A 114,740-nucleotide genomic window follows, 5' to 3' on the forward strand; every position below is an offset into this window, starting at 1 on the left:
TTGTGACGGCTCACATAACTCATAAACGGCGTAAAGAGAAAGCTTACCAAAGGGAGCAAGAGCAGCAACATTGCGATCTGTACACCGGCATGCTGCATGACTCCCATCTCCAGGAAGAGCGCTTCAGGCAGATGTCCGAAGAGATAAAATGCGATAAAGAGCAGCAGCCCCATCAATCCGATATTTTTCCAGATATCCCCATGAGAGAAGTGTCCGAGCTCATGACCAAGCACGGCAAGAAGCTCTTTGGTATTCAGCTTTTCCAACAGTGTATCAAAGAGTACAACCCTTTTGCTCTTTCCCAATCCGCCAAAGTAGGCATTCAATCGGCTGTCGCGTTTACTCGCATCCATTTTAAAGATCCCGTCACTCTTCAACCCAACCTGCTCCATCAGTCTGGTGATCTCCTCTTTGAGTTCACCCTCTTCGATCGGTTCAAACTTATTAAATATCGGTGCGATCAGTGTGGGATAGAGTACATTGATCAAAACAGCTATCGAAAAGATCACTGCAAAGCCCCAGAACCACCACATCGAAAAGGAAGTAATAATCCATGCCAGCAGTGCGAAAAGTGCTCCTCCAAAGAGAAAGAACATCAAGGCCGATTTGATCGTATCACTGATAAAGAGTCCCGGTGTCATTTTATTAAACCCGTACGCTTCATCGATCTTGAATGTCTGATAGAGTTCAAACGGCAATCCTACGATATAATTGACTACCATAAAACCGAACAAAAAGAGCACCGCATTCAATAGTATATTTTCAACCTCTATCATCCCTGAGAGCCATGCAAAACCGGCCATCACCCACCATAGGAACAGAAAATAGTCTACAAATGTTTCTATCAAAGAAAGTCTCTCTTTTGCTACAGCATAGCTGCCTGCAGTAAAATATTTTTCTGCACTCATCAGCACCGGTGCTTTACACTTCTCCTGGCTGATATACCCTATCTGCATCACCGAGATATAAACCCTCAATAGCGTGTAGAGTGAATAGAGTCCTATAACTATCTCTAACATACCTATCCTTTATAATAATTGTCTGGAATATACCTAATCAAGGCTTAAAAACTACTCTATCTGCTATAATTCCACAACTCATATTTTAGGATTTACTATGGCACTGATCGACCTCTTTCATATCAAAAAACAGTATGATATCAAACTTCTGCTAGATGATATTGACTTCCATCTAAATGAAGGAGAGAGGGTTACCATTATCGGACAAAACGGTTGCGGAAAGTCAACACTGATGAAGATCATTACCGGAGATGAAGAGCCCACTGAAGGGAAAAGAGTCATAGACAAGTCTGTTCAGATAGAGATGCTGCAGCAGCATCCGAAGTTTGAACCCGGTCTCAGCGTCCGCCAAGCCATAGAGAGTGAACTCACAGAGCTTAAGGAAGCCAAAAGAGACTATGATGAGATCAGTGTCAAACTGGCTACGGATTTTGATAACAGCGAACTGCTGAAAGAACACGAACAGCTCAGCAACTATATCGACCACCATAATGCCTGGAACCTTGATGATAAAGTAGAGCGTGTGCTTCAGGAGTTCAAACTCAAAGAGTATGAAGATCGTCCTGCCATTACGCTCTCAGGTGGTGAACAGCGCCGTGTTGCACTTGCCGGCCTGATCCTCAAAAAGCCTGACGTACTGCTACTGGATGAACCGACCAACCACCTCGATGTCTATATGGTGGAGTTTCTCGAAGAGATGCTGCTCAAAGAGAAGTTCACCCTGCTCTTTATCTCTCACGACAGACACTTTATCGACACGATCGCTACACGTGTAGTAGAGGTGGACAACCAGAAACTTGTCTCCTATAACGGCGGGTATATGCGTTACCTGGAGCAGAAAGAAGCACGCATGAAATCGATGCAGAAAAGCCATGAAAACCTGCTTCGTCTGCTGAAACAGGAAGAGGCATGGCTGGCAAAAGGGGTAAGAGCAAGAGAAAAACGCAACCAGGGGCGCAAAAAACGTGTCTTTGAGCTACGTGAAGAGGCAAAAACAAACCCTACCCTGATCCGAAAAATGATGATCGAACTGGAGCGGGAGAAAAAACACTTTAACCGTGAAGAGAGTGTTGCACGTAAAAAGATGCTCTTTGAGATCGAACACCTCTACTACAGCGTACCGGGGAAAAAACTGATCGAGGATTTCACCACACGTATCCTGCAAAAAGACAAGATCGCTATTGTAGGCGTCAACGGTGCAGGAAAATCCACGCTCTTGAAGCTGATGCTGGGGCGGATCAAGCCTGATAGCGGGATCATCAAGCAGGGGGACTTCTCCATCGGATACTTTGACCAGCATAGAGAAATGCTCAGTGATGAGAAAACACTGATCGAGACATTTTGTCCCGACGGCGGTGACAGGGTGGAAGTACAGGGTAAAAATATGCATGTCTATGGCTATCTCAAAAGCTTCCTCTTCCCCAAAGAGTTTTTGGATAAAAAGGTCGGCGTGCTGAGCGGGGGTGAGAAAAACCGTGTGGCACTTGCCTTGCTCCTTACCAAAAAGGTGGATTGTCTGATCCTCGATGAACCTACCAATGACCTGGATATCCAGACGATCAATATTCTCGAAGAGAAACTGATCAACTTCCCCGGAGCGATCCTTTTTGTTTCGCATGACAGGTACTTTATCGACAAGATCGCCTCAAAGCTTTTTATCTTCAAAGGGAACGGGGTAGTGGAGGAATCCTACCAGAGCTATACAGAGTACCTCAGTATCGAAAAAGAGATCAAAGAGCTGGGTGATATAGAATCAGAGAGTGCAAAGGCTGCTGCGAAACAGGAAGAGGAGAAACCGAAGGTCAAAAAACAGACAAAGCTCAGCTACAAACAACAACAAGACTTCGACAAGCTCCCTGCTGAGATCGAAGCATTGGAAGAGAAGATAGATCAGCTGAACCACTGCCTGCAGGACCCTGAGTGCTACCAGGAGAGAGGTCTCACTGCCATCTCTGAAGAACTTTCCAAAGTGGAAGAAGAGTACGAAGAGAAGAGTGAACGATACCTGGAGGTACTCGAGATCTACGAGGAGCTGCAGGAGCAGTAGACTTCGGAGTGATGAGATAAGGAATCTTTCGTGTAGGGTGCGTAATCACGCACCAAACTAGAAGGTTAAATACATGGAGGAGTGTGTCCCTCCCCTACTAGTTCCCAAATTTTTTTTCTTCCCACGTTATACGTAGTAATCCATGTCTCTAGACATGATCTCAACCAAATGTTTATTGTGAATAAAACTGCTGTATCTATTCCCACGAAAATCGTGGGAACCAAGGAAATCACTGATAATTTAGTAGTTGATATACACTCTGTAGCAGGAGATACGGAGCGAGGAAGATTTGTCACATAGCCAAAATTACACAAACATCATAACTGTTCTACCAATTGCTCCACCAAACTCACTTAAAGAAGTAATTGTACTATAACCATCTGCAATACTTTTAATTTTTTCATAACTTTGTTTTATTTTGCTCGGGTCAGGTCTATCCGAATTAATTTCATTAACAATATTGGATAATTCATTTTTAGTAACTTGTGATTCATTTATAGTGCTCAATTCATCTTGTAACTTTTCAATACTTCTTTTAAAATCACCCAAAATATAATCTTTTTGTTCTTCACTCAATCCTGTATGTTGTTCTACGTTAAACTCATAGTAAGAGTTTTGAGTTAGATTTCTTACGCTATTATCAATAAAATGTTTATCTCCAATATGTATCGTGTATCTTATATCATTAGGATGTGCTAAAGCTCGGGACAGGACCTCTTTAACTTTTTCAATAAAATCTTTATCATCACTAAAGAATAACTCATTTGAGCCAGAATTAGTTTCAATTGCCAGTCCATAAAATTGATGATCTTCTTCTTTTACTAAAGATCTGAGCCATGCACCCAAAATAATCATAATAGCAGATGCAACCGTTCCACCATATTGTCCACGAGTACAATTACCAAAAAACGCAAATAGTCCTAATATTAGGATTCCTATTCCCAACAGCCCTAACAAAGCTTTAAAAAATCCAGTGGTCATTTCTGTAACACTTTTTTCTACCAATTTTATATGTGATATGTTTCTTAATGGATAAGTAGTATTTCTGTAGTCTAAAACACCATCTTTAATATTAAGTGGAAACTGTTTTGATTGCTCAACCTCATTTTTAAAATCTTCATAATCCACCTTTTTGCCCCTTTTTACTTAGATTAAAATATTGTACAAGACTAATGCTTTCCAACTGCTGTTAACTACTTTTACTGGTTCTCAAGTTGTGAGCCTGTGAAAAAACTACTGCTTTTACACTGTCACACTTTATGAACCGGCAATCATCTTAAGAGACGTTTGACGGTGGCGGTACGAACGGATTTTTCGTAGGGTGGGAATATCCCACCACTATGGTGGATTTCATCCACCCTACAGTAAGCTAAGAAAGTGTAAACTATGTCCCTTTACACCTGTAAAGGATGTCCCTTGACTATACAAGATATGGAACGAGAGGAAAATCAATCCCAGTAGATATTGACGCTTCTTCTACCCCAGCGGAGTGCTTTTTTACGGTCCAATCCCATATAGATATCGATACGTTTTCGATACCGTTTGTTCATCTTGTCACGTACATAGTAGATACCGGGAAGTCCTGAGATACGCACTTTTGTACCATTACGCATGCCATAAGCGGAGAGCAGGTCTCTTGAGACCGCAATGATTTTCATCCCCGGTATCAAGCGGTTGTTCCAGGCAGCCAAAAATGGGGTACTGTCTGTCTGTGCCGTATGCGAGGTATAGGCTGTAGCGGTAACTCTGAGGCTTCTTCTACCGTATCTGCTGTATTTTTTCTGTGCTTCGAGCTCAGCCAGCCTGTGAGGCAATGGAAGATCCAGTATCTTGCCGATCCTGATGATTGAATTCTTCTTTAAGCGGTTAAAGCTTATCAAATCTTCAGGCTCAAGATCAAATTTTTTGGCAATGGATATTAAGTTGTCACCCCTTTGTACTTTATAGCGGGCTGAAGCAATCGCATCGACCATTTCCTGCGGGTAAGGGAGGGCAAGCTTCTGTCCTATACGTAAGTATGCCCCCTTCTTCAGCTTATTGAACTTTCTAAGCTCTGAGGTCTTCATCTTGAACTTTTTAGCGATACGGCTTAAGGCATCACCGGATACAACCCTATAGATACCAACCTCTTTCTCTTCACTCTTTTGAAGTTTCAGGGTATACTTTTCGAGCTCTTCGATATAGGTTTCAAGCTCTTCTTTGGACTTGAGTGCGCTTTTTCTGGCTGCCGGTTGATCTGCTCTACCCACACTTACTGTACCGACTATATCCAGTGGCTGCTCAAGCGTACTGCTCGTACTTCCTTTAAAACGCAAAGAGTCATTGGAGATTTTATAAGGTGTTTCATCTTCCTCCAAGGAGACCACTTTTAGCACTCCCTCTTTTTTAGGAAGAGGCAGGGATTTTGTACTGATGAGCTTTTTACGGTCTTTCTCATACTCCACCTCTTTTGTATAGAGGTATTTGGTACTGTAAGGGTCACACGTTTTAAACCCCTCTGTCACTACTCTACACTCTATCACACCCGTTGCCGAAGCTGTGACACCTATGATAAGTTGGGAGTACAGGAACTTTCTCATAGTGGTTGGCCAAACTACAAGAAGCTCAGCATCTCTCCCTTGATATTCTCTTTATCGACAACTACCGTATGTCTGACAGGCTTATCAAAAAGTGCTCTGATCATATCCGGGACACTTACATTTGCAGCGTCACTCACTGTCTTAAGTGCCGCGATATCTCCCTCGACCTCTTTTCCAAGCGCTTTAGAGACAGCCGGTGAGAACTTTGTCCACTCAGCAGTTGAGTAGACTACCGTTTTCAACGGCTTCTCTCTGAGTCTCTCGTAAGCTTTCATACAGGTAGCCGTATGCGGGTCCATAATGTAGCCTTTTTTCGCATACGCACCCACGACACTTTCACACTCATCATCATCAGAGAATGAAGCGGCAAAATCCTCCTGGATTGCTGCGATCTCATCATCTGTCAGCTGGTATTTACCCTCATTTGCCAGGGAATCCATCAGCTCCTTCGTACGTGCGGGACCGAACTTGTCATACATGATACGCTCTACGTTGGAACTTTTCAGAATATCCATTGCCGGAGACTCCGTCTGAACCAACGTTCTTGAAGTGAGATCATATTCACCTTTGTTGATCCAGTCTGTCAGGATGTTGTTGATATTAGACGAGATCAATATCTTCTCGATAGGAAGCCCCGCTTTCTTTGCATAGTAAGCACCGAGTGCATTCCCGAAGTTACCGCTTGGAACCACAAGGTAGATCTTCTCACCCATAGTGATCGCATTTTTTCTCACCAACTCAAGATAAGAGTGGATATGGTAAATGATCTGGAAGATGATACGCCCAAAGTTCACGGAGTTTGCCGCAGAAAGCTTGATATTGTGTGCTTTCAGCTCTGCCTTAAAATCTTCAGATGCAAGCAGTTCTTTGAGGGTATTCTGGGTATCATCGAAGTTTCCTTTGACACCGATCACCTTGAGATTTTCACCATCTTCGGTAACCATCTGCAGTCTCTGTACATCTGAAGTTCCGCCGTCAGGATAGAGACAGGCAACTTTGACATTTTTTTGGTTTTTAAAGGTTTCCAGGGTTGCCGGTCCGGTATCTCCGCTTGTTGCAGCCATGATAAGATAGTTTTCGTTTTTCTGCTGTGCCAGCTTGGAAAGGACATATCCAAAAGGCTGCAAAGCCATATCTTTGAATGCACGTGTAGGACCGTGATAAAGTTCAGAGACAAAACAGTCCTCTTCAATCTGTGTCAGCGGTACAGGATTGGAAGGGTCATCAAACGCATCATATCTCTTCAGTGCCTCTTCAAGCACCTCTTTTTCAATATCAATACCGAACTTCTCTAAAAAATCGATCGCCAAAGTTTTGTAATGGCTCTCCAGGTGAGACTCCAGATATGCCTGATCAAGACTTGGAAGTGACTTTGGTACATAAAGCCCCCCAAAACTTGCACTTGGGCTTAAGATCGCTTCAGAAAAAGTAACCGAAGCAGGCTTCTGTCCATCATTACCACGTGTTTCGATAAATTGCATCAAATATTTCCTATATTTATGAGTTGCGGTATTATAACTAATCTTTGCTAAGGAAGGTTCCAACACCGGTAGATCACCTCTTCATTTCCAAAACTTTACCGGTTTATCTCGCTGAATCATAGGTATGCGGGCCGGGATGCAGCAAAGCATTAAGAGCGACAGATCACTTCTTTTTACTCTTTTGAACTTCTAAAAACTCTAAAAAAGCGTATTGATCAAGCGGTCTGGAGAAGTAGTACCCCTGTCCGATATCACATCTGCTTTCACACAGGAGCGCCTCTTGTTCTTCCGTCTCTATCCCTTCTGCGATCACCTTATATCCCAAACTCCTGGAGAGCGCGATCATCGCCTTCACTACTTTTTGATCATGTATATTCGTTGGGAGCTCATTGATAAATGCTTTATCGATCTTCACCGTATCAATAGGCAGATCTTTAAGATAACTCATCGATGAATACCCTGTCCCAAAGTCATCGATTGCAATTTCACATCCCATTTTTCTAAACTCATTTAACAGTTTGAGATTACTGCTTGAGAACTCAAAAAATATCCGCTCTGTCAGTTCCACCTCGATCTTCTCTCCCCGGATACCTGTTTTTTCCATAATCTCCCGGATCTTCTCCAAAAAGTCGTGTTGCCCCAACTGTACACTGGATAAATTGAGTGAAACTCTCTGTAGAGAAACCCCCTGCCTAGTCCACTCCATAAATGTTCTACAGGCCTCTTCGAATATATAGTACCCTATCTCAATGATCATTCCCGTATCTTCAGCAATCGGGATAAACTCGGCAGGAGGGACATTACCAAGCAGCCTGTTGTTCCAACGTACCAATACCTCTGCACCAATGACCTCATGCGTATCAAGAGTATACTGAGGCTGATACCTTAGTGAAATTTCCTTATTTTCCAACGCCACTTTTAATAACTGTTCGATATTCAAGCGGCTGTGTACATCCAAACTTAACTGTTCTTCATAATAAGCATAGGTATTTTTACCCTGTTCTTTGGCACTATACATCGCACTATCGGCATAACGTATCAAGGTATTGGGATCATCACTGTGATCAGGGTACAATGAGATCCCCAGGCTCCCTGATACACTGAGCTGATGCTGGTTCACGATCATCAATTGACTGATATGGTTCAAGATCTCTTCGGCATATTTACTCACTGTATCTTGTGAAATGACACCATCCAGAACAATAACGAATTCATCCCCTCCCAACCTTGCCAGGAAGAACGTATCGCCGATCACTTCAAGAATACGTTGGGATACCTCCTTGAGCAGTTCATCTCCCACACTGTGTCCAAGCGTATCATTGATCACTTTGAAACGATCGAGGTCCAGGAACATCACAGCTACTTTATTTCGCAGGTTTTTATCTTCAAAGAGCTTTTGCATATACCGTTCAAAATGCGCACGGTTAGGCAAAAGTGTCAAGCTGTCATGATAGGCCAGGAAGTCTGCCTTCTCCTGTGTCCGTATCACTTCACTGAGATCCGTATAGATCGCAATATAATTAATGATCTTCTGATCGTTCCCGTATACCGTGGTCAAACTCAGCCAGATAGGGATCACCTCTCCGTTACTTCGGCTGATATAGACTTTTCCGGACCACTCACCATCTTCTGCTATCGTATGCCATATACGCTGATAAAAGGTGGCATCATGTTTCTCCGAAGCAAAAAACTCCAAAGGCTTCTTATAGAGTCTCTTCTCATCAAAGTCCGTCATCTCCAGGAATGCCTGATTGAGAGAGTCAATACGTTTTTCCTCGTCAAGTATCAAAATTCCTTCCTGGGTGTTCTCAAATACCGTAGCAGACTGTTTGAGCCGGTTTTGATACTCTATATACTCTGTAATATCAAGTTTTATCGCAAGGTACTGTACAATCTTCCCGTTGACAACGATAGGAGAGATCGATGCCTTTTCATAGAGTAGAGAACCGTCTTTTCTTCTATTGATAAGTTCCCCTTGCCACTTTTCACCTTTTTCCAGTGTAGCGTTCATCTCAGCATAGAACGCTTTATCCATCATATCGGATTTGAGTATATTGGGCTGGGATCCGATCACCTCATCCTTTTTATACCCCGTATGCACTTCAAAAGCCTCATTGACATAGGTGATATTTCGATTCGTATCTGTGATCAGAACAATATTATCACTGTTCTCTATCGCATAACGGAATGCCAGGAGTTCGCGCGTTGCACGAATGACTTTACGGTAATTCACCATCAATAAAAGTAACACGAAAAACGCCATACCGAAAAAGAGAAGTGCAACCGTTTTTTGTTTTTGGATGTCCTCCGCATGTCCATGCTCAAGCTTAGACAATACCTCTCTCAGTCTATCGCTAAAACCGATGTGATGATTTTCAGCCATATACCCCTGCATCACGTCAAAATCTTTTAAAAACCGGCTTACCTGCGTGAGGAAATAGTCACACTTGCATCCTTCTGTCACTAAGGAGCGAAGCATCATCAAATTGTTCTGGAGTATCTCTCTGTCGATCTGAATCCCCATGATCAACTGGGTCACTTGAAAAAATATCTCATCGGCTGTTTTTTTCTTTAAACCGTTCAGCTCTGTACTTTTGATAGATCTGCGCAGATCATACATATAGTGTACCGCATTGGTCATACGTGAATTAAGGGATTTGAAATCTTCGGTCAAATGACGCTTTTTTTCAAAGAACGACCTTAACTTCGAGAGCTCATCAGCATGCCTCTCGTATATCCGTTGAGATACAAATCCGTCAAACAACTCTTCCAGTCTCCCTGTGACGCCAGTGATCGCATCATAATCCAGGTATTGATATTTTTGTAAAAAAACGTTGTCGAGCTGTTGATCCAGCAAGATGATCTCTTCGAGATCAGCCCGATACTGATGATGCATTCGAAGATCTCTGTCTATCTTTTGCAGATAGATGAAAAGCGCAGAGAGGATAATGACAAAAACGATAAAGAGGACAATAAACCCGTTCCCATTTTTAAAACGCAAAGATTTTTTTCTCATCTTCCTACCTCAGTATCTCTGGTCTCTCTCCGGTCAATGATTCCAAAAATGCAACGATCGCATCTATCTCTTCTGCTTCCATATAGCGTCCCAACTGATACTGAGTCATAATGAGCACTGCCTGTTTCAGGTTTTGGGCGCGGCCGTCGTGCATATACGGTGCTGTAAGTGCGATATTTCTTAGAGAAGGGACTTTAAAGACAAACTTATCCTCTTCTCTTTTTGTCAGATGATACCTTCCAAGGTGTGCAGAGTGACTCGCTTTATAGATTCCGAACTTATTATAGAGATTTCCCCCGATATTCACACCGTTATGACACAGTATGCACCCTTTTGATTTAAAAAGCCGGTATCCCTTTTTTGCCTCTTTTGAGATTGCGTTTTCATCTCCTTGTAAGTAGCGGTCAAACGGAGCATTCGGGGTGATCAGTGCCTTCTCGAACTCTGCAATGGCATTGAGCATATTTTCAGTAGTCAGACCGTCAGGATAAAGTGTTGAGAATGTTTCCTGATAGTTTTTATCTTTTTTGAGCTTTTGCACTGCGCCATCAAGCGTATGCCCCATCTCTAGAGGATTTTCTATCGGACCAGCCGCCTGCTCCTCAAGGTCTTTTGCTCTTCCGTCCCAGAACTGCCTGAAGTTAAAAAAAGCATTCAGTACTGTCGGGCTGTTGATATTGCCCTCTCTCCCTTCTACTCCAAAAGAAAACTGCATCCCGTCGTCACCCCCGCTATCAAGGTGATGACAAGTGACACAGGCGACCGTCCCGTCTTTTGAAAGTACCGGATCATGGAAAAGTTTTTTACCAAGTTCTGCTTTTGACCGGTTGTAGGCAATGCTTTGAGGTAAAGGTTTGATAGGTTCACCGGAGGCCAAAGAAAAACTCATTGCCAACAATGATGTAATAAACATGAATAAGTTTCCTTCCGTCCTCGAAATGTATTCCACTTTTTATGCTGTTTTTAGTATATCATAATTCAATACAGGTACCGATGCCTGAACTTGTAAGGATCTCCAAGAGCAGAGAGTGTTCTACCCTCCCGTCAATAATATGTGCTTTTTTGACACCGCCGCGAAGTGCTTCGATACATGCATCTACTTTCGGTACCATTCCGCCTTGGATCGTACCATCTTTCTTGAGGGCTTCTGTCTTCTCGATATCAAGATTTGTGATAAGCTCCATCTCTTTATCGAGTACGCCCGGTGTGTCGGTCAGAAAGAGTACTTTTCTTGCCTTGAGGGCCACAGCGATCTTGCTGGCTGCCAAATCTGCATTGATATTAAACCCGGGATGCCCAACGGTATCGCTTCCTGCGATAGGTGCGATGACAGGAACAGCGCCGTCTTCAATGATATTGTTTACAATATCGGGATCGATATGTTCGATCTTTCCTGTGTAACCGAAGTTCTCAAAGTCTTTGGGAATACCTTTCAGGAAACCGCCGTCTTTACCTGAGATCCCGATCGCCTTGGTCCCGTGGTTGTCCAGCAAAGAGACGATCTCTTTGTTGATCTCGCCGCTGAGTACCATTTCGGCAATACGCATGACCTCTCTGGTCGTGACACGCTGCCCATCTACAAACTTTGTCTCAACACCAAGGTCGGCAAGAAGGTTTGTGATACTTTTCCCTCCGCCGTGTACAATGATCGGTTTCATCCCCACCAGATGCAACAGCACGACATCCTGTGCGAACTGTTCTTTCAGCGCACTGCTGGTCTGAGCAGAACCGCCATACTTGATCACGATCTTTTCATTTGCAAAACGTTTAATATACGGCAGTGCTTCATGAAGTGTTTTTACTATTTGCAGATTATCTCTCATTGGTATAGAATCCTTTGAAACAGGTCCTTAAAATATTCCTGATAACTCCTGTAGAAGCTGACTTTTAGAGACCTGATTGAATATATGATTGAATTTTTTCAATTATATCATCTTCTATGTTTAGTTTGAGTTTCAGCTCGGAGATCGGCAGGTCAAATCCTTCCATTTTCACCTTGTCTTTAGAGGTACAGAGGAGCGAATCAGCTCCGTATCTATGCATCAGCTCTTTGATCTCAGCTTCATCGAAATACTCATGATCGCGAAGATAGACTTTTTGCACTACCCCTGTAGGCAGATACGGGTCAAGCCTTTGAGGATTTGCAATCGCTGTGACCAGAAGCATTTTTGGGTGCGGATTCTCTACCTTTACAACCCTTTTGAAATCCCTTTCCTCTTTTATCACAAGATCGGCATATTTTTTGGTAAACCAAAACTCTCTGAAAGGTCCTGCAGGAAAAGGCAGATAGTTTTTGATACGTCCAGGCTCCAGAATGATCTCGAACTTCTCGATCTCAACCCGGTTAAACCCGTCATCCAGTATGATAATCTTGGCACCCTTCTCTTTCGCCAGATGGATCGCCTTATCGCGGTCCTCACTGACGATCACCGAAGCGTTGGGGAGGGAGTGTGCCATAAGCATCGGTTCATCCCCGCTCTCCTCTACTGTCGTCACTATCTCACCTTTTCGGCTTACCTCTACCAGCCCTCTGCTTTTCCTGCCGTACCCACGTGAAATGATCGTAACATCATACAGCGTTGCAGCCAGTGCAATGGTAAACGGGGTTTTACCGCTGCCTCCAACGATCAGGTTTCCTATACTTATGATCGGAATGTTATAGACTTTTTTCTTTGTCAGATTTCTTCTTAGAAGCATGATGATACCGTAAAGCATACTCAAAGGGAGTAATAGCAGGATCAAGGGGTAATGGTACCACTTCGGTGCAAAGAACATCGCTTCAAAAAAAGAGGTCAACTGCACTCCTTCGCTCCCAGCTTTTTGATCTCGCTGCAGGTAAACCCTGCCTCTTTTCTGGCATCTACATTGATATGCGGGCGGTGTTTGTCCAAGAGTCTGTAGCGCTCCAGTATCTCAAAATAGACAGACTCGTCCAGACCTTCCTCTCTACAAAGGTACTTGAACCACTTGTCTCCTTTATGGACATGGTCTATCTCTTCATCATAGATGACCTTCAAGGCATCCATGAGTCCGGCGACCAGAGGATTTTTGCGTTTGTTCTCAAGTTTTTTAATGATCTGGGGATTGACATCCAGTCCGCTCGCCTCATAGTAACGGGGGACAACCGCCATACGATCAAGCAAGGCATGTGCCGTATGTGCTGCAGCATCAAAAAGCCCGCAATGCACAGGGAAGTCACCGTAGTGATACCCCAAAGCATCCAGAAGTTCACTCAGCATCTTATAATGGCGTATCTCATCTTCGGCCACAACCAGCCAGTCGATCTTATACGCCATCGGCATCTGTGGGAAACGATAGACGGCATCCAGTGCGAGATCTATCGCTGAGTACTCGATATGTGCAATCGCATGTACCAGTGTCGCCAATCCCTCATGTGTATCAAACTCCTTACGAGTAGGAAGATCTCTGGGACTTACGATCGTACACCTGGAGGCATAGGAAGGGGTTTCAAACAGTGCCGGCTCAAAACCCTGCGGTAGGCTAACCGAATTTTGGTTACAATACTCCAAACATTGCGCAACAAGCTGCTCTTTGAGCACGATATCATCACTGCGTATTGCAGTTTCCAATAAGTTATAAAAGTGATTATCTTGCGTATTCATGAGGAGAATTATAACATGCAAATCAAAATGCAACCTATGGGTCCCTACCAGACCAACTGCTACATCGCTACAATAGAGGGAAAAGACTTTATCATCGACCCGGGTGTCGATGCACTTGACTGGGTACTGAACAACGTCACCCATCCGGTAGCTATACTCAATACACACGGGCACTTCGACCATGTCTGGAGCAATGCCGCGGTCCAAAAAGCACTGAACCTTCCGATCTACTGTCCTAAAGATGATGCCTTTATGCTTGCAAATGATCCTTTTTCACAGGGAACACCGCCAAGCCACCCCGATGTTCTGATCCAAGGGGATGAAGCAGTGGAGATCGAAGGGGTCAAGATCAAGTTCCGTCACTTTCCCGGCCATACCCCGGGCTGTTCAGTGATAGAGATAGGTAATGTATGGTTCAGCGGAGATTTCCTTTTTCAACAGTCCATCGGACGCTGGGACTTCCCGAACTCAAGCGGGGAAGATATGCTCAAGAGCCTGGAGAAAGCGACAAAGGTCCAGGGAGACTTCACCATCTACCCGGGCCACGGCATGAGCACCACACTCAAAGCCGAACAAAAAGTCATCCCATTCTGGATCGAACAGGTGAGAAGAACAATATGATCGTAAACTGCTTTACGATCAGTTCTTCGAAACCGAAGCGGTGGAGCAAAGCGACCCGCGCAGGCAAGAGGACAATATAAACGTGAATAGTGAAAACCGTTAAGTAAACGATAACTGTTTATCGTTTATAGGTTTGAAACCAAAGCGGTCGGAATGAAATGAAGCCGCTCAGGCAGTTTAGTCCGTCGAAACCATGAGAAGCGTCAAGCAAAGGCAAACTGCTTTGCCTTTGTAGCTTCGGAACCGGAACGGTCGGAACGAAGTGTAGCCGTGGAGGCAAAAGCGTTAAGTAAACGACCTTGTGCTTGCACTCTCTGTGAGAGCAGTCTGTCGTTTGTAGCCTCGGAACCGGAGCGTGTCGAACGCAGTGAGCCGTGAAGGCAAAAGGCCACATGAAACGTGTAAACACAGACAAAAAGAGTATTGACGTTTCAACGTCGGGGTGAGAACACCCCGACCTACATTATAAAGTCACAGAAAAATGATTCGTAGTTAGTGTACAGTTTCAGATTGTTACATGAAGGGACTTAATCCAACACATGCTTCTCCAACACAAACGTCGTAAAGCTCCCCTCAAAGACAAGCTTTTCACCGACAAAAGCCTCTACACTCACCTCTCTCTTCTTCCCTTTCTCACTGACAACCGATGCTTTACAGAGTACGGCATCCCCTACCTTGACAGGCGCTCTAAATTGACAGATAGACGCACCCAGTACCACATATGGATCATTCACTGCACTCATCGCTGCATAATCCGCTGCACCGAATATAAAACCGCCATGCACCAACCCCTGTGCATCCGCACTCATTTTCCGCGTCGTATGAAGCAGAACCTCGGCATACCCCTCTTCCAGCTTCGTGACTCTGCCGCATAGTGAACTGTCGATATTCAGATGAGTATTTAACTGCATAGTTCTCCCTCTTTCTTTTGGAAGATTATAGCGATATTTTTTGAAAGGGGTTTAGCGTTATGGGTTCATTGACAGTAAAGTATACGTTCCCATCGAAAGAGGTTGTGAAAGAACTACTGTTTTTACCACTGTCATCCTGAACTTGATTCAGGATCTCATCGAGTAACAGCGAAATTTAGGGGATTCTGAATCAAGTTCAGAATGACGAACACCTATTTTTTATCTTCTTTCACAATATCAGACGATGGGGAACGAGATAAAACTTGTATCAGTAGGTCGGGGTATCCCTACCCCGACAACACAAGTGGTAACCAGAAAATAAAAGATTGATCGACATTTTAACGTCGGGGTGGGGGCACCCCGACCTACATCTCAAGATCGCAGAAAGATGATGTTCTATAAAATGATTCGTGTCTAGTGTGCTGTAGATTTGCGGGTTGTTAGGAGGGAGCTTACTCGGAAGTAAAACTTACCCTATTAATCACACGAAGTGTGTAGTGTCGTGGCGAACGACCTTGTAAGCAAAGCGATTCGAGAGCCACGACGATTTTTGCATACTTTTTCTAAAAAAGTATGAAGGGAACAATATCACATTTTAAACTAAAAGGGAATATTGCGTATGAATTAATAGAAATAAATTAGTAGGCGAACTTATATCCTCTACGTCTCACCGTATGTATCACCTGGAACCCAAGGATCTGCTTGAGTCTCTTTCTGATCTGGTTGATCGCTACCTCAACCGTGTTGTCACTGACATACTCCGGCTCTTCCCAGAGTGCATTGATGATCTCATCTTTGGAGAAAACCCTTTTTTCTCTTAGTGCAAGGTACGCCAGGATATCAAATGTCTTGCCGTTCAATGATACGTTTTTATCATCATACTGTATTCTCTTGTTGGCAATATCGATCACAAGTTTATCTACTTCAACCTGAGTACCAAAGAGATGTCTCATATTTGCCAGTACTCTTGCAGCGATCAGGTCAGGCTGATCACAATGCTCATAGACGACATCATCCACTCCAAGCTTGAAAAAGTCTGCCTGACTTTTTGGCTTGTCAGTCAGGATGATGATCTTTGTTTCGCTCTTTTTCTTTTTGACTTCATTGACATAACGCTCTAGCGAAAACTGGACCCCTTCATCTACAATGATGACAAGCTCATAATGTCTAAAGTCTGTAAAGTTGGTCGCATCATACATATCTTTGGCATTATCTACGATACAGATAAAGTACTTATCCAACTCTTTTTCAAGTTCATTGACGTACTCATCGTCAAATCCTACACTTAATATTCTCATATGTTTACTGCTTATATTGGTCTGAAAAGAGTAAACCGAACCTTAAAGTTTATTCGATTTCTCTGTTTAGTGGTAAATTTATAGCGAAAACAAGCTTATTTAAAAATAAAACTAAGGTTATACTAATGTTTTGTCAATCTTATTTTAGATATTCAGCTCAATCAAGCTGTTTTTTTCGCTTTGATGTAGACTCTTTTGGGTGCAGGATACCCCTCTACGGTTTTCGTCGGGTCATTAGGATCTAGGAAATCTTCCAGGCTTTGGGTATCGATCCACTCTGTTTTTCGCTGTTCATTCTGATCGGTTACCCTGGTTTCAAGCACTTCCACACTCTCAAATCCTGCACGAAGACACCAGTTTTTCAAAGCAGGTATCGTCGGAACAAAATAGATGTTCGGTATTTTGGAGTATTTTCCAGCAGGCGTCAGTGCCACCTCATCCTCTCCGTCGATCATAAAGGTATCAAGGATCAACTCTCCACCCTTCTCCAACCCTTTATAGAGGGATTTGAGCATCGCTACCGGATCTGAACGGTGGTAAAGCACACCGAGACAGAAGAGCAGATCAAACTTATACTCGTAGTACTCTACATGCTCGACACCCAACATCTCGTAGACGATCTCCGACTTGACAAAGTGGTCGATAAACTGAAACTGAGAATAGTAGATTGCAGAGGGATCGAACCCGATAAGTTTCTTCGGGTTTTGACTCTGCATACGGAAAAGATAGTAGCCGTTATTGCATCCGATATCTCCGACAACTTTACCTTCCAGATCAAAGTAAGGCTCGAGAAGATTGTACTTGATCTGGCTCTGCCACTCTGTATCGATAAAGAGTTCATTGATCCTGAAAGGCCCTTTCCTCCAGGGTTTCATGAGGAGTGCGGTTTGCCTGATCTGCTCGGACTGCTCTTCTGTAATATTGGGGATATCGATAGTGACAACATCTCCAAGAGAGACCTTGACATCTTCAAATACCGGTAGAGCCTTGATTGCATCCTGAAAAGGAACGATATTTTTCCACGTCAACCATTTTTGACGTTCTATTCTAAGTTGATTTAAATCCATAAGTGCCTTAATAAAGATAAAAAATGATTTTAAAGGGAATGACCTACTTACGATCGGTCATTCATAATCAAGAGAAGAGCAGTACCTAGGGGATATCCCCCTCTCTTGGATAGAAAAATTTGGTCTATTTGATATACGCCTTGATGATCTTCTGATCAAAGTACGGTCGGTTCATCCTAGGGTCGACATCGACATTTTCTAGCTTACGTACTACCTCTTGACCGGCGATAACTTCACCGAAGATCGTGTGTCTTCCGTTCAGCCATGGTGTCGGTGCCGCTGTAATGAAAAACTGGCTTCCGTTTGTCTTCGGTCCGCGGTTTGCCATTGCAAGCAGAAAAGGTCTGTCAAATACCACATTCGGTGCAAATTCATCTTCAAAATCTTTTTTCCAGATCGATTCACCGCCTCTACCCGTTCCGGTCGGGTCTCCACCCTGTATCATAAAATCTTTAATGATCCTGTGAAAGATCAATCCGTTATAATACCCGTTCTTTACATGTGTCGTAAAGTTTTCTACGGCTTTAGGCGCTACTTCGGGATAGAGTTTCAGTTCGATCTTTCCAAGATTTGTTTCAAGAACGACTACAGGCGCTTTCGTCTCTGCAGCTTGAAGCTGCAGTCCTAAAAAAAGTACACTTAATACAAATAATCTCTTTAACACATTCTCTCCTTAACGTTCGATCACATCATTCGCACACTTGTCGATCTTGAGCTCTTTGAGTACCTTCTCAAAAAAATCACCGCTCTCTCTTTGTGCATCATCATCAAATTCAATATAGAGTGCCTGCTTTGCTTCTGTATGGTCTTTAGAGTTATCAAAAACCTGAGGCTCCATTTTAGTCTCTTTTTTGACTTTTTCGATCGCTGTTTCGATCTCAGCTCTGATCTCTTCACTGCCGTCAAATGTCAGACTCATTCCTGCATAGCACTCTTCCATTCTTACATTTGCATTGATCTGATCACATCTGTCCATTCTGTATCCTTTGTAGATATTTAGGCATAATTATAGGGCAAAGCTCCATACACTATGCTGACAATACCGAATTTATATCATCAAGCTTTTTCAAGTATAACATAACAGGACACAGTACGCTATTTCTTCTCTTTCGACAGTAGTAACGTTGGATGGGGATGCAGTATTTCACACCTTTTCATTGAGTGAAAAGCCCGCATCAGACTTTAGTCTGGAAGTACAATGCTTGCACTGCGATTTAGTCGCTTATCAACAGCGGGCGCCCGAAGGAAGTGCCCTTGGGGTGCTCAAGCGGCTAGCCGCTTTTATTTGGCATAGGCTGTCGCTCTTGTCTCTCTGATCACATTGACTTTGATCTCCCCGGGATACTGTACCTTCTCTTCAATCTCTTTGGCGATCTCTTTGCTTAAAAGTACTGATTCACTATCCGAAAGCTTGTCTGCATTGACAAATACACGTATCTCACGCCCGGCGTTGATCGCGTAGGCACTTGTCACATACGCTTTGGCTGTAGCGATATTTTCTATCTCCTCTATACGTTTGGTGAAACTTTCAAGTACTTCACGTCTTGCTCCCGGTCTGGCAGCGGAGAGTGTATCTGCCGCGCAAACTGCAGCGGATTCTACCGAGTCAGGCTCTTCATATCCGTGGTGTGCATAGATCGCATTGATCACTGTCGGGTGTTCATGGTACTTACGGCAAAGTTCTGCACCCAGTTCTACATGCGACCCTCCATGCTCCTGGGTCAATGCCTTACCGATATCATGCAGAAGTCCAGCACGCAAGGCAAGTTTCTCATCCCCGCCCATATTGGCTGCCATCACTTTCGCCAAATTAGCCACTTCAAGCGTATGTACCAGAGCATTTTGCCCATAACTCGCTCTGTATTTCATACGGCCCAGAAGACGGATCAACTCTTCTGCCATAGGGTAGAGTCCGAGATCAATGACGATATTCTCACCCTCTTCATAGGTTTTCTGTTCAAACTCTTTTTGGACCTTTTCATGTACCTCTTCGATCCGGGCAGGATGGATACGTCCATCCTCTACCAGTATCTCTATCACACGTGTCGCGATCGCCCTTCTGTAAAGGTTGAAAGAGCTTACTACGATCACTCCAGGTGTCTCATCGATAATGATATCTACCCCTAAAAGCATCTCCAGAGACTTGATATTTCGTCCCTCTTTACCGATAATGCGGCCTTTGTGTTCATCACTCGGAAGTGTAATCGTATTGATCAGACGTTCACCGGCAAACTCTCCCGCATAGCGTGTTGTCGCCTGGGCAAGAATGTAATTGGCCTTTTTCTCTCCTTCCACTTTGGCCTCCTGCTCATACTTGCGTACGATATCTGCGATATCCGCACGGCTCTGCTCTTCTACCTTTTGCAGGATATAGGCTTTTGCCTCTTCTCTGGTAAGAGAAGCGATATGTTCCATCTTTTCGACTGCTTCAGAGATCACATGTTGTTTCTTCTGCTCCAACTTTTCAAGGTTTAGCTCTTCTCTCTGCAGCCTTTTGCTCTTCTCTTCGAGACTTTTTGCTTCAGACTCCACCTCTTTTTGCTCAAGGATCAGGGAACGATGGCGTTCATCCAGTTTAGATAAACGTTTTTGATACTCCCTCTCCTGCTCTATCTCGTTCGCTTTGATTTTTACTTTACTGCTCTCAAGCAGTTGTTCAGCTTCATGCTCGATCGCTTTTGCTTTTGCTTTACTCTCTAACTCCATATAGGAGAACTTACTTTGTGTACTGCTTTTTAACCAAAAGTAGCTACCAACTGCGCCTACGGCGACTCCTGCTATGGAGGAGAGTCCAATTATCTCTATCATCTGTTCTCCTCACACCGCGAGAGGGAGTTACTATTTTCCCTCTACATTCTCGTCTAACCCGTGATGATCATGTCAGCAGTCACATCAAAATCGTCTGTAATCATCTCTCTGCTGTAACATAATTCACGCGCTAAAAATACGGTTTTTTTAATATTTTTACTCTCTTTTTCAAAGAATCTGTCGTACATTCCTTTACCAAACCCGACACGCCTTTGTGTCACATCCAGTCCCACTATCGGCACGATCGCCAAATCTATCGTTTTTTCTCTATACTGTTTTGAATCTTTTGGCTCTTTGATCCCAAACTTCTTTTCTTCCAGTGGTAATCTATATTTTACCAACCTGAAACTTTTACCCTCCATAAACGGAACATAAAGTTTCCGCCCCTCTCTGCGCAGCTGCTTGATAAGCGAATAGAGATTCACCTCTGTATCAAGCGGCAGATAAAGCATGATACTTTGAGCCTGGGATGCTACTATCTCACGATACAGCTTCTGTAATACTCTTTTATCTTTTTGATAGGCACCTCTTTGGGATGCTTTTCTCAGTTTTTCCAGACAGGATGCCCTAAACGCCTTTTTTTCGATGGTTTGCCTCATATTTTTCATACCTCTTTTTAATGCTCTTTGGTTATAATCTTTTTTTAAATTATTATATCTAATGGGACTATCTAAAACCCCTGAATTTAACACCAACACAGCAAAGGTATACTGTGAAAAGAACCAAAAATCTATTACTTATAGGTATACTCTTCTCTCTCCCGCTCTTTTTTACCGGATGCGAAGAGAAAAGCAGCGAAACGGCTGCGACACTTCCTGTAGAAAACAGCACAGAGATCGTAGGTGGCCAAGATAGCTATATAAAAAAGTCTTTAACGCAGTCGTCTACAGAAGAGAAGATGCTAAACGATCAGAAATCTGCCGCTTCAGATCATTTCATCTTTCAAAAGAGTGACGGTACGAAATTTACACTTATGTTGCAAGACGGGAAACTTTTACCTGATCCCCAGAGCAAACCGATTTTGTTGATCAATCTCTTTGATATCAATGAGCGTGCCTCTATCGCACAAATTTCTTATCTGAACAAGTTGCAAGATAAATACGCTAACCGTCTTACTGTTCTTGGTATACCGACCAACCAATCGATGGATGAAGCTACGCTGAAAGCATTTATCAACCAACAACAAGTCGACTATTTCATCTCTTACGAGAATAGAGATCAGAGATTAATCGGTCTCTTTTCAGAACGCTTAAGCAGTGATGGGATAACCACTCCGACAACACTTCTCTATCATAATGGAGAGAGTGGCCGGATCTATGAGGGTGCTGTTCCTATAGAGATGATCACACATGATATACTAATGATAAACAAAGAGTAAAGGAAGATCATTCATGTTTAATCTTTTCAAAAAAGTATTGGGCAAAACCAATGAAGCGATCAAAGAGGTCGCACCGAATAAGAAAAAAGAGATCACCAAGGATGAGTTTGAAGATATTCTACTCGAAGCCGATGTGAACTATGAACTGGTAGAACGTCTGATTGAGGACCTGCCTGAAACTGTCAACCGTATACAGGCGTTCAACTCCCTCATCTCGGTCTTTCAATATAAAGCCGACTGGAAAGAAAGTGATGCCAAACCGTTTGTCGAAATGATCATCGGTGTGAACGGTGCAGGGAAAACCACAACCATCTCGAAACTGGCATACCGCTACCGGGAGCATGGTAAAAGCGTGATCCTCGGTGCCGGAGATACATTCCGTGCCGCGGCGATAGAACAGCTGAGCAGATGGGCAGCGAAACTCGATCTGCCGATTGTCGCAACCAAACAGGGGCATGATCCCTCAGCAGTCGTCTATGATACGATCGAATCAGCCAAAGCCAAAGGGATCGATCATGTCATCATCGATACGGCAGGTCGTCTGCATACGCAGACAAACCTCAGTGAAGAGCTTAAAAAGATGATCCGTGTAGCCGGCAAGGCGATGGAAGGTGCACCGCACAGAAAAATGCTTGTACTTGACGGTACACAGGGGAGCTCTTCCATCAACCAGGCAAAAGTATTTAATGAGATGATCGGCATTGACGGTATCATCATTACCAAGCTTGACGGGACTGCAAAAGGAGGTTCGGTACTGAGTATCGCAGATCAGCTAAAAATGCCTATCTGGTATATCGGTACAGGAGAACAGCCGGCCGATATGATCCGCTTCAAAGCCAACGAGTATGTCAATACGATACTCGATGAGATCTTTATCTAACCGACATGCTATAGAAGCCCAAACTCTTCTCTGTAGAGTGTTTCAAGATCTCCTTTCGTTCGGTAGGAGATCTCCTTACCGATCACGATCGTGATCTCTTGATCTTTGATCCCTTCTCTCATCGATTTTCTCAAAATCTCATCTGCATTCTGTTCGATATAGACAGGCAGTATCGGCAGTCTGTTTTTCAGGGCGATGATACGGGAACCCTCTTTGAACTTGGAGACAGGTTCATCTGTTTTATTCCGGGTACCTTCCGGAAAAATATAGATGGAGTGCCCCGCTTGCACCCCTTTTTTGACCTCGCTAAAAAATCCGCTCATCTGTGACTTTTCACGGTCGATCAATACCCCACCCGCATTTCGAACGAAAAGACCGAAAAAAAGTGAATTATAAAGCTCTTTTTTTGAAATCCAGAGGCCAAAGAGGTTGGTATCTTTGAGTGCCAGTTCGATAATGAGAGGGTCGATCACACTTCTATGGTTGGAGACCAGCAGATACTGCCCGTCATTGGGCAGATTTTCAGAATGCTTCACCTTTACCTTGATCCCCAAGGTATCCAGCTGAGCTTGTGAGTAAGCGATTCTGAGTCTTTTTTTCTTTTTCGGATCTTTTGTGAGTTTCAATCTCAAACCATAACTATTGGTCAAATACATCCCGTAAAGTACATGCAAAAGTGTTCTTATCATAAACTGCCCTGTCTCATTTATTTTCTAAAGCGCTATTATAGCAAAACACCCTATAGTCGTTGGTTTCAAATATGACAATATGACATGTTTTTATCTCAAAGCTTACGATTTATTCTATAATACTTCCAACAACTCCAAGGATAGACTATATGGCAAAGAAAAAAACCCTTTTTGAGTGTCAGGCATGTGGATTTCAGTCTCCAAGATGGATGGGGAAATGTACCTCATGCGGTGAGTGGGAGAGTATGATCGAACTCACTACTGATCAGATAAAATTTCTCAAAGAGACCTCGTCCGCTTCACGCAGTGCAAAAAACAGAGCACAACCGATCACCGATATCCAGGAAGACAATATCATCCGCTCTACTTCAGGGAGCAAAGAGCTTGACCTTGTCTTGGGCGGAGGGATTGTTCCGGGTTCACTCACCCTTATTGGAGGAAGCCCGGGTATAGGAAAGTCCACACTCTTGCTCAAGATCGCAGGAAATCTTGCACATCAGGGAACAAAAGTACTCTATGTCTCAGGGGAGGAGTCCGCCGGACAGATCAAACTTCGTGCCAACAGGCTGGGGGCAAATCACGATAACCTCTATCTTCTCTCAGAGATAAACCTGGGGTCCGTCCTTTCGGAGATAAACAATGAAGCGTATGGGTTTATCGTCATAGACTCGATCCAGACACTCTACTCAGAGGAGACCTCTTCTGCACCCGGTTCTGTCACACAGGTACGTACGATCACTTTTGAGCTGATGCGTATCGCAAAAAGCCTGCATATCCCTATTTTTATCATCGGGCATATCACCAAAGACGGTTCTATTGCAGGGCCAAGGGTACTGGAGCATATGGTCGATACGGTTTTATACTTCGAAGGAGACAGTAACTCTGAGTTGAGACTCCTGCGCGGGTTTAAGAACCGGTTCGGTTCCACCAACGAAGTGGGTATCTTTGAGATGAACAGGGAAGGTCTGAGTGATGCCAAGAGCATGGCCGGCAGATTTTTCAACAAGGAGAAACTTCAGTCAGGTTCTGCACTCACGGTGATCATGGAGGGAAGCCGACCTATTATCGTGGAGATACAGGCCCTTGTATCTGAGGCTTACGGACACCCCAAGAGAAGCTCCACGGGATTTGACAATAACCGCCTGGGGATGCTGCTGGCACTTTTGGAAAAGAAACTGGATCTTCCATTAGGTACCTATGATGTCTTTATCAATGTTTCCGGAGGAATTAAAGTACAGGAACCTTCTGCTGACCTTGCGATCATCGCTGCAATCCTCAGCAGCTACAGAGAGAGGGAACTCAGTGCAGAGACACTTTTTCTCGGAGAGGTCAGCCTCACAGGAGAGATACGGGAGATTCCCGGCCTCTCAAACCGCCTCAAAGAGATAGAGACACAGGGGTTTACCAAAGCGGTCATCCCCAACAAACCGCTTGAGCCATCATCGGTCAAATGTTTTGTAGCCAACGAAGTCTCAAAAGTCGTAGAATGGATGTGAGACTCGTTAAGCAAACGACAACAATTTGTCGTTTGTAGAGTCGAAACCGAAGCGGTGGAGCAACGAAGTGCGACCCGCGTAGGTAGGGAGCAGCGTACATAATCGTGAACTGCTTCACGTTTGTAAGGGCGAAACCGGAGTGGTCGAAGCGAAGCGTAGCCACGGAGGCTGGGAGACTCGTTAAGCAAACGACAACAATTTGTCGTTTGTAGAGTCGAAACCATGAGAGCTGTTAAGCAAAAGCAAACTGCTTTGCTTTTGTAAGCTCGGAACCGGAACGGTCGGAACAAAGTGTAGCCGTGGAGGCAAAAGCGTTAAGCAAACAACCTTGTGCTTGCACTCTCTATGAGAGCTGCTTGTTGTTTCTAGCTTCGAAACCATGAGACCCGTTAAATAAACGTGAGTGAACCTCACGTTTATAGGGGCGGAACCGGAGCGTGCCGAACGAAGTGAGCCGCGTAGATGAGGAGCGTAAAAAGATCGTGAATAGTTTCACGATCTTAGCGACGGAACCGGAAGTGTTGTGCAGAATGCACCACTGAAGGCAAAGTCGTTAAGCAAACAGCACTACTTTTGACTTCCCCCCCCCTTTTTCATGATCATTCCTCTTAATACTTCATATTCACACTGAAGAAGACCATACGCGGTGCACCGGTCTGGTAGGTACTTGATGTCGTTGATGCAGCTAACACATTATCCGGTGTAGTGATCGTTGAGATATATTTTTCATCCGTAAGGTTTGTAACCGTCAGACGGAAAAGCGTATTTTTTGACCCCAGGAAGTTTTTTAACTTGTACGAGATATCCATATCTACTACTGTATACCCATCCACTTTCTGCGTGTTCTCCACATCTCCATAACGGCTTGATGAATAACGTACACTTGGTGTAAAAGTCCAGTTATCCAGATAGTACGAGAGTGCTCCCGTTGCCATGAATTTAGGTGCATCCGGAAGCTGATTCCCTTTGATATCACTTGTGGTAGTTGCACTCGTTGCAAAATCCTGATCAAATGAATAACGGTTATAAGAGAGCCCCATCATAAATTCAAGATCTTCGGTTACGACACCGTATGCTGAGAACTCCGCCCCGTATCCAAAAGCATCCCCCAGGTTTGCAGGGTAGTTGACATCCAGATCACTGTCATAGATATTTGCCTGTTTATTGTGTACAAAAGAGACAAAAAGACTTGGATGGAGTGTCACCGCCCCAATTGTTGTTTTATACCCAAGATCGATATTATCAGAGGTCTCAAGCTCCAGATCGTTCCAAAGCTGCTGCAGTGTGATCCCCTTACTCTTAAACGTTGCGTAATTACTTGTATAGGTCGGATAGAGGTTCACATCAAATCCATAGGTACGTGAATAGTCAAGATAGACAGTGCTCACTTCATCCAATTTATAAGCAGCATAGAAGGACGGCAACCAGGTTTTAAAGGTTTTTGCTTCGACACTCCCCCACGAATCATAGGTTGATGTAGCGATCGCCGTATCATAATCGAGGCTTGTGTTGCTATCGGTCAGATAGTTGTCGATCGAGCTGAGTTTAAAGTCTTGGTACTGCAGGCCGGCTGAGTAGATAAAGTTATCCACCTCCCCGCTTACTTCTACAAACGGTGCCTGCAACACATGATGCTCCACATCCGCCAATGAAGCATATTTTTTAAAGAAAAGTTCTCCCTCTGCATCTACCCCGTACAGACGTCTGTCAGTTGGTGGTCCGGGAGGAAGCTGTCGGTGATGCCAGTACCCTGCTTTTGCTTTGATCGCTTCACTGAATCGATGCTCATAGGCAGCAACAACACCATACAGGTCATGATCCATCTTCCAATTGATCACTCCCTGTTTTGCAGGTGTCGAATTGAATTTTGAGAAAAAGATCTCCCCTTTATCTTGCTTGTAGTAGGGCTTGAATGTAAAGGTATCCTCAGCAGTGAGATCGTACCTGATATCAGCAAAAATATTGGTCGTCAAAAAATCCTGCTTGTTAAAATCATAGTAATCTACATCGTTTGCTGATGTCGGTTCTGTTGTTTTATAATCTTTGTCAAAATAGGTATCAAGATCCTGTATCTCCTCATAACTCAGAGAACCATAGTTATGGTGTTCATCACTGTTTCGGATGGCATAGAGGTTTGCTTCAAAACGCTCATTTGGTTTATAGGATAGCCCTACCATACCGTTGACTCTTTCAAGATCGCCTTCCCCTTTATATTTCTCATTGGAGAGCGTTGAGAAAGAACCGAAAGCAGAAAAATCCCCTATTGTTCCTGTATCAAAGCGTAAAAATGTTCTTTTAAAATTATCTGAACCAAACGACTGTGAAAGAATGGCTCCCGCCTCTTTTTTCGGCTTCAGGACATTCAGATCCACTTTTCCGATAAGGCTTGAGAACCCCAGGTTCTTCTCTACGGGCAAATACCCTTTAAGCAAGTCGATCGAAGCGGTATTCTCCATATCAAGCATATGTTTCCCGCCCCCTGGATTTGAAGAGAGAGGCATACCGTTGATCATATAGACCCCTCCCGGTCCGGATTGGCTCTTCCCTCGGATACGGATCGGGTCGTGAAATGAAGGTTCATTTGAACCTACGGTATCTGCCGGAGTGAAATTCACCGACGGAGAAAACGCGATCACCGTATAGGGATTCATATTGGCATGGCTTGAGAGTGTTGCAATACTTTTAGAGGTAAAGTGCTCACTGTTATCCGCTTTTGAGAGGTTATAGTCTCCCATAAAAAGGGAATCCCCTTCTACCACTACTTCATTTACCGTGATCGATTCTATACTGATTGGATTTGCCATCAGTGTTGCTGTTGCAACAAGCGACAAAACGATACTGCTTTTCTTCATCCTATTCTTCTCCTAAAATGTGTTGTATGTCTTCATTTACAAGTTCTACATCCAAAAAGAGCTTGTAAAACTTTTTGATCTGAGTATAAATATCTACTTTATATACCTCCGGGTGAAAACGATGTGCCAGCCACTCGATCCCTATAATTCGCATAAACGAAGGTGGTCTGTCAATCCAGTGAAAGGGTTTGTTTGGGACAAGATAGACCCTTTTGTTTTTTACCGCTTCCAGATGTTGCCAAATAGGATTTGAAACAATCTCGTTATATACCAGTCTGTTTTGTGCCACAATCACTTCAGGGCTGTACTCCAGGAGTGTCTCGAATGTAATGCGCTCCAGGCCGCGAAGATTACTCTGCGTACATTGGTGTACATTTGTTCCTCCTGCATAGTTGAGCGCTTCCACATGAAAGGAGGTATTGCATTCGGTTGCAAGACCGTCGACCCCTTCAGCGTAATAGTACCTTGTGGATTCCGTTCCCTTAAGCGCTGTTTTGACATACTCCATCCGCTCTTTTGTATAGGCACTCAGGAGCTCTCCCCTCTCCTTTTCACCCATTGCTTCCGCAGCCAGAAGGATGGAGGGAGCCATGGATTCTATCTTGCGGAACGGAAGCGTAAGCGTAGGGATCTTCGTCTTGGCGATCTGCTTGGAAACCTTTGAATGAATATAATCATCCTCCCATATGAGTATAAGATCAGGACGATACTTTAAGATCGTCTCTACATTCATCCCCGGCGCTGTACTGTGAAACGTGCCGATCACAGGAAGCGACAAAAACGCTTCAGAGAGATAGCTCTTATCCGCATTATTATTAAGATTTTTAGCATCAAAATTCAAACCAACCATCTTCTTCGGGTTGATCGCATACAAAAGATAGTTCATCGGCGGTGACGAACCAAATACTTTTGTGGGCTCTTCTTTGATCGCTTTTGAGTGCAACGATAGACTCAAAGCCAATAAAAGAAGTAAAACTCTTTTACTCAACATGGTATTCCCCTTATGATTTAGTGAAAAAATGTGCAAGAGAGATTCTAGGCTGATCTCTCCTGCACATTTATGGCAAAAGCCGTATAAATTGAATGCTGTATACCCCAAATCCGGTACACTCTTTTGCTCTCTTCTCATCTCATGAGAAAATAACAGCCACTACAAGGTGTAGAGAGCTGCAGGAAAAGCAAAAAAAGGTACAGGATTTTTCAGATTTAGATATAACAGCACGCCTCCCCTTATATATTTATATAAATAACGATATGGAAAACTTCGCTATATATTTATATAAACAACGCATTGTATAAAATTATTCTTAAATTTAATAAATTTCACTTCAATCCTGCATCTAGAACAATCACTAAAAGTGTTCATCTAAGCTCATATACATTCGCCTGTCAGGGGAAGAGGCCTTTATCCTGCAAGATCTGATATAATACACCTATGAAGATAGGCACAGACATTATACAGATAGAGCGTGTACGCAAAATGATCGACAAGTACGGTATCAGGTTTCAAGAGCGTTTTCTCACCGAGAGTGAGATCGACGCATCCAGAAAAATTGAGTCCATTGCAGGACTGTGGGCAGCAAAAGAGGCTATTGCAAAAGCACTGGGATGCGGGATAGGTGCGGAACTTTCCTTTCACGATATGATCATCTACAAAGATCAAAAAGGTGCACCTCACTTTAAACTCTCTCCTCAAGCCCAGGCACGCCACCAGATCAAAAATGCATCGCTCTCTATCAGTCATGATGGCGGCTTTGCTATATCGATTGTCGTCATAGAGGTATAAACGATCAAAAAAACAGGAGAATTAGATGAAAGTGACAACGCTCATACTCTCGGCACTCTTTGTGGCAGGATGCAGCTCAAACCAATCGGAAAATCCCTCTCCCAAAGAGAGAGAAAAAACCCAGACTCAAACGACTCCAAAATATACTGCAGCTCCGCCCAAAAGTACTTTTAAACCAAAAGCGGTACAGGCAGAGAACTATACCTCTGAGTATATGTACCCCTCAAACAGGGTGCAGCCTACCCTCCCTGCCAAAGAAAAAACGGATGAAGAGAACAATGTAGGTGAAACGATGACAAAAGAGGAGTGTATCGCCATGATCGGGGAAGAGAAATATCAAAAATATACCGAGATGTTCTCCGGGGAAACAGGTGCGATCAAACGGTGTACGATACTTAAAGCGATGCAAAATCGTTAGTCCTGATTTTCGCATCCTATAGAAATTTTATTTTTTTAAGTGCACCATTTTAAAACGGTCCCCCATCATCGTAGGGGCGATCAGTGTCTTGATCTTATCCGCCTCTCTGGTATAAACAGCTTTATCTGCCTGCTTTGAGAACATCTCCAGAATATCGATCAATCCGAATCTCACTAAAGCCCTTGCCTGTGTCTCATATGCTTCTTCAGTAAATCCTGCATGAGCAAATGCCTCTATGACATGTCCGAAATTCACATCATAGGTAATATCGTCTTTCTGATAGGACTCGGAAATTTTAAGCTCTTCGTCAAACAGCGGAAAGGTTTCATGCTTTCTGTAGACCCTGACAGAGAAGTCATTCCGGACATACCTCTCTCCATAATCAAAACTGACAAAATCACACTTCTGGATACCTTCACCCATTGCATTTGCAAATGCTTCATATCCTACAGCGATCTCACCCTGTTTTTGATGGTGCTTCTGGGCCCACTGCAACATCTCTTCAGGTGCTTCTTCCCAACTGATCGTATGATTCTCAACGACTGCAAGCTTTTCATCTTTTAACAGTTCACAGGGAAAGGCATCAAAGATCTCATTGGCCACCACAAATGCATACTCCACCTTCACCTCGCTGATATCATCAAAGTGAGTGATCTCTATATCTTCACCGAAACGTTCCCGGATATACTCCAGCTGCGCCTTCTGCACTTCAGGCTGACGCTCGACGATACCAAACTTCAGTGTCTCTACCAACGTAGGGTCACAGGTATAGAGCCATTGGATCATATCACAGAGCAGATAGCCCTGGTGTGCACCTACCTCGATCAGCCATCCGTTACGGTCTGCCTGGCCTTCGCTCAAAAGCTTGAAAAAGTGGTTGGCGATACTGGCACCGAAAAACCTGCTGGTACTTACAGCAGTATAGAAGTCTCCGCCCTTTCCTATCGCTTTGAACTTTTTATAATACCCCTCCTCCCCATAGAGCCACTCATCCATATAGGTACTAAAGCGCATTACTTGGCCATCCTCGCATAGAGCTTCAACAACTCGATCTGTTTATCGATTGCATAGATCTGCTGATCGATCTTTCGGATCTGAAGTGTATTTTGCATCACCTCGGCATCCAGTGTCGTCTTCTCCCCAGCTTTTGCCAGGTTGCTTGTCACCGTATAAAGATTCCGATAGAGTGTTTCATCTTTACGTGCCAATGCGATCTTTCTATCCAGGATATCAAGGTTGTTGACAATCCACTGATACTCCTGATCTACCGTCTTTTGTCGATCCAGCAGTTCAACCTCAGCCTGGAGTTTTGCCACTTTGCTCGCTTCGATATCATCAAATGCGTTGATATCCAGCGGCATACTGACAGAAAAACCGTAATTATAGTACTGCTCTTCAAAACCGCCTTGAGTAAAGAGCGGATTGGCATATGTCGCATCGATAAAGGTCCCCTGCAGAGAAACGGTCGGTAGGTATTTTGCCCATGTCACTTTCTGGTTATGGCGCTTCTCCTCTGCTCTTTTTCTATCTCTCTGCAGTTCCAGATTGGACTCTTTGTAGGTATCTTTGGTCACAAGCTTCAGGGTAGGAAGCTTCAGGCCGTCGGGTTCTCTATCACTCAAGAGTGCAAACTGCTGCTGGTACGCGAGCAGCCCAAGCTCCAGCTCCAGCAGGGTAGTCTCATCCTGGCTTCTTGTAAGCATCGCCTGGTCCAGGAAACTGCTGTCCAGTAACCCGGCATTATAACTGTCACGTTTTTGGCGGATATCGATCTTGTCATTTTTGATCTGATACTTCATCTTCTTTTGCTGCAGTCTGTTTTTATGGATATTAAAAAGTATTGTCACCGCATCAGTGATCATTATCCTTTTTTGCAGCATGATCTCTGCACTGTTGGCTTCACGCAGTGCCTCAGAGTACTTCATTGCATAGTAGATACCGCCCGAACGGAAAATAGGCTGATCGATACTCACCGTGAAGTTCGCACTATCTCTTGTATCGCCATATTGTGTCGAGTAATTTTTACTGTAGCGTACAGTGATGGGATTGATCCAGCTTTTATAGAGCTGGTCACTCTCCAACTCATTGGTTTTCATCTGATAATCAAAGATCATCGATTTGTTGTTGGAGAGTATCTCTCCTAACTCATCTGCATAAGAGAGCATCGATACTCCCACCCCTAGTAACACTGTTCTCATTATGCTCTTTTTCATTACGCTTTTACCTTTTCCAGAGCGGATTCCAGACGTTTAAATCCTTCATCCATCTCTTCTTTTGTGATGGTGATACTCGGCAGGAAACGGACGGTATTACGTCCTGCTTTCAGGATCACCAACCCCTCTTTCATTGCGCCTTTGATCACTGCGCCCTGGATATCGGCAGACTTTGCACGTAGTCCTCTCATCAAACCGATACCCACCTCTTTTTCAAAGAGGTTTGGATAATCTTTGGCGATACCCTGCAGCTTCTCTTCAAAGTAAACCAGGGCTTCGCCCACGGCACCGCTCTCATAATACTCAGAGAGGATCTCACATACAGCCAATCCGGCAGCCGTACTAAGATAGTTTCCGCCAAACGTGCTGCCGTGATCTCCTGGATTCAACACCTCTTTATGCTTGGTCATCACTGCACCGATCGGTACACCGCCGCCAAGTCCTTTAGCCAAAGTGATGATATCCGGTTCGATCCCGTAAAGATTGGATGCCAGGAACTCACCTGTACGGTAGACACCCGTCTGCACCTCATCCACGATCAGCAGAACACCTTTCTCTTTGAGATGGGAAGCGAGTTGTTGGATCTCCTCTTTTTCAAAAGGCTGGACACCGCCCTCTCCCTGGACCAGTTCGATCAGTACGGCTACGGTCTCATCATCGATCGCTCTGTAGACATCTTCGATACTCTTTTCGTAGCTGAAACCCTCCGGGTATGGTGAGAAGTTCGGTGTATGAAAACTCTCCTGTCCTGTTGCCTTCACTGTGGTGATCGTACGTCCGTGAAATGAATGCTCAAGGGTGATGACCTTGTAACGTTTGTTCTCAAACTTCGTCTCACCGTACTTGCGGGCGATCTTGATCGCCCCTTCATTCGCCTCTGCACCGGAGTTAGCAAAAAACACGCCCATATCATATCCGCTGAGCTCCACCATCTTCTGTGCCAGTTTCGCCTGCGGCTCTATCACCTGAAGGTTTGAGATGTGAATGATATTCTTTGCCTGGTTACAGATGGCCTCAACCAGTTTGGGATGGTTATGCCCTACAGAGTTTACCGCGATACCCGAGGCGAAATCGATATAGTCTCTCCCGTTCTCATCATAGAGTGTAGCCCCCACACCCTTTACAAAGTTCGTATAGTCACGAGCATAGGTATGAAGCACATATTTTTTATCTAATTCTTCTAAATTCATTTGGTTTTCCATTGATTAAATATTATCACTATTATAACAAACAGTTTCTATCGTAAATATAATGAAAAGAGTATAAATACGGACTATCTATGCCCGTTCGACTCTCACCTTCACTTCCTGATAACAGGCACTCTCCCCCTCGTCACTGATCACAGATGGTGTCAGATAGTTGATACCGACTGTATTGTTGGTGATCAGGGCCGTGTCACCTCTCAGATACTCGGAGCACTCTACTTCGAAGAGATACTCTCCGTGATCCGAGCTGACTTTTACCTTCTCACCGTCTTTAAAGCCGAGTACAGGGTTGAGCTGCACTTTGTTGCTTCTCAGGAACTGCGTATTGATCGATTTTTTCGACTTTGGCGAAAGGAGCCAAAGGGTCTCATCTTTGGGTTTGTTCTGGCTCTGCTTACGGTACTTGGTAAAGCGCTTGGTATTGACAAAGTCATCGTTAAAGTCCTCGATAAATTCAAACGTATCATCGCCATCTTCTCCGAACCCTTCACTGTACGGCAGCGTCTCATAAGCCGGGCTTACCAGTTCCCCCTCATGCACATCACACTGAGAAAGCCAGGCATTGAGATAGTACTCCTCACTCTCAAGCCCGCTGAAACAAAAGGTATCAAAAAGATACCGGGTAAAGTCATACTCGCTGATTCCGATAGCTGAATCTTTGATCTTCTTCATAGGGGCAACATACTGATGACCGTAACTGAGCCTTACATCCTCTTTTTCATAGAATGTTTTCGCCGGGATAACGATACGGGCCCTTTTTGATGTCTCATTCTCATGCAGACCGAAGTAGATAAGGTTCTCTACCCCCTCCAGCTCTTCTATCACCCTGTTGCTGTCAGGCATAGAAGCAGCGGGGTTTCCTCCCTGTACCAAGACTGTATCAAAGTCACTGAACTCCGTATCTACTTTGCTTACGCGTTTACATGAGGCGTCAAAAGGGTTGGCGAACCCCAGTCTGCTCTCCCCCGGATAACTTACCCCACACCCCTCACGGCCAAACAACCCCAGTACTGCTGCAAGCGAATCAATAGCATGCAGGGTATAGGAACCCGTAGAGTACTTCTGTACACCGGCACCGACCAGAAATACCACCTTTCTGTCACGCAGATAGTTCAGCACACGCCCGAAATCTCCAAGGTCCAGATCGATATACTGTAGGATCGCCTTGATACGGTGCTCCCTGGTATAGTCGTAGAAGTCTGCAAATTCCGGGGCGAACTCCTCCATCCATGCTTTGTTTTCACTATCTTCCATAAAGATAAAACGGGCCAGCATAATGGCGATATAGTAGTCGGTACGCGGAGCAACCTGAAGAAAGATATCTGCTCTCTTTGCGATCTCTGTGCGTACAGGATCGATCACGATCAGCTTTTTTCCTTCAAGGAGTGGCATCAGGTGGGAGTTGGTTACCGTAAGGTTTCTACCCCAGACCACCACCACTTCAGACTTTTCAATCTGCTCAAGGGGAAGTGTCTTGTTGATCCCTCTTCCCTCTTCGATCCCCGCGGCTCCAGCACCGTCACATAAACTTCCTTTTGTCAGGTAGCCGCCGATCTGTTCCATAAAAAGCTCGGTGACCTCCTGCATGACACCTACATTGCCTGAGCCTCTCCAGAGCAGACTCTTATCTGCTTTAAAGGCCTCGGCCACTGCAGCCAACGCCTCCTCCATACTCACCTCTTTACCCTCTATTCTGGGCTTAGTGATTCGCTCCGTCTCATCCATATATCTATTCACTACAGCACACAATGCCCCGTTACCTGCGGGGTGCGTTGCATCCCCTTTTATCTTTCCATTTTCATGGAGGATACTACAGGCATCATAGCAATCAAGTCCGCATGCCGTCTTTTCAGCCATTATCTGAGCTCCACTTTGACGAGTTTGGAGAAAGAGCCCTCCGGAGCATCCAGGTAGATCTCTGCACGATAAGAGGAGATGAACTTCTCATCGGCAACTCTCCAGACCTTATCGACTTTATACTCACTTTTTTTACCGTCAAGATAGACAGATTTTTTTTCGATCCCATCCATCTCCTCCGGGTCCAGGTAGAGTACGAGTTTTGCCCTGCTGGCATCTACTACCTTTGCCAAAGATGAACCCGGCGTTACATAATCACCTTTACGTACCATTATTTCATACAGATACTTATGGTGAAGTACAATGGATTTTTTTTCAATACTGTCTTCAAGCTGGGCAATCTTATACTGCATATCCAGATACTGTGTTTTTGCAGAAGAAAAACTGTAAAAAGCCTCATCTTTTTGGGTTGCTGATGCTGTTTTCAACTTATTGATACGATGAAAATAGGACTCTTTACGTTTTAACGTCTCCTCCAGGATAAGAAGATTTTCATTGGATGTTTTCAAGTTGATCTTATCCAAACGGTCATCCAGATAGATCACACGTTTTTTATCTACTACACTCCCCTCGGCTTCGAGGTCAACATCCATCACCAACGCACTCACCGCAGACTTCAATGTGACGGATTCATAGGGTTCAAGTTTGGCATAGTGTACTTTACCCCACACAAACAGTGGTGTTAACAGTAATAAAAACAGTTTCATAAGGCATCTCTTTTTTGAAATGATTATAGCAAATTTGGATTGAAGCAAGCTGTTGTAGACTGAGAGAGCATGCAGAAGAGACAGCTGTAGATTAAATAGATACCATAATAACTATACGCTCATTAAAAGATAAAAAGAAATCCTTTGGATTCAAGCATAATATCCTTGGTCAAACCTGCAAATTTGACCCGATCAGTGATTTACCTGAAGCTTTTCATATAACATTTCACTTTGTATGCATCCATGCTACAACTTAATCCCGAATTTACCTAACACAAAAATCACACTATAGTAGGCAAGAATTGTCAATAAGATAGAGACAGCCATACTGACATAAAACCCAAATCCTTTTTGGATCATCAAGGGGAAAACCAAAAAAAGTGTCATCGATGGAGCGATCAGCCAGATAATCCTCTGAGAAAACTCAACCGCACTTTTGCTGCTATCCGTATCTATATACATCCATGTCATAGCCAGTATCGACACCAAGGGAATAGCTGCAAGCAGTGCACCCACCAGACTGCTTCTCTTGGCAACCTCAGAGATCGCGACGATAAGAAGTGAGGTAATAATGAGTTTGGTTATATAGTAAGCCATTTTCTTTTCCTTTATCTATAGTAAAACTACTATAGTTATCTTCGCTACTTTACCATATAAATATCTAAAAATAAAATAATGATTGTATTTATCAATGAGTGGTTGTAAAAAGCTTTATTTTTCTACAGTTAACAGGAATGGATAATGAGAATTAAAAAGATAAGGCACGCCGTAAGTTATGTTCACGCATCGTATTTAAGGTGTATATTTAAAATTTTATACACTTTTTATACACATTTAGTATATTTTTAAAAATTATAATGTATTATTGTTAGATGGCGATTGGTACAATTTTAACAAAATAAAGTCTTACAATCGCTGTAAGTACGATAACCGCCCTAAGATACGGGCTTATAGCTGCATCCTCCTAGAAAATTTATCAATGATTTTTCACTCATTTTTACACGATAGTAAAGTTTTTGACAAGTTTTTCGCACACTTTTCGCACAGTAAATAAATACTTTTTTAAAAAAACCCTTGACTTTAAAACCATAATGATGCTATAATCTCATTATGAACATGATGAAAGAGGTGAGAGAGTGGCGACTCTCTCTGTGGTTCGGTTGGTTCCCGAACCTTTATAATACCATAAAGGATTAAAAATGAAAACAAAAGTCACATTCTATCTTTCAAAAAAATTCCAGCTGGAAAGAGCATTCAACGGCCTGAATGCAGAAAAAGAACAAGAAATCGAGATCGAAATAACCGATAAGCGATTATTGGAATTTCTAAAAATTGACGAACACGGCAACGCAACGTTAAAAATTGGTAAGCCGGGGGTCTGTGGTAACAATAATCCAAAAATTGTCCCTGTTAAGCATAGTAAAAAAGAGGTCTACATCGGGGATAGAATAGCAATCTATGCAGATAATAGCGGCATCAAGAAAGTATCGGAGTATAAAGAGTTTATCGGTACTTTCTATGAAACAGATGGCTATATATTTAATGTGATTCCTGATGAAAAGTTTCTAGTTGATCTTTTGATAAAAGAGGATGAGACAGACCTTAGCGAGGCAATCAAAGAAGAGAAAGCAGCACTTGAAAAGATAAACGAACAAACCGAGATAGCGTTTAAAAAGATACAGACGGAAAAGAAAGAAGCAGAAGAACAAAGAAAAAGAGAAAAGAAGGAAAAAGCAGAAAAAGCACTTTTTGAGCAAAAAAATATCGAATGTGAACTCTCTTCTTTTTCAAACAGATTCGGAAGTGAGCTCTTAAAAAGAAGAATGAATGAGGGTTATGAATGGATCGAACTTGCAGAAGAAGAGTTCATCGATTTCGTAAGCGAAAAAATCGGGGAGAGGAGTGATACCGAAGAATGGTATAGTCATGAGCGTGGGGGGAGTGACGATGATTACCCAAGTGCGGAACAACTAAATCTTTTGGATTGTGCAAATACAGAAATTGGAGAGATAAACAAGTTGACAGGGTTTAAGTATATCACAATCACAGCACACACGTCCATCTGGGATGCAGGAGACGAAAACAATACAGTAGAGGTAAAGGGTGTAGAGGTAGGACTACTCGGCAGAAAGTTGTTCTTTGCCGCATAAAATTCCGACTAAACTGCCGAATAGGTAGCTTCCGTATCGGAAGCCTCGAAAGAGGATTTTTAACAAAGGGGTCTAATATGGACATGGACACGATGAAGACTGAAACAATAAGAGGGGGTGTAGCATGAAAACAATAAATGTTGCTGCATTTGACCCGGTAAAATATCCCGATATCGTCTTGTTAAGATACAACGGCGATTCCCTGATGCTATTAGCAGCTCTCACCGAAATACTTGAAAATGTGGATGCGTCCGGCCTGATTTACGGAGGCGCGTCTTATTCGGAATCCGATCTGCTGTCTTTTCTGAAAGCTGATGGATACGAAACCGATCATGTGTTCGCCTTTGCTCTTGATCGCACCAAAGTAGAATCCTTTGACCCGGAGGGGGAAGCATTCAAGGCACACATCATGACTTACCACAATGAAGATGAGCGTCACTTGCCGGAGCGAGATACGGATGCTTTTGCATTCAATCGTAACGTGAGCAGCGAACTCGTAGAAGCTTTTCTTGCCGAAGAGGGTGACGATAACCACTTTTTTCTTTTGCGCCATGTCCAAACGGACAAGGGATTTATCGAACTAAAGAAGGTCTATGAGTCACTTTATGAGAAGCATCACCGGAGACGACTAATAACAAACTATGGATCATTCGTTATTGCCGAAGGGGATCAGGGCATTTCTTTTCCCGATGACGAATACCTGTCTCAACTGCTCACAGATGAGGAGCTTTCACTTTACAAGTTTACGCTTATGACAGAACTGCACGAAACATTAACACGCTATGCCGATTCATGGAGACGCGAATCTGCATTTATACAAATAACAAAAGACCTCCCCGCTGGCGCTTTTGAACGTTTCGGTATCACGGATCACGATATCGACAAAATTTGGAAAGCAAAAAAGATGCACAAGGGTTATTTCATTGCGAGAATTATGCAGGAGAAAAAGCCCAATCCATATCATTGTGACGGTGAGTATGTGACAACGGAAACAGAAGTAAAATTATGGCGCGGATGGCCGGAGTACATGAAAGAAGCGCTGGACTGGACCCGTGAAATGTGCGAACCTGAAGATAGGGGATAGGGGAGTTCCGGGGAATGGGTTATAAAAAAATAGAAAAGGACAAACAACATGAAAAACAGATACTTCGTTAAAACAAAAGAACCTGGAAAGGAGATAGCGAGCCGATACGGTATTCCGTACAGCACTCTAACACGATGGAGCAAAGAGCAGAATGACGGGAGGAGCCAAAAAGGGTACACCTTTGATCGCCTCTCCCTGCTTGCTTCTTTCGAGATCGATGCAGAGGATAAGATAAGGAAGCTATTCTATGAAAAGGAACTCCTTGCACTATGGGGAGCGTTCGCTAAAAGCACACTTCCAAGTGTCGAACTGTTCACACCTGGGGCGATGGAGTGGGGATTTTCTGAATACTGTGAATATGAAAGTATGGAAGCTGCGCAGTTCGGGGATATAGAAGAGCTTAAAAAGTCAGTGACCGATAAGATCAAGCAGCTATGTGCATTTGAGCGGTATGTGCTGCTAGAGTATCTGCACAAAGATAACGCAAATTAAAATTTTATATTATGTGCTACTAGAGGATATATTCGCTATACAATATTGATAATTATATCCATGATTAGAGGCATATAAAAACTACACGACAAGTAACTCTTTAACCCTCACTGCAGTAGCCAACCGCTCTCTCTTTTTACTATCCGGAAGTCCTGGATTGATCTTGTTTGTGATCGTGTTGGTTGACTCTAGTTTGTACATCCCGGTGCGGTGCCAGTGTGCCATTCCGAGCATGATGCTGAGCGTGTAGTTGCTGAGTACTCCCTCGTAGACATCGCCGTTGTCATCGATGAGTCTTATGCCGGTCATCTTCTCTATGTGACGGAGATCCTTTGTGATGTTCTCCCGCCCGGTGCTCTGGAATAGTCCTGCCCCGCGGTATAGCCATCCGTCGCCTTCTTTTGTATTCCCCAGTCTCAAATGAATTGGCCTGTTAATGTCTGCATACCAAATGTTAGCGATCATTCTTTGATTTGACAGGTGCTCCTTAGTACGGCCGTATCGTTTGGCCTGTTGAGGATGATTTCTGAAGTACCGGCTGAGTCGTTTGAGTGCATCTGCTGAGTAGTTCAGATTCTCCCGTACTCTTACTTCCCCATTACTCATCACGCCTGTTTCTGCTACGGCCTGAGCCAGGAACCGGACGCGCCGGATCGGTGTGTCTATCTTGAATGTTATTGCGTACATATCAAGTAGCCTGGACAGCTCTTCGCAAAATACCGTGTCAAGATCGTCTCTGCCGAACACTTTGCGGATCTGTTCTACTGATAGCTGCTGCATCATAGACCCTCGATATGCACTTCTATGAGTGTGCGGCTGTCGTTATTTTTCACTTGCATTATCGTGACGGTATCCCCACCCCACTCGAATGAATCTATGTATTTTTCAAAAGCGGAGATCGCTTCATTCCATAGTCCAATGGATTCAGGCTGGTTACCGTTCTGATATTCTATTTGATACGCCATTACTCACGTACTCCTTGGCATAATGCTAATATCTAAATAGGCTCCATTGCCTAGCTGTATAGAGTATGCTACCCTGCCATGTGGTTTTTCTTCCGGACCGTCTATAATATCTTTACCTAAAAAAGCTACCCCCATTACATCATCCGCATATTTAGCAAGCTTTTCAACTAAAGCCTCTTGAGTATTGGCTTCCTCAATCCAAGGTATTGCAACTAAATCAAAATCCCTTTGTACAGACCCATGAATAGCCAATGAGTATCCGCAAGATTTAGCTATCTCGCATAGCATGGGGTAAAAGGCTACGTATCCTGGTGCATGTGTAGAATCTTTCATTTTTGATACTCCTTGTTGACTCTTTTGTTGATCACAGCGTAATTCGTGCAAATTCTCCGAAGCCTGACGTTGTTCTCTACCAGTTCGATAATGTCTGCATTTTTGAATATGGAGACGTTGTTGTCGATCTGCTTGACCGGTGCGAACGTTCTTGACGATGGTAGCTTATATGTCGGAAGTGTCGGGTATTTGCAGACAGGTTCCGGACACTTCGGCACGGGCTGCCCGCATCCACTAAGTATGAAGATTGCCGATATCGATAATAGTAGTCTCATTGTGCTCTCCTATGCCATCTATGAATCCGTCAAGACCCGTTTTTATCACGTTAGCTTTACATTCATTAAGTTCATACCCTGTAATATAAAGCTCTCTTTGCAACTGCGATTTTTCTTTTTCTAATGTCGAAATCGGTAGATAGTGATTGTAATAGTAAAGTCCACCAAATATAACTCCAATAGCTACGTAAAACACATATTTTATGTTTGTTAAACCCATATTCGCTCTCCTCGCTGCTTCATTGCCCCCCTAAACGTCACATACACGGCAGAAACACAGAATATGATTGCCGACCCGGTTGGACATATCTCGTGCATAAACAGGGAGACAGTTCCAGAGCATAACATGACAAATACACTCATGCTGTGCTCCCACATACGCACAAACAAGCTCAATCCGAATAGCGATCCTATGACTACCTGCATTATTGCTAACTCGTTCATTTTTTGCCCCTTAAGCTGTTCGCCTTGCCAGACACCCATGCATCCATAAGTACGACGATGGATAGCGTAGCAATAACCCCTGCTAGCCCCTTGAACGCACAGTAGTCCCATACTGTATGCCCCGCATACGCATAGGCGGCAGGATATGCAAATACTCCGACAACGATGTATCTAAGGGCCTTAGAAAGCATCTGCATCATTGACTCAGAGCGATTAATGTGATACTCATTGTGAGCGAATGCAATCACGCTGACAATGAACCCAAACACATACAGTATGACTTCCTGTTCTGATACTCCGAAGTGTTGTGAGGATGCTATCCCCCCACTGCTTACAGCCAGAGCGGTATTGACCGCTTTTGTGGATACCGCGTCTTTTATCATGTCTCTCCCCTATCTATAGATTTTATACAGTGCCGATCCTCACGAAAAGCCCAGCTCAGCACTCTGCAAAACAACACTCGGATACTCAGGTCACCTTTCGCACCGTCCTCCAAGTGTAGCCCGTTCTCACCGCTCACGGTTTGATCCGGATCACCACCAGACTTTGCGTTTGAGTACTGGTCACGTGCTACGGACAGGTTATACCAGTACTCAGCGTACCGCCCGGACCGGTACGCTCTCCAAATTGCACGAGGCATCATCACCGCGTCATACACGGCGAAGGCGATAATCGATGCCATATATAAAAATAAATTCCCCATCTCGTACCGCCTTAGCTATAGAAGCTGAACTTTATAAGCCCGGCAGCATATATAAAGTACGACACCGCTGTACCACCGAACCACATCCAAAATGCATCAAATAGCGCTTGCATTTTCGTATTTCTGCCGCCGAGAAAAGCTCTCTGCACAAACTCCACAAACCCTGCAGCGAAGATCATGTATAGAGATAGTCCTATAAAGCTGAACTCTCTCTGCCCCAACAGTAAAGCAATAGCGACAAAGAGAAGCAGCGCTTCAACACCTAAGACGATATGCACATACTTCCCGTCTTCTCCGTGTCTCCATTTTCGCATCGGTGCTGTAATACTGCTATGCCAGTCAACGATCCTTTTTAATACTCTTGCAATAGCCTGGATCATAACCCCACCTCCGTAAGCTCTCCAAGATATTTGTCCCTCACGATCGTATTGATCTTCGACACTCTCTCGAACATTTTGTGCATCACAACGTCCATATCATCGAAATCTCCGCGCATCGTCACCTCTCCTGCATCTACCGCATCGAGGAATGCCTTGTTACGTGCCATGAACTCCTCTTTCTTTGCCGGGTCGATCGGGTTGGTCCCCCATGCGTCACCGGCAAAACGTGAAGCGAGCACAAGCGTGAACTCTATCATCTTCATAGCATCTGCCATCAAGTCGTAGATGTCGCCAACATCATGCTCGATATGAAGTCTTGCATAGCTCTTCTGTGCGAGGACAAACTGCTGTTTTCTCAGCTCAACCTTTTCTGTATCAGACAACGATACGATCGTAGCCTGCAGTCTCTCATCCTGCGATACCTCCTCGGGTAGATACGCATAGTCCCATCCGGCGATATTACCAAGATACCTCGCGCCTTCTCCTGCGATGTCAAGTGACAGCCCGCTATGCGAACCTTCTGTATACTTTTTGTATTTGTAGATCATTTTTCTTCCTTTCAAGTTGTTGTATAAAATATCCGAATGTCGCCGTGCGCTTTGCATTGCCTACTATGGACATCAAGCTCTCTACTTTTACACGCTTTAGGGCTTTTGAAAAGTTATAAAGGCTTCTCTTTCTCAGAAACCTTGTACTCCTCCAAGTCCTAAAACCTACAAAATTCACACCTCTTTTTATCTTTTGTATCTTCCATTTTGAAAGCACAAGTTTCAGCCTCTCTTTAAGCCACGACACGATCTTCTTCAGCACGTCCTTCGCCTCTTCTCTGGATGATAACCCGGTAAGTACGCTGTCATCTACATACCGCACATAGTGCTTGATCTTGAGATGACGCTTGATCCAGTGGTCAAACTGATCCAGGTACACAAGTCCAAAAAACTGGCTGAGGAGGCTTCCTATGTGGAGGCCCTTGTCTCCATGTCCTACAAAACTCATCACAAGATCAAGCACCCTTGGATCATATATCTTTTTTGCCATCTGATTTCTCAAGACAGCATGATCTATGCTGTAGTAGTACTTGCGTATATCGATCTGCAAGAAATACTCCTCCCCGCTGCACTGTCGCATCTGCTCCTGAAGTTTATCAGCGGCCCGATGCGTGCCTTTTCCTATCCTGCATCCGTAGCTGTCATGGATGAAGCCACGGTCAAACATAGGGTATATGAGCATATAGATGGCATGCTGCACAACGCTGTCACGAAATGCCGGTGCCGCGATCTCTCTCTGCTTTGGCTCATAGATCGTAAATGTTTTTGGCTCCTGTGGATGATAGGTGCCGGAGAGTATCTCATCTCTAAGAGCTATGAGCTCTTGCGCTATGTTGTTTTCAAAGTCATGAATGCTTTTTTTGAACCGTTTTCCTTTGCTTGCATTTTTAAACGCAATGTAGAGCAGGTCCATATCCGCTATCTGTTCAAGTGTGACATGAGAATATGAAGTAGTCTCATTGTCTGCATATTTCGCCGAAGCAGGGGTAGAAATCCCTATATTTCCAGTCTCTACCTCAGTAGTGTCAGGTGAGGAAAGATAGTCGCCGCCACGGAAACCCGTATTGTTGTTGGAGTTCGTGCGGTTGTTGTTGAAGTTACGCGCGGAAAGCCCGGCATTCCCACCATTGTTCCAGTTGCCACAAGATTGCATTGTGATGACTACCCCTATGTTTATTTTTGTTTGAGTTTTTCAAACTCTGATTTGATCCAGCCGCCGATCATGGCGCCAACCTCATTGACAAGAAGGTTGAGGGCCATATATCTACGGCTCTCTTCGTTTTCATCTCGCTTTGCTTTTTCATTGTGATATTTGAAATACCCAAGTTCATAAGCAAGCTTCAACATCATCCTGAGCTGCTGATGCTTGATATCAAGCTCTGTCAGACTTGTCTTTTTGTGGTATCTCTTCTCACCCTCTACTATCAAATTGTATACGTCATACATCACCCTCCTGATCTCTTGGCTCAACCCGTACTTCTCATGCCGTGGGAAGTGATTCAGATTGACATTTGCCAACTTGATGAGATCCGTCATCTTGTTCAGGATCACCGCTTCGCTATATCGTGTCGCACTCATTCCGTTCGCTCCCGCTCACTGCACAAAGCGACACGCTACGCGTAGGCGCCGCCACGGAAACCCGCCCCGTAGCTGGAGTACGCGCGGTAGTAGTAGAAGCTACGCGCGGAAAGCCCGGCATCCCCACCATAGTTCCAGTAGCCACAAGAGGGCACAAACATGTTTTGTCTGTTGTACTTATAGATGCCGTCATTCCCGAAGAGATTCGATCCTCCTAGTGCATCTATGTTTTTCGGCAGGATACCGCATAGGTCTCTTCCTTGTCCACTGGTCGCATTGTCAAGTACGGCGTTCGCACCGTTGCCCCAGTACACCCATGATCCTGCCGTGCTACCGAGCGGGATAGGTGCTGATACGAGATCATATTTGTCGGCTATATTGACTTCGGTTCCCCAGATACTCGTAGCTGTATCGAAATCGCCTGTGAGATCAGCCAGCGCTACAGACTGTTTAAGCACGTATATAGTGTCCTCAAGTATCTGAGTCGATGCAGTGGCACTTGTACCGAAGTTCGTGATACCGATGTCCACTTCCCACACACCGCCGTTTAGATCGACGACACCGTTCGCGCATCCATTGTGTGTCGTCTTGGCAAACTCTCCCGCAGAACCGGTCTTCGGCTTGCCCGCTGCACCTGCATCACCTGCTGTCTCATAGACAACACTACTGTCCACACTGTCTGATAGGCTTCCGTTGTTACAACCTTTCGGGAAGTTCTTCACTCCGGTCGCGTCATACCATGCGCACTCAGTGGTACTCGTAGCCGCTTGCCCGTGAGCGATGGATGCGATCAGCAGCCAAGCCTTCATGAAGCTTGTACTTACGTTCCATCCGGCACCTCTGGCGCGACACAGTGTCACAGCGTCATGCAGTTGCCCGACACAGTCAGTCATGCCGCTTGAGTTCGTATAGTTAGCGTCCGTCGTCAATGAGATCGGGATACCGTTCTTCACGGATACCGCTACATTGGCATCGGTAGCTTTCTTAGAAGCCGTGTATTTATCGATGAAGAACCCATCCATCATGTTGCCACCGTCGATGAACGCTCTGTGCAGCACATACCCCGCAGCATTCGCCTCCGCTTCATCGGCAAACGCATACGCAGGCTCGATATCGATCGCATTCGCCCCATACTCCGCATATCGAGGGCTGTCAACATGCCCGATCCTATACCACTTTCGCGGTGCGAAGCATACGATCGAACCGTCTGTGTGTATGTAGTTGCCGAAGTCATCATGCCCAGTCATGTTCGTACCGGCCATAGCCGCAAGCCCCAGCACCGCATAAGGCACCGTCGCAGGACACGGCTCGATAGAGAAGCCGAGTTCGCCCTGTAGTATTGCCGTAGGCAATTTATCCTGTTTTTTATTTATCTCTGCTATGATTTCATTGAACTGATAGGTTTTACCAGGTTCACATACTAATGACATCTTTTCTCCTTTATTTATTCACAAGTGATGATCGCATCACACGCTATTCTGTCTTGACATGACAGCTCTGTGTTCGATGTGAGTTCGTAGAAAATCACACCGCCGGAAAATGATGTGAAACCGCTTAAGCCTCTGTTTATAAAGATTCTAAATGGGTTGAACATCATGACGCTGGCTCCCATAGCCCCATCTCTGCTGATTCAAACGTGACAGTCATCGCCCACACATACCCTTCGATGTCCTTATCACTTATTCCGTTTAACGGATGTATCCGGAAGTCATATTTAGCATCTGCTTCAGGCTGTACGTCAGTATCCGTAACGACAATAAGAACATCGTCTCCTGAGAGGTTCTGGATCAAAAATCTCAGCTTGTTCGTGTTTATCCTTCTAAATTCTGTTTTTACTATCTCTTTTCTCATCTCTATCCTTTCATGTTGATTAGGTACACACGAGTGTGTCTGCTATCCTGTTGTCTTCGAGATCCTTGATCCTTGTGAGAAGTTCAAGTATCACAGCATTGACATCTTCTCCGTCCAGATCAACAGCACTGCTATCAAACGCTACGATACTGCTTGATATCTTGCCATCCCCGTCCGGGTCATACACGTCCCTACGCATGTCCCCGGTACCATCATCGGTAGGGAACCCCCACTCCACTGTACCGTCAGGCATCTTGCGGAGGTATACAGGGTAGTCGAATGTATCATGCGGGAGTTCGAAGTCTGGGATGGTGCCGTCAAGCTCATGGATATCTACCGGATTGAGCAGCCCATCGATGAATACAAAGAATGGGATGATATTTTTCGCTACGACCATGTATTTCGTCGGCTTTGACAGAGACGTGTTCGCGTATAGGTCAACGCTAAATTGACCTGTTTCACCATCCGGAGTGACCGATACTGCCGTGACGACCGCATCTCCATCTATAGTAGTAGCAGAGGTTTTGCGCCCAAACTTGTCTACAAGGAGAAAGTCAACAGCATCGATGTAAGGCGTGCCGTCTACTTTTACCAGCTTTCCGTTTACTGTGATCATGCTCATTTTTACCGTCCTATGATATGGTTAGGGTTAGTTCGCCATTTACGCTATCTCCGCCAGCACTCTCAAGCATAGCAAGAGAGTCTGAGTCGGACCAGTAAACCTCTAGACGAACAATGTCACCAGTGTATATCGTATGGTTAAACTCTGCAGAATCTGCCGCATACCACATCTGATAACTCGACTTGTCTGATGGAGCATATATAGTCTTTGTATAGACAATATCATCTCCTATTCGTAGCCTTACACTTGCACTTGATGGAGCGTACCTTTCATTTAAAATCAATGTTGATCTAAAGCCTGCTACATAATCAAGGTTGAATGTGGCATCAACATATGTACCTGGTGATGCGACTTGGAAAATAGAAACCCAAGTATATTCAGGTATGTCAACCTCTGCTTGAGTATCATCAGAAAGTAGGATAGGCTCTGATAATGTCGTATCAACATATGAAACCATCACAGTAGTATCTCTATCAAAAACATAGGTACCGCTATTTGACAAAAGAAACTCATCACCATTCTTTGCGAAAAAAAGCGGCGTGCCTGATATGGATACTCTGATCTCCTCTGTCATTTGTATCGCATAATAGATAAGTGCATCAAATGTATACTGCACTCCTCTTAGTATCTTTTTTGTACCAGAATATTTGTTACTCATGGAAGCTCCCTGATCTGTACTGATGCGTGTGAAATGTCGAACTCTTGTAGCACGGGAGTAAATACATCAAAGTACCCAATGATGATAGCGTTCTCTATCCCGCTATTATCAGTATCGTCCAGCACATAAGCATACGGTAGATCAAGCATATATTTCGCTGTTCTAACCATATGAGGGTGGTCTGATGTTGGATAAAATACATCGAAGTCTGATTGAGGAAGTTCATTCTTGTATTCAACACTTCTTATGCCATCCGGATAACGTCTTGTATTTCTCTGTCTTGTGATCTCGACAGAAGGGTTCCACATAGCATCGCCCAATGTATATCCATCACCTGCAAACAGATGCTTGATGTATGAGCTGTTCGTTATGCTGTTCTCTGCTACAGTGATATCTATAGTTGAAGTGTCGCCATCGATTGCAAATGCATAGTCTCTTGCGACTTTTTTCATAGTCTGGTCTATCGTGACATTATGGGTCTTTACAGTAGTACCGCCAGAGTTTTTTTCCAGTATCGTCATGGATGCTCCATGAGCTTCCTTGATGACGACATACTCCATCTCTGTAGATACAGTAAATACAAGATGAAGATCAAACGGAGTACCGCTTGATTTTGTATTGCTATCACATACAGTAGCATGCTCAGACTCAACATTGAGACATGCTGTGATGTTTGAAGCTTTCCATCTTAGCCACTTACCGTTATCTGCATCAGGAGTATTTGCATAGTTCGCATCTATGATGGATCTATAGTCAAAAAGATCATGCTTCACCATGTCCCCGAAACTATATGTATTGCCTGAATTATAGTCGCTATATATCGCCGTAAGATTATGCGAATCAAAAGAGGTTAGAAGTTGCCATACTGCTACCATTACAATTTATCCTCTAGTACATTATTTTGATCTGTAAGTTTTTTCAAGATAAACTTAAGCGTTTTGTTTACCTCTGGGAGATGAGACAACTTCGACTGCATACTCTGGAATACCCCGCCTGATCCGTTCAGCCCAAGTTCATTGGTAGTCTCTGCATTTATTACATACTCTCCGCCATGTACTACCCCTGCTATAGCATCTGTCGCGATGTTCCCGGTATATCCTCCTGACGCATACCCAGGCATAGATGTAGTGCCTAATGTTCCGAAGATATCAAATGTAGTTCCTGAAAGGTTTGATAATGGATTTAGGCTATCCCACCATGCCTGTGATGCAGATATAATCCTTGTATATGACTCTACCTGGTTCCCCGTAAATGAAAATACAGCCTTTGCAGCATTATTTATGCTCTCAGTATAATCATCAACAAATGATGAAGCACGTGAAAACTCTCTAGTCTGCACTTCCAATGTTGTGCTTACGGCATCATTTGTATCTGCCAGTACTGACGCGGTGGCCTGCGCGATCTCATCCGCATAGATCTTATCGATCTCTGCACTTGTAGCCTGCCCAATTTCATCACTCAATGCTGTATACCCGAATCCAAGTGATTTAAGCTCAAGTTCGTAAACAACTGCTGCTTCTTTCATATCGTTACTTGTATTGACGTATGTAGCTCCGAGTTGCGTCAGTTTCGCGTTTGCTTCATCTTTTATCTGGTTGCTGTCTGCTTGCGTTTCATTGAGTTTTTTTAGGTTTGCATCTATATCGCCTAGAAGTTTTGCAGCATTTTTAGCACCGCTATCATTGGCTATAGAGTCTACAAGATCACCCATCTCTTGCTTGAGCTCTGCCATTGTGTTATCTGTCCATGTAGTATCGATAAATGGTTGCACTTTAACTTGTATAGGCTCTCCGCCTAATTTATCTACAACTCTGTTATATAGATCTATCATGTAGTTAAGCGTATCGATAGGGAGATTTATCGCCTGCATGACTGCCTTACTCATAAAAAGTACAGCATATTCAACGGCCTTAAATCCAAGTTTTATGCCATCAACAACATCGCTTAAAAACCCTAATGCGGATATAACTGATTTTACACCGGATATGACTTTATCGCTAAATGATTTTGCCCCTTCAGTACCTTCCCCGAACATAGAACCCAAGTAGTCCTTCACGGTCATAGCCATAGCTTTCAAGTACTCAAACAACCCTGCTGACATGATGTTGTCTTTAAACATCGTCCATGAGTCTTGTATGTTTGATACAATACCATTCCATGTTTTTGACTGCTCTTCCATCGCACCGGCATATCTCTCATTGAATATAGCTTCTAAAGTACTCTGGATGATCTCTTTATTATTGTCGATGATGATATCTCTGGCAGATCCTGAGCTATCGGTCCATGCGTAGGCTATATCTTCGCCTTGCTTAGATGCTTTGATACCGAACTCTTTGAGCCTTTCATTCTCACCGGTAACTGCATCTGCTATCGCTTCAACTGCCTGCATGACTGGTTTACCCATAGCTGAAGCAGTATCTCCAAGAGTTTTTAGTAGTCCATCGGTTGGGGTTAGCCCGTATGCTCTCAGCTTCACAAACGACTCAGTGACCTGTGCGAGTTGGTAAGGCGTTTGGGAAGTGAAATCCTTGATCCATTGCATAGACTCTCTTGCTTTTTCGCTGGATCCTTCTATGCTTTTAAGAGTAGTTTCAAACTGTTCAAACTGTGCAGATGTAGAGACAAAAGAAGTAAAGGCATCTTTGGCAGTTTCTACAGCTTTGGTCACGGCGTAAAACCCTACTGCAGCTTTGATAAAGTTTGTGATAGTATCTTTTGCTTTTTTCGTTGTACGCTGAAGCTCTGACAGTTGCTTTTGAGACTTTTTGACACCATCTATAAGCTTTGCCGTATTTGCATCAAGTGTGATAACGACTGTTCCCACATTTGCCATTATGCTTTACTCCTAAACATCTTTTTGACCTTCTCTACAAGATCACTTGTTTTTGTTTTTGGTTTTTGTAGCCTTGCCCGCACAAGGAAATCCTCAATCTTCGCATTCTTTATGAAAAAAGGAGAGATCATATGCATGAGTTGAGCCATTTGGATCTCATTGCGATCCATCGGGAATAGATTGTCTTTATAGAATAGCTTCCATTCTTCGAACTCTGATTTGCTCATATGCTCTATCTCCTTCACTGTTTTCCCAAGGGCTAATGCCAGGTTAAATGCAAACTCTCTACCCTCTACTTTTTTGGCGCGTTCATCCTCATCACGGCATCATATATCTCATTGATACCTTTCGTCTTGATCGATGGAAGTTTTCTGATATCTTCCACTGTAAGGGCAGGCTCTACGAGTGCTTTCGACACCATTGCATTCTTAGATGCTTCTACATTTTTAATTGAAACTCTGACTTTCCCGTCTTTCATGTCATCTGCCGTAGCAGCTTCTCCTACGAGACATTCCTGTGCATCGCTGAACTCTTCGTTGGTAAGCTCACGGATAACAACTTTTTTGTTGCCCCATGCTTTTACAGTGATCTCTTTTTCTAAGAGTCCATCACCAAACAGATCATTTTTTGTCACCATACTCATGTTAATCCTTATACAGCTGGTGTTTCTGTTACTTCAGATGATACTTCTACTGTAAACTCAAGGAATACAGCTTCATCTTTTGGGAATTGTCTCAGTCTCTTAGATACCTTTGCAGTAAATGAGAACTGAGTACCGTGGCTTCCGGCATCTGGAACATCAGGTAGCTCGATAGTCATCGTGTCTGAAGTGTTATTATCAAATGCATCTTCAAGTGCCTGTTGCCCTGCTGCATCATCAGGATCAAAAAGCACACCTATGGTAAGTGGACCGCGCTTGATAGACCCCAAAGATTTTGTAGTGTTGTTGCTTGACATGGATGAGTACTCTTTTACAGATCTTGTCTCTTCAATGTCCCCGATTGATTGTAGTTCTCCAATGACTGCAGAACCAAACTTCACTGATACACCTTGGGTTTCTCTCATAGGTATCTCTGCCATACTAACTCCTTATATTGAAATCGATTAATTGTCTAAAAAGCTCGAACTCTTCTTCAAACATACTGGTTGTGTTCACATTGAACACATGATGCTCGAATGAGTAGAGTGCTGCTTTCACCTCATTTTTGATCTGTACTGATTCTTCGTGCGTATCTGCATACACATCGATCTGCGCTCTTGTCACATTGAAGGTGCCGCCTTCAGACATGGACCTTTTGTCATTGTCTATCACGATGCTGTAAACCAGTGCAGGTTTTTTGCATCCTTTAGGCAGGATAAGCGGATACACTCTTTCTGAAACGCTTAAAACGTTATCTTTTAGATGAGCGAAAAGTTCTGCTTCTATCATCTTTTGCCAACCTATTTTTCTATACGTTTAAACACTTCATCTTGGAAGACACGTACAGACTCAGTCCCTTTTGTTTCATACGCAGGACGCATGAATGGGATAGCGGCCATGTTCACCGTACCAAACTCAACCATGTGTGCATACCACGCATAGACCTTGAACTTCATCTTCCCGGACTGTCCACCTATTGTCACCTTCTTAGTACCTTGCACTTTTGACTTTGCAACGACATAGAACTTTACGTGTCCTGGTGCAGTATCTTTCTTTTTTGCTTTTGCCACGCCGATACTCTTTTTTAGTAATCCTGTTCTTACATGTACTCTGGCTTTTGCTTCATCGGCTATCACATTTGCAGATGATCTTGCCGCACCCGTGACGATCTTTTCCTTTACATTGGTTCTAAACTTAGACAGTGCATCCTGAACATCTTTGAACTCATCAGTCATCAGATATTCTCCTTGACGATAAGTTGAAGCATCTTTCCCTCTTCTAGAACATTCAAAACTGAATCGATCTCAAATACCATTGATCCGTACACGACTCTCATATCTGGAGTAACCCCATAGATGAACCGCATAAGAATCTCGTGAGTAGCAGTCGCGTGTTTCTCAGCACTGACATACTTCTCTGTACCGTTAAGTGGTTTGATACTGCACCATACATCAGCAAACTTGCTCCATGCATCAGTAACCCCACCGGTACTGCCTCTAAGCTCAACGTAGCTTTCGATGATGGCTTTGTGTCTCAGTTTTCCGATTCTCATACCGGTATCACCCTGTAGCTGTCAAGCAGTTTTCTCGCATTTGCAGCGAACTTGCTGTCTGTGATAGTCCCTACCACTTCACCTTCACGGTTTTCAAACCTTGTCAGGGCGGCATTCAGAACATATGACTGTATCGATGCCGGTACTTCAGTGTAACCACACTGGAATGTCACGATCACACTGTTGATCTCATCTCTCACATCCGTTGGAGTAGAGTTGAATTGAATCACAGCCGGTTCTACCAGTTCATCCACAAGATAGTCAGTAAAAGCCTGAGCCGATCCATTTACATCGATATACTCTACTTTTTGTACTGACACCAAAGGCGGTTTAGGTATTTTGACTGATACAGGGAAAGCATCAAGATACCCCTCATAGGTAGCTATGTTAAGCTGTCTATTGGTGATGATCTCTGCCTGCTCAGTAGCCATCTTGATAACTCTAGTGATCTCATCATCTTCATCTGTACCGATAACACGGAAGAAGTCTTTAGCTTCCTGGAGTGTCACTGGCATCGATGCTGGTGGTGTGATCATTTTGAGTTTCATTACTCTTCCCCTTCTTTGCTTCCGGCACCTTCAGCGAACTTCTCCTGGAACGACTCGATAAACTCTTGTCTATACTCAGGATGAGTAGTCTCTAAGGTGGCAACGATCGCAGCCAGTTGTCCAAGTAATGCTTCAGCTTCATCTCTCAACTCCTGCTCTTTTTGAACTGCAAGAAGTTTTGCTTGCTTTTCCTCATTATCTACTTTTGCTTTCGCAATTCTTTTTTCAAGATCAGAAAAATGTTTTTTTACCTTTGGCTCTGCCTGCCCTGTTGTGATGAGCGTATAGGCTTCTCGATCGCTTACATTGATCTCGTCACCTGGGGCATGAGACCCCTCAGCAGATACACGCCCTACTAGCAGCTTAATCTTCATATCAGACTACTTACACTGCTGCCATTGTCAGTTTCTTCACTGCATCAGCAAGAACCAGCTTACCGTCAACTCTTTTTGTTACACGGAACCCTATGTGACCAGTATCAGCATATTTCTCATCAAGTCTCTTGATGTCCATCACAAGTCTGTCTTTGATGTGATAGTAACGGAAGTCACCAAATGCGATAGGTGATGCACTCGCACCAATATCTGGCATATGCTTATTCACAACGATCGGTTTACCATCAAGTGTATCTGGCTCACCTCCGAACCCTTTTGACCACAGATAGTCACCGTTGCTATCTTTCATCTTTCTGATGACCTTAAGAGTATTTCTATTCATCATCCACTTACCGTTCTGAGCGTAATCTTCATCTACACTGTACTCAAGATCGATGATCTCATCAGCAGTAAGTGCTGTTGCTGAAGCAGCTGTCTTACCAAGTGTTGCTGTAACCAAGAATCCAGTAGGTTTACCGGTACCGTCACCAGAAACGAATGCAGCTTCTTCGGCACTTGTAGTTGACTTCGTGAACTTCATCGCAACATATCCCTCGATAGCTGGGATAGAATCTTCCATTACCTCTTCAGATACCTTAAGGATACGTCCTGTTTTGTATGCTGCAAGAGATACTTGACCGATAGTAGGATCACTTTCTGGATAAGTACCAGACTCATCAATCCATCCGTTTGCACCATCATCTCCCTCTACTGGGATCTTCTCTGTTGAAGTTGAAGAAGATACCGTTGCGATAGGACGCATGTAAGACTTCTCTGCAAGCTTCTCGATGATAGTAGTAGCAAAATTTGTTGGAACAAGATAGCCACCTTTATCAGCCGCACCTTCTGTCAATGCACGTGTCTCTTCTGCTGTTAGCGGTTCACGTTTTTGAGCCTTCCAGAATGCTCTTTGATAAAGCTCTTCTCTTTGCTCTTCTGTACCTTCATCTGTACGATCACTGCCACCACCAAGAGGTTTTCTTTGAGGTTTATCGAGTTGTTCCTCTCTCTCAATCTGTTTTTTAGTACGTTCAATGTCTTTTGTAATATTGTCAAACTCTCTTTCAAGTGTGTCGTACTGATCACCCTCTTCTTTTGTGAGACCTCTTTCTTCTGTACTTGCTGTATCAAGCAGTGCTTGCATTGCTTCTTGTTTCGCCGTTCGCTGTGCGAGTAGCTTTTTCAAATGTTCATTCATGCTATTTTCTCCTTTAGTTTTAATTTTCTTTTTAGGACTTCCACACAACGACCATCCATCTCTGGAGTCTGACTACCTTCTGTTTCATCGTTGGTTTCAGTTTTATCGCTCCGGCCAACACTCGCACCGGAATCAAAGCCACGCCACACAGCGGACAGCTCAACCACCTCATAGTCAGTTACCATAACATGATCAGGTTCACCTTTTTTCTCAGTGATAACCACATCATTGACCCTGTATCCGATACTTACATCGGTCAAGATCCCGTCACGGTACTTCTCAAATACACCTTTGGAACGTTCATCACCACCAAAGATGACATCTGCCTTAAGCATTCCACCTTCAACACGAGCGTTCTCGATACGTCCGATAGCATTATCAACACTTGGGCGGTGATCAGTAAAGAATGTTCGCAAACGTTCAAAGTTTGCACCATCTACATCAAGTTCCTCAATGTATACTTCTCCACTCCACCAGTCATAACGCTCACCGCTATTATCATCACTGATAAGAATGAATGGAACAGTACGTGTCTCTTCATTGATGACACCATCTGATTCAACTCTTTTCATAGGGCAGTTGCCTAAGCAAACTCTTTTTGACACCCCGATTTCATTCATACGTTGAATGATCTGTTCTTTAGTCCTCTTTGGCATTCGTGCCTCCTTCTGTCATATTCATTGGTAATAGTGGTTCGTCAAGACCGTCAAGCTCATTGAGATCTTCCATCTCCCTAACCTCATTCCTAGTTAGCCATCCATCACGAATAGCCATACCGTAAGCTTCATATCTTGACTTAGTGTCACCTCTTAGCATCGCTGCCATGTTGAACTTCACAAAGTATGTAGTATCGCCACCAAACAAAGCAATGTTAAGTGCCTGCTCAATACGTAATACCCAAGGTCTTAGTGTGTTAATTACAAAATCAAGTGATTGATGTTCTATGTTTGAGAATGTAGCATTTTCAAGTGCGTTTATCATGTGCATAGGCACACGGAAGATAGATGCGATCTCTTCCTTTTGATATTTTCTTGACTCAAGGAACTGGCTATCATTGTTTGAAACAGAGAACTTTGAGAAGTCAAGACCACCCTCAAGTATCATTGGTTTACCTGAGTTCATTAGTCCTGTGTAGTTTTTACCAAGGTCATTTTTTAATCTTTTAAAAGCTTCATCACTCAAAGTATCTGGTGTTTTAAAAGCTCCCGTTGCATTTGCTCCATTCTTAAAGAAATTAGATCCGTGTTCTTCAAGGGCAACTGAAAGTCCTATGGAATTGTTTCCAACTACCTGAATTGGGTTAATACCAGTTACACCATCAAGTGTATGCCCTGGTATATTTAGCACTTCATCTTTTTCTAGAAATACTCTTCCATACTTTGAAGAGTTATACACAAAGCCTAGATCACCGCTTTCACTTCTATAAGATTCCATATTGTCAGATAGCAATGGATAGAACCCTATCACTCTATCTCTACCATCTTTAATGATTTGAGAGTACCCATTACCTCTGCTAACTATATTCATCATGGAGGCCTGCATCCATGCAAATGAAGTCATTTCATTATTTGGCATAAGTCTAAGCACATTATATAAGTGATGGTCCGTGGCTTTTTTCTTTATCGTACGTCCATTTTTGATAGTTTTCTTCATAATGTGTAGCGGTAGAGATGCTACCCCTTCACTCAAAACAATATAACAGGCGAACACAGCAGCATGTCTCATCGCGGTATCTTGTGTTACTGTGATACCAGACTTTGAAATAGTAAATAGGCTTGAAAAGATAGAAGCTGCCTCAGGTGAACTTAGTGGTACGGATGATCTTGAAGCAAAAAGATTACCTAGATTCATTGCCATCCCTTAATAGTTCTTGAATATCAATGATTGTTTGAAGAGGGATAATGATAAGTATGATCGCAACAGCTATACAAAATAGATAAAAGCCTGCATCTCCAATGGGAGCAGCAAGAAAAGATAGTGACATGATAAATGATAAAGCCATCATAAGCGCACGGTACTGAAGTATCGCTCTAAGCTTATCTGTCATAGCTACCCTTTCATAGTTCATATGAAAGCATTGTGACCTATTCAGTTCGTACAATCGTACGGACTGTTATAAAAAGTTATGATTTTTTAAAAAAAATTTATAGAGATCTCATCCCTCGTTCTTCATATACAGACTTATTATTGTCTGCTGTATCATGGATGAGATATGCAAATGTGTTGATTATAGCTGCTACACCATCGATCTTTTTATTGTTATTAGACTTATCAGGCTTTATGTTACCTGCAGCATCGGTTAGGATAGATACATTTGAAATCATCCATGTTAGGACCGGATTTCCATCATGCACTATCAACCCATCTTTTATGAGCTTTGAGAAATATACAGTAGGCTCTGACAAAGAGATAAACCCCTGACGGATAGGCATGCAGTTTTCATACCCCTCTTCATCTTCTAGTACATGCACGATAGATTTTGCCTTGTATGGATCGTAGCAGAAGGCTTCCATATCACCAAGATCATTCACGATGTCTCTTTTGATATAGTCATAATTTATAGTGCTACCTGGTGTGGCAGTGATATATCCTTCATTGGCCCAGCTGACAAGTGGAGCCTTTAACTCTCTTTCTCTGTCTGCAAGATTATCTTTTGGAGCGTACATCTTAACGCTTATGTGGAACTTTTCATCTATCTTTGATACTTTAGCGTATGCAGAGAAGTCATCAGCCCATGAAAGGTCCATACCACCTATTACCCGTCCACCATGTTCTACTTCACCGGCACACTCTATCCATTTACTTAGAGGTAAATAACTCTCTGCACTAGTAGTCCATACATTCAAATACTTTACGAGAAAGTTATTTAGTTTCTCAGGTCTATCGTATGCTTCTTTAGCAGCTAAAGCAAACTCTTCAGGATCTACGCTCACTCCATAGTTTGGATTTGCAGCTTTCCATACTTCTTCTTTGAAATACCAGTCCGGATCATTTTTAGGCTTCTCAGGAGCTTCAGCGATGAATGCAAAAAGCGTGTCATCTTCTATCACTCCATCAAGTACCTTCTTTGAGTACTCATATAGAGCATAAGCAGGTGAAGCAATATTGAACCCGGCAGTCGTGATGCTCATCATGAAAGGCTCACGTCTTGCCATCTGTGATGACTTCACAACATCCCAAAGACTGTCATCCTTATGAGCGTGATGTTCATCTGCAAGCCCGAAAGATACGTTGAGTCCATCGAGCGTATCAGAGTCACGTCCAAGCGTATAGAGCTCTGTATCGCTCCTGTCAAACTTGATGCGGCCGTAGCTCTCTTTGGTATGTTTCTTAAGATCAGTATGGTTTTCAAGCATATACTTTGCCGGCGCATATGCCAGCTTCGCCTGATCCTTTTTCGTAGCGAAGAATGCGACCTCTCCCCCCTGGTCATGCCTCACTATCATGTCAGCTATGGCAGACGCTGATCCAAAGATGGTTTTACCGTTCTTACGTGGCATGAACACAAAAGCGGTCCTGAACCTGCGCACCCAAGTACCATCATCCTTTTGCCTCTGCCACCCGAATAGGATTGCGATCGCTTTCTTCTGCCAATCTTCCAGAGCGATGTTCTCTCCTGCCTTTGCCCCCTTGTAGTGTTTGAGCTGCTGGATGATAGTGACATACATCATCCCTAGCTTCTTGTTGAATCTCAAGTGAGGCTTCTCGCCACGTTCCACAGCAAGCTTATCTGCATCATGCCGGTCAAACGTTTTGAGATAGTATGGCCTGATCTCAGACATCGATATCCTCAGCGCTGCTCAACTCTTCCGCCATGTCAAATATGCTCTTCTGTTCCTCTTTGTCACTCAGATCTATAAACAGCTTCTTCCGAGCCGCGATAGACAGCCCAAGTTGGTTACCGAACTTTATGAGATCATTTTTGACGGACTGCATTGCATTGAACTTCGGGTTAAGATACTCTCCTCCGGTCTTTGGGCTTATGAGCACCTCCCCCTCTTTGTTTACCTCTTTGGCAAGGCGAAGGTATCGTTCATAGCTCTCAGCATATGCGATCACCAGTGGTTCATCAACTGTAGAGTAGTGAAGTCCAAGCTCATGCACGATCTCATGTATCTTCCTGGCACCAACCGTACCGAGGAAAGCAGTTGGCTTTGATGATGCAGATTGCTTCTCGTCAAATTTCGCTACAGCCTGGGATATCTCTTTCGCTCCAGGTCTGAACTTTACCCAGCCTCCGTCCTTTGCTTTGCGCTGCACATTCATCGGGTAGGTATTATACTTATCTCCAAGCTTTTTAAAGCTGCACTTTGTATTCTCATAATCCCACTTCATGGACTCCCAGTCTATCTGATCATCAGGTGTATATTCATGTTTGTTATTTTCTGTTACATTCATACCCCACCCCCGTGAAATAGAGTTTGTAAAAGTTTATGAGGGGCGTCGGTGTTTTGGCAGAAAGGTTGTAGAGATTTAAGTACCCCCTCCCATCTCATGATCTCTCCTTTTTAACTTTTGAAGTCTTCTTATTGTGGCAACTATGGCAGAGACATTCCAGGTTATCAATGCACAGTTTGCATCCGCCATCTTCTATCTCTACGATGTGATCCACTACATCAAACTGCGTATGAGTACCATGGCGCTTACACTCCTGGCACATCATTCCGTCTCTGATCATTGCTTTCTCTCTCACGCTCTTCCAAGCTCTACTGTGATAGAACTTGTCAGACTCTTTATTCCTACTTGTCTTGTCATATACTTTGTTCGTATGCTTGCTGCACTGAGGACACCTAGGCTGATCCGGTGTCTTCTCCCACACGCCATGGATAGGACAGATACATTTGCTCATCTCCAAAACCCTACTTTTGTTTCAGTCGTGATCTCAAACACATGATCATACTTCGTATCATCATCACTTACTATCTTCACAGCCGTGTAAGCTTTTGACCGGATCATGTTGCTGATCTCAGATGGGATACGCACAAGCACAAGCCCACCGGTTGAGTGTATCTCAATGCCATGAGCCAGACTCTTCGGCTTCTCGCGATGAAGCCTCGCAAAGAACCTACTGTTCAACCCAAGCTCTCTAGCCAGTTCAGTTCCGATCCAACACTGGTTGATCATATCCATCATGCTATTTACATCCGGTCTATCTGTCATACTGCTTCCTCCAAACTTCAATTCATCTTCTCTGCAGATGCAGCCACAAGGCTCATCACCTTCATGCTGCCTGATCCAAGTGCCTTGTATGATGCTTGCTTTTTGAACTTAGCCATATATGCCGACATCAACTCATCTTTCAATCTACCTGTCTCATACGCATGGATTACGTAGTCAGTACTTCCGACAGCAGCAAGCGCGTTGAGTTGCTGCACATCAAAGAACAGCCCGCTCTCTCCACGGCAATGTCTGAACCCCACATCACGACCGTTCGATCTCTCCGACTTGATAACGATACGTGTATCACGTACCTTGGCTACGATCTCATCTGTCCATGCATCAGCTTTATTCTTTGTCCCGGTAAGCCGTCCACTCTCTTCGAGCTCTTTGAACTGCTTTGCCAGAGTACGCAGCTTCTCAGTACCCTTCGCATACCTGATCCCCTCTTTCTTGTCCTCGCAGTAAGAGATGAACATATCCATGTTTTCTATCCCCTTCGTACTGTCAGCGATAAAGACTGCATCACTCGCCACTGCAAGATTTAGCCCGAATATACCTGCGATCACGATGTCACTAGCCTGCATTTCTGATCTCCTCCATAAGCTTCATGTTGTCAAATATCTTCTTGTTTGTACCCTGCGATCTCATCATCTGAGCTTCCATCGTGTCAAAATTTTTCCTTAGCTTCTTCCCGCTGAGGATATTTGATCTCCAGAACTCACCATCTGTTGTCTGAAATATCCAGAAGATGCATGATGCCAACTGCTCTTCAGTTCTGCCATCGATTCTCATAGCTTTTTCGATCTCTTTTATCCAGCTCTCAAAAGCACTGTTTTTGACCTTAAAATTTGGTTTGAAATTGAGGATATTTCCAGCCAGATAATTTGCCAATTTATTTGGAGTTGCGACACTCTTTAGTGACGGTTCATACTTTAGTGACGGTTCATATATAGTAAGCTCGGTGCCGTCTGGTGAACTTTGGATACCCTTTTCGGTGCCGTCTGGTGAACTTTGGCTACCCTCTGAAATGGTGCCGTCTGGTGAACTTTGGCTACCTGATGGATCGGTAAAATATTCGCAAAAAGTGTGGTCCAATTTTGCATAATTTTCGGATGGGAAAAGGAGGTAAATATTGCTATATCTGCCACCGTTTTTTTGTGCTCTATAAGTCTTCTGTATGACCCCGTTTTCTTCAAGTTTTGATAGGTTATTGACTACAGCAGTTCTGCCAAGTCCTGTTTTATTTATGATGTTATCAAGCTTAGGATAGCATACACCTTCATCGTTAGCATTGTCAGCAAGCGCAAGCATGATAAGCTTTTGCGTACTGTTAAAGCTTCTATCCTCAAATACCTTGTCTATCAGCCTGATACTCATGCAGACACCCCGTGCACACACTTTCTACGCACTGTATACGGACGCATATCGAGGCAGTACTCCTTGGTGTTCCTGGTGCCTTCTATGACCCTGCTTCCTATGCTGATATTCCAATCCTCCCGCAGTTCCGGTACTCTTGAACGTACATTATGTACCTCATATCCTTTGTCGTTCTTCGGCCTCCTGCGATAGTCGTCTATCACATCGCCATGGTACAGCGCACGAAGCACATGCCATATCTGACTGTTCTTCTTCATGTGACCACCGTGCACAGACTTTAACCCCTTGGCAAATGCCTCAAACCCTTCACCACGATCTATCTCTATACCTATGCCGTCACGGCACTTGTATTCCCATTCGTGCATCACTCACTCCTCTGCATTATCTATATAGTCATTTAGCATACGTATGTATGTACCCTGTGCTCTTTCTACATCAGAAGCTTCTTTTCGCATCTTTTTGGCTTCGTCTATCGTTACTTTTCCATCGCTCAATGCATGCATGTTAACTATGAGAGACTCAGATCCCTCTATAGCCACATTGTCCGCAGCTTGTCTGAGATCATCCACGGTTACCGGATATGATTCGGTAGCCACAGGCTTAAGCGCGAACTGTCTCATCCACTCACGGAAAAATATCATCCTTGCCTCATGATCTAGAAGGTGAAGCAGTAGATCTATCTTGTATGAGTTTAGAGATTTATCAGTGGTGTTTGGGTTGATGCAGTTTGAGAACTGGTTACTGGCATGTGGCCCGTTAAATCCAAGCTTGTCAGCAAGGTGTCCTCTATCGTAGTTATGTCTGTTGTTGTAGTCGTCTACAGCTTTCGTGATAGCTATATACATTAATGTTGGTTTGTTCATAATGATCCTTCCTCTCTGTCTGCTTAGGTAGGAGGTGACGGTAGGGAGGATCAACTCAAAAAAAACCCGTCACCGCCTGCCAAAGCAGACCAAAAAGACAGGCACAAGCAAAATATGATAAAATGCTTATGCACAGCGTGCAAAGAGTGACTTGATAGGTCGCCAAACTTGCTCAAGTCACTCACTCAAATTCGTAATGTTATGTAACGTTACGAGTTGCTTGAATTGAATCATAACATTTGTTATGACTTTTGTCAAGTGTTTTGAATATATTTAAATTTTAAGGGGAAATAAATGGGTAAAACTATACGTGGTGATGTGGTCTGTACAGAGTGTGGGACTATCGGTTTCGCTAAAAGCGAGATAGGAGGATCGGCATGGGTAGAGATACTGCTCTTTATCATATCATTATTTCTTGTTGTACCAACCCTTGGTTTTTCTCTTCTTATATCTATCGCATATATGTTCCACCGTAGACAGTCATCAAAAAAAGTATGTAAGAAATGCGGTGGTAAGGTGGTAGGCGTAGATACGCCTATGGGTAAAAAGATCATCAAAGAGATGGGATTTGTAGAAGATACCAAAGAAAAACCGAAAAATAAAACAAATCAACAACCAAAAACTATGATAAAAAGAAGTGACAATGTATATATCATCGATGTAGTAGGCGAATCATTTGACAATGAAGACGGCACAAGTAGACAGAATATCATTGAAAAGCATGTCAAGGTGGAATACCCAGTAACATTGAGGTTTTATCAGTATGAAAGTGCGATAGCTTGCGCTGTAGATACCGATTGGGGTCAGATAGGTAACCTCTCCAGGGAGAATGCATCGCACTTATGGGAACTAGCGCTAAAAGGGCATACCTTTAGCGCCAGTATCGAAAGTGTAGGCAAGTCGCGATCATCTGGACTATATGGCGTATCGTTGCGCGTACTTAAAAAATAATACTTATACCCCCACATATCATTTATACTACCTCTGCCCCTTTTTTCTCATCTGTCCTACTACCTCACCGATCACTTTGCATGCAGCGGTCTGATCATCTGTAAGCTCTATGTCGCTTACATCAGGGTTGTCACTGCTCAGGTTGAACCTCTTGGTGAAAGGTACTTTCCTGATCCTCTTGACGTAGATCTCATCTTCATACATGATCACATAGATCTGACCATCTACGATGCCGTTCCCATTGAGCGGAGAGACAAATATCAGCTCACCATCCACGATGGTAGGAGACATACTGTCGCCTTTGACATTAAGTATATGAATGTTTTTGTTGAAGGACACTCCGAGGAAGTTCTCCACAAAAGCACGCGACAGCTGCATAGGCTCAGTCCCGGTCAATGATTCATAGACCATCGCACCTCCTCCGGCACTGGCGTACACCTCCGGGTAGTATGGGACACTGATCGTGTCGTCATTGTATGTTGACGATAACTCCATTACACAACTATCGTGTCCTGAGTTTTCCCCCGTTTTTATATAATAAATTTCAGAAAAAGAGAAAACGCTCGACAGATCTCTTTCAAAATTTTTAGTTAAATTTTTCGCACCCTTCCCCGCAATATACCTACTTATTTGTGAAGCGTCTTTCCCGACTACACGGGCAATATCACTCTGACTTAACCCGTGTTTGTCCATAACCTCTTCTAGTCGTGTTCCCCAATTTGTCATAAAAATATCCCCTTTTTGATAAATCTCTTGACAAAAGTCATAACATTTGTCATAATGTCATTATCCATTTGTTTCAAATACTAACCAATTATATCAAATTGGTACTAAATGGAGAAAGGTTATAGACAAATTTTTATAACCAAAATGCGGGAGATCGCTTCGGAGTGTTTCCGATAAATGACCCACCGGGGACCAGCTCGGTGCAGGTACAAACTACGGGGTGGCCACCAGATAGCCTGAAATAGCTTTCATTAAGTAATATTTATATTATTTAGTGAAGGTGATATTTTTAGTCGTGTTGCTTTTGGACACCTTACGAAACCACTATATGTGGCTGAAAGAAATAAAATAAGACAACCGACGCTTTAAGAGCCGAATCTCTTACCGTGCGATAACGGGAAAAACTTCACCACAGAGAGCACCCACACATGGCATACACCATCACCCTCTTCCCCTTTTTAGATGATGTATGTCAAGTGTGAGGGCTTTACCCTCACGGCCATCCCACGCACGGGAAATAAACACATTAACTTTGTTTGCTATGTCGTAATAGCAGTAATATAAAAGCCGTCAAGGTACCGCTCCGGGTACCCATAGCAAGGTGACGGCACATAAGCTTTCAATGAAGTCTATAGATGATCATTCCAGGGCAACCTGCATAAAGACCGCCCACCCCTTACCTTTTTCAAGAGGAACTCCTTCATAGAATTACATTTAACAGATAAACAAAAAGCACCTACATGAGTGCGCCCCATCCATAGACTTCATTGAGGGCTTTACCCCTCACGTCCAATCCACGATACGGAAAATGAAAAGCCATTACTTTAAAACGAACTTTGGCCGCCAAGGTGCTTTCAGAGTACCCAAGAAACGTGGCGGCTCACAGAGTCCTTACCAAGCCCAATCGATCTACCCTCTTCCCCTTTTGCATATCGGTTGGGTGTGGTAAGGACTTCAACTACAAAGGAATCAAAATGAAAATCACAACGAAGATAAACACAATGCTGCTTGAGTATGCAGAACAGGTAGAGGCTGCGATCCTTGCCAGTGAGTTTAAGTGCATTTGCCGCGATGAGTACTCTGCAGACATACTTGTACTTGGAGACCGGGTGTCTATATGGATCTCAAACGGGCCGAATGGCACACACTGCTATAAGCTTGAAAACGGAGGGGGTATGATCAGGTTCCCGCATCATTCATTCTCCCAAGCGGAAAAGTGCAGTGAGCTTATCATGGCATCGGTGCCTGATGCAGGTGATACAGAGGAGCACGACTGATGACACAAGAACAACGAGACTACATCGAAGCACAGCTCAACATCATCCAGGGCAAAGCCACTATCGATGATCTGAACAGATACCAGTCGCTCCTGGACGGAGCCAGCCTTGAAGCGCATGTAAAAACACCGCTGATAAAAGCGTGCGACGTCAGGCGCGAAGAGCTTGACCGGATCAGCCCTATGGCTGTTAACGGTGATATTGACGATATGGGAGGACAGTAGATGTATATAACCGGAAAAGAGTTTGATGACAGATACGGAGTCTCGCACTCCACGAGATACAACCGCATCAACGACGGCACTATCCCGGAGCACGCTATCAAGCGCGGTAAAGGCGGGAGCGATGGAGTTCTATTTGACATTGAAGTGTGCGACGGACTCGCACTGGAGGGCAAGCTTGGCAACAAAGCCCTGAAACACATCACGAAGATCAAAGGAGAAGAGCATGAAAAAGCACAATCGTAAGTTCATCATGAGCCTGGCGGCAGCTGCGGGGGTGAAGACAGTATCAGAGTTTGCGCTGTTCCTGAAGATGCATCACAACCTGATAGGTGCAAGCCGATGAGTAAAGACCTATTCACTTATATGGGGTGCCACTCATGCCCGTACCGGATGAAATCGCAGGACGGATGCTTTAAGTTCGGGATCACAAAAAGAGAGATCAACAACGGAGCCTATATCTGCACTACAGGTCATGGGGCATATGAACTAAGCAAATACAAGAAGTGCCCACATGCGAATAGGTGACATACTCATACCGGAATGGCTGTATCTTACGCCAACACTGATGGGGGGGGTATACATACTCCATACGAAAAGCACTTTCGCACCATTTAAAAATGAAGTGATGAGAGGAACAGTTGAAGAGATATTGACCTACATCAAAAAGGAGCATAGATGACCACCTCACAGGAATCATACAGACAGATCAAGCTCAAGACATGCTCCTACCATATCGTCCATGTCTGTGAGCACTACCAACTGTTCAGAGTCATAGATGGCAAACGTAATGACAAAACCGACCTGACGAACAAAAATATTGATGCAGTCATCAGGTATCTATCCGATGCGGAGATGATGCACGTAGAAGAGATAAGGAGTATATATGAAAAAGCTGAGACGATGGCTGCATAAGATCTTATCAAAAAGAGATAGCGGATCGATGATCACAAATGTTAGATACCTCGCTGGGAGGAAGATTTGACAGATTATGTTGCAGTGATAGACAACGGTGAAGAGGTGGAGACGGTAGGAAATGTAGAAGTATTTCTCCAGTATATCGGATCTGGGATGGTAGAGCTATACCAGACACCTACAAAAAAAAGATCAATAGACACAAATACAAATAAGCTGATCATAAAACGAGGATCGTCAGTAGAGTTCGTGATCAAAAACGGAAATCAAATGGGGGGTACTGTATGCAGAGCAAAAAGCATAGTCACATGGAGATCATAACCAACCAGATACTCGGTGTGGTCATAGGATGGGCGCTTGTATACTTCGCGTTCCCCATCATTGGGCTGGAGCCTACAGTAGAGCAAGCAACAATGTCAAGCGGTATGTTCTTCGTAGCATCATACATCAGGGGCTATAGCGTGAGACGTATTTTTAACTGGATAGCAGTAAGGAGTAAAAATGTTTAAAGTAAAGGCAAGATGGCATGATCACCCAGAGAGATATTTACAAACGACAAAAGCACTGCAGACACCTTCGCATCCATGATGACAGATGCGACGGTAGAGCCAGTTGAGGAGAAGCTATGAAAGCACAATTCATAAGATTTCTAAAAGACAACCACGCACTGCAGGAGTTCGAAGAGCTTGTCTCATTTTGCGTGCAGACAGACGATCTCAAGACACTCGATGCAGTATGGGACTTTGTGGAACTGAAGCACGAGATACTTAGTGATGGCCACGTCATATTTTGGCATAACGGCCTTAGCGAAGTGGACTGGGAAGCACTTGACAAAAAGTGGAGAGATCATCTTGACACTATCGGCTATATGTCGAGTGTCTATACGGATCGGTCATGCCGTGACGGTGTGGCTGAAGAGCATTTCTAGGAGATGGTATGTACAACAAAGTAATTTTAGCCGGGAACCTTGCACGTGACATTGAGATCAGGTACACGCAAGGCGGTAGTGCGATCGGTAAAACATCGATCGCAACCAACAGAAAGCACAAGTCTCAAACAGGTGAACAAAAAGAAGAAGTGATGTTCATAGACCTTACCTTCTTCGGAAGAACAGCAGAGATCGCCAAAAATTACCTACGCAAGGGAAGCAAAGTTTTGATTGATGGCAGATTAACTCTTGATCAGTGGACAGCACAGGACGGAAGCAAGCGATCAAAGCACTCAGTGACAGTAGAAAAACTGCAGATGCTTGGAAGCATAGACGATCAAACGCACAGCCAACCATCCCAATAACCACACGATAAACCAAACAACCGAACAACTCCTGATACAAACATCAGTGAAGATGAGATCCCGTTTTAGTGGATAGGAAATGATGCACGAACAAGAAATAGACCTGCTTGAGTTTGCAGGGGTGAAAGGATAGGTGATGCACTGCTCGGATTGTAAGTTTTATTGTCATAGAGGTTTTTGTACTCACATTGACAGTATAGATACATGCGCTGATCGTGATCCTTAGCATATTTGTAGTATCGGAAAATGGCAATATGGGAAGCATCCTGATGAAGATTGCCAGAAACCATTTATAGAACCAAAAAGAAAAAAGTATGAAAGGATAATACATGCAAGTAAGTTTTGATGGGATGAGAAGAAATGCAACTAACGCTATGAATGCTCTTCAAGGTAATATTGAAGACATGCTCAAAAAATATGAATATGATTTATATGACAGTGACAGGCAAGATCTTATTGAGAGTTTTAATGAAGCTGCGATGTTTGTAGATATGTTTAACTGTTTATTCGATGATGATGTAGATGGTGATATGAATAATCTATCAGATCTAGAAATTAATAGATTATCTGAAGAGGAGTGACCAATGGGCGTAACATACATTCAATTATCTGATCAAGAGTTCAAAGGCATCATCAAACAGGCTATGCTTGAAGGTGCAAAGATCGCAAAAGAAGAGCTGCAGAGATCACCTGATGAAGAAGATAGCATCAGCCAAGAAGAAGCACTTGCTATGATCGGATGCGGACCAAGCAAACTGGCCAATCTAAGAACTGAAAGGAAAGTGAAGTTCTATAAAACTACACGCCCTTATAGATACTCAAAGAAGTCGGTGCAGGCATACATGGAAAGTGTTGCTATTTAGTTATATTTAATAGGAGAATAATATGAAAGTATTGAATGTAATTACTGCAATAAGAAATTCTTTTCTATGGTCTGAGCAAGTCTACACAAGAGGTAGTTGCTACAAGTTTTATGAGATACTACTTTCTATATTTCCGCAAGCAGTAGCATGGTATAGCGAAAAGGCAGACCATATAGTAACGTGTATCGATGGTGTAATGTATGATATTACAGGCCATGTCACAGTAGGCGAAGACTATAGGCCACTTGAAGAGTATATGCCGGAGATAATCATAGCAATTTCAAATGCAAAGTTTAATGGTCACTTAGATTATATAGAGTGTCCTAACTGTGGTGATGCAATCCATATAAAAAAATAAATTCTCTACTTCACATACATATCAAACATATTCCCCAGTACGTCTCTAGCTGTATCCCTCTTCATATTTGAGTAACGTTTCGTAGTCTCTGTAGATCCATGTGATAACACTGCTCCGATCTGCTCAAGACTATATCCGCTATTTACCCCTATATATCCTATCAGGTGACGTATATCATGCAGTCTCATCTTTGGTACACCTGCCAAAGCCCTGATATTCCTCCACTGGAAGTCAATGCCGGTCGATGATATATGCCCGGTCTGACCATTACCGACAAACACAAACCCCTCTTCCCTTATACCATACCTTTCGAGTGCATCTTTGAGTAAATTCGTTATAGGTGCTATGATGTCTTTCCCTGACTTAGTATATTTCCCTGGTATCACATACTCCATATCATGAAGGTGCAACCACTCCCAGCGCGCCTCAGCTACTTCCATCTTTCTCCTCCCATGCAGCAACCACACAAAGTAAGCTCTCCACTTAGGATCATCGTAGTTAAGTATCACATCAAATAGCTTCTTTGCCTGCACATCAGATATGGAGAAATACACCTTATTATCATAACTTGGTATAGTTAGATCACGGCCTATATTACGGATATTTATCCCCTGCTTTATTATGTGGTCAAATGTACCAGTAATAGCATTCTTCATATGTTTGATGGTAGACGGTTTATACTTTTTGATTTTATCATTATTACCGAGAAGAAGATCGTTCAGCACTTTCTGTATCTCAAACGGCTGCATCTCACTCGGCTTACTCTTCCCTATGATATCTTTGAGATGCTTATTGTATGCTAGCTTGGTATTGTACCACCAGCTCTCACTATAAGTAGCGCGCCAGTTCTCAAGATACTCTTCAAAATACTCATCAAATATCTTCTCATCTATCACATCTGCACCACCCCTAATATCAGCGATCATCTTCAACCTCGCCTCATTCGCCATAGTAGTATTCATCACAGGCTCTTCACCAAGCTTCCTTAGATAAGGCTTCTTGGCTATCTTGAACCGAGCATAAAATACTTTCTTATTACGTTTGTTCTTTCGATAGTAAAGTCCCTCATATCTTGTAGCTACCATATCACTCATATGCATCCTTCATAGGGGGGGTGTATAAAGACTTATTTTTTTATACACTTTTTTATACACCTTTTTGTAATAATACATACAATTTAATTAATATAACGTAACATTTACAAAAATACTAAATCGTGTTAAAGTGCCTTTAAATGGCTATTATATGGGAGTTATATGAAGATATGATAAGTTGTGCAAAATGGTAAGGTACGCCGTAAGCCGGGTTCTGTCGTGGATAGCTATTTATCTAGGCGATATGTTGCCATACCGCTCAAGCGAAGTACTTTTGCCGCTCGGGGCGGCTTAGCAAGACTTATTACCATGTACTTCTTGCTACGGGAAGGGTTTACCTAGCTGCCCATGTTACCACAGGCACTGGTGGGCTCTTACCCCACCGTTTCACCTTTACCGCTTGCGCGGAAGTCTACTTTCTGTTGCACTTGCCCTCGGATTGCTCCGGCCATCCGTTAGATGGAGCCCTGTCTTGCATGTAGCCCGGACTTTCCTCTCGTGACGGGATGTCACCAGCAGCTACCTGTCGTACCTTGCGCGAATTATAGCATAAAATTCAATACCCTGCAGAGAATTCTATGAACGGGCAGCGTTAAACCTGTCTATAAACAACAGCATCACCGGCAACACAAAGATATCGGTAAAGAGTGAGAGTAAAATCAATGTAGCACTGTACAATCCGATAAGCTCCAAAGAGTGAACCTGGGAGAAGTATAACATCGCAAACACGATGATAAGGATCATAGAGCCGATGATCACGGGGATACCCGAGTAAAAGTACATCTTTTCAAGTGCATGTTTACTGCTGCGGCCAAAGTAGCGTAAGCGGAAGTACTTGAATGCGAAATGGATAGTGGCATCAGATGCCAACCCCAAAGAGATCGTCGTAGCAATAAGCATCTCAAGACTGAGCGGGATAGCAAGCAACGTAACGATCATCCCAAACCATATGATAGGCATAGCATTGACCGTGAAACCTACAAAAGCCATCGCCTTGGAGCGGAAGATCCACCCGGTGATAAAACCGATGATCAACAGTGCAGTAAGCAGTGAACTGGCAAGCAACACCGTTTGGTTGTATTTTGCACTTCCCAGCAGTGTTTCATGATCGATAAAATAGAGTTCGATCCCCTTATAGTGTAATAACCACTCGATCAGTGCTACTTTATTGATGTCATAAAGGTTGATGACGATATTCACGGCGTTTTCATCCAGATATTTGCTGCTTAAACCATAAAGATCCATATAGAAGAGTGCCTGAAGTAACGCTTCTTCATCCAGTGCATCTGTTTGTGAGTTTGCATCATTGAGGTTATGGATAATAGAGGAGAGAGAGACAACCTCCCCTATCTCATCTTCAAACCGTTCTTCCAAAGCTTCTGTAAAGTGCTCAATAGAGTGAACCAAAGGAAGATCTATCTCGTTGTAGGGAATTTTGAGCGCTACCTGTTCATTGTGCACATTGAGTTTGAAAAAAGTGTTACTCTTCCCATAGATGAGATATGCTCCAGTGATAAACAGCATATAGGAGATCGCCAGAAACCCAAAGAGGAACGTTTTGTTATAGTGAATCTCGCGTGAAGTAAAAAAATAGCCTATCTTGGCATAAGGTACATGGGTATGTTCAAGCTCAAAATAGCTCAACATTGCCGGTAGAAAAGTCAGGTTAACCATATAACCCGTCACAGAAGAGATGATCACACTAAGACTTAGCAACCGGATAATCTCCGAGTCGATAAATACTAAACTGCCCAGTCCCAACATCGTGATAACAGATGTCCAGAGTGCAGGCAACATACTCCTGTTCAACATCTTAATCACTGCATTACGTCTGTTGACTTTATATTGAGAGACATGCCAACGGTAGTAAAAATACAAAAAATCCACCAAAGCGATACTGATCGTAATAAAAGGCATCGTGATATGCATCGTCTCAATGCCCGTGAGCATAACGATAAGCGTAAATGTCAACACAGTACTCAATCCTATCACCATAAGAGCACTGAAAAATACTACATAGTTTCTAAATAAAAGCCGAAACACTACAACCATAATCAATAAAAATATCAAGGTGTAACTCCCTAAAATCGGCCACTCTATCTCTCCGTTTTTTGCATCATAGAGATAACTTCCGGGTATCTCTAATCCACTGATATCGATTGTATTTTCCCCGCTGATAAAATAGTAGAATGTATGATAATCATCTTCGACCATGTTACTGTAGTCGTTATCTCTCTCTTTCAGCAGTTTGTGAAGCCTCAGCGTGTCAAGTTCTCCGGTATTGATCACCGTTAACATCTCCGAATCACTGCTCCCCTTTTTCGTCTCAACAAAATCATTGCTAAACAGGGAGGAGACCCTCTCCACACCATCAAGCCCGACAAGCGCTTCATGGAGTCTCTTCAGTGCTTCATGTGTGGGCTCATCAAACTTTTTGACCCTCACCTCCAACTTTGAAAGATGATGGGTATCAAACTGCTTTGCTTCTGTTTTTTGCAACTCATGTGAAGCTTTGAGCCAAAACAGCGCATCTGTAGAGAGAAACTTCGGTGGATAAAGTATAGCCATGAGTAGAACGAACAAGAGATAAAAAATGATCACAGGTATGCGGAATTTGATGATCGTATCTACATAACGATGGATATGGGGTGTGTGATAATACATGGTTGAATACTCCTATGGTCTCCATCACTTTTTTATGAAAAGATAAGGCCGTTTATAGACATCCATCTCTTCAGCAATAGTGTTGATCCTTGAAATTTTTTCAGTTGTGCCCTCATCCCCTTCCGCAGAACGTACTTTCCCTTCGACCATGACCTGTAACAAAGTATCTTTGGGGTGGGGAGACATATAGACAGCTGAGACAACATCGGTTGATTTTAAACGGGGGATACTATAGAGAAAGATAGCGTAACGGTATTTGGAAAGCATCGTACGGTTGTGGGAGACCATAGTGATAAATTTACGTGAATGGGGACAGAGAGGATCTACAAAAACATAGACCTTTTGCTTCCCTTTTCCCAAAATAATGGCATCACTCTCGATACTCTGCAGCAATGTAACCGATGCAGGATAAGAGAGGTGTCTATGTACTTTCTGCTCATCTGCACACACGGTACCGGTTATCAAAGAAAGAGTTAATATCAGTCGTTTCATCATAGATACAGTATAACGTGAATGCAACACAAACTAATTTCAAAAATGAATATTTTTTAATCAATTCAGATAAAAAATAATTATATATAAATTAAAATTGTTAATAAGAAGAGAAAGAGGTCTATACCAAACAGGGGAAACCTGTTTGGTTGAAGAAAAAAATGTTACGCGTTTACTTTAGCTTGTGCTTCATTTGCGTATTTTTTTCCAAGTTCAAAAGCTTTAAGGTTAAGCTCGTGTACTTTTTTCGGTACTTTTGAAAGCATTGTATCGATCAATGTCTGCTCTTCGATCGCATCCATATACGTGTTAGCGATAGCCAATGCAACAACGGATTGTGTGATCACGTTTCCTACTTCTTCTTTTGCGATAGTAATGATAGGAATCTCAACAATGTTCCATTTTTTTCTATCCTCTTCACTTGGGAACACAAGGTTTGGCTCGATTACGATCGTACCACCTTCACGTACACCTTTTTTAAAGGATTGGAAACTTACATCAGCAACAGAGAGCATGAAGTCGATCTGTCCGTCGATTGCATACGGATAGAAGATCTCTTTATCGTCCAACTGGATATCAACCACAGTCGGTCCACCACGTACTTGTGAAGTATACGTTGCAGTTTTGATACCATATCCGCCTGTTTTGATCTTCGCTGCTGCGAAGATCTCACCTGCTAGAAGAACACCTTGACCACCAACACCGGTAAATCTCATTACAATTCTACTCATGTTCTTCTCTCCTTATATTTTCTTAACGAAATCGTCTTGTGTGATCGGTCCACGCTTACCTTGATGCACTGCTTTGATATCTTCATACATATCACAGTACTCTCTTACTACAGTATCTTGCTTCAAGATACCAGTTGGAAGAAGGTTAAGTTGCTCCTCTTCAGTAAGCTTGTCATACTTCTTCTTAGGCATCGTAATGCTGTCGATCCAGTCAAGGTTTTCCATTGCTGATTGCATTTTGTTTTTTCTACCAAGGTTGATGTGGCAGTTTGACATTGCCTCAACATAGGAGAATCCTCTGTGTTTCATTGCTTCAACAAATACTTTTTCAAGTTTTTTAGGAGCAGTTACGTTTTCTCTGGCAACAAAAGATGCACCAGCAGCTTCAGCTAGTTTACACCCGTCAAATGTCGGGTCGATGTTACCGGCTTTTTGTGAAACTGTCCACATCCCTTGTGGTGTTGTCGGTGAAGTTTGAGAGTTAGTCAAACCGTAAATGAAGTTTTGGATAATGATCAATGTCATATCGATGTTTCTTCTACATCCGTGGATCGTGTGGTTACCACCGATCGCAAGACCGTCACCGTCACCCGCAACACATACAACAGTTTTATCAGGGTTAGCAAGCTTGATCCCTGTAGCAAATGCTACTGTTCTACCGTGCGTCGTGTGTACTGTGTTGAAATCAACGTAAGAAGAGAATCTTCCTGAACATCCGATCCCTGAAACAACACATACTTCATCTTTTGAGAGTCCTAGCTTCTCAACAGCACGAATGAATGATTTAAGAACGATACCGTCCCCACATCCCCAACACCATAGTGTCGGCATTTTTTCAAGTCTTAAATAGTTATCATAATTAAAAGCCATTTTAGAATACCTCCTTAACCTTTTCAATAATATCAGCAGGAGAGAATGGGCGACCGTTTGTTTTAGTCAATTTCTCAATATCTTTTCTTCCCATCGCTCTTTGGATCTCTTCAAGGTACTGACCTTGGTTAAGCTCTACAGAAAGTACTTTATCAAACTTCTGTCCAAGCTCGTACATTCTCTGCTCCGGGCTTGGCCATAGTGTGATAGGTCTGAACATACCTACTTTTACGCCTTCAGCTCTAAGTATCTCTACCGCCTCTTTGATCGCAAGTGATGCTGAACCGTATCCGATAAGAAGGATCTCTGCATCATCAAGCTTATACTCTTCGTTCAATTCGATCTCATCCGTATGCTCATCAACTTTTCTAAAGAGTCTGTCGATCAGTTTTCTACAGGTTTCGATCTCTTCAGTAGGGAATCCCATTGCATCGTGGTGTAGTCCTGTATAGTGGTATCTGTACCCTTTGAACATCGGGTTAAGTACCGCAGGCTCATCCTGTGCTACATCATATGGTCTGTAGTCTTCAGGTGCACCGTCAAATGATTTTCTCGGTTTGATTCCTGCCTGAACTTCTTCTACAGTAGGGATCATTGCCTTACCGTGCATGTGTCCGAGTGTCTCATCAAGCAGTACGAAAACCGGTTGCATGAATCTGTCAGCAAGGTTAAACGCTCTTACTGTTTCAGTATAACACTCTGCAAGGTTACCGGCACATACAGTAATTGATTTGTAATCACCGTGGCTTGGGTTCTTAGCCTGAGCAACGTCACCTTGTGCAACACGTGTAGGAAGACCTGTTGATGGACCACCTCTCATAACGTTTACAACAACCAACGGTACTTCTGCCATCTGAGCAAGACCAAGGTTTTCAGCTTTCAATGAAATACCAGGTCCTGAAGTCGCTGTCAATGTTCTGATACCTGACATACCTGCACCGATTGCTGCAGCAACACCAGCGATCTCATCTTCCATCTGAATCGCTGTACCGCCTACAGCAGGTAGAAGGTCAGAAATCGTGTGCATTACTTCACTTGATGGAGTAATAGGATATCCACCAAAAAATCTACATCCAGCATCTACCGCTGCAATCGCAGCAAGGTCGTTACCAGTTGATATAATTTCTCTTAATTCCGCCATTAGTTAGCCTCCTTATAGTCCGCAGGTAGTCTATACCCATTATTTGTAATTGCTTCTTGTCTTGCTTTTGCCGCGTCAGAAAGTTTAGCAAATTTAAATTCGCTCTTCTCAGCAACATATATTGCAAAGTCTGGACATGAAAGTTCACACTCGTTACATCCAATACATGAATCAGGTGCAATTACTGAAATCATTGCACCGAGTGTTGAACTTGGCTCTGCCTTCATAGAAAGTACACCTGCCGGACATGCATCCACACAGATATCGCAAGCTTTACATCTAGCTGTATTTACCCATACCGGAGTATTCTCTGGTGCTGTCATTACTGCCATTTGTGCCCCTTTAATATATTATATTTAAGTGAGATAAACAATTCACTATGGTTGAGGATACACTAGTTTCTCTAAGGAGGCTATGAATAACATAGCATTATTGTAACTATAAGTGATTTTGTTACATTTCGAAGCAAGAAAAACTGGACCCGTTGACTCTTTTATTGATTCATTTTCCCAATAGCACAAGAGATGATACTTTTTGCCTTCATTGTATTGTTTTCAACAAAGCCCATCTGCTCAGATTTCATAGGATAACCAAGCTTTTTGAGTGCTGCTCTGAGTTGCGCTATCCTCTCATCTGCGATATCTACCGTAATTTCCCGAGGCTCCTTAGTCAGATCTACTTCTACTTCTCCGAACTCTTCAGAAAGTTTTGACTTCAGTGTTGATGCACATCCGCCACATTTCACATTCAGCACTTCAAATGTCTGTTTACGACTTATCATTTAATGCCTCCATTGTACTGAATTTTACACAAAATATTTTGTGCTTTCTTGCACTGCATTTTAATGCTTGTAATTCTTGTCATACTTATACCTTTTATGCATATTAGGAAATTATAGTAAAAAACTATATAAAATGTGTGTAAATTAATTTATTTTATAGAAAGTGGAGAGTGTTTCCCAGGGGAATCCCTGAGAAAAAGAGAATCTTTTAGATTCTTACTTGGAAAGAACTTCTTTAACCGCTTTACCGATCTCTGCCGGAGAAACAACGACTTTAACACCTGCTGCTTCGAGTGCATCCATCTTCTCTTTAGCAGTACCTGCACTACCAGATACGATCGCACCGGCATGCCCCATTCTCTTACCTTTCGGAGCAGTTTGTCCTGCAATGAAAGCAACAACAGGCTTAGTGATATTCTCTTTGATAAACTTCGCTGCCTGGATCTCAAGATCCCCACCGATCTCACCGATCATAACGATCGCTTCCGTTTCAGGATCCGCTTCGAACATTGGCAACAATTGTTTATAAGAAAGACCGATGATCGGGTCACCACCGATACCTACAGCAGTAGTGATACCAAATCCTTCCTTACATACCTGGTTTGCACCTTCATATGTCAATGTACCGGATTTAGAGATAAGACCTACATTACCTTTTTTGAAGATCATACCAGGCATGATACCGATCTTACACTCTTCAGCTGTGATAATCCCCGGACAGTTTGGCCCGATTGTTTTCATACCGTGCTTTGTTGCATAAGCTTTTGCTGCCTGCATATCACGTACCGGTGCACCTTCCGTAATGATCACGGCAAGTTCGATACCTGCATCCGCCGCTTCCATCACTGCATCAGCGACAAATGCAGGTGGAACGAATACCATAGAAACTGTAGCACCGGTTGCGTCAACCGCTTCTTTTACTGTGTTAAATACCGGCTTTCCAAGGTGCTCTTGACCACCTTTGTTCGGTGTAACACCACCAACAATATTTGTACCGTATGCAAGACATTGTTCGGCGTGGAATGTACCTTCACCACCCGTAAAACCCTGTACGATTACTTTTGTCTCTTTGTTTACTAGAATACTCATCTCTTACTCTCCTTTTGCTGCTGCTACTGCTTTTGCTGCACCATCTGCAAGGTCAGTCGCTGCGATAACATTTTCGATATTTGCATTTTTAAGAATCTCTGCTGCTTCCGGGGCATTCGTACCGTCAAGTCTGACGATAACCGGTACATGTACATCAGTCAGTTTCGTTGCTTCAAGGATACCGTTAGCGATACGGTCACATCTAACGATACCACCGAAGATGTTTACAAAGATCGCTTTTACATTCGGGTTTTTAAGAATGATCTCAAAACCTTTTGCCACTGTTTCCGCATTTGCAGTACCACCAACATCCAGGAAGTTTGCCGGCGTTCCGCCCATATAGTTGATCGTATCCATTGTTCCCATTGCAAGACCTGCACCGTTAACCATACATCCGATCTCACCGTCAAGTGCAACATAGCTAAGTCCATAACGGCTTGCTTCTCTCTCATCCGGATCTTCTTCAGAGATATCTCTCATATCTTCAATTTCAGGGTGACGTCCCAGTGCTGAGTCATCGAATCCCATTTTACCGTCTAGTGCCAGGAAATCACCCGCACCGGTCTTGATCAGTGGGTTGATCTCGATAAGTTCAGCATCATTTTCCATATAAAGCTTGTAAAGTTTTGAAGCAAAATCGATGAATTTTTTCTGCTCGTTTTTATCAGTAATTCCAAGACCGAATACCAACGCTCTACCGTGGAAACCTTGGAATCCGATTGCAGGGTCAACGGCTACTTTGATGATCTTTTCTGGAGTCTCTTCTGCTACTTTTTCGATCTCCATACCACCTTCGGTAGAAGCCATGATCACAGGCATCTCTTTTGCTCTGTCAAGTACCACACCAAGGTATAGCTCGTCTTTGATGTCTGCACCCTCTTCGATGTAAACTTTCTGTACAAGTTTACCTTCCGGTCCGGTCTGGTGTGTTACAAGTGTCATTCCAAGGATCTCGCCAGCAAGCTCTCTCACTTCATCGATAGACTTCGCAAGTTTTACACCACCACCGAGTCCTCTACCACCTGCATGGATTTGTGCTTTTACTACCCAGATATCTCCACCGAGCTCTGCTGCATTTTTAGCTGCTTCATCCGGAGTGTTGGCAACGATACCTCTTGGCGTAGGAACACCATATTTAGCAAAAATTTGTTTTGCCTGATACTCATGAATATTCACGTTATCTCCTTTAAAATTACAAATTAATGGATATATTATAGGATTTCATCAGATAATATAGGATTAATTCTATTATTAGTTCCATTGATTTTGAAAAAGTGTATTGTATCTACACAGTTTTAGAGAGGTAAAAAGGAAAATAACAGAAATTGAAGTCCCTCTTCCTCTCAAAACTGTTACGCTTTAGGTGCGATCATCTCTTCGGGCTTCACTGCCGCATCAAACTCTTCAGCACTCATCAATCCAAGATTCACCGCTTCTTCCTTCAGAGTTGAACCGTTCGCATGCGCTGTTTTTGCAATTTTTGCGGCATTTTCATACCCAATATGCGGATTAAGCGCTGTTACCAACATCAACGAATCATGTAAAAATCTATCTATATTCTTTTTCAGCGGTACGATACCGATAGCACAGTTCTTGTCAAAACTGATCATCGTATCACTCAAAAGCCTGATAGATTGTAGGATATTATAGGCAATAACCGGTTTAAATACATTAAGTTCGAAGTTCCCCTGGCTTGCCGCGATACCAACAGTAGCATCATTTCCCATGACCTGTACCGCGACCATCGTCATTGCTTCCGCCTGTGTCGGGTTCACTTTACCGGGCATGATGGATGATCCTGGTTCATTTGCAGGGATCTCTATCTCTGCAAGTCCGCACCTTGGACCTGATGCCAGCCATCTGATATCGTTTGCAATCTTCATCAGGTTTGCGGCCAATGCTTTCAGTGCCCCGGAAAGTACCACTTCGGCATCATGGCCGGTCAAGGCATGGAACTTATTGGGCTGAGAGACAAAACCGTAATTTTTTTCCATAAAACTATTGAGTTCTGCTGCCACCTTGTGTGAAAATCCCGGATGGGAGTTCAGCCCCGTACCCACAGCCGTGCCGCCAATCGCAAGTTCCCTGCAGTACTGCAGGGCATCATTGATCTGCTTGAGATTTGTATCCAGCATGGCAACATACCCTGAAAGCTCCTGCCCCAATGTCAAGGGTGTCGCATCCTGCAGGTGTGTTCTTCCGATCTTGACGATATCAGAGAAGGCTTTGGATTTTACTTTCAGCGTCTCTTTGAGCTGGTTCAGTGCGGGGATGAGTCTGTCTGTCACAGCGACGACCTCGGCGATACGCATGGCTGTAGGATAGGTATCATTGGAGCTCTGTCCCTTATTGACATCATCATTGGGGTGGACAAGCTTCTCTTTGGTAAACTCTCCTCCAAGTATCTCAGTCGCTTTGTTCGCCACCACTTCATTCATATTCATATTGGACTGCGTACCCGAACCCGTCTGCCAGACAACCAATGGGAAATTATCATCCAGTTGACCGCTTAGCACACTGTCACATGCCTTGGCGATCGCTTCTGTCTTTTCATCATTCAAACGCCCTAATTGATTATTGACCAGCGCACATGCCTTTTTAAGATTTGCAAAACCGTACAGTACCTCCAGAGGCATCTTCTCATCTCCGATCTCGAAGTTCATGACAGAACGTTGTGTTTGCGCAGCCCAGTACTTATCTGCAGGTACCTGCATCTCCCCCATTGTATCTTTTTCTATACGATATTGCATGACCGATCCTTTTATAGGTACTTTATATTTAACTATAATATCCGATAATATTTAAGTGAACTTAAAAAGAAAGAAGATTGTGTGAAGAAGAGATGCATACCCTAAAAAGGGTATGCACAAAAGTGGATAAAATAAAGGATTAATCTTTGACTTCGTACTGCTCTCTACCCATTTGGTAAAGATCGCTTCCGTACGTATCGTTGATCACCGTGACAGGAAAGTTCTCGACCTCGATTCTGCGTACAGCTTCAGGACCGAGTTCAGGGTAAGCGATCACTTCTGCACTTTTGATCTGCTTCCCTAAAAGTGCACCGGCACCGCCTGTTGCACCAAAATAGATACCGTCGTATGCGACACATGCATCTTTCACTTCCTGGTTTCTTTTCCCTTTACCGATCATTCCTTTTGAACCATGCTTCAGCATCGTAGGGGAATAACTGTCCATACGGTAAGAGGTTGTCGGTCCTGCACTGCCGATAGGGTCACCCGGCTTTGGAGGAGTAGGTCCCACAAAGTAGATCACCGATCCTTCAAGATCAAACGGCAGCTCCTCCCCTTTTTCAATAAGCTCTACGAGTCTTTTATGTGCTGCATCTCTCGCAGTAAAAATCGTCCCGCTTAAAAATACCGTGTCACCTGCTTTGAGCTGTTTTGTATCTTCGCTGCTCAGTGGCGTTGTCAAATTATATGTTGCCATCCTCTTTCTCCTTATAGTGTGATATGTGTATGTCTGGATGAGTGACACTGTACATTCACAGAAACAGGCAGTGAAGCGATGTGACATGGATTTGCTTCGATATGTACCGCAAGCGCTGTTTTTGTTCCCCCCATACCCATTGCACCGATTCCAAGTTTGTTCACTTCATTAAGGATAGTCTCTTCAAGTTCTGCCATCTCCGGATCAGGGTTTACGCTGCCGATATCTCTAAAGAGTGCATGCTTAGAGCTGATCGTCGCCTTCTCGAATGTTCCGCCGATACCTACACCGATCGTAATAGGAGGACACGGGTTACCGCCTGCATCACTGATCACCTCTTTTACATACTCGATGATACCTTCCTTCCCTGCAGCAGGAGGAAATACTCTCGCTCTACTTACGTTTTCCGATCCGCCGCCTTTTGCCGCATATTCGATTGCTATCTTGTCCCCTGCTACCAGGTCAAAGTGGATGATCGCCGGAAGGTTGTAGCCCACTGTGTCTTTAAGGTTTGCTCTGCTGAACGGTTCACATGTCGAAGCACGGAGGTATCCCTCTGTGTATCCCTGTTCTGTCCCTTCATTGATCGCATCTTTCAAAAGGCCGCCTTTGATCTTTACCTCATCACCTACCTTCACAAAGAAAACAGCAAGTCCTGTATCCTGACACAATGGTCTTTTTTCATCTTTTGCGATATCGGCATTTTCAAGGATCTGACGGATCACCTCTTTACTTACAGGTGACTTCTCCTCTTCCATTGCCTCTTTTAGTGCATCATAAGTATCCTGAGGAAGATCTGTACCGCTATACATGATCATATCCTTAACGGCTTTTACCACCTCATTATATTCGATTTCTCTCATTTTACATCCTACTCAAAAAATTTATGCTCGGTCAAGATATCGATGCTCTCCTGAATAGAATCTACCGATACTTTAAACCTACTTTGTGTCTCATCATCAAGACCGATCTGAATGATCTCTTCAATCCCGTTGCGACCGAGTACCACAGGTACACCCACACAGATATCCTCATATCCGTACTCTCCTTGAAGCATCACGGAAGAAGAGACAACGATACGTGAATCAGAGAGTATCCCATCCACCATATGCGCCACTGCACGGCCGGGACCATAGTATCCTGACGTACCCAAGTGTTTTACGATTTCGGCACCGCCGTTTTTTGTACGTTCAATGATCTGATCCATCTGCTCCTGGCTCAAAAGTTCACTTGCATTCACCGACCCTATCTGTACCTTCTGCGGTAGCGGGATCATATGCTGTCCGTGATCACCGATCACAAGATCACCCGTTTGTGTCATACCGTACCCAAGTGTCTCATAGATCTGGTAGGCCATTCTGGCACCATCCAGTGCACCTGCCATCCCGATGATACGGTTACGTTCCCATCCTGTCATCTTATGGATCACGTAGGTCATTACATCCAGAGGATTGGAAACACAGATGATGATGGCATCAGGAGAGTGCTTTGCTACATCACCTACTACATCTTTCATGATTTTGGCATTGATCATTAAAAGATCTGCTCTTGTCATATCACCTTTTCTCGGTACCCCTGCAGTGATCACAACAATATCGCAATCTTTCATCTCTGCAGCACTCTCTACCGCAGTTACCTTGGTACCTTTTGGCGAATAGTGCGCTGCCTGCCCCATATCGATGGCTTTGCCTTTCGCCACACCTTCAGCGATATCGAACAGAACGATCTCATGACAACTCCCCATCATAACGAGGGAGTATGCCGCCGTTGCACCTACTGCACCGGCGCCTACAATTCCTACTTTGCGTCCTTTCACACTATGCCTCTTTATCAAAGAATTTAAGTTCATAGAGCTTATCAACCATCTCCTGTACAGAGGCTACTGACTTTGCAAAACGCTCTTGCTGAAGTGGTTTGAGTGACATCTTGATCACCTCTTCTCCACCTCCTGCTCCGATCATTACCGGAACACCTGAAACAATCCCTGAATACCCATAGTCATTTTCGAGCATAATCGCACAAGAGTGGATCTGCTTGGTATCTCTCAGCATCGCTTCAACCATGATCGCTGTTGATTTAGCCGGTGCATAATAGGCTGAACCATCACCAAGAAGGTTAACGATCTCTGCTCCCCCCGTTCTTGTCTTCTGTACGATCTCGCCGATCTGTTCTGCATCAAGCAGGTCTTCGATGGGTACACCGGCAACGGTAGTAAACTTAGGAAGCGGTACCATCGTATCACCATGCCCACCCATAACGGTTGCACGGATCTGTCCCGCACCATACTCAAGTTTCTCATAGATAAAGTGTGCCATACGCGCCGCATCCAATATCCCTGCCATACCAAGTACCCTTTCTCTTGGGAACCCGGTAACCTTTTGTGCGACATAAGTCATGACATCCAGCGGGTTGGATACTACGATGACAACTGCATCAGGGGCATACTCACGAATCTCTTCTGAGTACTTTTTCACGATATCAGCATTCTTTGTCAATAGATCATCTCTGCTCATACCCGGTGTTCTGGGTGCCCCTGCAGTAATGACTACGATATCCGAATCAGCCATATCTTCCGGCCCTTTAGCCGCCCTCACTACCGTGTGTTGACGTGCAGCATTGGCTGCCTGTGACATATCCAGTGCTTTACCTTTTGCTTTGTTATAGTCTCTACCGCGCAATAAAACATTATGACATGCACCGTTCATCGCCAAAATAAATGCGACGGTTGAACCAAAGTTTCCAGTTCCAATCACTGTTACTTTTTTACCTTTAGCCATTTGAATCCTTTTTTGTGAGATTCATAGGGTGACTCTTTAGCAAAACATAACTCATCATTTTAGGGCTTATTGCCCGTAAGATCATCAATAATGTTTTGCAATGCTATAGGACACAAGCAAGATCAGGAAACCTTCACAATGGATAAGAAAAATGTAAGATTTTGCAAGAGGATTTCAAATCCTAGCTTTAGCTAAGATGAAGTAAACATCTTGTGAAAGATTACGTTTTTCTTATTCACCCTTCGGGCATCTCTCGCTTTCCCTCTTATGCGTCGTTACTTACTCTTGAATTAGCCATAGCCAGTCCTGCGAATAAGTGCCTAGCCTAAGAAAAAGCCAGAGATGTTGTGAAAGTTGCCTGATCTTGCGTGTGCCCTCTAAAGTCGACTACCCTATGTTATTGTCAGAAATATCTGAGAAGATTAGTATACCAAAATGTTGGCATATTTTGGTAAGAGACACTGTATCAAGCTTGATGCAGTGCGTACAGTGTCTAAAATAGAAACAGATTAGGCCACTAGGGATTCACTCCCTCTGTGGCATAACGTTTCGACTTAGATCGCATCGATAATGCTGTTAAGTGTTGCAGACGGTCTCATCGCTGCTTCAGCTTTAGCATCATCCGGGTGGAAGTAACCACCGATATCTTGCGCTTTACCTTCTGAAGCAAGCAACTCTTCCATGATCTTCGCTTCATTCTCTTTCAGCGCTTTTGCAACAGGAGCGAACTTCTCAGCCAATTCCGCATTGTCTGAAGCAGCAAGTGCTTCTGCCCAGTACTGCGCTACAAAGAAGTGAGATGCCTTGTTGTCCGGCTCACCACATTTTCTTGATGGTGCCTTGTTGTTATCAAGGTAACCCTGGTTAGCCACATCCAGTGCTGCCGTTACAGCTGCAAGGTTCGCATCCGGGTATTTTTGCTCGATCATTCTTAGTGACTCTGCAAGTGCCAGGAACTCACCAAGTGAATCCCATCTGAGGTGACCTTCTGCAAGGAATTGGTCAACGTGCTTAGGCGCTGAACCACCTGCACCTGTTTCGAACAGACCACCACCGGCAAGCAATGGAACGATAGAGAGCATTTTCGCTGATGTTCCAAGCTCCAAGATCGGGTACATATCTGTCAAGTGGTCTCTAAGAACGTTACCAGTTACTGCGATCGTGTCTTTACCTGCTCTGATTCTCTCGTTTGTGAATCTTGTTGCAGATGCGATATCCATAATGTGGATCTCCAGACCATCCGTGTTGAATTCCGGCAGATACTTGTTGACTTTTTCGATCATCTGAGCATCGTGACCTCTGTTCTCATCCAACCAGAACACTACAGGGATCTGCTCGATCTGACCTCTCTCAACTGCAAGTCTGATCCAGTCTTTGATCGGGATATCTTTTGCTCTTGACATTCTCCAGATATCACCTGCCTCACACTCAAAGCTCATAAGCTCTGTACCGTCTTCAGCCGTTACAGTGACCGTACCCGCCTCAGGAAGTTCGAAAGTTGTTGGGTGAGAACCGTACTCTTCCGCTTTTTGTGCCATAAGACCAACGTTTTGCATAGTACCCATTGTGGTAACATCATATTGACCGTTTTTCACACAGTCAGCTACCATCTCCTGGTGGAACATTCCATAAGTACTGTCAGGGATCACAGCAACACACTCTAGCGCATCACCGTTTCTATCCCACTGTTTACCACCTTCTCTTACTACAACCGGCATAGATGCATCGATAATGATATCGTTTGGCGCATTGAAGTTCGTTGTACCTTTATCAGAGTCAACCATTGCGATTTTCGGGCTGTCCGATTCAACGACTGCCTGGAATGCCGCCTTGATCTCAGCTTCTTGCGCATGACCGGCAATCTTCTTCTCAAGATCAGACATACCAAGGTTAGGGTTTACACCTACTTCTGCAAACGTATCTGCATACTTTTTGAATACATCTTCAAAGAAGATTTCAAATCCGTGTCCGAACATGATCGGATCAGAGATCTTCATCATTGTCGCTTTAAGGTGTACTGACCAGATCACACCTTTTGCTTTCGCATCTTCGATCGTTTTTCTATAGAATGCTCTGAGTGCTTTTACAGACATGAATGTACCGTCAAGTACTTCACCGTCCACTGCATCGATCGTCTTCAATTCGTTACCGTTAAGCGCGATCGTTACTTTTTGACCCTTCTCCATCGTTACAGACTTCTCGTTTCCGTAGAAATCTCCCTTACCTTCCATATGTGCTACATATGCTTTTGAGTTTTCAGAGAATGCTTTAAGTCTATGCGGGTTATTCTTTGCATAGTTCTTCACCGCTTTTGCTGCACGTCTGTCAGAGTTACCTTCTCTTAGTACCGGGTTAACCGCTGACCCCAGACATACACTGTATTTTGCCTGAATCGCTTTTTCTTCGTCGTTTGCCGGGTTTTCAGGGTAGTTAGGGATATCATATCCTTGACCTTGAAGCTCTGCAATACAGTCTTTAAGTTGTCCAACTGATGCTGAAACGTTTGGAAGCTTGATAATGTTACCTTCCGGTTGAAGTACCAACTCACCTAGTTTTGCAAGTTCATCTTCAGCTAGTCCCATCGCTGCAAGTACACGCCCAGCAAGTGAAATGTCACTTTGTTCAAGTTCTACACCACCAGCCGCACAAAATTTTGCTGCCATTGGGAAAAATGAATATGTTGCCAAAGCCGGAGCTTCATCAATTTTTGACCAAATGATTTTTGCCATAATTGTTCCTTACTTTTTTGTTTTAGTGGAACTAGTGTAGCACTATTTCTGTATAAGGAGAATGAAACTCTTTGTTATCAAAAAGTTATCCGTTAAAACTGTTTCTATATTACACAAAAATGGCATATTATTGAAGAATGAGCAGGGGCGAATGCAAAAATACAATCCTGAATTTAGATTGATTGTCACAATTTATTCTCTGTTTTTATATCATAATGTAACATTTCGAAAACATTTTGTACACACCACGTATCAATTCGCTCCATCGTAACAACATATTTCTACCACTTTGCTATCAGTATATATACCAATCTCTTACGATGAGCAGATCACTTCATAAAAGTGGTATTGCAGCGGGATTAAGCCATCTCACACTTCAATGCCTGGTCAACCAGTAATTTTGCTACCTTTTCATTTTGATTGATAAAACCTTTGATAGGGAGATCCGAAAGTTCTTCTATCTGCCTGCGGTCGGAGACTTTGAGAATAATATCTATCCTCTCATCAATGTTATGAATGGCCTCACAGATCAGACGGATCTTCTCATCATTATCAATTGCGATGATCACCGCAATCGCATCTTTTACACCTAATGCATTCAAGAGTGTTTGCGAGGCCGCATTTCCAAAAAAGACACTGTCACCTTTCTGCTGCCCCAACTCAACCAGGCTTCTGTCATGCTCGATCGCCACATAAGTGATCCCCTGGGATTTAAGCTCTTCTACGATACGCTGACCAAGCAGTGAATAACCACACACCATAATATGATGCTCGATACAGGTAGAACAGATAGGCTCTCTCATCGCTTCAGACGGATTTTGATAAAAGAGGTTTGTAAAAGCCCTGACATGCTTGACTGCCAATGACGTAAAGACAAGAGAGACTACGACTACCGAGATCAGTACCTGCAAGACGTCATTATCCACAAGGGCATAGGACTTGGCCAAGGCAAAGACGGCAAACGAAAACTCCCCTACCTGTGCCAGTGCCAGTGCTGTCTTAAAGGCACGTTTCGGAAAAGAGAAGAGGACTGTGATTGCAAAGATAATGATCGCTTTTAATAGAAGTATCGCAACGGTCAGCCCTGCAATGACAAAAAAATACTCTTTTACTACTTCAAGGTTGATCTGAAGCCCTACCGTAATAAAGAAAAGCCCAAGAAGGATATCCCTAAAAGGTACAAGATCTGCCTCAATCTGATGTTTGTATTTACTCTCTGCGATCAGCATCCCGGCAATAAACGCCCCCAATGAATAAGAGAACCCGAACACATGTGCCAGCAGTGATGCCGAGAGGACGATCAGCAGTATAGCCAGGATAAAGAGCTCCTGTTTTTTACTATCGACTACGGCACCCAAAAATTTTGTTGTTGCATATTTTCCCAAAACAAAAAGCGTGAAGATCACAATAAAACCGGAGAAGAGCGTCCCCAGAACGATATCCGATACCGAATCGGAGGGCTTCGCCAAAAATGAGACCATCAGCAAGATAGGGATCACAGCAACATCCTGAAAGAGGAGGATTCCCAATGCATATCTTCCATAAGGCCGGTGGATATCACCATTGGCATTCAGCGTGGTAAGTACGATCGCTGTAGAGGAGAGGGAGAGTGCCATCCCTACCACCAACGCACTCTTCATTGTCATATCAAACAGCGTAATGCTCAGGTAGGTAAAAAGGAGTGCCGTAAGAGTCACCTGCAGTATCCCAAATACAAATACTTCCAACTTCATACGCTTCATATGGGTCAGGGAAAATTCCAGACCGATAGTAAACATCAAAAAGACCACCCCGAACTCTGCCAGTTCAGCCAGAACATGCTGATCGATCTTGGCATAGTCAAAAAAAGTTGCGACAATAAAACCGGTAAAGATATACCCTACGATAGTGGAGACATCCAAACGCTTTAGTAACAGATTGAGTGCCAGAGAGAGTGCTACCGCAAGTACGATAAGCGCCAGTATATTCATCTCTTCTCCTCTGAAGGGACCAGCGAGGTCATACCCACATTCAGCCAACTCTGCAGTCCACCACGGTACCACTTCATCTTTTCAGGCGGATACCCCATCTCAAGCAGTGCTTCGATCATCTGTGGCGACTGTCTGCACCATACACCGTTACAGAAAAAAAGCACTCTCTTGGCGTCAGAAAAGTCAAACCCCTCTTTGGTCACTTTTATACCCAGTAGCTCAAGTGCTTCTTGTTTCTTTTTTTCCCATTTTCCTTGTTCTGTAAAGTAGATAAAGGGGATATTGACTGCACCGGGAATCGTTCGTGCTTTGTACCATCCCTCCTTACGGCTATCCACAAAAAGCATCTGCTCATCTTCCTGAAGCTCTTCAAGAAACTCCAGGACCTCAAGTTCACCGAAGGTATCGATCTTCTCATGCATCTTCATGGGAGAGAGCTTACCGGCTGTCGTAATAAAATGCTTTTGACAGAAATCAGGTACTGTTTCAAGTGGATACTCCCCACTCCAGAACGTCTTACCGTCAAAAGGAACTTCTCTGCATCTCAGGTCTGAATCTCTGGCAACGCTTATCACTTGTAGCGTGCCATCCATAGCTTGATGTTTTACCTCAATACTATGTGCATGAAGCATCTTTGGCGAATCCTGGGCATCACTCAACGTGAATAAAGAGATCAAAAGTATCAACTTCCACCACATCTTGTCTCTCCTTTTTTATGTTTTGAATCTACAAAACCCGCTACCATAGGGCAGGCCACACAGTTTACAGCTTTCCCCTTCTTAAGCGGTCTCCTCAACAACCAATGCCTCTTCGAGGTAGACACCCAGCTCTTTGGCTTCCTCCAACATAAGCTCACTGACTTTCATCTTGCTTTCGATCACTACATCCGCCAGCTTGGATTTAATGTGCAGTTCAAGCGGCCGTTTACCCGGATACTTTGCAGCCAAACACATGAGCTCTTCTGCGATCTTGGGATCAGGCATGAGATTGAGTGCCAGTATAAGCGGTGGCTGCTCAGGCTCTTCAACATGCTTCTCCTCTTTTTTCACTTTGATCTTCTCTTTTTTGGCATCTTTGAGTGATTCTATCTTGAGAATATTCATACGGGTAAAATCACCGTCTTTGGTGATCTTTACCTTAAAGGCGATCGGTTTGGTAATATCAAAATCTTCTTCAAGCTCTTTGAGGCGATTTTCAAAGAGCATCAGTTCGATATTCCCGTGCAGGTCCATAATGTTGGCGATACCGAATTTGTTCCCTTTTTTACTGATCTTTTCAGTGATCTCCTCGATCTTTCCGATAAAGAGTGCCTGTGATCCGTCAGCAAGATCATCGATCTCGGAACTCAATGTATAGTTGATACCCTCCAGCGTCTCACGGAACTTGTCCAGCGGGTGCCCCGATACATAAAATCCAAGCGACGCTTTCTCCATCTCCAGGATCTCCATCGGTTCAAACTCAGGCATCTCCGAAAGCGTCAACGTCACAGCAGTCATCTCTGCACCGCCGCCAAAGAGTGAGTTTTCTGCCATCTTTTTCGCATCGGCCGACTTCTTGGCTGCCTCTATGATATCCTCTACCTGGGAGAGCATTGCATGGCGGGAGTAGCCGAAACAGTCAAGTGCCCCGGCTTTGATCAGTGACTCGATGACCTTTTTATTGACCTTGCTGGAGTCTATCCTTGAGACAAAGTCGCTCAGGTCCCTGAACTCTCCCTCTTTACGTGCTTCCAGGATAGACTTGATCGCGATATCGCCTGCACCTTTGATCGCCCCCATACCGAACATGACAACTTCTCTTCCCTCCAGCTCTTTCGCCTCGAAAACGAGTCCGGAGATATTGACATCCGGTGGCAAAAGGTCGATATCCATACGTTTCAGCTCATCGACATACTTGACAACCTTATCCGTGTTGTTCTTCTCCAGAGTCAGGATCGCCGCCATGAACTCCGTAGGATAGTAGCGCTTCAAGAAGGAGGTATAGAACGTAACCAGTGCATAGGCTGCAGAGTGGGATTTGTTAAATCCGTATCCGGCAAACTTCACGATCAGGTCGAAAAGCTCTTCCGCTTTGGTCCGGTTAAAGCCTTTTTCCTCGGCACCTTCGGCAAACTGCTCTTTGAGCTTATCCATCTCCTCCTTGATCTTTTTCCCCATCGCACGACGGACAAGGTCTGCACCACCGAGACTGAAACCACCGATCGTCTGTACGATCTGCATCACCTGTTCCTGGTAGACGATAACCCCGTAGGTCGGTTTGAGTATCGGTTCAAGCTCAGGGAACATATAGGTGATCTCCGCACGTCCGTGTTTACGCTCAACAAAGTCATCTAGCATCCCCGACTCCATCGGACCCGGACGATAGAGTGCAAGCATCGCAATAACATCTTCAAAGCCTGACGGCTTCAGTTTCTTCGCCAGATCCTGCATACCCGCCGATTCGATCTGGAACAGCCCCAGTGTTTCACCGGTAGAGATATAGTCATAGACACCTCTGTCGTTGATATTCTCCTTGACAAAGTCGATACGCTTTCCGTGGCGTTTCTCCACCAGTTTATTGGCCTCTTCAACGACAGTAAGTGTTTTCAGTCCAAGGAAGTCGAACTTGATCAGGTCCACATCCTCGACATACTTACCGCTGTATTGTGTTGCAAGCGTATCGAGTCCTGAAGGTTTAAAGAGCGGCGTCTTTTTCCAGAGCGGTTCATTTGAGATCACCACCCCTGCGGCATGGGTACCGGCATTACGGTTCAGACCTTCAAGTGCCAGCGCATACTTCCAGGTACGTGCTGCCAGAGGATCACTCTCTAGGAGCTCTTTGATCTTAGGCTCTTTCTCATACGAATTTTTCAGGTCTATCCCCAGTTCATCCGGGATCAGTTTTGCCATCGCATCGGCCTTGGAGTAAGGCATATCCAGTACCCGCGCAACATCACGGATCACCCCTTTGGCAAGAAGTTTACCGAAGGTAATGATCTGGGCCACGTTCACCCGTCCGTATTTGTCGATCACATAGTCAAGTATCTCCTGACGGCGGGCCTGGCAGAAGTCCATATCGATATCCGGCATCGATACACGCTCGGGATTCAGAAACCGCTCAAAGAGCAGGCCGTAAGGCATCGGATCGATATCGGTAATTCGCAGGGCATAGGCGACCAGAGATCCCGCTGCAGATCCACGCCCGGGACCTACCGGTATACCCATCTGTTTGGCTGCATCAACGAACTCCCATACGATCAGCATATATCCAGGGAATTTCATACTGGTAATGATATCTATCTCTGTCTGTAGTCTTTCACGGTACTCCTGGTGTTTGGAGGGGTCTACGATCTTCAGACGTTCTTCCAGCCCCCGTCTTGACTCTTCGATAAAGAGGGCCGTATCATTGGCCAAAGAGTACTCTTCATCCGGTTCAGGCAGTTCCAGACCGATCGCTGCTGCTTTCTCTCTGGCGAACTTGAAATTCGGAGGTGTCGGGTTACCCAGTTTGATCTCCAGGTTACACTTATCGGCGATCTCCTGAGTAGCCTCAAGCGCTTCAGGGATATCGGCAAAGAGCTTTGCCATCTCTTCAGGGGACTTGACATAAAATTCATGGACCGAGTGACGCATACGGTTAGGGTCATCATAGAGTTTGTTCATTGCGATACACATGAAGGCTTCGTGTGCATCTGCATCTTGTGGATTGGTATAGTGGGTATCGTTGGTAGCGACGATCTTGATCCCCGTCTCCTGTGAGAGCTGAATGATCTGTTTGTCGATATTGTACTGGTCACCGATACCGTGCCTCATGATCTCCAGGTAGAAATCATCCCCAAAGACCTCTTTGTACCTGAGAGCTACGCGTTTCGCCTCGTCATACCCTTTAGCCCCGAACTTTACGTTACGGTCGGAGAGGTTCAGGTGCCAGTTCACCTCACCCTGAAGGCAGGCGGAGCTACAGACCAGACCTTCAGCGTGCTCTTTAAGCATATCCCAGTTGATACGGGGGTAGTAGTAAAACCCGTTCAGATACGCCTGGGAACTAAGGTACATCAGGTTCTTATACCCCACATCATTTTTGGCATAGAGACAGAGGTGAAAACGCTGGCGGATACTCTTGTCTCCGATATCAGGCTGATTGTGTACATACGCTTCCATCCCGACGATAGGCTTGATCCCCTCTTTTCTCATCGTATTGTAGAAGTCGATCGTACCGAACATATTCCCGTGATCGGTCATCGCGACCGAATTCATACCTAGCTCTTTCACCTTCTTGGCCAAGGCTTTGATCTTATTGGCCCCATCCAGTAACGAGTACTCCGTATGGAGGTGCAAATGGGTATACTGTGGTACGTTTTTCGGTTCTTCTGACATCATCAACCTTTCTAGTTCTTGGTGCGTATTTTAGGTAAATCTCCTTTAAACCCCGCTCAGAATTTAACAATAATCCAGTAACATTCCCTCTTTCACACTCTGCATTGTCTCGGCACCGACCAGTCTCTCAACAATGGCAAGCCCGAAACATACAGCAGTACCCGGTCCCTGTGAGGTCATCACATTACCATCAACGATCACTTTGCTGTCTTCTCTGTATCCCGGATGGTCGATCTCCTCTTTCGCGCCCGGGTAACAGGTATAGTCACTTCCCAATACTCCTGCCTCTTTCAGCACGTACGGTGCAGCACACATCGCACCTATTACTTTGTTCTCTTTAAACTCCTGAAGCAGAGAGATCACTGTAGCATTTTCGGCCAATGCATGAGTTCCGCCCCATCCGCCGGGAAGTACCATCATATCAAACTCATCTGCTTTGATATGATCAATCGCATTATCCGCTTCAATGGTGATCCCGTTCGCACCCAAAACAAGAGGTGATTCACCGATATATGCAACACGTACATCGATCCCTCCGCGACGCATCACATCGATCAGGGCAACCGCCTCAAGCTCTTCAAACCCTTCTGCCAGGGGTAATACTACACTTGCCATGACATGACTCCTTTTATCACTATAGTTGTAATGATTATAACGATATAAGATCAATAAATGCTAAATAGAAACAGTGAAACTGATAAATTTGAAAAGAGTGTGAAGTTATTGAAAAGGGGGAAATGTGGGGAGACCGGGGAGAACCCGGATAAAAACTATTTTGCTTTCTCCAGGTATTTACCCTCTACGGTATCTACTTTGATCATCTCTCCCTCAAGGATATGGAACGGAACCTGTACCACGGCACCACTCTCAAGTGTCGCAGGTTTTTTACCACCTTGTGAATCACCTTTGAAGTTTGGCGGAGTCTCAACGATTTTAAGTACGACTGTTTGAGGGATCTCAACAGAGATCGCTTTTCCGTTATGGAAAAGTACCTCTGCTTCCATACCGTCGATCATAAAATCAAATGTCTCTTTACCTACCTGCTCATGTGTTAGTCCGATCTGGTCAAATGTTTCCGTGTCCATGAACTGCAGGAACTCACCGTCATCGTACAGGAACTGCATCGTTTTTTGCTCAAGCTCAGGTACCTCGAACTTATCGCCTGCATGGATCGTCTTCTCAATCACTTTACCTGTCTGAAGGTTTTTGATCTTTACTCTTACAAACGCAGCACCTTTACCTGGCTTCACATGTTGAAACTCTATCACTTTATAAGGGTTTCCGTCAAGCTCAAGTCTTGTACCCTTTTTCATATCACCCATGCCGATTGTAGCCATTCTAGCTCCTCAAAATAAAATAATTGGACAAATTATACCCTATGGTTGGTTAATAAAAAAGAAGAGGGGCGAACGTTCCCACAGTTGGGTGGGAACAAATCGGTTTGGAAAAACCTATTTCGTGACAGAGATATTGTTATGCGCTATATCACACTCGGCTTTCTCAAAATCCATCGCCTTGGCATTGTCCATCAGAATCGGGACAAACAGAAGTGAGACAAAGACTGCCGCGACAGTACCTGAGATCAGGGCAACACCCAGACCGCCAAATACAGGGTCACTCGCAAGCAATGCAGAACCAAGGATGATCGCTACTGCCGTCAATGCGATAGGTTTAGCCCTCGTTGCCGTAGCAACAGCGATCGCTCTACGTTTCGGCATCCCCTGACACTCCATCAACGACTTTGTAAAGTCAATAAGCAGGAGTGAATTACGGGAACTGATCCCCATCAATGCGATAAACCCGATCAGCGAGGTTGCAGTAAGGAAGAAAGTCTCGCTTGTAAACCAGTTCGCTACCCAGTGCCCTACGATCACCCCGATGAGCGAAAGGAAAGAACCGAGCAGAATGATACCACTGAGTATAAAACTCTTATAGTAGACCACCAGCAGTAAGAAGATCAGTACCAGTGCAGAGATAAATGCTCCGCCAAGATCCCTGAAAGTATCCAGTGTTACTTTCATCTCACCATCCCAGCGCAGCAGGAACTTCTCACCTGTTTTTTTATCCGTAAGGTGAAGGTCGAACATATAGGTATTGATACCCGGTTCTTTCTCCACGATAAACTCCTTCTCGAAATAGTCGATCATCTTTCCTCTTGCATCAAGCAGTGGGTAAACCTGGGAGACCATATCTGTCTCTGCAATCACATTGATCATACGACTTAGATCCTTATGCATGATCATCGGACTTGATTTTACTTTTCTGATGCTGACCACCTCACTTAGCGGAACCATCATCCCTTGCTGATTCATAAGATTCAGTGAAGAGAGTTTACTGCTAAGCGCATCTTCATCTTTTGAAAAAAGCTCTTTACTCTCTTTTTCCAAGATCAGGAAAATAGGTATCTGATCAGAGATATTCTTCGAGTTTTTGTGCGAGATCACCATCCCCTCAAATGCAAGATAGAGAATGTTATTGACCTGTTCTACACTCAGTCCCGAACGGGAGATCTTCTCCTGATCAGGGATCAGTTCATATTTGTCAAAGAGATCATCTGCCATCACATCCACATCCACAAGTCCTTCTGTCTGACTTAAAATAGAAGAGCTCTCCAGTGCCAGCTTTCTGATCTTTGCAAGGTTTTCACCATGCACTTCGACAACAACTGATGCCAGTGTCGGAGGACCTGCCGGCTGTTCAATGAACTTGATAGTCGTATCTTTCACCAGTGGCAGACAGGTATCTTTGATGACAGGACGCAGACGCTGTACCATTAGAAATGAGGGCTCATCACGCTCGTGTTTGTCTGTAAGGTTCACCGATATCTCAGCCACATTCTCTGTCTGTTTCATACTCGCACCCTTGACCAGACCTGCATAGTCCAGAGGAATGCCCTGCCCAAGGAAGAGCTCGATATGCATCACCTCTTCCTCTTTTTTCAAGAAGTCAATCACACACGAACTGACACGTTTGGTCTCTTCGATAGAAGAGCCTGTAGGGGTATCGACATAAATCGAAAAAGTATTGTCACTTTTACCCGGAAGCATTTTAGCCAGTACCATTTTGGTAGGGAACATCAAGAGTGAACCAAAGAACGCCACTGCTGTCAGGATGACAACAAGTTTCTTCTTTTTCTTTTCGTTAAGGATACCAAAGATAAAGTTTTCCAATTTTTTCATTAGTGCCCCTCCCCGTTATGGTGATGCTTGTGTGTTGGTTTTTTCAGTAGTTTCAAACTTAAGTACGGCGTAAAGATATAGGCTACAAAAAGTGAAGCGATCAGTGCCACAGGAACATTATAAGGGATAGGCTGCATAAAGGACCCCATCATACCCCCGACAAACGCCATCGGAACCATCGTCATAATGATTGCCAGTGTCGCTACGTTGGTTGGTGCTCCGATCTCATCCGTTGCTTCAATGAGCAGTTCATCCATCTCTTTACTGTCCACATCGTGTGCATGCAGGTGTCTATGAATATTCTCTATCACAATGATGGCTGCATCCACCAGGAGGCCCAGTGACAACAGGAATGCAAAAAGTGTGATCCTGTTGATCGTCTGTCCCGAAAGATAGGCCACAAAGAGTGTGATCGCCAAAATTGCCGGTACCGTAAAGGTAACGATAACAGACTCTTTCCACCCCAAGGCAAAGACAAGCATCACCGCAATAATGATGATCGTAATGACCAAGTGGTGCATCAGTTCATTTACCGCTTCATTCGCTCTGGTACCATAATTTCTTGTCACCAGGTAGCTGATACCCTCTTTTTCAAGTCTTGCTTCATAGCTCTTCAGTACATCCATGACATCGTTGGCAACAAATACGGCATTGGTCCCTGCAAGTTTGGCAACTGTCAGTGTCACCTGTTTTGCTGCTTCACTTAACTGCTCTTCTTTTGTACCTTTATGAAGGATCTCTGCAGTTTGGAAGTTTTGGATATCCATGCCTTCTGTGACTTTTGCCACATCTTTAAGATAGATCGGTGAGCCCATATATTGTGCCACGATCACATTGCCTACATCTTCTACCTTCTCGATCGCATTTTTGACGCCAAAGATCACAAGTTTATCAGACCGGGTTCTTCCTTTTACATCAGGGACATTGACCGCTACGGATTGCACGGCTTTCATGATCTGACCGAGGGAGAGGTGATAGGCAGAGAGTTTACCCATATCCACTTCGATATTGTACTGTGCTTTACGTGCACCTTTGAGTGTGGTTTTTGCGATATTATCTACCGCATTAAGCTTTTGCTGTACTTCTCTTACCAGTTTAAAGAGTTCTACTTCTGATACATCGCTCTTTGGATTGGGATAAAAAGCGATACTGACAATAGGAATATCGATATCGATATCAAACGGTTTTACAATCGGCTGCATTGTCCCTTTTGGCATCTGATCCATATTCTGCATCACTTTATCGTAAAGCTTGAGGTTTGAGTCCTCTCTATCCTCTCCGATATAATACATGACATTGACCACACCGACATTATCCATCGCCATACCATGGATATGCTCGATCCCGCTGACCTCTCTGAGCTTACGCTCCAGAGGATTGATAATGACATTTTCTATCTCTTTGGGAGATGCACCCGGCATCGGAACGATCACAGCCCCGCCGGAGATTGCAATCTGAGGATCCTCTTCACGAGGCATGATACTCAGTGCCAAGTATCCCATCAGGATCAAAAAAGCACCCAGGACAGCTGTCAAAGGATTTGTGAGAAAACCTTTGGCAAGCCTACCTGCGATATCTGTTACTTCGTATTGATTCTTATTGTTGGTTTGCATCATCATCACGCTTTATGATAATTTTAGTATACATTCCCGGATAAACAGAAGCACTCTTTTTATCAAACTCCATCTTGATCTTGAACTTGTGTGTCATAGGGTTTGAGCTGGGAATGATCGAAGAGATTTTTCCTTTTGTTGAAAATGCTATCGATGGAATCGTCAATTCCACTTCTTTACCTACCTTGATATACCCCAGCTGACTTTCGGAAATCTCAGCGACAACTTTCAAACGGCTGAGATCAGTAAGCACGACTGCCGGCATGCCGGGAATTGCCATCTCTCCCTCATTCAGTTTCTTGTCAACGATCACGCCGTCATTTGGTGCAGTGACCTTGAGGTACTTATACTGATTGAGTACCTCTTCTTTTTTTGCTTCAGCCTGCTTGACCTGCTTTTCGGCAATCTCAACCATATCTTTGAGGTTTGCTGCAGCAAGTTCCAATGTCTCCAACTCATACTTGGAAACCATTTTCTTTTCAAACAGTCTTTGATGTCTTGCCAGGTTGGTAAGGACATTGGTATATTGGCTCTTATTCATCTGCAGTGCCAGTCTTGCCTGTGATATTGCCAGGTCGACCTGTCTTTCTGCCGCTTCGATCTCTTTAGAGTCGATCTCGTAAAGTAGTTGACCTTTCTTTACAATATCTCCTTCACTTACCGCCATATTTTTTACATATCCCATATAACGGCTGGTGATCATCTTCTGGTTATCCGAGATCACAGAACCGCTCAACTCGATCTCGATGGCATATGCACCAACTGTTAAACATAACAGGGTCATCAATGTGATTAGTTTTTTCATCGCTACTCCTTACTTCTTATATATTACAACTGTTCAACAGACAATTCAGTTCAAAGACTTTCGTATTTCTGTCATTTTTTACAGTTAAAAGCTTCAATAACATTTCAAGTTCTTTGGACTGCTTGATCAGCACATCAGAGATAGAGACCATGCCCTCCTGATATCTTCCCTGATAGTTTTCATAGACTTTGCGTGCAAACTGCAACTGTTTTTGATAACTTTTCACATCTGCATCTTTGCTTCTGATCTCTGTCTCAAGCTTTTTCGCTTTCAGATTGATCCCGCTCTTTGCCAGTGCTACCTGGCTTTGCACCTTAAGACGGTTTACCTTCGCTTTTTCAAGGTTGGCATAGTCTGTTCCTCCGGAAAAGAGATTCCATTGGAGCTGTACCCCTACGGTATAGGAGTCTTTCTGCTTAAACTCGTTCAGAAATTTGTCATCAGCACTTCCATACTCCGCAAATGCACCCACAGTCGGTAAAAAGTTTGCCGCCTCTACACCAACGGCCATATCTGCGATCTTCTCACCAAGCATCGCTTTTTGAATATCGATATTTTTCGCTTCGATATTTTTTGGATCTATATTGGGGATAGGTGCGATATCGCTGATTCTCTCTATCGAGGTGACCTCGGTATTGAGAAGAAATGAGAGGAACTGATAGGCGAGATCCCTATTGAGCTTGGCCTGATTGTACATACTGAGTGCCTCAGCTTTGCGCGCCTGGACCTCAAGCAGGTCAATATTTTGGGCATACCCCTCTTTTTTCATTGTAGATACGATATTTTCCAGTCGATTGATGTTGTTAAGAATTTTTGAGAGATTACCGATGTAGTTCTCTACCAGTGAAATGTCATAAAATGCTTTTTTGGTTTGAAAGATTTTTTCATTGCGCAGCTGCTTGGTATCAAAAAGACTCATCTGGTGCATCGATTCGGTGATACGTCCATACTCTGTCAGTTTACCGCCGGTATAGAGCGGAAGCATATAGGAAAATTTCGTCTGGAAGTGGTTTCTCGCTTCAGGATAGTTCAAATCTCCGGGTTGCACCGCCAACAATCCACTCATATCTTGCGGTGGTATATCCTGAGATGCATCATAGATCGCTTGCCCTAACGGACTAAGAAATTCACTAAAACCGAAATCACCAAATGTAGCCTCACGGCTAGCCAGTTTAAATCCGAAGACATTACCGGCATCATTGGAGCGCATCCCGCTGACCGTGACATCCAGTTTACCAAAGTGATGTCCTTTTGCTGCCTGTGCCTCATAGGCTCTCATCTGCGCTTCAAAGCGAGATACTTTCAGTTCAAGGTTCTTCTCTTCCAGCAGTTTAAGTGCTTTCTGCAACTGTAGATTCTCCAAACCGGCAAAAAGCGGCAGTGCAAAAAGAAGGATCAGATACTTTTTCATGCTAATTACTCCCAATAAATATACAATTATAGCCTAACAAACAGAGAGGTTGCTAAGATAAACTTATAATAAGTGGGGATTATATCATATATTACTTATGATAATATTAACGGGGAAATGACGAATTAAAACAGCCAAAAGGCTGTTAAAATTATAGAGAGGCGTGGCTTACGCTGATACACGCTTCCAGTGATGAGAGTTCATCAAGGATCGCTTTAGTCACCTGGCCGTCAACTTTAACAACCGCAAGTGCCTGTTGTTTCTTATCTCGTCCAAGTCTGAAGTCAGAGATATTCAGGTTATGGCTCGCCATGATTCTACCTACATCGCCGATCACACCCGGAGTGTCTGTATTTCTGAAGAAGACCATCGTCCCTTTTGGTTCAACATCAAGGATATACTCATCGATCTCAACGATACGCTGCTCTGTACCGTCAAAGACCGTACCACCGATAGTGATAGTACTCTCTTGTGTTGTCAGTTTTACTTCAACCTTATTGGTAAATCCGCTGGTATTCGGTTTTATATCTTTGATGATCTCAATTCCGCGCTCAGTCGCGACAAACTCGGCATTGACATAGTTTACCTGGTCAGAAAGAGACTCTGTCAATACACCTACCGTTGCAAACGTACCCAAAGACTCTACATATTCACCGATCTCGCCTTTTGCTGTCACTTTGATCGATTTGATCGCTGACTTAGTCACCTGTGCAGAGATATGTCCTATCTTCTGAATCAGTTCAAGATATGGACGTACATAATCAGGAAGTTCATTCTCTTTGATTGGCAGGTTCAGTGCATTTGGATAAGAGATACCTTTTGCTGCTGCGATAGCATTTTCAGCTGCCTGTGTAGCAATATTTCTTTGTGACTCTTTGGTATTTGCACCGAGGTGAGGTGTCACTGTGACATTGTCAAGGTCAAGAAGCGGATGATCTGTTGCCGGTTCTTTGTTAAATACATCGATCCCTGCCATCGCGATCTTCCCTGATTTCAACCCTTCTACAAGTGCCTCTTCTTCATAGAGACCACCTCTTGCACAGTTGATAAGGATGACACCGTCTTTCATCTTGGCGATCTCTTCAGAACCGATCATACCGATCGTCTCTTCGGTCTTTGGTGTATGAATCGTGATGATATCACAATCCAAAATATCTTCGAAGTTTTTCGTATACTTGATATCAAGATCTGTTGCTTTTGATGAATCAATGTATGGATCGTATGTGATCACATCCATCTCAAACGCTTTTGCTCTTTTACCTACACGTGATCCGATATTACCGAAACCGATGATACCGAGTTTTTTATCTTTCAACTCAGTACCATACCAGTCCTGTCTTCTCCAAATACGATCTTGTTTTAGATTATTGTGGGCATAAGGGAAAGTTCTGACACAAGAGAGCATATGCGTCATTGTCAATTCTACTGCAGCAATGGTATTGGCAGTGGGAACGTTCATTACTACAATCCCCTGTTTACTACAACCAGGGATATCAACATTATCTACACCTACACCTGCACGTACAACGGCAGTCACTTTTTTCGCATTTGCCAAAAAGGCATCATCCACATCTGTAGAAGAACGCGTAATCGCTACATCAGCTTTCTGAATGATCTCTGCGATCAATTTATCTTTCGGCTCATCTGCAGCATTGATTAGCTCAATATCATTATCATTTGCAAGGATATCTAAACCACTCTGATGGATGTGGTCACAAACAACAATAGTCTTTTTTGACATGTAATAACCTTTGTTTAAATTTATTAAGAACACATAATTTAGTATGATTTTAAAATGAGGTAAAAATTACCTCATTTTATTTCATCGAAGTATAGAGTTTGAAGCTTTAATTTATCTAAAAAGGTGATTATTTTTTAAATGCATCACCAAATGCATCACCTAAAGTCATGCTGTCGTCTTGTTCAAGATTGAGTTTTTCCATCGCTTCTCTCTCTTCTTGACGCTCAAGTCTTCTTACAGATACTCTGATACGATCATTGTTTGCATCGATGAAGCTGATCACACCTTTGATCTCTTGACCTTTTTCGACCTCGTCAAATTTAAGCGGGTGAAGATCTTCAGTTCTGATCAATGCATCAACATTGTCCTCTAGTTGGATAAATACACCGAAGTCTTTTTTATCTTTCACTGTACCGGTTACGATAGAACCGTTTTTATGGTTTTGTGCAAATGCTCTTACCGGTGAATCTTCCAAAGCTTTCTTGGAAAGAGATACTTTCTCCGCATCTCTATCGATCTTGATGATCTTCACTTCAACTTCATCGCCTACTTTAAGCTCTGATTTTGCATTTTTGCTCTTATCCCAAGATACTTCCTGGTTATGAAGAAGACCTTCAACCGGTCCAACTTTCACAAACGCACCGAAATCAGTAATTGAAGTTACTGCACCTTTTACAGTATCACCTACTTTAAATTCAGAAGCAAATGCATCCATTGGTTTTGGAAGAAGATTTTTAAGGCTTACTCTAAGTCTTCTACCCTCTTTATCCACTTCGATTACTTCTACATTGATCTCTTGACCATTCTCGAGGTAATCTTTCGGATGTTTTACATTCTTGTCCCAAGAGATTTCAGATACGTGAAGGAATGCTTCAAGATCTTCTCCTAGGTCTACAAACACACCATACGGTTCAATGTTTGATACGGTAGCTGTTACTGTATCGCCCACACCGATGATAGAGTCGATATCAGCCCATGGATCTGGATTCGCATCTTTGATCGAGAGTGAAAGATGTCTTTTCTTCTTGTCATAGTCAAGTGCTACTACGTTTACTTCATCACCTTCGCTGAAGTATTTTGCTGGATTAACCGGCCCTTTGTGAGAGATCTGTGAGTAGTGAACAAGACCGTCCATACCACCTACATCTACAAACATACCGTATGAAGTGATCTTTTTCACTGTACCGACTACAGGTTCTTTGCTTTCAAGAAGTGCGCTGACGATCTCTTCTGTTTTTGCTTTATCTCTTTCGATAAGCTCTTTTCTTGATACAACTACAGAACCTTTATCTTTGTCGACTTTTACGATAATCGCTTTTACTTTTTTACCGACTGGGTCTACTTTTGATGAAAGGTAAGAGAGTGTACGTGGCATGAAGAACTCAAGACCGTCAACCTCTACAACATATCCACCTTTGTTTTTCTTAGTCACTGTACCTTCGATAATGTACTCTTGCTCAGCATCATACTCAGAGATGAACTCATTGATTGCTGCTCTGCTTTGCGCTGCTTTATATGATACTTTACCTCTACCGAGTGTTACAACTTCGATCTCGTCATTCACGTTGAAAAGGTTGTTCCCCTCTTCGTCTTTGATCTCGTCCAGGCTTAGATTTGCATCTCTACCACCACCGATATCTACGACTGCAAGGTTATCTTTCTCATCGATCTTAACGATTGTACCTTTTACTAAATCACTCTTTGACTCTGCTTTTTTAAACGATTCCTCTAGCATCGCCTCAAAATCTACATCTTCTACTTCGATATCTTCGAACTTCATACCAATCTATCCTTATGTGTACACAAATTTTGTGTTATTATACCTTTTTTTTTAAAAATAACGCTTACTAATAAATAGCTTATTAAGCAGCGTAAACGTTGAATATAAGCAGGTATAAACTTCTCTTGATCGCTTTATTTTAAGGATAGTTAGGATAGTTTTGGCGGATTTATCCGGTACTTAAGAGGAGATACTCTCAAGTACATTAAAATAGGTAGGAAAGGTCTTTGCCGTACACTCAGGTTCATTGATGGTCACAGAGGCCGGATCAAGTGCCAGAAGAGAAAAGCACATTGCCATTCTGTGATCATCATAGGTATCTATGGCAGCGTGCTTGAGTACAGCAGGCGGGGTTACTTTCAGGTAATCCTCCCCCTCCTCGACTTCAGCCCCTACTTTACGCAGTTCTGTTGCCATCGCAGTAAGCCTGTCCGTCTCTTTGACACGCCAGTTATAGATATTGCGCAGGGTAGTCGTACCTTTTGCAAAGAGCGCGGTGGTAGCGATCGTCATCGCAGCATCGGGGATATGGTTAAAATCCATATCTATCGCATGGAGTTCTCCCCTGCTTACAGCGATATAGGTATCGCCCCACTCCACTTCTGCACCCATCTTCTCCAGGACATCTGCAAAGCGTATATCACCCTGGATACTCTTTTTGCCGATACCCGTCACTTTGACCCTGCCGCCTTTGATCGCTGCAGCAGCAAGAAAATAAGAGGCCGAAGAGGCATCCCCCTCAACCATAAAGCTCTCTACAGCCTTGTAACTCTGTCCGCCCTTCACTCTAAACACTTGATAGTCACTGTTCTCTACCGTGACACCGAAATCCTTCATGATATCCAGTGTAATATCGATATAGGGTTTTGAGACGAGTTCTCCTTTGATCTTGATCGTTGTATCATTCTCTATCAGCGGTGCTGCCATCAACAGAGCGGTCAAAAACTGACTGGAGATCGCTCCGTCAATTTCCACTTCACCTCCCTCTAGACCGTCAGCATCGATAGTGAGCGGCGGATACCCCTCGTTTTTTTCATAGCTGATCTTTGCACCGGCCTGCCGCAATGCATCCACAAGGTGCCCGATAGGCCGTTCTTCCATTCTAGGTTCTCCGGTCATATGGTAACGTCCTACACCAAGGCAGAGTGCTGCTGTCAATGGTCTCATGGCCGTTCCTGCATTGCCCAGGAAGAGTTCGATCTCTTCACTATGCTCAAATGCTCCGCCATTACCCTCTATTACACATTCGGTTTTATCCTCAGAGAGCTGATAGTTCACCCCCAGGATCTTCAGGGCATTGAGCATATGCCTTGTGTCATCACTCTCCAAAAGGTTGGTGATCTTTGAAGTACCTTCTGCGAGTGCAGCAAGTAAAAGCGCCCTGTTTGAAAGGCTTTTTGAACCGGGGAGATTGACCTCTCCGTCAATTTTTGAGATAGGTTTTAAGGTAATCGAGTGCATCACTATCCCTCTTTTTGCATACTTTCTATTTTATCGATCACGTTCTGTACGATCCAATCAGGGGTTGAAGCTCCTGCAGAGATGCCGCAGAGTTCTTTCCCTTCAAACCAGGCAGGATCTAGTTCCTGCTCATTTTCGATCAGATAACTCTCTTCGCAATCACGCTTACAGATACTGTGCAGCTGCTTGGTATTGGAGGAGTGTTTTCCGCCGATTACGATCATGACATCTGCGCGTTTTGCAAGGGCTGCTGCCGCATCCTGGTTCTCAAATGTCGCATTACAGATCGTATTGAAAACGCGTACCTCTTTACGTGTCAGGATCAGCGCATTGACAATCTTTAAAAAATCTTCCGGTTTCCTCGTCGTTTGGGAAACCAGCGCTACCTTGCTTCGGAGGGGCAGATCTTCAAGCTCCTCGGCATCCAGTACGATAAACGCATCTTGGGGGTTGACCGCATAGCTGACAACCCCTTTGATCTCAGGATGGTTTTTATCCCCGAAGATCACGATAGAGTACCCCTCTTCACTCATCTGTTCAACGATCTGCTGAGGCGTGGTCACATAGGGGCAGGTTGCATCGATCACTTCATTTTTCTGTGCCTTCAACACAGCGAGTTCATGTTTGGGGATACCATGGGTACGGATCACCACCGAGTCATCTGCATCTATATCCTCAAGCTTCTCTGCCAGACCGATACTGAAACCTTCTTTGAGGCGGTTGATCTCATCTTTGTTATGGATCAGGGGACCATAGGTTTTGCTTCCTTTATGCTCTTCTGCGATACGTATCGCACGCTTTACTCCAAAACAAAAACCGTAAGAGGAAGCCAGCTCAATTTTCATCTCTACCTACCTGATCTGCGCGTTACACGCCTCTTCCAATGCACCCATGACACTCTCCATGACCGATTCGATCTCTGTGTCTTTGAGGGTATCTTCCATTGACTGGATAAAGAAACGGATCGTCAAGCTCTTCTTCTCTCCCAGTTTCTCATCTTCATAGATATCTACCGGATAAGCATCTTTCAACATCGGCAGTTCAAGACCCTTGATCACCTTTGCCACTTCATAGTAGGAGACACTTTTCTCTATCACTACGGAGAGATCTTTATAGACCCCCTGGAATTTGGAGATACCTTCTGCATTGATATGCTTTGGCAGTAGTGGATCCAGGTCAAGTTCAGCGATAAATGTGACAGGGATGCCGTACTCCTCCTGTACTGTCGGATGAAGCTTTGAAAGATATCCGCATACTGTACCGTCTACCACAATATCAGCCGATTGGTATGGATGGATCAGTCCGTTCCTGCTACTGCACGGTACCAATTCAAACGCACCGATGATCGCACTCAGCTTCTCTACAAAGGTACCAAAATCGATCGATTGAGGTTTCCCCGCATTCTGTACATTTTCACTCTCAGCCTGTCCCGAGAAGACAAAAGAGAAGACCTCTTTCTGTTGTCTCTGTGCATCAAACACCGCTCCGATCTCAAAAAGAGGGATCGATTTTTTAGAGTAGCTTACGTTTCGTTTTACCGCTTGCAGGAGGTTTGTCAAGATCGTACTTCTCAGTGTATTGAGCTCTTCCGCGATCGGATTTGAAAGTTCCAGATTCTCATCCAGTGTGGTAAAACCGTATTTTTCAAGTACCGACTTCTGTGTAAAGACATAACTTACATTTTCATAGAACCCGCATCCTACCGCACGGTTTTTAAACGTTTTTTTCATCTTGTATCTATCTGATGTAGCATTGAGACGGTTCGCTTCTGTAAATGAGAGAGGTTTGGCTTCGATATTATTGATACCGACAATTCTAACGATCTCTTCAGCCACATCCTGAACATTTTTGATGTCATGTCTGAAAAGCGGAATAGTCGCAGAGATCACCGTTTCATCTACCGAGTTGATACCAAACGCCAGGTGCTGCAGGATATTCACGATCTTACTCTTGTCAATCTCCATTCCGACGATTGCTGAGACCTCTATGGCATCCACAGCGATCGCATCTTTTTCCCTGTTGACCTCTACTCTCAGAGAGCCCTCATAACAGGAGAACTCAAAGTAGGTATCAAGGAGCATAGAGAGGAAACTAAGCCCAAAAGCCAGATCGGGACTGCTCCCTCTTGATGTATTGTAGTAGATATCATCCGTTGGATAAGACTCCTCCGCACTCCATATCGCTTCTACCATCACATCAGGGTTGATGTAACTTGCTTCGATCAGTATCTGTTCACTCTTATCGCCTGCTTTTGATGCTTCATCCTGGTTCACACCGACCGTTGAGAGTACTTTGTCGTTACCGACCACTTCTACGATCCCTCTCTTTGATGAACGTGCAATTACCCTCACTTTATCATCTTCGGTGCGGAAACAACGGCTTTCGTAAGCTCTGAGTGCGATACCCGTAGTATGCATCGCATACTTCAACATCGCTTCGAGTTTTCCCTCGGCACTCTCCTCTACCATGGCAAGTCTGAGATCGATAAGGAAGCTGCTGTGTACCTGCTCCAGGTTTGCCAACTTATAGTAAAGATCGGCATCGATCTCACCCTCTTGGTGGATCTCAGCTTCTCTGGCAATACCAAGCTTCATCTTCTCTTCTTGCTTATACTCAAAAACCTTCAGCTCTTTATCCAGTGCGACACCCAGGTCTCTGGCCACACCGTAGATACTCAGACAGTCACCTCTGTTTGCAGTCAGTTCCAGCTCAATGATCGTATCAGCTACGCTTGGATATTCACCGAACTCTTTTCCGATTTCAAGTGCTCCGATACTCTCATCAAGGATCATGATCCCGTCACCCATCGCAGGCAGACCGAGCTCAGAAGAGGAACAGACCATCCCTTCGCTCTCAACACCGCGCAGTTTGGCATGTTTGATCTCAAAGTCACCCGGCAAGACTGCACCGATGGTTGCTACAGCGACATACTCTGCATGCACAACATTGGCCGCACCACATACGATCTGTCTTGTTCCCGATCCTACATCGATCTTACAGACATTCAGTTTATCTGCATCCGGATGTTTTTCACAAGAGAGGATCTTTCCGATAACGACTTTACCCGGTATCGTGATCTCTTTAAGACTGTCTACTTCCAACCCTATCGCATTAAAGGTCTTGTAGAGGGTATCATTGGATACATCACTGAGATCTATAAACTCATTTAACCAACTTCTTGTTACTATCATCTAAACTGCTCCAACAAACGAATATCTCCTTCAAATAGCGATCTCAGATCCGGGATCTTATGCATCAGCATCGCAAAACGCTCTACTCCCAGACCGAATGCATAACCGCTTACATCTTCATATCCAACCGCTTTAAATACATTCGGATCCACGATCCCGCATCCGAGTACTTCCAGCCAACCGGTATGAGAACAGACACGGCACCCTTCACCTTCACAGAAGATACAGGAGATATCTACCTCGGCAGACGGCTCGGTAAACGGGAAGAAGCTTGGTCGGAAACGTACCTCAACATCCCCGAACATATAGCGTAGGAAATCGGTCAGGATCGCTTTGAGGTTTGCGAAACTGATCTTCCCTTTTTCGTCAACAACCAATCCCTCTACCTGGTGGAACATCGGTGTATGGGTCAAGTCATAATCACGTCTGAACACAGATCCCGGTGCGATCATACGGATCGGTGGTTTTGTCTCCATCATCGTACGGATCTGTACCGGTGAGGTATGCGTACGGAGCAGTGAACCGTCACCGAAATAGAAGGTATCCTGCATATCACGTGCCGGGTGGTATTTCGGCAGGTTGAGCGCTTCAAAGTTATGGAAGTCATCTTCAACCATCGGACCGCTCTCCACTGCAAAGTTGAGTGCCACAAAATAATCGATGATCTTATCCATCGTCTCCATGACCGGATGCAGCGCACCCTTCTCCACTCTGTTGCCGTAAAGGGAAACATCGATCGCTTCGGCTTTGAGAAGCTTCTCTATCTCCTCGGCCTTCAGTGTCTCATAACGGGCATCAAAGCTTGATTGAAGCTCCGCTTTCATTGTGTTTAAACCTTCAGCAAATGCTTTTTTTTCAGGTCCCGGGATATCTTTCATCTTGGCAAACTCTGCAGCGATGACGCCCTTTTTACCGAAAAGTTCCACACGTACTTTTTCAAGTGCTTCAAGCGACTCTGCCTGAACTATCTTTTCTTCTAATTCTTTCATACAATCCTCTGTAGATGACTTCTATGTATATTGCCGTGATTTTATCGAAAAGTTACTAACAGTGGGATTTATTATGCTTTTTCTGTGTTATAATTGCCCATGAAAAGCGTATAAAGGACAAGTAGTATGTGTATATTTTGTAAAATCGTAAACGGTGAGATCCCGAACAACACCGTGCATGAAAGTGAACATTTTTTGGCATTTCATGACCTCTACCCAAAGGCACCCATTCATATCCTGATCATTCCGAAAGTCCATGTAGAGTGCTTCCAGGATGTGAGTGCAGAAACGATGGCAGGTCTGACTCTCTTTACACAAGAGGTTGCAAGAAAAGTAGGTATCGATGAGACAGGGTACAGGCTCATCACAAACAATGGAGAGGACGGAGGACAGGAAATTCACCATCTTCACTTTCATCTGCTTGGCGGCGGTAAACTCACGTGGGATCACTCTCACGAAGATGCACACCGAAGCATTTAACACCATCTCCTCACTTCCGGCTGCTGCCGGGAGAAATCAAAGATACTCTCTCTAACAAAAAGTCTACTGTTACATTACGCCCCACATCTCTTCCTGAAGCCATTTTAAATCGGACATAATATATCTTATTTAAGCACCCATGATGTATACTCTCATAAATATCATTGTATCTAGGGGTGGTAGTTTTACCTGAGAAATACCCTTTGAACCTGATCCGGATCATACCGGCGTAGGAAAGAGCACTTTCATCACTTCAAAATTCCCATTCTCTCCTGACGATACTGCGATAAATCTATATTGAGGATAGTATGATGCATACAAAACTATTACCCCTGTCACTGATCGCTGTTTTGGCGCTGCAAAGTGCCTATGCAGAAAATGGTACCGAACTCGACCCTATCGTTGTCAGTTCAGACTTTAGAGAGAAAAAACTTTCTCAAACCAGTAATTCTGTTACTGTCATCGGAGAAGAGAAGATTTATGACAAGTCTTCCCAGGCTTTTATGGAAGTAGTAGGAAGTGCCGCCAATGTAAATTTCTCTTCAGGCGGTTCCAGATCAAAATATATACAAATCAGAGGTATGGGTGAAAGAGGTCAGTTTGAAACACCTATCAATCCTACGGTAGGGCTGATGATTGACGGTGTGGATTTTTCCAATGCTACGTTAGGTGCCTCTCTCTTTGATCTGAAACAGATCGAGATATTGAGAGGACCTCAAGGTACACTTTTCGGTGCCAATGCACTGGCTGGGGTCGTTACCGTAGAGAGTAATGAGCCGACTGAAGAGACAGAAGGACACCTTGAAGCGACTGTTGGAAATTATAATACCCAAGCATTCGGGGCAGCCATTGGAGGCACACTCATTGATGATACACTCCTTGGAAGATTTTCAATCTACAAGAATGACAGTGACGGTTTTATCCATAACAGCTACTTGGACCGGGACGACACCAACGGCATTGACGAACTGACAGCAAAAGCGAAACTTCGATGGTTGGTTTCAGATAAGCACACCATCGATATGACCTTTATGCACATCAATAACGATAATGGCTATGATGCATTCAATAGAAACAATACAAGAACCACAGAATCAGATCAGCCGGGACGTGACACACAGAAGACCAATGCCTTTTCTTTCAAATCAGTCTACCAGCTCAATGATAGTTTTCATATAGAGAGTATGGTAAGTCACAGCAATTCAGATATTGAGTACAGCTATGATGAGGATTGGACATATACAGACGAGTATTATACTTCATTCGATCAATACCTGCGTGACAAAAAACAGACAGATATTGATGTGAGATTGGTATCGGATGAAGAGGGAAAGATCTTCAACTCAACTACTGCATGGACCCTAGGGGCTTATTACAAAAAGTATGAAAGTGACCTCGTCAGAAACAACACCTATTTTACTGCACCATTCTTGAGCAACTACAGTGCTGACAGCAGAGCGATCTACGGACAGTTGGATTCGGCGTTAACTCCAAAGCTTAAACTTGTCACAGGATTACGTCTGGAGCAGTGGGAGATAGACTATCAGGACTCTGATGATACGCTTTTTAATGATACGGAAAATCTCGTAGGCGGTAAAATCGGGCTAGAGTATCAGATGAATGCATCCCAGCTTTACTATGTCACGCTTTCACGAGGATACAAGCCTGGAGGATTTAACCCGGTGACGGATACAAGCGGCCTGCCGAAACAGTATCAGACCGAAACACTGTGGAACATTGACCTGGGTGTGAACGGAACCTATCTTGACGGGAAACTCACCAACAGAGTGAACCTCTTCTACGGAAAACGTAAAGATCAGCAGGTAGGGACTTCTTATGTAACGGAAAGTTATAAATATACAGACTATATCACCAATGCAGAAAAAGGGACCTATTACGGACTGGAAACAGAACTTACCTATCGTCCAAATGATCTTATCTCGTTTGATGCAAGCCTAGGACTGCTAAAAGCAAAATTTGATACGTTCTACAACCCGGTTGACGATGTCTCCAAAGATGGTAGGACACCTGCCCAATCGCCTAGATACCAGTACAATATCGGGCTAAACTATTTCATTGCAGAAAACTGGAAGTTCCATACCAATGTAGAAGGAAGAGGAAGCTACTACTTCTCTAATTCTCATGATGAAAAATCAGATGCTTATGCCTTGGTTAATGCCAGTATAGAATACGCAACAGGAAGTTGGAGTGCAATACTATGGGGAAGAAACCTCGCAGATACGGATTATCAAACGAGAGGATATTTCTTTGATAACTTCGGTACAGGTGAAGCACTCTATACACAGCAGGGTGATCCGAGAACCTTCGGCCTGACCGTATCATACGACTTCTAGGGAGCTTCTATGCAGATCTCGGTAGATATCAGCCTCTACCCTCTCAAAGAGATAGGGTATGAGCAGCCGATCCTGGACTTCATCGCCGCACTGGAAAAAGAACCGAGTGTGGATATCGTACGCAATGAGCTGAGCACCCAGCTCCATGGGGATTATGCTATCATTATGAAACTGCTTCAGGAGGAGATATACGCTGTTTTCGAGGAACTTCCCGATTCGGTCTTTGTCCTCAAACTGGTAGGAAACAACCGCAAAGGTATCTACTAAATGAATTTCGATCTTCAGACCCTGATTGATGCCTTTGCCGCGATGCCCCTCCCCGAGGTGATCGCCGTCATCCTCGGTATCGCCTATGTCCTTCTTGCTGCGAAAGAGTCCGTATGGTGCTGGGTCGCAGGTTTCTTCAGTACACTGATCTATACCTATATCTTTATCGAAGGAAAACTCTACTTCTCCTCCATTCTCAACCTCTTCTACATGGGGATGTCCATTTATGGATTTATCCTCTGGAAAAAAGGGGTGATCCAGGAGGATACAAAACTCAAAGTCACCAGCTGGTCATACCGCAGACAGGGTGCAGCCATCCTGGGTGCAGCAGTCAGCAGTTTTGCGTTGGCGCTCTTTTTTGGAGAGATGCTGAATGCACGTATGCCCTACCTCGATGCTTCGGTCACGGTATTCTCTATGCTGGCCACATGGATGCTGGCACACAAGATCATCCAGACATGGATCTTCTGGGTGGTCATAGACACTGCGGCGATTGCTCTCTATTGGTCTACGGGCTACCATATAACGATCATTCTCTTTATGTTCTATATTGTTCTGGCGCTTTACGGATATGCAAGTTGGCAAAAATCAAGAGTAGAAGCGTAAGATGGATATCGATCTCTCCCGCTACGCACTATTCAAAAAAGAGAAGATCAGACACTTCTCTCTGCTCCCGCAGCAAGGCTATTGCAACACCAACTATCTGGCCATTACGGAAAATACCCGCTACCTGATCCGTAAACTCCAGCCCAATGCCCTTAACCGTGCGTTTGAATTCAAGGTACAGCAAGAGGCCCATAAGAGAAACCTTGGAGCCGAACCGTTTCACTATGATGCGGAGAACTACCTCATCATCTCGGATTTCCTGGAAGGGAAGCATAAGCACACACTCACACCGAGAGAGCTCAGAACCCTGGCTTCTACTCTGAGGAATCTTCACAAGATAAAACTCAGAACAAAGCATTACAGACTCAAAAAGGACTTCAAACCCAAACATACCAAAGCACTCAGAGCACTCAAAAAACTCAACAATGAACCTAAAGAGCCCGTCCTCACTCACCATGACCTCAATCCCAAGAACATCCTTTTTCACAATCAAAAAGTAAAATTCATCGACTGGGAGTATACAGGGATCAATGACCGCTACTTCGACCTGGCAACCATCGCTGCCGAGTACCGCCTCAACAAGAGAGAGGAGCGCTACTTCCTAAGAAGCTACTTCAAAAACAGTGCCAGGATCAACCTCAAAAAACTCCACCTCTACAAAGAGCTCTACACCATCCTCTGTTCTCTTTGGTTTAAAGACTTTTACAAAAAAGGATCATAAATAAAATCCTATCAATAATCAAAAAACTGTCACGGTGAACGCCCTTGAAAGCAGCATGATTTGCACTCACGTGCAAAATCATGCGTCGCGTTTCGAGAGCCGTGACGCTTTTGGTTACTTTTCTAAAAAGTAACATACAACACTTGTTGTAACTTCATGTTTGAGTCACTACTTTTTATATAAAAAGTAGGCGCCAGAAGGAAGTACCCTTGGGGTGTAGAAAATCGTCCGTACACTTGCGAAGTAACAACCATCAGAAAACCATACTACTCTTTACTAAATATTGCTATATGTAACCAATCAATACTCTTCTGAAATAAACAATTATCCATTTTATATTAGATTAAAGTTTACTTTGCTATAGTGCGGATAAGTCCTTTCGGGGGGTCTAAAAGACATCTATTTGCTAAGAGCACAAACTTTTAGCAAATGGATGTCCCAGTAGGCTGAGATGGCAGATGCCAGACCCGTTGAACTTGAACCGGATCATACCGGCGTAAGGAAGAAGGAAAGCAACGGCAAACCAAACCCTTGGTTTAACCTGCCATTTTAGAATACCCCATGCATCTATGCATCCCTCTAAAAACTGCAACTCCGTCTTTTTTACACAATATATACCAATATATGAGGTAAAAAAATGACAAAACGTTTTCAAGACACATTAAGTGCATCAAGCGAGATAATCACCAGAGACCCGTTACCGGGATCAGAAAAAGTCTATATCGAAGGTAAGATACACACGGATATCCGTGTACCGATGCGTAAGATCACACTCAGCAATGAGGATACGCTTCACGTCTACGATACATCAGGCCCATA

General features: G+C 43.8%; 121 protein-coding genes, 1 other RNA gene, 2 pseudogenes and 2 riboswitches (2 of these 126 running past the window's edge). Of the genes and pseudogenes, 28 read left to right on the forward strand and 96 right to left on the reverse strand.

Going from position 1 to position 114,740, the window contains the following annotated elements; genetic code table 11:
- Window positions 1–1,019, reverse strand: the 5' portion of a protein-coding gene (locus tag AC4JOV_RS09650) for a M48 family metallopeptidase (protein WP_229937789.1). The gene continues 277 nt to the left of window position 1, outside the view; 1,019 of the gene's 1,296 nt are visible here — the first part of the coding sequence; it begins with the start codon at window positions 1,017–1,019; its stop codon lies off the left edge, out of view.
- Between the two features lie 97 nt (window positions 1,020–1,116).
- On the opposite strand from AC4JOV_RS09650, the gene abc-f reads away from it, so the two are divergent.
- The gene (abc-f, locus tag AC4JOV_RS09655) at window positions 1,117–3,066 is read left to right on the forward strand and encodes a ribosomal protection-like ABC-F family protein (RefSeq protein ID WP_229937788.1); all 1,950 of its coding nucleotides are present in this window, start codon (window positions 1,117–1,119) and stop codon (window positions 3,064–3,066) included.
- 306 nt (window positions 3,067–3,372) lie between these two features.
- Here abc-f and AC4JOV_RS09660 read toward each other — a convergent pair whose 3' ends face one another.
- From AC4JOV_RS09660 to AC4JOV_RS09695, 8 genes are all read right to left on the reverse strand, one after another.
- Window positions 3,373–4,194: a DUF6232 family protein gene (locus AC4JOV_RS09660; RefSeq protein WP_229937787.1), complete on the reverse strand. Its 822-nt coding sequence runs from the start codon at window positions 4,192–4,194 to the stop codon at window positions 3,373–3,375.
- 320 nt (window positions 4,195–4,514) lie between these two features.
- The gene (locus tag AC4JOV_RS09665; protein ID WP_229937786.1) at window positions 4,515–5,645 is read right to left on the reverse strand and encodes a LysM peptidoglycan-binding domain-containing protein; all 1,131 of its coding nucleotides are present in this window, start codon (window positions 5,643–5,645) and stop codon (window positions 4,515–4,517) included.
- 14 nt (window positions 5,646–5,659) lie between these two features.
- Window positions 5,660–7,126: a threonine synthase gene (gene thrC / locus AC4JOV_RS09670; protein WP_229937785.1), complete on the reverse strand. Its 1,467-nt coding sequence runs from the start codon at window positions 7,124–7,126 to the stop codon at window positions 5,660–5,662.
- Between the two features lie 163 nt (window positions 7,127–7,289).
- A complete protein-coding gene (locus AC4JOV_RS09675; RefSeq protein ID WP_229937784.1) occupies window positions 7,290–10,142 on the reverse strand; it encodes an EAL domain-containing protein in 2,853 nt (950 codons plus the stop codon).
- A 4-nt stretch (window positions 10,143–10,146) separates the two neighbouring features.
- Window positions 10,147–11,055: a cytochrome-c peroxidase gene (locus AC4JOV_RS09680; RefSeq protein ID WP_229937783.1), complete on the reverse strand. Its 909-nt coding sequence runs from the start codon at window positions 11,053–11,055 to the stop codon at window positions 10,147–10,149.
- A gap of 58 nt (window positions 11,056–11,113) precedes the next feature.
- Complete coding sequence (gene argB, locus AC4JOV_RS09685) at window positions 11,114–11,965, reverse strand: acetylglutamate kinase (protein ID WP_229937782.1); 852 nt, start codon at window positions 11,963–11,965, stop codon at window positions 11,114–11,116.
- A 64-nt stretch (window positions 11,966–12,029) separates the two neighbouring features.
- Entirely contained in the window at window positions 12,030–12,944 is a 915-nt protein-coding gene (locus AC4JOV_RS09690; protein ID WP_229937781.1) for a tetraacyldisaccharide 4'-kinase, read from the reverse strand.
- Window positions 12,935–13,765 (reverse strand): ferritin-like domain-containing protein, encoded by an 831-nt coding sequence (locus AC4JOV_RS09695; RefSeq protein ID WP_229937780.1) that lies wholly within the window; start codon window positions 13,763–13,765, stop codon window positions 12,935–12,937. The genes AC4JOV_RS09690 and AC4JOV_RS09695 overlap by 10 nt, the downstream gene beginning before the upstream one ends.
- A 15-nt stretch (window positions 13,766–13,780) precedes the next feature.
- Between AC4JOV_RS09695 and AC4JOV_RS09700 the strand changes: the two genes are divergently transcribed.
- Window positions 13,781–14,386 carry an MBL fold metallo-hydrolase gene (locus AC4JOV_RS09700; protein WP_229937779.1) on the forward strand — a complete coding sequence of 202 codons (606 nt, stop codon included), beginning with the start codon at window positions 13,781–13,783 and terminating at the stop codon, window positions 14,384–14,386.
- Window positions 14,387–14,589: 203 nt separating this feature from the next.
- Here AC4JOV_RS09700 and AC4JOV_RS09705 read toward each other — a convergent pair whose 3' ends face one another.
- From AC4JOV_RS09705 to AC4JOV_RS09740, 8 genes are all read right to left on the reverse strand, one after another.
- A complete protein-coding gene (locus AC4JOV_RS09705; protein ID WP_491522143.1) occupies window positions 14,590–14,778 on the reverse strand; it encodes a hypothetical protein in 189 nt (62 codons plus the stop codon).
- Window positions 14,779–14,913: 135 nt separating this feature from the next.
- Window positions 14,914–15,297: a hotdog domain-containing protein gene (locus AC4JOV_RS09710; RefSeq protein WP_229937778.1), complete on the reverse strand. Its 384-nt coding sequence runs from the start codon at window positions 15,295–15,297 to the stop codon at window positions 14,914–14,916.
- Window positions 15,298–15,935: 638 nt separating this feature from the next.
- Complete coding sequence (locus AC4JOV_RS09715; protein ID WP_229937777.1) at window positions 15,936–16,595, reverse strand: response regulator transcription factor; 660 nt, start codon at window positions 16,593–16,595, stop codon at window positions 15,936–15,938.
- A gap of 161 nt (window positions 16,596–16,756) precedes the next feature.
- Window positions 16,757–17,662 carry a tRNA 5-methoxyuridine(34)/uridine 5-oxyacetic acid(34) synthase CmoB gene (gene cmoB / locus AC4JOV_RS09720; protein WP_229937776.1) on the reverse strand — a complete coding sequence of 302 codons (906 nt, stop codon included), beginning with the start codon at window positions 17,660–17,662 and terminating at the stop codon, window positions 16,757–16,759.
- A gap of 124 nt (window positions 17,663–17,786) precedes the next feature.
- Window positions 17,787–18,326, reverse strand: coding sequence for a peptidylprolyl isomerase (locus tag AC4JOV_RS09725; protein WP_404820159.1), 540 nt, complete (start codon window positions 18,324–18,326; stop codon window positions 17,787–17,789).
- Window positions 18,327–18,335: 9 nt separating this feature from the next.
- On the reverse strand, window positions 18,336–18,638 hold the full coding sequence (locus AC4JOV_RS09730; RefSeq protein ID WP_229937775.1) for a hypothetical protein: 303 nt from the start codon (window positions 18,636–18,638) through the stop codon (window positions 18,336–18,338).
- Between the two features lie 305 nt (window positions 18,639–18,943).
- Complete coding sequence (rny, locus tag AC4JOV_RS09735) at window positions 18,944–20,470, reverse strand: ribonuclease Y (RefSeq protein WP_229937774.1); 1,527 nt, start codon at window positions 20,468–20,470, stop codon at window positions 18,944–18,946.
- Window positions 20,471–20,523: 53 nt separating this feature from the next.
- Complete coding sequence (locus AC4JOV_RS09740; RefSeq protein ID WP_229937773.1) at window positions 20,524–21,078, reverse strand: 5-formyltetrahydrofolate cyclo-ligase; 555 nt, start codon at window positions 21,076–21,078, stop codon at window positions 20,524–20,526.
- A 104-nt stretch (window positions 21,079–21,182) separates the two neighbouring features.
- On the opposite strand from AC4JOV_RS09740, the gene AC4JOV_RS09745 reads away from it, so the two are divergent.
- Window positions 21,183–21,848 (forward strand): hypothetical protein, encoded by a 666-nt coding sequence (locus AC4JOV_RS09745; RefSeq protein ID WP_229937772.1) that lies wholly within the window; start codon window positions 21,183–21,185, stop codon window positions 21,846–21,848.
- Between the two features lie 13 nt (window positions 21,849–21,861).
- Window positions 21,862–22,728 (forward strand): signal recognition particle-docking protein FtsY, encoded by an 867-nt coding sequence (ftsY, locus tag AC4JOV_RS09750; RefSeq protein ID WP_229937771.1) that lies wholly within the window; start codon window positions 21,862–21,864, stop codon window positions 22,726–22,728.
- An 8-nt stretch (window positions 22,729–22,736) separates the two neighbouring features.
- Here the strand turns inward: ftsY and AC4JOV_RS09755 are convergent, their stop codons facing one another.
- A complete protein-coding gene (locus AC4JOV_RS09755) occupies window positions 22,737–23,417 on the reverse strand; it encodes a lysophospholipid acyltransferase family protein (RefSeq protein WP_229937770.1) in 681 nt (226 codons plus the stop codon).
- A 149-nt stretch (window positions 23,418–23,566) separates the two neighbouring features.
- On the opposite strand from AC4JOV_RS09755, the gene radA reads away from it, so the two are divergent.
- On the forward strand, window positions 23,567–24,913 hold the full coding sequence (gene radA / locus AC4JOV_RS09760; protein WP_229937769.1) for a DNA repair protein RadA: 1,347 nt from the start codon (window positions 23,567–23,569) through the stop codon (window positions 24,911–24,913).
- A gap of 608 nt (window positions 24,914–25,521) precedes the next feature.
- Here the strand turns inward: radA and AC4JOV_RS09765 are convergent.
- Together AC4JOV_RS09765 and AC4JOV_RS09770 are read right to left on the reverse strand one after the other, a co-directional pair.
- Window positions 25,522–27,765: a TonB-dependent receptor gene (locus AC4JOV_RS09765; RefSeq protein WP_229937768.1), complete on the reverse strand. Its 2,244-nt coding sequence runs from the start codon at window positions 27,763–27,765 to the stop codon at window positions 25,522–25,524.
- A gap of 1 nt (window position 27,766) precedes the next feature.
- On the reverse strand, window positions 27,767–28,756 hold the full coding sequence (locus AC4JOV_RS09770; RefSeq protein WP_229937767.1) for an ABC transporter substrate-binding protein: 990 nt from the start codon (window positions 28,754–28,756) through the stop codon (window positions 27,767–27,769).
- 444 nt (window positions 28,757–29,200) lie between these two features.
- Between AC4JOV_RS09770 and acpS the strand changes: the two genes are divergently transcribed.
- Together acpS and AC4JOV_RS09780 are read left to right on the forward strand one after the other, a co-directional pair.
- A complete protein-coding gene (acpS, locus tag AC4JOV_RS09775) occupies window positions 29,201–29,551 on the forward strand; it encodes a holo-ACP synthase (RefSeq protein ID WP_229937766.1) in 351 nt (116 codons plus the stop codon).
- 25 nt (window positions 29,552–29,576) lie between these two features.
- Entirely contained in the window at window positions 29,577–29,969 is a 393-nt protein-coding gene (locus tag AC4JOV_RS09780) for a hypothetical protein (RefSeq protein ID WP_229937765.1), read from the forward strand.
- Between the two features lie 27 nt (window positions 29,970–29,996).
- Here AC4JOV_RS09780 and AC4JOV_RS09785 read toward each other — a convergent pair whose 3' ends face one another.
- The 6 genes from AC4JOV_RS09785 to AC4JOV_RS09810 all read right to left on the reverse strand — a co-directional run bounded on the left by AC4JOV_RS09785 (window position 29,997) and on the right by AC4JOV_RS09810 (window position 36,548).
- Window positions 29,997–30,983, reverse strand: a complete 987-nt coding sequence (locus AC4JOV_RS09785) for an SAM-dependent methyltransferase (RefSeq protein ID WP_229937764.1) — start codon at window positions 30,981–30,983, stop codon at window positions 29,997–29,999.
- Window positions 30,983–32,182: a TolC family protein gene (locus AC4JOV_RS09790; protein ID WP_491522144.1), complete on the reverse strand. Its 1,200-nt coding sequence runs from the start codon at window positions 32,180–32,182 to the stop codon at window positions 30,983–30,985. The genes AC4JOV_RS09785 and AC4JOV_RS09790 overlap by 1 nt, the downstream gene beginning before the upstream one ends.
- A complete protein-coding gene (locus AC4JOV_RS09795) occupies window positions 32,182–33,372 on the reverse strand; it encodes an aspartate aminotransferase family protein (protein ID WP_229937762.1) in 1,191 nt (396 codons plus the stop codon). The genes AC4JOV_RS09790 and AC4JOV_RS09795 overlap by 1 nt, the downstream gene beginning before the upstream one ends.
- A gap of 87 nt (window positions 33,373–33,459) precedes the next feature.
- Entirely contained in the window at window positions 33,460–35,244 is a 1,785-nt protein-coding gene (locus AC4JOV_RS09800; RefSeq protein WP_229937761.1) for a molybdopterin-dependent oxidoreductase, read from the reverse strand.
- Window positions 35,244–35,951, reverse strand: coding sequence for an efflux RND transporter periplasmic adaptor subunit (locus AC4JOV_RS09805; RefSeq protein WP_229937760.1), 708 nt, complete (start codon window positions 35,949–35,951; stop codon window positions 35,244–35,246). The genes AC4JOV_RS09800 and AC4JOV_RS09805 overlap by 1 nt, the downstream gene beginning before the upstream one ends.
- 246 nt (window positions 35,952–36,197) lie before the next feature.
- Window positions 36,198–36,548: a DUF3147 family protein gene (locus tag AC4JOV_RS09810; RefSeq protein ID WP_229937759.1), complete on the reverse strand. Its 351-nt coding sequence runs from the start codon at window positions 36,546–36,548 to the stop codon at window positions 36,198–36,200.
- 602 nt (window positions 36,549–37,150) lie between these two features.
- Here AC4JOV_RS09810 and AC4JOV_RS09815 point away from each other — a divergent pair.
- The 3 genes from AC4JOV_RS09815 (at window position 37,151) to AC4JOV_RS09825 (ending at window position 39,677) form a co-directional block, all read left to right on the forward strand.
- Window positions 37,151–38,101, forward strand: a complete 951-nt coding sequence (locus AC4JOV_RS09815; RefSeq protein ID WP_229937758.1) for a hypothetical protein — start codon at window positions 37,151–37,153, stop codon at window positions 38,099–38,101.
- Between the two features lie 124 nt (window positions 38,102–38,225).
- Window positions 38,226–39,185: a hypothetical protein gene (locus AC4JOV_RS09820; RefSeq protein ID WP_229937757.1), complete on the forward strand. Its 960-nt coding sequence runs from the start codon at window positions 38,226–38,228 to the stop codon at window positions 39,183–39,185.
- 48 nt (window positions 39,186–39,233) lie between these two features.
- Window positions 39,234–39,677 carry a hypothetical protein gene (locus AC4JOV_RS09825; protein WP_229937756.1) on the forward strand — a complete coding sequence of 148 codons (444 nt, stop codon included), beginning with the start codon at window positions 39,234–39,236 and terminating at the stop codon, window positions 39,675–39,677.
- An 81-nt stretch (window positions 39,678–39,758) separates the two neighbouring features.
- On the opposite strand, the gene AC4JOV_RS09830 is transcribed toward AC4JOV_RS09825, so the two are convergent.
- The 36 genes from AC4JOV_RS09830 to AC4JOV_RS10005 form a co-directional block, all read right to left on the reverse strand.
- A complete protein-coding gene (locus AC4JOV_RS09830) occupies window positions 39,759–40,457 on the reverse strand; it encodes a hypothetical protein (protein WP_491522145.1) in 699 nt (232 codons plus the stop codon).
- Window positions 40,457–40,642, reverse strand: a complete 186-nt coding sequence (locus tag AC4JOV_RS09835; RefSeq protein WP_229937754.1) for a hypothetical protein — start codon at window positions 40,640–40,642, stop codon at window positions 40,457–40,459. The genes AC4JOV_RS09830 and AC4JOV_RS09835 overlap by 1 nt, the downstream gene beginning before the upstream one ends.
- 3 nt (window positions 40,643–40,645) lie before the next feature.
- Entirely contained in the window at window positions 40,646–40,975 is a 330-nt protein-coding gene (locus tag AC4JOV_RS09840) for a hypothetical protein (protein ID WP_229937753.1), read from the reverse strand.
- Window positions 40,972–41,250, reverse strand: coding sequence for a hypothetical protein (locus AC4JOV_RS09845; protein ID WP_229937752.1), 279 nt, complete (start codon window positions 41,248–41,250; stop codon window positions 40,972–40,974). The genes AC4JOV_RS09840 and AC4JOV_RS09845 overlap by 4 nt, the downstream gene beginning before the upstream one ends.
- The gene (locus tag AC4JOV_RS09850; protein ID WP_229937751.1) at window positions 41,210–41,470 is read right to left on the reverse strand and encodes a hypothetical protein; all 261 of its coding nucleotides are present in this window, start codon (window positions 41,468–41,470) and stop codon (window positions 41,210–41,212) included. Before AC4JOV_RS09850 ends, AC4JOV_RS09845 begins: the two co-directional genes overlap by 41 nt.
- A gap of 220 nt (window positions 41,471–41,690) precedes the next feature.
- A complete protein-coding gene (locus tag AC4JOV_RS09855; RefSeq protein WP_229937750.1) occupies window positions 41,691–42,077 on the reverse strand; it encodes a hypothetical protein in 387 nt (128 codons plus the stop codon).
- Window positions 42,078–42,408: 331 nt separating this feature from the next.
- The gene (locus AC4JOV_RS09860; RefSeq protein WP_229937749.1) at window positions 42,409–42,777 is read right to left on the reverse strand and encodes a hypothetical protein; all 369 of its coding nucleotides are present in this window, start codon (window positions 42,775–42,777) and stop codon (window positions 42,409–42,411) included.
- Window positions 42,774–43,325: a hypothetical protein gene (locus AC4JOV_RS09865; RefSeq protein ID WP_229937748.1), complete on the reverse strand. Its 552-nt coding sequence runs from the start codon at window positions 43,323–43,325 to the stop codon at window positions 42,774–42,776. The genes AC4JOV_RS09860 and AC4JOV_RS09865 overlap by 4 nt, the downstream gene beginning before the upstream one ends.
- Window positions 43,285–44,478 (reverse strand): reverse transcriptase/maturase family protein, encoded by a 1,194-nt coding sequence (locus tag AC4JOV_RS09870; protein WP_229937747.1) that lies wholly within the window; start codon window positions 44,476–44,478, stop codon window positions 43,285–43,287. Before AC4JOV_RS09870 ends, AC4JOV_RS09865 begins: the two co-directional genes overlap by 41 nt.
- Before the next feature lie 20 nt (window positions 44,479–44,498).
- Window positions 44,499–44,903 (reverse strand): four helix bundle protein, encoded by a 405-nt coding sequence (locus tag AC4JOV_RS09875; RefSeq protein ID WP_229937746.1) that lies wholly within the window; start codon window positions 44,901–44,903, stop codon window positions 44,499–44,501.
- Between the two features lie 35 nt (window positions 44,904–44,938).
- Window positions 44,939–46,333: a hypothetical protein gene (locus tag AC4JOV_RS09880; protein WP_229937745.1), complete on the reverse strand. Its 1,395-nt coding sequence runs from the start codon at window positions 46,331–46,333 to the stop codon at window positions 44,939–44,941.
- 163 nt (window positions 46,334–46,496) lie between these two features.
- Window positions 46,497–46,754, reverse strand: a complete 258-nt coding sequence (locus AC4JOV_RS09885) for a hypothetical protein (RefSeq protein WP_229937744.1) — start codon at window positions 46,752–46,754, stop codon at window positions 46,497–46,499.
- A 19-nt stretch (window positions 46,755–46,773) separates the two neighbouring features.
- Window positions 46,774–47,376, reverse strand: coding sequence for a hypothetical protein (locus tag AC4JOV_RS09890; RefSeq protein ID WP_229937743.1), 603 nt, complete (start codon window positions 47,374–47,376; stop codon window positions 46,774–46,776).
- A 10-nt stretch (window positions 47,377–47,386) separates the two neighbouring features.
- Window positions 47,387–48,034 (reverse strand): hypothetical protein, encoded by a 648-nt coding sequence (locus AC4JOV_RS09895; RefSeq protein ID WP_229937742.1) that lies wholly within the window; start codon window positions 48,032–48,034, stop codon window positions 47,387–47,389.
- A complete protein-coding gene (locus tag AC4JOV_RS09900; RefSeq protein WP_229937741.1) occupies window positions 48,031–48,909 on the reverse strand; it encodes a hypothetical protein in 879 nt (292 codons plus the stop codon). Before AC4JOV_RS09900 ends, AC4JOV_RS09895 begins: the two co-directional genes overlap by 4 nt.
- Complete coding sequence (locus tag AC4JOV_RS09905; protein WP_229937740.1) at window positions 48,909–50,867, reverse strand: tape measure protein; 1,959 nt, start codon at window positions 50,865–50,867, stop codon at window positions 48,909–48,911. The genes AC4JOV_RS09900 and AC4JOV_RS09905 overlap by 1 nt, the downstream gene beginning before the upstream one ends.
- A complete protein-coding gene (locus tag AC4JOV_RS09910; protein ID WP_229937739.1) occupies window positions 50,867–51,094 on the reverse strand; it encodes a phage tail assembly protein T in 228 nt (75 codons plus the stop codon). Before AC4JOV_RS09910 ends, AC4JOV_RS09905 begins: the two co-directional genes overlap by 1 nt.
- A gap of 65 nt (window positions 51,095–51,159) precedes the next feature.
- Complete coding sequence (locus AC4JOV_RS09915; protein WP_229937738.1) at window positions 51,160–51,510, reverse strand: hypothetical protein; 351 nt, start codon at window positions 51,508–51,510, stop codon at window positions 51,160–51,162.
- Between the two features lie 8 nt (window positions 51,511–51,518).
- Window positions 51,519–51,947 carry a hypothetical protein gene (locus AC4JOV_RS09920; protein ID WP_229937737.1) on the reverse strand — a complete coding sequence of 143 codons (429 nt, stop codon included), beginning with the start codon at window positions 51,945–51,947 and terminating at the stop codon, window positions 51,519–51,521.
- A gap of 1 nt (window position 51,948) precedes the next feature.
- Window positions 51,949–52,296, reverse strand: a complete 348-nt coding sequence (locus AC4JOV_RS09925; protein WP_229937736.1) for a hypothetical protein — start codon at window positions 52,294–52,296, stop codon at window positions 51,949–51,951.
- A gap of 11 nt (window positions 52,297–52,307) precedes the next feature.
- Window positions 52,308–52,742, reverse strand: coding sequence for an HK97-gp10 family putative phage morphogenesis protein (locus AC4JOV_RS09930; protein WP_229937735.1), 435 nt, complete (start codon window positions 52,740–52,742; stop codon window positions 52,308–52,310).
- Window positions 52,742–53,059, reverse strand: coding sequence for a phage head closure protein (locus AC4JOV_RS09935; protein ID WP_229937734.1), 318 nt, complete (start codon window positions 53,057–53,059; stop codon window positions 52,742–52,744). Before AC4JOV_RS09935 ends, AC4JOV_RS09930 begins: the two co-directional genes overlap by 1 nt.
- The gene (locus tag AC4JOV_RS09940; protein ID WP_229937733.1) at window positions 53,056–53,607 is read right to left on the reverse strand and encodes a head-tail connector protein; all 552 of its coding nucleotides are present in this window, start codon (window positions 53,605–53,607) and stop codon (window positions 53,056–53,058) included. Before AC4JOV_RS09940 ends, AC4JOV_RS09935 begins: the two co-directional genes overlap by 4 nt.
- Window positions 53,607–53,981, reverse strand: a complete 375-nt coding sequence (locus tag AC4JOV_RS09945) for a hypothetical protein (protein ID WP_229937732.1) — start codon at window positions 53,979–53,981, stop codon at window positions 53,607–53,609. Before AC4JOV_RS09945 ends, AC4JOV_RS09940 begins: the two co-directional genes overlap by 1 nt.
- A gap of 10 nt (window positions 53,982–53,991) precedes the next feature.
- Window positions 53,992–55,179, reverse strand: coding sequence for a phage major capsid protein (locus AC4JOV_RS09950; RefSeq protein ID WP_229937731.1), 1,188 nt, complete (start codon window positions 55,177–55,179; stop codon window positions 53,992–53,994).
- Window positions 55,176–55,835 (reverse strand): peptidase, encoded by a 660-nt coding sequence (locus AC4JOV_RS09955; protein WP_229937730.1) that lies wholly within the window; start codon window positions 55,833–55,835, stop codon window positions 55,176–55,178. The genes AC4JOV_RS09950 and AC4JOV_RS09955 overlap by 4 nt, the downstream gene beginning before the upstream one ends.
- Window positions 55,819–57,036, reverse strand: coding sequence for a phage portal protein (locus AC4JOV_RS09960; protein ID WP_491522146.1), 1,218 nt, complete (start codon window positions 57,034–57,036; stop codon window positions 55,819–55,821). The genes AC4JOV_RS09955 and AC4JOV_RS09960 overlap by 17 nt, the downstream gene beginning before the upstream one ends.
- A complete protein-coding gene (locus AC4JOV_RS09965; RefSeq protein WP_229937728.1) occupies window positions 57,017–57,226 on the reverse strand; it encodes a hypothetical protein in 210 nt (69 codons plus the stop codon). The genes AC4JOV_RS09960 and AC4JOV_RS09965 overlap by 20 nt, the downstream gene beginning before the upstream one ends.
- Before the next feature lie 97 nt (window positions 57,227–57,323).
- Window positions 57,324–58,961, reverse strand: a complete 1,638-nt coding sequence (locus AC4JOV_RS09970; protein WP_229937727.1) for a terminase large subunit — start codon at window positions 58,959–58,961, stop codon at window positions 57,324–57,326.
- Window positions 58,954–59,577, reverse strand: a complete 624-nt coding sequence (locus AC4JOV_RS09975; RefSeq protein WP_229937726.1) for a P27 family phage terminase small subunit — start codon at window positions 59,575–59,577, stop codon at window positions 58,954–58,956. The genes AC4JOV_RS09970 and AC4JOV_RS09975 overlap by 8 nt, the downstream gene beginning before the upstream one ends.
- Window positions 59,578–59,671: 94 nt before the next feature.
- Window positions 59,672–60,028, reverse strand: a complete 357-nt coding sequence (locus AC4JOV_RS09980) for an HNH endonuclease (protein ID WP_229937725.1) — start codon at window positions 60,026–60,028, stop codon at window positions 59,672–59,674.
- Window positions 60,025–60,339 (reverse strand): hypothetical protein, encoded by a 315-nt coding sequence (locus AC4JOV_RS09985; protein WP_229937724.1) that lies wholly within the window; start codon window positions 60,337–60,339, stop codon window positions 60,025–60,027. The genes AC4JOV_RS09980 and AC4JOV_RS09985 overlap by 4 nt, the downstream gene beginning before the upstream one ends.
- Before the next feature lie 17 nt (window positions 60,340–60,356).
- Window positions 60,357–60,923 carry a hypothetical protein gene (locus AC4JOV_RS09990; protein WP_229937723.1) on the reverse strand — a complete coding sequence of 189 codons (567 nt, stop codon included), beginning with the start codon at window positions 60,921–60,923 and terminating at the stop codon, window positions 60,357–60,359.
- Complete coding sequence (locus tag AC4JOV_RS09995; protein ID WP_229937722.1) at window positions 60,913–61,716, reverse strand: helix-turn-helix domain-containing protein; 804 nt, start codon at window positions 61,714–61,716, stop codon at window positions 60,913–60,915. Before AC4JOV_RS09995 ends, AC4JOV_RS09990 begins: the two co-directional genes overlap by 11 nt.
- Entirely contained in the window at window positions 61,713–62,081 is a 369-nt protein-coding gene (locus tag AC4JOV_RS10000) for a hypothetical protein (RefSeq protein WP_229937721.1), read from the reverse strand. The genes AC4JOV_RS09995 and AC4JOV_RS10000 overlap by 4 nt, the downstream gene beginning before the upstream one ends.
- A 3-nt stretch (window positions 62,082–62,084) precedes the next feature.
- Window positions 62,085–62,561 carry a hypothetical protein gene (locus tag AC4JOV_RS10005; protein WP_491522147.1) on the reverse strand — a complete coding sequence of 159 codons (477 nt, stop codon included), beginning with the start codon at window positions 62,559–62,561 and terminating at the stop codon, window positions 62,085–62,087.
- A gap of 312 nt (window positions 62,562–62,873) precedes the next feature.
- Between AC4JOV_RS10005 and AC4JOV_RS10010 the strand changes: the two genes are divergently transcribed.
- Window positions 62,874–63,530: a hypothetical protein gene (locus AC4JOV_RS10010; RefSeq protein WP_229937719.1), complete on the forward strand. Its 657-nt coding sequence runs from the start codon at window positions 62,874–62,876 to the stop codon at window positions 63,528–63,530.
- 27 nt (window positions 63,531–63,557) lie between these two features.
- Here the strand turns inward: AC4JOV_RS10010 and AC4JOV_RS10015 are convergent, their stop codons facing one another.
- Both AC4JOV_RS10015 and AC4JOV_RS10020 read right to left on the reverse strand, forming a co-directional pair.
- Window positions 63,558–64,025 carry a S24 family peptidase gene (locus AC4JOV_RS10015; protein WP_229937718.1) on the reverse strand — a complete coding sequence of 156 codons (468 nt, stop codon included), beginning with the start codon at window positions 64,023–64,025 and terminating at the stop codon, window positions 63,558–63,560.
- 108 nt (window positions 64,026–64,133) lie between these two features.
- Window positions 64,134–64,256, reverse strand: a pseudogene (locus tag AC4JOV_RS10020) (helix-turn-helix domain-containing protein); the annotation flags it as partial.
- Between the two features lie 974 nt (window positions 64,257–65,230).
- On the opposite strand from AC4JOV_RS10020, the gene AC4JOV_RS10025 reads away from it, so the two are divergent.
- The 11 genes and pseudogenes from AC4JOV_RS10025 (at window position 65,231) to AC4JOV_RS10075 (ending at window position 69,183) form a co-directional block, all read left to right on the forward strand.
- The gene (locus AC4JOV_RS10025; protein WP_229937717.1) at window positions 65,231–65,533 is read left to right on the forward strand and encodes a hypothetical protein; all 303 of its coding nucleotides are present in this window, start codon (window positions 65,231–65,233) and stop codon (window positions 65,531–65,533) included.
- Window positions 65,533–65,757, forward strand: coding sequence for a hypothetical protein (locus tag AC4JOV_RS10030; RefSeq protein WP_229937716.1), 225 nt, complete (start codon window positions 65,533–65,535; stop codon window positions 65,755–65,757). The genes AC4JOV_RS10025 and AC4JOV_RS10030 overlap by 1 nt, the downstream gene beginning before the upstream one ends.
- Window positions 65,758–66,000: a hypothetical protein gene (locus AC4JOV_RS10035; RefSeq protein WP_229937715.1), complete on the forward strand. Its 243-nt coding sequence runs from the start codon at window positions 65,758–65,760 to the stop codon at window positions 65,998–66,000. It abuts the gene before it with no gap.
- Between the two features lie 432 nt (window positions 66,001–66,432).
- Entirely contained in the window at window positions 66,433–66,669 is a 237-nt protein-coding gene (locus tag AC4JOV_RS10040; RefSeq protein ID WP_229937714.1) for a hypothetical protein, read from the forward strand.
- 66 nt (window positions 66,670–66,735) lie between these two features.
- A complete protein-coding gene (locus AC4JOV_RS10045) occupies window positions 66,736–66,990 on the forward strand; it encodes a hypothetical protein (RefSeq protein ID WP_229937713.1) in 255 nt (84 codons plus the stop codon).
- Window positions 66,978–67,178 (forward strand): DUF7220 family protein, encoded by a 201-nt coding sequence (locus tag AC4JOV_RS10050; RefSeq protein ID WP_491522148.1) that lies wholly within the window; start codon window positions 66,978–66,980, stop codon window positions 67,176–67,178. Before AC4JOV_RS10045 ends, AC4JOV_RS10050 begins: the two co-directional genes overlap by 13 nt.
- A 116-nt stretch (window positions 67,179–67,294) precedes the next feature.
- Window positions 67,295–67,597: a hypothetical protein gene (locus tag AC4JOV_RS10055; protein WP_229937712.1), complete on the forward strand. Its 303-nt coding sequence runs from the start codon at window positions 67,295–67,297 to the stop codon at window positions 67,595–67,597.
- A gap of 8 nt (window positions 67,598–67,605) precedes the next feature.
- Window positions 67,606–67,935: pseudogene (ssb, locus tag AC4JOV_RS10060) on the forward strand (single-stranded DNA-binding protein); the annotation flags it as partial.
- A 356-nt stretch (window positions 67,936–68,291) separates the two neighbouring features.
- Window positions 68,292–68,543 carry a hypothetical protein gene (locus AC4JOV_RS10065; protein ID WP_229937711.1) on the forward strand — a complete coding sequence of 84 codons (252 nt, stop codon included), beginning with the start codon at window positions 68,292–68,294 and terminating at the stop codon, window positions 68,541–68,543.
- A gap of 3 nt (window positions 68,544–68,546) precedes the next feature.
- Entirely contained in the window at window positions 68,547–68,825 is a 279-nt protein-coding gene (locus tag AC4JOV_RS10070; protein ID WP_229937710.1) for a helix-turn-helix domain-containing protein, read from the forward strand.
- Window positions 68,826–68,847: 22 nt separating this feature from the next.
- Window positions 68,848–69,183 (forward strand): hypothetical protein, encoded by a 336-nt coding sequence (locus tag AC4JOV_RS10075; RefSeq protein ID WP_229937709.1) that lies wholly within the window; start codon window positions 68,848–68,850, stop codon window positions 69,181–69,183.
- Window positions 69,184–69,188: 5 nt separating this feature from the next.
- Here AC4JOV_RS10075 and AC4JOV_RS10080 read toward each other — a convergent pair whose 3' ends face one another.
- From AC4JOV_RS10080 to pheS, 32 genes are all read right to left on the reverse strand, one after another.
- Window positions 69,189–70,277 carry a tyrosine-type recombinase/integrase gene (locus AC4JOV_RS10080; RefSeq protein ID WP_229937708.1) on the reverse strand — a complete coding sequence of 363 codons (1,089 nt, stop codon included), beginning with the start codon at window positions 70,275–70,277 and terminating at the stop codon, window positions 69,189–69,191.
- A gap of 188 nt (window positions 70,278–70,465) precedes the next feature.
- An RNA gene (gene rnpB, locus AC4JOV_RS10085) (RNase P RNA component class A) lies at window positions 70,466–70,812 on the reverse strand.
- Between the two features lie 41 nt (window positions 70,813–70,853).
- Window positions 70,854–72,941 (reverse strand): RND transporter family protein, encoded by a 2,088-nt coding sequence (locus AC4JOV_RS10090; protein WP_229937707.1) that lies wholly within the window; start codon window positions 72,939–72,941, stop codon window positions 70,854–70,856.
- 24 nt (window positions 72,942–72,965) lie between these two features.
- Window positions 72,966–73,436 carry a thioredoxin domain-containing protein gene (locus AC4JOV_RS10095; RefSeq protein ID WP_491522149.1) on the reverse strand — a complete coding sequence of 157 codons (471 nt, stop codon included), beginning with the start codon at window positions 73,434–73,436 and terminating at the stop codon, window positions 72,966–72,968.
- 161 nt (window positions 73,437–73,597) lie between these two features.
- Window positions 73,598–74,164, reverse strand: coding sequence for a 2-oxoglutarate:acceptor oxidoreductase subunit OorC (locus tag AC4JOV_RS10100; RefSeq protein WP_229937705.1), 567 nt, complete (start codon window positions 74,162–74,164; stop codon window positions 73,598–73,600).
- A gap of 12 nt (window positions 74,165–74,176) precedes the next feature.
- Window positions 74,177–75,034: a 2-oxoglutarate ferredoxin oxidoreductase subunit beta gene (locus AC4JOV_RS10105; RefSeq protein ID WP_229937704.1), complete on the reverse strand. Its 858-nt coding sequence runs from the start codon at window positions 75,032–75,034 to the stop codon at window positions 74,177–74,179.
- Window position 75,035: 1 nt separating this feature from the next.
- Entirely contained in the window at window positions 75,036–76,175 is a 1,140-nt protein-coding gene (locus AC4JOV_RS10110) for a 2-oxoglutarate synthase subunit alpha (RefSeq protein WP_229937703.1), read from the reverse strand.
- Window positions 76,175–76,507 carry a 4Fe-4S dicluster domain-containing protein gene (locus tag AC4JOV_RS10115; RefSeq protein ID WP_229937702.1) on the reverse strand — a complete coding sequence of 111 codons (333 nt, stop codon included), beginning with the start codon at window positions 76,505–76,507 and terminating at the stop codon, window positions 76,175–76,177. Before AC4JOV_RS10115 ends, AC4JOV_RS10110 begins: the two co-directional genes overlap by 1 nt.
- A gap of 161 nt (window positions 76,508–76,668) precedes the next feature.
- Entirely contained in the window at window positions 76,669–76,956 is a 288-nt protein-coding gene (locus AC4JOV_RS10120; protein WP_229937701.1) for a heavy-metal-associated domain-containing protein, read from the reverse strand.
- 216 nt (window positions 76,957–77,172) lie between these two features.
- A complete protein-coding gene (sucD, locus tag AC4JOV_RS10125; protein WP_229937700.1) occupies window positions 77,173–78,045 on the reverse strand; it encodes a succinate--CoA ligase subunit alpha in 873 nt (290 codons plus the stop codon).
- A 3-nt stretch (window positions 78,046–78,048) separates the two neighbouring features.
- Window positions 78,049–79,221, reverse strand: coding sequence for an ADP-forming succinate--CoA ligase subunit beta (sucC, locus tag AC4JOV_RS10130; protein ID WP_229937699.1), 1,173 nt, complete (start codon window positions 79,219–79,221; stop codon window positions 78,049–78,051).
- Between the two features lie 176 nt (window positions 79,222–79,397).
- Window positions 79,398–80,795, reverse strand: a complete 1,398-nt coding sequence (gene fumC, locus AC4JOV_RS10135; RefSeq protein WP_229937698.1) for a class II fumarate hydratase — start codon at window positions 80,793–80,795, stop codon at window positions 79,398–79,400.
- Window positions 80,796–80,934: 139 nt separating this feature from the next.
- Complete coding sequence (locus tag AC4JOV_RS10140) at window positions 80,935–81,492, reverse strand: Fe-S-containing hydro-lyase (RefSeq protein ID WP_229937697.1); 558 nt, start codon at window positions 81,490–81,492, stop codon at window positions 80,935–80,937.
- A gap of 11 nt (window positions 81,493–81,503) precedes the next feature.
- Complete coding sequence (locus tag AC4JOV_RS10145) at window positions 81,504–82,355, reverse strand: fumarate hydratase (RefSeq protein ID WP_229937696.1); 852 nt, start codon at window positions 82,353–82,355, stop codon at window positions 81,504–81,506.
- Between the two features lie 8 nt (window positions 82,356–82,363).
- A complete protein-coding gene (locus AC4JOV_RS10150; protein WP_229937695.1) occupies window positions 82,364–83,308 on the reverse strand; it encodes a malate dehydrogenase in 945 nt (314 codons plus the stop codon).
- Between the two features lies 1 nt (window position 83,309).
- Window positions 83,310–84,269, reverse strand: coding sequence for a malate dehydrogenase (locus AC4JOV_RS10155; protein WP_229937694.1), 960 nt, complete (start codon window positions 84,267–84,269; stop codon window positions 83,310–83,312).
- 554 nt (window positions 84,270–84,823) lie between these two features.
- Window positions 84,824–86,998 (reverse strand): NADP-dependent isocitrate dehydrogenase, encoded by a 2,175-nt coding sequence (locus tag AC4JOV_RS10160; protein ID WP_229937693.1) that lies wholly within the window; start codon window positions 86,996–86,998, stop codon window positions 84,824–84,826.
- Window positions 86,999–87,357: 359 nt separating this feature from the next.
- Window positions 87,358–88,968 (reverse strand): cation:proton antiporter, encoded by a 1,611-nt coding sequence (locus AC4JOV_RS10165; RefSeq protein WP_229937692.1) that lies wholly within the window; start codon window positions 88,966–88,968, stop codon window positions 87,358–87,360.
- The gene (locus AC4JOV_RS10170; RefSeq protein ID WP_229937691.1) at window positions 88,965–89,666 is read right to left on the reverse strand and encodes a rhodanese-like domain-containing protein; all 702 of its coding nucleotides are present in this window, start codon (window positions 89,664–89,666) and stop codon (window positions 88,965–88,967) included. Before AC4JOV_RS10170 ends, AC4JOV_RS10165 begins: the two co-directional genes overlap by 4 nt.
- Window positions 89,667–89,747: 81 nt before the next feature.
- A complete protein-coding gene (gene dnaE, locus AC4JOV_RS10175) occupies window positions 89,748–93,323 on the reverse strand; it encodes a DNA polymerase III subunit alpha (RefSeq protein WP_229937690.1) in 3,576 nt (1,191 codons plus the stop codon).
- Window positions 93,324–93,386: 63 nt separating this feature from the next.
- Entirely contained in the window at window positions 93,387–93,938 is a 552-nt protein-coding gene (locus AC4JOV_RS10180) for a DJ-1 family glyoxalase III (RefSeq protein WP_229937689.1), read from the reverse strand.
- 155 nt (window positions 93,939–94,093) lie between these two features.
- Window positions 94,094–94,660: an elongation factor P gene (gene efp / locus AC4JOV_RS10185; protein WP_229937688.1), complete on the reverse strand. Its 567-nt coding sequence runs from the start codon at window positions 94,658–94,660 to the stop codon at window positions 94,094–94,096.
- 114 nt (window positions 94,661–94,774) lie between these two features.
- On the reverse strand, window positions 94,775–96,502 hold the full coding sequence (locus AC4JOV_RS10190; protein ID WP_256444108.1) for an efflux RND transporter permease subunit: 1,728 nt from the start codon (window positions 96,500–96,502) through the stop codon (window positions 94,775–94,777).
- The gene (locus AC4JOV_RS10195; protein WP_491522150.1) at window positions 96,502–98,121 is read right to left on the reverse strand and encodes an efflux RND transporter permease subunit; all 1,620 of its coding nucleotides are present in this window, start codon (window positions 98,119–98,121) and stop codon (window positions 96,502–96,504) included. The genes AC4JOV_RS10190 and AC4JOV_RS10195 overlap by 1 nt, the downstream gene beginning before the upstream one ends.
- Window positions 98,099–98,920 carry an efflux RND transporter periplasmic adaptor subunit gene (locus AC4JOV_RS10200; protein WP_229937687.1) on the reverse strand — a complete coding sequence of 274 codons (822 nt, stop codon included), beginning with the start codon at window positions 98,918–98,920 and terminating at the stop codon, window positions 98,099–98,101. Before AC4JOV_RS10200 ends, AC4JOV_RS10195 begins: the two co-directional genes overlap by 23 nt.
- A gap of 16 nt (window positions 98,921–98,936) precedes the next feature.
- Window positions 98,937–100,331, reverse strand: a complete 1,395-nt coding sequence (locus AC4JOV_RS10205) for a TolC family protein (protein ID WP_229937686.1) — start codon at window positions 100,329–100,331, stop codon at window positions 98,937–98,939.
- Between the two features lie 151 nt (window positions 100,332–100,482).
- Window positions 100,483–102,072 carry a phosphoglycerate dehydrogenase gene (serA, locus tag AC4JOV_RS10210; RefSeq protein ID WP_229937685.1) on the reverse strand — a complete coding sequence of 530 codons (1,590 nt, stop codon included), beginning with the start codon at window positions 102,070–102,072 and terminating at the stop codon, window positions 100,483–100,485.
- Between the two features lie 127 nt (window positions 102,073–102,199).
- Entirely contained in the window at window positions 102,200–103,852 is a 1,653-nt protein-coding gene (locus AC4JOV_RS10215) for a 30S ribosomal protein S1 (protein WP_229937684.1), read from the reverse strand.
- Window positions 103,853–104,032: 180 nt separating this feature from the next.
- The gene (aroA, locus tag AC4JOV_RS10220) at window positions 104,033–105,313 is read right to left on the reverse strand and encodes a 3-phosphoshikimate 1-carboxyvinyltransferase (RefSeq protein WP_229937683.1); all 1,281 of its coding nucleotides are present in this window, start codon (window positions 105,311–105,313) and stop codon (window positions 104,033–104,035) included.
- A gap of 2 nt (window positions 105,314–105,315) precedes the next feature.
- Entirely contained in the window at window positions 105,316–106,158 is an 843-nt protein-coding gene (locus AC4JOV_RS10225) for a 4-hydroxy-3-methylbut-2-enyl diphosphate reductase (protein ID WP_229937682.1), read from the reverse strand.
- A gap of 6 nt (window positions 106,159–106,164) precedes the next feature.
- Window positions 106,165–108,504, reverse strand: coding sequence for a phenylalanine--tRNA ligase subunit beta (gene pheT / locus AC4JOV_RS10230; protein WP_229937681.1), 2,340 nt, complete (start codon window positions 108,502–108,504; stop codon window positions 106,165–106,167).
- Window positions 108,501–109,493 carry a phenylalanine--tRNA ligase subunit alpha gene (gene pheS, locus AC4JOV_RS10235; protein ID WP_229937680.1) on the reverse strand — a complete coding sequence of 331 codons (993 nt, stop codon included), beginning with the start codon at window positions 109,491–109,493 and terminating at the stop codon, window positions 108,501–108,503. Before pheS ends, pheT begins: the two co-directional genes overlap by 4 nt.
- Window positions 109,494–109,619: 126 nt before the next feature.
- Here pheS and AC4JOV_RS10240 point away from each other — a divergent pair, with 126 nt between their 5' ends.
- The 6 genes from AC4JOV_RS10240 to thiC all read left to right on the forward strand — a co-directional run.
- Complete coding sequence (locus AC4JOV_RS10240; protein WP_229937679.1) at window positions 109,620–109,973, forward strand: histidine triad nucleotide-binding protein; 354 nt, start codon at window positions 109,620–109,622, stop codon at window positions 109,971–109,973.
- Window positions 109,974–110,135: 162 nt separating this feature from the next.
- Window positions 110,136–110,226, forward strand: a riboswitch (TPP riboswitch).
- Window positions 110,227–110,284: 58 nt separating this feature from the next.
- Complete coding sequence (locus AC4JOV_RS10245; RefSeq protein ID WP_229937678.1) at window positions 110,285–112,327, forward strand: TonB-dependent receptor; 2,043 nt, start codon at window positions 110,285–110,287, stop codon at window positions 112,325–112,327.
- 9 nt (window positions 112,328–112,336) lie between these two features.
- Window positions 112,337–112,594, forward strand: a complete 258-nt coding sequence (locus AC4JOV_RS10250; protein ID WP_229937677.1) for a hypothetical protein — start codon at window positions 112,337–112,339, stop codon at window positions 112,592–112,594.
- A complete protein-coding gene (gene pnuC / locus AC4JOV_RS10255) occupies window positions 112,595–113,200 on the forward strand; it encodes a nicotinamide riboside transporter PnuC (protein ID WP_229937676.1) in 606 nt (201 codons plus the stop codon).
- Window position 113,201: 1 nt separating this feature from the next.
- The gene (locus tag AC4JOV_RS10260; protein ID WP_229937675.1) at window positions 113,202–113,921 is read left to right on the forward strand and encodes a choline/ethanolamine kinase family protein; all 720 of its coding nucleotides are present in this window, start codon (window positions 113,202–113,204) and stop codon (window positions 113,919–113,921) included.
- Between the two features lie 370 nt (window positions 113,922–114,291).
- A riboswitch (TPP riboswitch) is annotated at window positions 114,292–114,442 on the forward strand.
- Between the two features lie 116 nt (window positions 114,443–114,558).
- A protein-coding gene (gene thiC, locus AC4JOV_RS10265) for a phosphomethylpyrimidine synthase ThiC (RefSeq protein WP_229937674.1) crosses the window boundary here: on the forward strand, window positions 114,559–114,740 show its beginning. Its footprint extends 1,705 nt past the window's final position; the window shows 182 of its 1,887 coding nt (coding positions 1–182); its start codon is at window positions 114,559–114,561; the stop codon falls past the right edge of the window.

This window comes from Sulfurovum sp. MH2-6 (genome assembly GCF_058374785.1).

Excerpts from the sequence above, each read along its gene's own strand:
- abc-f (WP_229937788.1), top strand. The coding sequence starts at position 1,117 with ATGGCACTGATCGACCTCTTTCATATCAAAAAACAGTATGATATCAAA.
- AC4JOV_RS09665 (WP_229937786.1), bottom strand. The coding sequence starts at position 5,645 with ATGAGAAAGTTCCTGTACTCCCAACTTATCATAGGTGTCACAGCTTCG.
- thrC (WP_229937785.1), bottom strand. The coding sequence starts at position 7,126 with ATGCAATTTATCGAAACACGTGGTAATGATGGACAGAAGCCTGCTTCG.
- AC4JOV_RS09675 (WP_229937784.1), bottom strand. The coding sequence starts at position 10,142 with ATGAGAAAAAAATCTTTGCGTTTTAAAAATGGGAACGGGTTTATTGTC.
- AC4JOV_RS09680 (WP_229937783.1), bottom strand. The coding sequence starts at position 11,055 with ATGTTTATTACATCATTGTTGGCAATGAGTTTTTCTTTGGCCTCCGGT.
- argB (WP_229937782.1), bottom strand. The coding sequence starts at position 11,965 with ATGAGAGATAATCTGCAAATAGTAAAAACACTTCATGAAGCACTGCCG.
- AC4JOV_RS09695 (WP_229937780.1), bottom strand. The coding sequence starts at position 13,765 with ATGAATACGCAAGATAATCACTTTTATAACTTATTGGAAACTGCAATA.
- AC4JOV_RS09700 (WP_229937779.1), top strand. The coding sequence starts at position 13,781 with ATGCAAATCAAAATGCAACCTATGGGTCCCTACCAGACCAACTGCTAC.
- AC4JOV_RS09710 (WP_229937778.1), bottom strand. The coding sequence starts at position 15,297 with ATGCAGTTAAATACTCATCTGAATATCGACAGTTCACTATGCGGCAGA.
- AC4JOV_RS09715 (WP_229937777.1), bottom strand. The coding sequence starts at position 16,595 with ATGAGAATATTAAGTGTAGGATTTGACGATGAGTACGTCAATGAACTT.
- cmoB (WP_229937776.1), bottom strand. The coding sequence starts at position 17,662 with ATGGATTTAAATCAACTTAGAATAGAACGTCAAAAATGGTTGACGTGG.
- AC4JOV_RS09730 (WP_229937775.1), bottom strand. The coding sequence starts at position 18,638 with ATGGACAGATGTGATCAGATCAATGCAAATGTAAGAATGGAAGAGTGC.
- rny (WP_229937774.1), bottom strand. The coding sequence starts at position 20,470 with ATGATAGAGATAATTGGACTCTCCTCCATAGCAGGAGTCGCCGTAGGC.
- AC4JOV_RS09740 (WP_229937773.1), bottom strand. The coding sequence starts at position 21,078 with ATGAAAAATATGAGGCAAACCATCGAAAAAAAGGCGTTTAGGGCATCC.
- ftsY (WP_229937771.1), top strand. The coding sequence starts at position 21,862 with ATGTTTAATCTTTTCAAAAAAGTATTGGGCAAAACCAATGAAGCGATC.
- AC4JOV_RS09755 (WP_229937770.1), bottom strand. The coding sequence starts at position 23,417 with ATGATAAGAACACTTTTGCATGTACTTTACGGGATGTATTTGACCAAT.
- radA (WP_229937769.1), top strand. The coding sequence starts at position 23,567 with ATGGCAAAGAAAAAAACCCTTTTTGAGTGTCAGGCATGTGGATTTCAG.
- AC4JOV_RS09765 (WP_229937768.1), bottom strand. The coding sequence starts at position 27,765 with ATGAAGAAAAGCAGTATCGTTTTGTCGCTTGTTGCAACAGCAACACTG.
- AC4JOV_RS09770 (WP_229937767.1), bottom strand. The coding sequence starts at position 28,756 with ATGTTGAGTAAAAGAGTTTTACTTCTTTTATTGGCTTTGAGTCTATCG.
- acpS (WP_229937766.1), top strand. The coding sequence starts at position 29,201 with ATGAAGATAGGCACAGACATTATACAGATAGAGCGTGTACGCAAAATG.
- AC4JOV_RS09780 (WP_229937765.1), top strand. The coding sequence starts at position 29,577 with ATGAAAGTGACAACGCTCATACTCTCGGCACTCTTTGTGGCAGGATGC.
- AC4JOV_RS09785 (WP_229937764.1), bottom strand. The coding sequence starts at position 30,983 with ATGCGCTTTAGTACCTATATGGATGAGTGGCTCTATGGGGAGGAGGGG.
- AC4JOV_RS09790 (WP_491522144.1), bottom strand. The coding sequence starts at position 32,182 with ATGAAAAAGAGCATAATGAGAACAGTGTTACTAGGGGTGGGAGTATCG.
- AC4JOV_RS09795 (WP_229937762.1), bottom strand. The coding sequence starts at position 33,372 with ATGAATTTAGAAGAATTAGATAAAAAATATGTGCTTCATACCTATGCT.
- AC4JOV_RS09800 (WP_229937761.1), bottom strand. The coding sequence starts at position 35,244 with ATGGCTGAAAAGACGGCATGCGGACTTGATTGCTATGATGCCTGTAGT.
- AC4JOV_RS09805 (WP_229937760.1), bottom strand. The coding sequence starts at position 35,951 with ATGAAACTGTTTTTATTACTGTTAACACCACTGTTTGTGTGGGGTAAA.
- AC4JOV_RS09810 (WP_229937759.1), bottom strand. The coding sequence starts at position 36,548 with ATGGCTTACTATATAACCAAACTCATTATTACCTCACTTCTTATCGTC.
- AC4JOV_RS09815 (WP_229937758.1), top strand. The coding sequence starts at position 37,151 with ATGAAAACAAAAGTCACATTCTATCTTTCAAAAAAATTCCAGCTGGAA.
- AC4JOV_RS09820 (WP_229937757.1), top strand. The coding sequence starts at position 38,226 with ATGAAAACAATAAATGTTGCTGCATTTGACCCGGTAAAATATCCCGAT.
- AC4JOV_RS09825 (WP_229937756.1), top strand. The coding sequence starts at position 39,234 with ATGAAAAACAGATACTTCGTTAAAACAAAAGAACCTGGAAAGGAGATA.
- AC4JOV_RS09830 (WP_491522145.1), bottom strand. The coding sequence starts at position 40,457 with ATGCAGCAGCTATCAGTAGAACAGATCCGCAAAGTGTTCGGCAGAGAC.
- AC4JOV_RS09835 (WP_229937754.1), bottom strand. The coding sequence starts at position 40,642 with ATGGCGTATCAAATAGAATATCAGAACGGTAACCAGCCTGAATCCATT.
- AC4JOV_RS09840 (WP_229937753.1), bottom strand. The coding sequence starts at position 40,975 with ATGAAAGATTCTACACATGCACCAGGATACGTAGCCTTTTACCCCATG.
- AC4JOV_RS09845 (WP_229937752.1), bottom strand. The coding sequence starts at position 41,250 with ATGAGACTACTATTATCGATATCGGCAATCTTCATACTTAGTGGATGC.
- AC4JOV_RS09850 (WP_229937751.1), bottom strand. The coding sequence starts at position 41,470 with ATGGGTTTAACAAACATAAAATATGTGTTTTACGTAGCTATTGGAGTT.
- AC4JOV_RS09855 (WP_229937750.1), bottom strand. The coding sequence starts at position 42,077 with ATGATAAAAGACGCGGTATCCACAAAAGCGGTCAATACCGCTCTGGCT.
- AC4JOV_RS09860 (WP_229937749.1), bottom strand. The coding sequence starts at position 42,777 with ATGATCCAGGCTATTGCAAGAGTATTAAAAAGGATCGTTGACTGGCAT.
- AC4JOV_RS09865 (WP_229937748.1), bottom strand. The coding sequence starts at position 43,325 with ATGATCTACAAATACAAAAAGTATACAGAAGGTTCGCATAGCGGGCTG.
- AC4JOV_RS09870 (WP_229937747.1), bottom strand. The coding sequence starts at position 44,478 with ATGCAATCTTGTGGCAACTGGAACAATGGTGGGAATGCCGGGCTTTCC.
- AC4JOV_RS09875 (WP_229937746.1), bottom strand. The coding sequence starts at position 44,903 with ATGAGTGCGACACGATATAGCGAAGCGGTGATCCTGAACAAGATGACG.
- AC4JOV_RS09880 (WP_229937745.1), bottom strand. The coding sequence starts at position 46,333 with ATGTCATTAGTATGTGAACCTGGTAAAACCTATCAGTTCAATGAAATC.
- AC4JOV_RS09885 (WP_229937744.1), bottom strand. The coding sequence starts at position 46,754 with ATGAGAAAAGAGATAGTAAAAACAGAATTTAGAAGGATAAACACGAAC.
- AC4JOV_RS09890 (WP_229937743.1), bottom strand. The coding sequence starts at position 47,376 with ATGAGCATGATCACAGTAAACGGAAAGCTGGTAAAAGTAGACGGCACG.
- AC4JOV_RS09895 (WP_229937742.1), bottom strand. The coding sequence starts at position 48,034 with ATGAGTAACAAATATTCTGGTACAAAAAAGATACTAAGAGGAGTGCAG.
- AC4JOV_RS09900 (WP_229937741.1), bottom strand. The coding sequence starts at position 48,909 with ATGGTAGCAGTATGGCAACTTCTAACCTCTTTTGATTCGCATAATCTT.
- AC4JOV_RS09905 (WP_229937740.1), bottom strand. The coding sequence starts at position 50,867 with ATGGCAAATGTGGGAACAGTCGTTATCACACTTGATGCAAATACGGCA.
- AC4JOV_RS09910 (WP_229937739.1), bottom strand. The coding sequence starts at position 51,094 with ATGAGCAAATCAGAGTTCGAAGAATGGAAGCTATTCTATAAAGACAAT.
- AC4JOV_RS09915 (WP_229937738.1), bottom strand. The coding sequence starts at position 51,510 with ATGAGTATGGTGACAAAAAATGATCTGTTTGGTGATGGACTCTTAGAA.
- AC4JOV_RS09920 (WP_229937737.1), bottom strand. The coding sequence starts at position 51,947 with ATGGCAGAGATACCTATGAGAGAAACCCAAGGTGTATCAGTGAAGTTT.
- AC4JOV_RS09925 (WP_229937736.1), bottom strand. The coding sequence starts at position 52,296 with ATGATAGAAGCAGAACTTTTCGCTCATCTAAAAGATAACGTTTTAAGC.
- AC4JOV_RS09930 (WP_229937735.1), bottom strand. The coding sequence starts at position 52,742 with ATGACTGATGAGTTCAAAGATGTTCAGGATGCACTGTCTAAGTTTAGA.
- AC4JOV_RS09935 (WP_229937734.1), bottom strand. The coding sequence starts at position 53,059 with ATGAGAATCGGAAAACTGAGACACAAAGCCATCATCGAAAGCTACGTT.
- AC4JOV_RS09940 (WP_229937733.1), bottom strand. The coding sequence starts at position 53,607 with ATGAAACTCAAAATGATCACACCACCAGCATCGATGCCAGTGACACTC.
- AC4JOV_RS09945 (WP_229937732.1), bottom strand. The coding sequence starts at position 53,981 with ATGAAGATTAAGCTGCTAGTAGGGCGTGTATCTGCTGAGGGGTCTCAT.
- AC4JOV_RS09950 (WP_229937731.1), bottom strand. The coding sequence starts at position 55,179 with ATGAATGAACATTTGAAAAAGCTACTCGCACAGCGAACGGCGAAACAA.
- AC4JOV_RS09955 (WP_229937730.1), bottom strand. The coding sequence starts at position 55,835 with ATGCCAAAGAGGACTAAAGAACAGATCATTCAACGTATGAATGAAATC.
- AC4JOV_RS09960 (WP_491522146.1), bottom strand. The coding sequence starts at position 57,036 with ATGGCAATGAATCTAGGTAATCTTTTTGCTTCAAGATCATCCGTACCA.
- AC4JOV_RS09965 (WP_229937728.1), bottom strand. The coding sequence starts at position 57,226 with ATGACAGATAAGCTTAGAGCGATACTTCAGTACCGTGCGCTTATGATG.
- AC4JOV_RS09970 (WP_229937727.1), bottom strand. The coding sequence starts at position 58,961 with ATGTCTGAGATCAGGCCATACTATCTCAAAACGTTTGACCGGCATGAT.
- AC4JOV_RS09975 (WP_229937726.1), bottom strand. The coding sequence starts at position 59,577 with ATGAATGTAACAGAAAATAACAAACATGAATATACACCTGATGATCAG.
- AC4JOV_RS09980 (WP_229937725.1), bottom strand. The coding sequence starts at position 60,028 with ATGAGCAAATGTATCTGTCCTATCCATGGCGTGTGGGAGAAGACACCG.
- AC4JOV_RS09985 (WP_229937724.1), bottom strand. The coding sequence starts at position 60,339 with ATGACAGATAGACCGGATGTAAATAGCATGATGGATATGATCAACCAG.
- AC4JOV_RS09990 (WP_229937723.1), bottom strand. The coding sequence starts at position 60,923 with ATGCAGGCTAGTGACATCGTGATCGCAGGTATATTCGGGCTAAATCTT.
- AC4JOV_RS09995 (WP_229937722.1), bottom strand. The coding sequence starts at position 61,716 with ATGAGTATCAGGCTGATAGACAAGGTATTTGAGGATAGAAGCTTTAAC.
- AC4JOV_RS10000 (WP_229937721.1), bottom strand. The coding sequence starts at position 62,081 with ATGCACGAATGGGAATACAAGTGCCGTGACGGCATAGGTATAGAGATA.
- AC4JOV_RS10005 (WP_491522147.1), bottom strand. The coding sequence starts at position 62,561 with ATGTATATAGCTATCACGAAAGCTGTAGACGACTACAACAACAGACAT.
- AC4JOV_RS10010 (WP_229937719.1), top strand. The coding sequence starts at position 62,874 with ATGGGTAAAACTATACGTGGTGATGTGGTCTGTACAGAGTGTGGGACT.
- AC4JOV_RS10015 (WP_229937718.1), bottom strand. The coding sequence starts at position 64,025 with ATGGAGTTATCGTCAACATACAATGACGACACGATCAGTGTCCCATAC.
- AC4JOV_RS10025 (WP_229937717.1), top strand. The coding sequence starts at position 65,231 with ATGAAAATCACAACGAAGATAAACACAATGCTGCTTGAGTATGCAGAA.
- AC4JOV_RS10030 (WP_229937716.1), top strand. The coding sequence starts at position 65,533 with ATGACACAAGAACAACGAGACTACATCGAAGCACAGCTCAACATCATC.
- AC4JOV_RS10035 (WP_229937715.1), top strand. The coding sequence starts at position 65,758 with ATGTATATAACCGGAAAAGAGTTTGATGACAGATACGGAGTCTCGCAC.
- AC4JOV_RS10040 (WP_229937714.1), top strand. The coding sequence starts at position 66,433 with ATGACCACCTCACAGGAATCATACAGACAGATCAAGCTCAAGACATGC.
- AC4JOV_RS10050 (WP_491522148.1), top strand. The coding sequence starts at position 66,978 with ATGGAGATCATAACCAACCAGATACTCGGTGTGGTCATAGGATGGGCG.
- AC4JOV_RS10055 (WP_229937712.1), top strand. The coding sequence starts at position 67,295 with ATGAAAGCACAATTCATAAGATTTCTAAAAGACAACCACGCACTGCAG.
- AC4JOV_RS10065 (WP_229937711.1), top strand. The coding sequence starts at position 68,292 with ATGCAAGTAAGTTTTGATGGGATGAGAAGAAATGCAACTAACGCTATG.
- AC4JOV_RS10070 (WP_229937710.1), top strand. The coding sequence starts at position 68,547 with ATGGGCGTAACATACATTCAATTATCTGATCAAGAGTTCAAAGGCATC.
- AC4JOV_RS10075 (WP_229937709.1), top strand. The coding sequence starts at position 68,848 with ATGAAAGTATTGAATGTAATTACTGCAATAAGAAATTCTTTTCTATGG.
- AC4JOV_RS10080 (WP_229937708.1), bottom strand. The coding sequence starts at position 70,277 with ATGAGTGATATGGTAGCTACAAGATATGAGGGACTTTACTATCGAAAG.
- AC4JOV_RS10090 (WP_229937707.1), bottom strand. The coding sequence starts at position 72,941 with ATGTATTATCACACACCCCATATCCATCGTTATGTAGATACGATCATC.
- AC4JOV_RS10095 (WP_491522149.1), bottom strand. The coding sequence starts at position 73,436 with ATGATGAAACGACTGATATTAACTCTTTCTTTGATAACCGGTACCGTG.
- AC4JOV_RS10100 (WP_229937705.1), bottom strand. The coding sequence starts at position 74,164 with ATGAGTAGAATTGTAATGAGATTTACCGGTGTTGGTGGTCAAGGTGTT.
- AC4JOV_RS10105 (WP_229937704.1), bottom strand. The coding sequence starts at position 75,034 with ATGGCTTTTAATTATGATAACTATTTAAGACTTGAAAAAATGCCGACA.
- AC4JOV_RS10110 (WP_229937703.1), bottom strand. The coding sequence starts at position 76,175 with ATGGCGGAATTAAGAGAAATTATATCAACTGGTAACGACCTTGCTGCG.
- AC4JOV_RS10115 (WP_229937702.1), bottom strand. The coding sequence starts at position 76,507 with ATGGCAGTAATGACAGCACCAGAGAATACTCCGGTATGGGTAAATACA.
- AC4JOV_RS10120 (WP_229937701.1), bottom strand. The coding sequence starts at position 76,956 with ATGATAAGTCGTAAACAGACATTTGAAGTGCTGAATGTGAAATGTGGC.
- sucD (WP_229937700.1), bottom strand. The coding sequence starts at position 78,045 with ATGAGTATTCTAGTAAACAAAGAGACAAAAGTAATCGTACAGGGTTTT.
- fumC (WP_229937698.1), bottom strand. The coding sequence starts at position 80,795 with ATGCAATATCGTATAGAAAAAGATACAATGGGGGAGATGCAGGTACCT.
- AC4JOV_RS10140 (WP_229937697.1), bottom strand. The coding sequence starts at position 81,492 with ATGGCAACATATAATTTGACAACGCCACTGAGCAGCGAAGATACAAAA.
- AC4JOV_RS10145 (WP_229937696.1), bottom strand. The coding sequence starts at position 82,355 with ATGAGAGAAATCGAATATAATGAGGTGGTAAAAGCCGTTAAGGATATG.
- AC4JOV_RS10155 (WP_229937694.1), bottom strand. The coding sequence starts at position 84,269 with ATGGCTAAAGGTAAAAAAGTAACAGTGATTGGAACTGGAAACTTTGGT.
- AC4JOV_RS10160 (WP_229937693.1), bottom strand. The coding sequence starts at position 86,998 with ATGGCAAAAATCATTTGGTCAAAAATTGATGAAGCTCCGGCTTTGGCA.
- AC4JOV_RS10165 (WP_229937692.1), bottom strand. The coding sequence starts at position 88,968 with ATGAATATACTGGCGCTTATCGTACTTGCGGTAGCACTCTCTCTGGCA.
- AC4JOV_RS10170 (WP_229937691.1), bottom strand. The coding sequence starts at position 89,666 with ATGTGGTGGAAGTTGATACTTTTGATCTCTTTATTCACGTTGAGTGAT.
- dnaE (WP_229937690.1), bottom strand. The coding sequence starts at position 93,323 with ATGTCAGAAGAACCGAAAAACGTACCACAGTATACCCATTTGCACCTC.
- AC4JOV_RS10180 (WP_229937689.1), bottom strand. The coding sequence starts at position 93,938 with ATGGCAAGTGTAGTATTACCCCTGGCAGAAGGGTTTGAAGAGCTTGAG.
- efp (WP_229937688.1), bottom strand. The coding sequence starts at position 94,660 with ATGGCTACAATCGGCATGGGTGATATGAAAAAGGGTACAAGACTTGAG.
- AC4JOV_RS10190 (WP_256444108.1), bottom strand. The coding sequence starts at position 96,502 with ATGAAAAAATTGGAAAACTTTATCTTTGGTATCCTTAACGAAAAGAAA.
- AC4JOV_RS10195 (WP_491522150.1), bottom strand. The coding sequence starts at position 98,121 with ATGATGATGCAAACCAACAATAAGAATCAATACGAAGTAACAGATATC.
- AC4JOV_RS10200 (WP_229937687.1), bottom strand. The coding sequence starts at position 98,920 with ATGAAAAAACTAATCACATTGATGACCCTGTTATGTTTAACAGTTGGT.
- AC4JOV_RS10205 (WP_229937686.1), bottom strand. The coding sequence starts at position 100,331 with ATGAAAAAGTATCTGATCCTTCTTTTTGCACTGCCGCTTTTTGCCGGT.
- serA (WP_229937685.1), bottom strand. The coding sequence starts at position 102,072 with ATGTCAAAAAAGACTATTGTTGTTTGTGACCACATCCATCAGAGTGGT.
- AC4JOV_RS10215 (WP_229937684.1), bottom strand. The coding sequence starts at position 103,852 with ATGAAGTTCGAAGATATCGAAGTAGAAGATGTAGATTTTGAGGCGATG.
- aroA (WP_229937683.1), bottom strand. The coding sequence starts at position 105,313 with ATGCACTCGATTACCTTAAAACCTATCTCAAAAATTGACGGAGAGGTC.
- AC4JOV_RS10225 (WP_229937682.1), bottom strand. The coding sequence starts at position 106,158 with ATGAAAATTGAGCTGGCTTCCTCTTACGGTTTTTGTTTTGGAGTAAAG.
- pheT (WP_229937681.1), bottom strand. The coding sequence starts at position 108,504 with ATGATAGTAACAAGAAGTTGGTTAAATGAGTTTATAGATCTCAGTGAT.
- pheS (WP_229937680.1), bottom strand. The coding sequence starts at position 109,493 with ATGAAAGAATTAGAAGAAAAGATAGTTCAGGCAGAGTCGCTTGAAGCA.
- AC4JOV_RS10240 (WP_229937679.1), top strand. The coding sequence starts at position 109,620 with ATGTGTATATTTTGTAAAATCGTAAACGGTGAGATCCCGAACAACACC.
- AC4JOV_RS10245 (WP_229937678.1), top strand. The coding sequence starts at position 110,285 with ATGCATACAAAACTATTACCCCTGTCACTGATCGCTGTTTTGGCGCTG.
- AC4JOV_RS10250 (WP_229937677.1), top strand. The coding sequence starts at position 112,337 with ATGCAGATCTCGGTAGATATCAGCCTCTACCCTCTCAAAGAGATAGGG.
- pnuC (WP_229937676.1), top strand. The coding sequence starts at position 112,595 with ATGAATTTCGATCTTCAGACCCTGATTGATGCCTTTGCCGCGATGCCC.
- AC4JOV_RS10260 (WP_229937675.1), top strand. The coding sequence starts at position 113,202 with ATGGATATCGATCTCTCCCGCTACGCACTATTCAAAAAAGAGAAGATC.